A 115,343-nucleotide genomic window follows, 5' to 3' on the forward strand; every position below is an offset into this window, starting at 1 on the left:
ACTGGTATGGATGCAATTGCTCATTGTCTGGAAACCTTTATGTCGCCTGCATTCAACCCGCCGGCTGATGGAATTGCCTTGGATGGATTACGACGAGCATGGCTTCATATTGAGCGCGCTACACACCAGCCAGCTGATCGGGAGGCTCGCCTAAACATGATGAGTGCCTCTATGCAGGGGGCAATGGCTTTCCAGAAAGGGCTGGGGTGTGTACATAGCCTCAGTCATTCGTTAGGAGGCCTTAATCCGCGTTTGCATCATGGGACGCTAAACGCAATTTTTCTGCCGGCCGTAATCACCTTTAATGCTAGCTCGGAATCGGTCCGGCAGGAAAACAAGTTGGAGCGCATCGCTCAGGCAATGAATGTGGGCGGTGCAGAAGCAGTCGTACCGGCTATCAGAGCGATGAATCAACGCTTGGGATTACCCAATAGCCTGACGCAGCTTGATGTAAAGAAGGCGATGTTTACACGAATCATCGAGGGGGCTTTGGCGGACCACAGCCACAAGACCAATCCGCGTATAGCCACTGCAGATGATTATGCCTGGATGCTTGAACAATCATTGTAGAATTCATGCAGCCTATTACTCGTTTATTGTTAGCATATACCGCCTGGGGTCATCTCCAGGCGGTATAGGCGTCTACCGTCGCAGCAGTAACCTCAGTCGAACTCTAGCCGTTTCTTACCCACACTTGACGCTCAGTAAACCAAACCAAGTCGAGTCAACTTTAGCTATATTAGCAATACGTACCTATCTTAGGCGATATGACAAGTCGGTAGCATTCCACAGTGATGAATCAACCGTCTTTCATAATAATAACCACAAGCAAGTGCAGGCCAGCCGGAGCGACACGCGTTTTGCGCCGGACGATGTATGAGCTGAACATCCGAGTATATTTGTGTCAACTCTAGCCAAGCCAAGGGTAGGTTAAGCGGACGCACATTGCCTTGCTAAGTCTACTGGACGCAGGTTGAGGGTGCGAATATCGATACGCTAGCATCCACCAATAGGCATCTTTTGCAGTTCATGGCACATGACAATCGGGGTTTCGCCAACCCATAATTACGGCATTTCATTTATTGAGTTTAGCTACGACCATCCAGGTTAAACAGTATGGTTAATCTAACCTAAGCCTATATTCGCTTAGGTATGTCCTGATGAGGAGCGGTGCTCAAGCTTGCCAAGGTTATGACAAGCATGGGTCAAAGGCAGATGTTGATTCTGCAAGACCAGAAGCTATCAATGAACGCATAGGTGTTAAATTTATCATCTAACACAAAATCACCAGCTAGCTCTTCTAATACTTATGTATGCCACTGAGATAGCTTATTAAGTAAGGCAGACAAGGATTCTTATTTTTTGGATTCCAATAGATGCCCTGTTCGATTACAGGCGACTCAATCAGAGGTAGAAACACAGCTCCAGGAACTTTTATCTTCCTCATAGAGTCTGGTACTAGGGCCACACCGATACCTTTAGCGACAAGATCGATAATGTTCTGCTGCAAGTGTGCTTCGACCTTGATAAGGGGTTCAAAATTGTATTGACGGCAGCAAGCGGACACTGTTTCATGCAATCTTGGCGCAGTAGAGTTCGTAAATGCCACAAAATGATCTGAAGCCAAATCGCCTACTGATATGCGCAGCTCAGAAGCTAAGGAATGATGATTAGGCAACACTGCACAAAGAGGTTCTCGATATAGGATCTTGTAGCACAACGAATGGGTAAGTTGTAGTGGAAAGCTAATTCCTATATCGACATCCCCTGTTATAAGCGCTTGATACATATTATTAGGAAGAGTCTCGTCAAGGATTATCGCTATATCTGGGCGCAATTTAGCAAATACTGCGACAAGCTCAGGCAATACGTACCATGCTGAATACATTGTAAAACTAATTCGAAGTTCGCCTCGCTCCCCTAATGCAGTCGCTTGTGCCTTTTGTATAGCGGCATCTATGTCAGCCAACAACCGGGTCGTACTTGCAAAAAAGCTTTTCCGGCAGGGGTCAACGCTAGAGAACGAAAGTTACGGATAAACAAAGGCGTTCCGAGGGACTCTTCTAGGGTTGCGATTTGGCGACTCAACGGCGGTTTCGTGATGCTGAGCTGCTGAGCAGCTATACCGAAATCTAGTGTCTGGGCAAGCACAACGAAACTACGTAGCTGCCGAAGATCCATAATTTATGTCCTTTGGTATTATTGTTTTTTCTAAATAGCATTGGCTGATATGGCTTAACAACACTTCATCACAGTTTTAGGTGCTAATGAGTTCTGTCGCTAGCACGCTGTTGCCTACCTCAGTCTGACTGTGATCCGCTTCTTTGGTTACATAAGCGTTTCGATGTAGTGGTCAACTAATCTCGGACACGACGTTAAGTTTTTTCTCGGCCTGAGCTGGGGCCAGTCCATTGTTGAATTGGTGCGGCCTAATCCAGTTGTACCGATGCGTCAGGTAATGACTGATGTCGCGGTGCGCTTCTTGAGCTGTCATATAGCCCACAGTCGGTATCCATTCAGTTTTCAAGCTGCGAAACACACGCTCCATTGGCGCATTATTCCAGCAGTTTTCACGACGGGTCATGCTTTGGCGCATGCGGTAACGCCAGAGCCGTTGGCGAAACTGGCGACTGCTATATTGCGAGCCCTGAACCGAGTGAAACAGCAGCCCTTGAGGTCTGCCCCGTTGTTCGTAAGCCATACCCAGCGCCTTGATGATCAGATCCGCATCCGGCTTATTTGACAGCGCCCAACCCACAGTTCGTCGTGTATAGAGGTCCAGAACGACAGCTAGGTAATGCCATTTCCCTTGAATCCAGATGTAGGCGATGTCGCCACACCAGACCTGATTCGGCGCCGGCACCTCAAACTCTCGATTCAAGATGTTTGGAATGTCAGGCCGCTCAACCGTCGCTGTTTATAGGCACGTGATCCAGGTTGTTTGCTAACCAACTCCAGTTCCCGTATCAGTCCTCGCACCTTGAACCGCCCGATTTGCTCACCGTCTTCCTGCATCATCGACATGATGCTACGGCTACCGGTGGCGCTTCGACTTTGCGTAAACAGTTCGTTGAGCCGACTACGCAACCGAAGCCGCTCAACGTCCGGAGCTCGGCGCCTGAGGCGGTGGGAGTAGTAACACGAGCGAGTAATATCAAAGACTGTGCAAAGCCAATCGACCGGCTCTTGGGCACTCAGCTGATCAATCAGCGCGTGCGCTCGTGCTCTTCCAATATGAAGAGCGCGGTAGCCTTTTTAAAATGGATTTCTCCCGTTCAAGTCGAGGGATTCGAGCTTCCAGTTCCTATATTTTCTGCTGCTCAGGCGTCATTGCCTTGCTCTGCGGAATAACGCCGTTGCGCTCCTGCTGGAGTTGACTAACCCAGCGACGCAACGCGGACTCGACCGCCCCAAGCGAGCGGCTGGCTTCGATATAGCTATAGCCTTGATTGAGCACGAGGCCTGCAGCCTCGCGTTTGAATTCGGCGGAAAAAGAACGACGTTGCTTGGTCATCAGCCACCTCTATCTGGCGAGCATACTCGCCTAAATCGGTGTCCGGAATCAGTAGACCACTACATATCAGGCCTTCTGATAGCGCAGCCAGACAGCTCCGCCCTCTTGCACCTCTGCAGAAGTAAGCTGCAGATGTGCAGGTTGTCTCCAGGCCGACGACGCCACCTCGAATGACGCAGGATGTTCACCACGGCCGTCCACCAGCGGCAAAACCAACACACTGACCTCGTCCACCAAGCCGGCATTGATAAATGAGCCGCTGACATGCGGGCCGCCCTCGACGATCAGCCGCTTGCAGTTCAGCTCTTCCGCTAGGATAGTAATGACCTGTTGCAAGTCGATCTCGGTCTTGCCCGCAAAGATGTACGACACGCCGATCGACTGCAGATACGCCAGATAGTCGTCTGCCACCGCCTCGGTCAACACCTCAACCACGTGTGAACCCAACGCCTGACTGCTCTTCCATCCTACTTTACCCTGCGGGTCAATTGATACCGCATACGTTTCTGCACTTCGCTCGACGATATGATGGGTGCGTGGAATTGATGATTTTGCAAGTCCTGTCGGATATCCCTCATCGTGAGCGATTTCCTGCATTGTCACGCGTCCACAGATCCACGCATCAAATTCGAACGTCTGCGCAAGCTTTTCATACAAATCTCCAGCGGCTTTCTTGAATGCACGATCCCACCCATCAGTCAGCGCGTGGCCGTCTAGGGAGGACATCATATGGCAGACGATATAGGGTTTCATGGGAACTCCGATGTGTCAGGAAAAGATTTGAAGTGGACTGCGAGCTAAAGGAAGGAGTTCAGTGCTTGATGAGGATGGTGGATGATGGTTTTTTCGGTAGGAATAAGGAATTTTCGTTACTGTAGAGAGAAGTAAAGGGAGTAGTTAACTGTTAGGCACTTTTATCCAGTCCATGTACTCAAGACGCAATGGTTACTAAACTACGGAGGTCGTTTTGTAGTAGTTACTGATGCAAATCTTTTACAAAAGGCTTCGATTGAAGGGGTTAACCCAGGTAGCGAATCGGCGCCTGATACTTAGTCAATATGTGGTCGCAGGTTAGTAGAAACATGCCTTCCTCAATAGCTTGGCCAATCAGCAATCTGTCGAATGGGTCGTTGTGGTGCGATGGCAGCGCGGCAGCAGTAATACTGTGACTGGAGCTAATCGGTAGCTCTCGGTAACCCGCACCAATTAGCGCTGTTCGTGTCACTGCTGGATCGTAAGGAAAGTCTGGCTTGTTTAATGCACGTTTGATACCGATCTCCCAAATGCTAGCGGCACTAAAGTACAGCATGCCAGGCCCTGTCAGGAGTGGTAGAGCCTGCTTTGGCAATTTAGTGCTGTCAAAGCAGGCCCACAGTAAAAGGTGCGTGTCGACGATAAGGGTCATACGTTGAACATTGCCTCAATATCGTCTTTGAATTGCGCATCAATATCGGCTGGCACAGACGGATACATACCATCCAGCATTCCAATGCGCTTTTGAGGCGTTTCAGTGTAAGGGATCACCTTAACCATTGGCCGACCAGCTTTGGCAATAATCTGTTCTACACCTGTACTAACTACCTCGTCGATAATCTTGGACAGGTTGGTTTTAGCATCGTGAATGTTTACAGTTTCTGGAGTCATGATAGACCTCGGTATACAGGGTTAGCTAACCTAGCTTAGCTAACCTAGCTAAGTATGTAAACGTAACCATATTCATGCTCTGAGACTGTGAAGAGAAGAAGGGCAGAGCGGTGACCTAACCGCTGTATCACCAAGGGGTTGGGTTAGCTGAACCTTTGACCGAATCGACTCGCTGATTCACAGAACTGCTTAATTGCAGTTGATATCAGGCCCCCAAATAGGCATCAAGACTTAGCTTAAGATAGGCGGCTAAACACTCCCAGCAATGGCAGCACTCTCTTACCAGGCACGCCTTATCGGCCCCATGACTTTCGCAGAAGTTGGTTGGAGGTATTGGATCCTATCTGGAGCACGACTCCTGTATGACTAGTCGCTTGCGAAACCGTATTGAGCTGCCCCTCGATGCGGCCAAGGCACGAAAGCTGAGGACGGAGGAAACCCGGCGCGCTGGCACGGACATCTGGACAAGCTCCTACCCAGGCAGGGCAGCAGGGTCAAGCCGTTTGGCTCGTTGTCTGCCGAGGATACCGCATGGCTCATGCATCGGCACGATAGCCAGGAGGGTGCTGCCGCCCGTGTAGCTGGAAAAACTGGGGTATAAACGCCGAGTCATCTCCACCCTAATGCTGGATTTCTTTATCAGCAAGCTGCCACCTGGCGAGCGAAGAAAGGATCTCCTGGTAGAAACCACGTTTGGTAAGCTAGTTTCGCTGATTGAAAATGACCTCTATCTAAAAAGCGAAGTGTCAGCTGCGCAGCGGCGAAAAGCCGTAGAGCACGTCCTGCTCTACCTGCACCAGCAGGAGGTCATTACGCTCAATCATGGGATGACGGTCATGCGACGCGCCATGACCATCGAAATGGGCACCTCAAAAAAATAGCTATACCAAAGACGACTACTGAACGAGCCCCATGAAAGACAGGACACCGTTCCCCCCTTAGGATGAGGGATAGGCAAACGGGTATGTTTATGACTAACAGCAACGACAAGGGTGGTGAGCTGCTCACTAAACAAGGGCTGGTGGGTTGACTGGAATGACAGACCGTACAGTGTTCGTGAATAATGCCTTCTACCTGAGCGAAATCATCTGTAGCAGTAAGTGGCATCTGTTGCGATTGTACCGTGGCGTAAAGGCTGCCTGGATTTTTGATAGGTGAGGGCGTGTGAGTGGATTGTATCAATGGAGACATCTGCTCATTGTCAAACCACAGGAAGAGGCTCAGCACTACCAGGGTTAGCCCTGAGCCAAACAGCATCCATCTAAGTTTTTGCATGTCGCGATCACTGGCTAAGGCTATCAGTATAACCAAGCGGTATGTCGACCTGGGGACGGCCAGTCGAAGGCTATCGACTGACTGGCTGCCTATGCATTAATGGCTTGCCTCTAACCAGAGTTCTACCGTATCGGCAAAATAGTATTCATCACAGTTATTGGCTATGCCGCTTCGGTCAACGATCAGAAAGTCGTCGATATCCGAGAGTGCCAAGACAGGGTGATGCCAGACGCCTCGGTGATAATTAATGCCTTGTTCTCCGTTGGCAATGAAGGCTCTGATGGCGTGGGGACTAGGCGTATCACCGGCGGGCGCGACCACGACCAGAAAAGGCTTGCCTTTGAGCGGGACAAACGCCTGGCTTCCCAAGGGATGGCGCTCCAGCATGCGAATGCGTAGCGGGAGCTCCAATGCCTGGGCGCGAAAGATGCTGATAATGGCCTTTCCGTCATCCGGGCCTGTATCAACATCGGCCAGACGGTGGAAGCGTTGGGTCGAGCCATTATTGATAAGGTAGTGGTCACGCCCGGCGGTCTCGATGACATCGCCGAACGGAGCAAACGCTTCTTGGGTAAGAGGATAAGGCTTGAGTATCTGACGCATGGTCATTTCCTGGTTATACGGCCAAACAGACGTAGACGGCTGACGCCGCCGTCCGGAAAGATATTCAGGCGTACATGGGTGATGGCCCCCAGTGGTTTAATCTCTTCAACAAACTCATGCTCCTGATGCATGTGCAGCTTTTGTGAGGGCAACAGCTCGCGCCAATAAAGGCTTTGCGTTTCGATCTGGCTGTCGGTGCCGCCTTGAACATAGGCGGCCTGGATAGAGCAGCTGTCTGGGTAGTTGCCTTTGAAATGCAGCGTATCGACCACGATGCGCTCGACTTCTCCAGGATGGCCTAGTGCGACGATAACCCAGTCATTGCCTGGCGTGCGACGGCGAGCGGTTTCCCAGCCATCCGACATATTTTCTGCCCGGCCTGGGTTGAGGATATTACTCATACGGCCGTAGTGCTCGTCATTGCAGGCTAGGGCGCGACCTCCGTTCAGCGCTGCAGCAAGATCCAGCACTTCTGTGGTGTCCTGCCTGGACCATTCACGATAAGGAATGCCATAAACGCGCAGGCGAGCCACACCGCCGTCTGGGTAGATATTCAGGCGCAGGTGCGTCCAGGGGCGCTCATCATCGAAGGCATGGTAGTGGTGACTGTTGCCCTGTAGCTCTACGGCAGGCAGCACTTCGATCCATTGAGTGTCCGCGTCTGGATCGCCATGGGGCGAAAAGCAGGCCTCTACAGAAGCAGAGGGTGGGTAATTGCCAGTGAAATAACGGGTATCGATATCGACACCTTTAATGAAGCCGGGCACACCCAGGCGGATGACCGCATGATCGTATCCTTCGAAGCGCTTACGTCGTGATTCCCAGCCATCCATCCATTTGCCATTGTCGTCATAAACGCCTTCTTTCCACTCGGGCTCATGGGGCTGCAGCATGCGATTGGCCTCAGCGAACCAGTCATCCGTGACATGGATGACGCGGGTTCCCAGGCGCGCATCGGCCAGATTCAAGTACTTTTCGAACGAGGCGTTATACGTTCTTTTCATAAGTGGCTCATAGTTGCTGGAGTCGGAAGAGAGCGATCTTGTTTATCTCGGAGAGCGCGCAGGCAAATTCCTGTTCAGGCGTATGACGTATACGTTCCTCGAATGCCTGAAGAATCAGATGACGATTGCTGCCCTTGACGGCCATGATGAATGGAAAGCCGAATTTGGCTTTGTAGGTTTCGTTGAGTACCGTAAACCGGACCAGCTCTTCTGGTGTGCATTGGTCCAGACCTGCGCCAGCTTGTTCGGCGCTGCTGGCACTGGTCAATTCACCCCTTAACGCCGCCTTGCCGGCGAGATCAGGATGAGCATTGATCAATGCCTGTTGCTCGTCACGATTGGCCCCCAGAAGGGCAGCGCTCATCTGCGCATGAAGGTTTTCGATCTGGTCGAGGTGGTTGTCGATGCCTTGATCGTATACCCGCTCCGCTACCCAGGGTGAGTGCTCATAGATGTTGCCAAACACCGACATAAATTCAGCGCGGTCTAGGGTACTTGGCGTCAGGGTTTTGAAATGACTCATGCAGCAGGATCCATCGGATGGTGTTCATGCCAGTGTCGTGCAATGTCGACACGGCGTGCAAACCAGACGCCCGAGTGGCCTTGCGCATATTCTAAAAAGCGCTTGAGGCCGGCCAGGCGTGCTGGACGTCCTATGACGCGGCAATGTAGGCCGACGGATAGCATTTTGGGTGAGGTGGCGCCTTCTTCATAAAGTACATCGAAGGCATCTTTAAGGTAATGAAAAAACTGTTCCGACGTATGAAAACCCTGCGCCTGGGTAAAACGCATGTCATTGGTGTCGAGCGTGTAGGGTATGACCAGATGCGGCTTGCCTGCCGGAGAGCGTTCCCAATAGGGTAGGTCATCGTCGTAGGTGTCCGAATCATAAAGGAATCCGCCTTCCTCCATGACCAGCCGACGGGTATTGGGGCTGGTGCGCCCGGTATACCAGCCTAACGGACGCTGGCCTGTAAGCTCAGTCAACAGGCTGATGGCTTTCTGCATCTGCTCACGTTCATCCGCTTCGTCTACGTATTGGTAGTCTATCCAGCGATAGCCGTGACTGCAGATTTCGTGTCCAGCTTCAACCATCGTGCGGATGACCTCAGGGTGACGTTGAGCGGCCATGGCTACGGCAAAAATGGTAAGTGGAACATCGTGGCGCTTGAACAGTTCAAGGATGCGCCATACCCCCGCGCGGCTACCGTATTCATAGAGCGACTCCATGCTCATGTTGCGCGCTCCTGCAAGGGGCTGCGCCGAAACCATCTCGGATAGAAACGCCTCTGATTCCCTGTCCCCGTGAAGAATGCATCGTTCTCCACCTTCTTCATAGTTGAGTACAAAGGACAGGGCGATGCGGGAGTTGTCCGGCCAATGAGCATGGGGTGGGGTCTGGCCATAGCCAATAAGGTTACGCGGGTAGACGCTATTCACAAACAGGTTCCTTAGCAGAGCTGCCCCAGCGAGAGGAGCTGGGTCGTCGAACGTGTTACCGTGCGGTACGGCTAAGGCTCCTGTAGCAAGAAACCTGCCTAAGTGGTCAGGAAATATTCCCAGGCACCTATCGTGTACAAGGCAAAAGTAATGTACTACTTATCTTAGAGCCTGCTCACGATCCGAAATTGATGTAGGGCGGGATGAATCCCGCCCTACGCAAGTGGCCTGCTCATGAGCCGAGACTCAACTACCAGAGGAGCGGCATCCACTGATGCCGATGATGCAATGGGACGTTTGACTACACATGTGCTGGATGCCGCTAATGGCCGCCCCGGCAGCAATATCCGTATTGAACTGGTTCGCCTCGCTGGCACGCAACGTGTTCCCGTGAGCGACGTACGCACCAATGCGAACGGCCGCTGTGATGCACCGTTGCTCGAAGGCGATGCGCTGGAGGCTGGCGTGTATGAGTTCACCTTCCACGTGGGTGACTATTTTCGCTCGCAGGGTGCGCCGCTTGCCGAGCCTGCCTTCCTGGATCAGGTCGTCCTGCGCTTTGGTGTCGCCTCGCCGGACGAGCACTATCACGTCCCCTTGCTGGTTTCGCCCTATAGTTATTCGATGTATCGGGGAAGCTGATCCGCTGCCCTTGAAGAGGGCGATGCGTGCGCTGGATGCGCTGATTGAGTGCGTGGTTTACATGTGCATGGAAGGCGTTTGCTTCGTGGTCTGCGATATCCAGAGCGGCCTTCGTGATCGGGATCAATGTAGCGTTGCGCCAGTAGGCGAATGCTGACTGAGTGGTCAGGTTTTTGCTTGAGCCTAAGCCTGTTTCTTCCTTTAGCCTTCATCTAAGGATTTCCTATGCAAACGCTCGACATCATTATCATTGGCGCTGGCATGGGTGGGCTGACCGCCGCGATTGCCCTGCAACGAGCCGGGCATCGGGTTCGCCTGTATGAGCGTGCAGCGGAGCTGGCGCCCGTCGGGGCGGCTATTTCCGTCTGGCCTAACGGGGTGAAGGTCTTGGAGGCGCTGGGGTTGGGGCCGGATATCGCGGCGGTCAGCGGTGATATGCGTAGCATGAGCTACCGCAATCGCGAAGGAAACCTGCTGACTTATTTCAGTCTCGAACCCTTGTATCGAGACGTAGGGCAGCCGGCGCGGCCCATCGCCCGGGCAGCATTGCAACGCATCCTGTTGGACGCGGCAGGCTCTGAGCGGGTTTCGCTAGGCGTGAGTTGCGAGGCCGTCGAGCAGCATGCCGATGGTGTCGAAGTCTTGTTGTCCGATGGCCGCCGCGAACGTGCCGATCTCTTGATCGCTGCTGACGGCACTCATTCGAAGTTGCGGAATCTTGTCGTGAACCGAGCTGTCTCGCGGAACTACTGTGGTTACGTGAACTGGAATGGCCGGGTGGCGATCAGCCCGGACCTGGGCGAGCCACATGAATGGGCACAATACGTGGGCGATCACCAACGGGTTTCGCTGATGCCCATGGGCGGCGATGAGTTCTATTTCTTTTTCGACGTGCCTTTGCCGGCCGGTACGCCTAACGATCGCAGCCGTTATCGCAACGAACTAACCGAGCATTTCGCCGGCTGGGCGGCCCCCGTTCAGCGTCTGATCGAACGGTTGGACCCGGCTGGTATCGCTCGGGTCGAGATTCATGACACCGAGCCGCTGAAAACCTTGATTAATAAACGCGTCGTTCTGTTGGGCGATGCCGCCCATGCCATGGCGCCCGATCTGGGGCAGGGTGGCTGCCAGGCTATGGAGGACGCCTGGGTGTTGGCCTGCTGCCTGACTGAACACGGCAACGACCTTCATCAGGCTCTGCCGGCCTACGATGCCGCACGAGTCGAGCGGGTCGGCAGCATCGTCAGCCGCGCCCGCAAGCGCGCCGAGACCACCCATGGCCATGACCCGGCGCTCACCCGCAACTGGTACGCCGAGCTTGTTCAGGAAACTGGCGAAGGCATCCTTGCCGGCCTGGGCAAGACGATAACTGGCGGTCCGCTGTAAATACCTATCAGCGGTCAACTGGCTTGTAAGTGTGGGTCGAGGCGATTGGCGTTAAGGAGCTTACGACGAAGTCCAACACTATGGCTGCCGGGCTTTGCGAAGCTCAGGCTATCTACTTGGCTTTGAAATCATGCAAGCTGATGATGTCTGCGCTCTTGTAGGAAGGGCTTCAGCCGCGACCATAGAATCCTCGCTAAAGCGCCTCCGACAACGTAATCGTCCAACTTGACGACTAGGTGCTCGGATTGTGGTAGAAAAAGTTATCCGTGGGAGCAGCTGGGCGGTATCCTGCTTCAGCCGCGATATCGACATCGCGGCTGAAGCAGAGCGCCATCTGGTCGCTTCCAGGGTATCTGGTTATTCGGTTGTTGGGCTTTGTGGAGCTCAGCCTAACCACAGATGACCGGTGGGAGCGGCTCCAGCCACGATTTTTGGAGCACCATTGCATCATCCCTCCGCTTAGGTCACGGCCGGGAGGGCGCTATCTATAGCCCGTTCAGCGTTCGTCTTTTTACCGAAATCCCGGTTATAGACTGCGATGACCTCGCCCGCGACCGAAATGGCAATTTCCATCGGCAGTTTGCCTTTGACCTCGGCAATCCCCAGCGGGCAACGCATGCGCTGAACCACGTCCGGGGCGAAGTCGCGTTCACGCAGGCGATGCTCGAAGCGAGCCCGCTTGGTTTTTGAGCCGATCAGACCGTAATAGGCAAAATCGTTGCGCTGCAGGATGGCGGTCGTCAACTCCAGGTCCAGAGGATGATTGTGGGTCATGACGATGAAATAGCTGCCGGGCGGCATATCATTCACCTCGGCAACCGGATCGTCGGTCACGATCTTTTTCACGCCCTCTGGAATGGCAGGTGGGAATTCCTCATCGCGACTGTCGATCCAGCGCACCCGGCAGGGCAGGCTGGCCAGCAGTGGCACCAGCGCCCGGCCAACATGACCGGCCCCGAACACGGCGATCTGCGCCTGCGGCTGGCCAAGCGGCTCGAACAGCAGCGTGGCCGAGCCGCCACAGCATTGGCCGAGGCTGGCGCCGAGGACGAAGCGCTCCAGCCGAGTGGCCAGCTCGCCACGCTCCAGCAAGTCGCGGGCGATGTGCATGGCCTTGTATTCCAGATGACCACCGCCAAGGGTGTCGAAGCATTTCGTCAGCGTAATGACCATCTTTGAGCCGGCGTTGCGCGGCGTGGAGCCTTTTTCCTCTACCAGCGTCACTAGCACGCACGGCTCGCCGCGGCGCTGCAGATCGGCCAGGGCTTCGATCCAGCCCGTGTTATTCATGGTGCGCCTCGGTGATGGGGAAGGGTGATGCGAAACAGGTTGTCTTGGTTCGGCAGGGCACGGTCTTTTCGTAGGATGGGTTGAGCGGAGCGATACCCATCAGTGGCCAAAAGGCGATAGGTATCACAGGCTCAACCCATCCTACAGAAACCATCAATCGCAGCCTCATGATCGCTCCTGTTCAGGCCGGGGTGGACGCGGTTTCGACCGTGGCGGCTTTCTTCGCGACGCCCTGCCTCATCTGCTGCACGCCCCAGAGCACCCGTTCTGGAGTGGCCGGCGCGTCGATGTCGGGCTGAACCCGATAATCCGCCAGGCTCGCCACGGCGTCCTTGATCGCGCACCAGACGGAAATACCCAGCATGAACGGCGGTTCGCCTACGGCCTTGGAATGAAACACGGTGTCTTCCGGATTCTTGCGGTTTTCCACCAGCGTGACCCGCAAATCCAGCGGCATGTCCGCCACGGTAGGGATCTTGTAGCTGGCGGGGCCGGAGGTCAGCAGTTTGCCCTGGTCGCTCCAGACGAGTTCTTCCATGGTCAGCCAGCCCATGCCCTGGATGAAGCCACCTTCCACCTGACCGATGTCGATGGCCGGGTTCAGCGAGGCACCAACATCATGGAGGATGTCGCTGCGCAGCATCTTGTATTCACCCGTCAGGGTGTCAACGATCACCTCGGAACAGGCAGCTCCGAATGCGAAGTAATAGAACGGCCGGCCCCGGGCCTGGCTGCGGTCGTAATGGATCTTTGGCGTGCTGTAGAAGCCCGTGCTCGACAGCGATACCTGTCCGATATAGGCAAGGGTAATCAGCTCCTCGAAACTGATATAGCGATCCTCTATCCGCACCTGCCCGTTACGGAGTTCGAGGGCCGCCGTGTCCACCTCGAAATGCCGCGCCGCGAAGTCGACTAGCCGCTGGCGGAGAGTCAGGGCCGCGTTCTGCGCGGCCTTGCCGTTGAGGTCAGCCCCACTAGAGGCTGCTGTAGGAGATGTATTTGGCACCTTGCCTGTGTTGGTGGCGGTGATTTGGATGCGATCGATATCGACCTGGAATACTTCGGCCACTATCTGCGCGACCTTGGTGTTCAGACCCTGGCCCATCTCGGTACCGCCATGGTTCAGGTGGATGCTGCCATCCGTATAGATGTGGATCAGCGCGCCGGCCTGGTTGAGAAAGCTCGACGTGAAGCTGATGCCGAACTTGACCGGCGTCAGGGCCAGCCCCTTTTTCAGCACCGGGCTGCCGGCATTGAACGTGCGAATCTCGGCGCGCCGCTGCGCGTAGTCGGCGCTCGCCTCCAGCTCGGCGGTCATTTCTGCAAGCAGGTTGTGCTCGACGGTCTGGAAATAGTGGGTCTCGTTGCGCGCGTCCTGGCCGTAGTAGTTGAGCTTGCGTATTTCGAGCGGGTCCTTGCCCAGAGTGCGGGCGATACGGTCCATGATCTCTTCGATGGCCAGCATGCCCTGCGGGCCGCCGAATCCCCGGTAGGCAGTATTGGACGCCGTATGAGTCTTGCAGCGATGGCCATGGATGACGGCATCGCCCAGATAATAGGCGTTGTCGGCATGGAACATGGCCCGGTCGACGATGGCGCCGGAAAGGTCTGGCGAATAACCGCAATTGCCGGCCAGGTCGATCTGGATGCCGTGCAGCCGCCCGTCATCGTCGAAGCCGACGTCGTATTCGACATAGAACGGATGACGCTTGCCGGTCATCTGCATGTCTTCGACACGGGGCAGACGCATCTTGGTCGGTTGGCCAGTCAGGTGCGCGATCACCGCGCACAGGCACGCGGGGCTTGCGGCCTGGGTTTCCTTGCCGCCGAAGCCGCCTCCCATGCGACGCATGTCGATCACGACCTTGTTCATCGGCACGCCCAGCACTTCGGCGACGAGCTTTTGGATCTCGGTGGGGTTCTGGGTCGAACTGTAGACGATCATACCGCCATCCTCGGTGGGCATGACCGAGGCGATCTGGGTTTCGAGATAGAAATGTTCCTGACCACCGATGTACAGCGTGCCCTGCAGGCGATGCGGTGCATGGTTCAATGCGTTGACCGCATTGCCGCGCTGGTGGGTATGGCTGTCGAGCACGAAATGCCGCTTGCGGAGCGCTTCGACTACATCCAGCACCGGCTCCAGATCCTCGTATTCGATCACGGCGAGCCGAGCGGCCTGTCGCGCCACGTCCAGGGTGGTCGCGGCCACGGCCACCACGGGCTGGCCGATAAACTCGACCTTGTCCTTGGCCAACAGCGGATCGCCCTTGAAGACCGGGCCGATGTCCAGCTGACCAGGTACGTCGTCGGCGGTGATGACCCGCACGACGCCCGGCACGCCATAGCAAGGCGTCGTATCGATGCGCAGGATGCGTGCGTGGGCGCGGTCGGAGACGCGCGCATAGACGTGCAGCTGGTTGGGAAACTCCAGGCGGTCGTCAATGTACTGGGCTTCACCGGTGACGTGTCGGGTGGCACTGTCGTGCTTGACGCTACGGCCAACGCCAGTGACTATGCCCTTCTGGAACAGGGCGGCGAGTTCGTCCTGAGACTTCTTGTGCAGCAGATCAGACATAGGCGGTCACCCGTGTGTCGAGGCCTGGTGTGGTGAGCTCGTGAAAGCATTTGCGCAACAGGTTTTGCGCCACGAGTAGACGATATTCGCGGCTGGCGCGGAAGTCGGTCAGGGGCGTGAAATCCTCCGTCAGCGCGGTGCAGGCAAGTTCGATGGCCTCCGCTGACCACTCGGCATCGGTCAGCACTGCTTCGCAGCGCTGTGCGCGTTTGGGGATCGCCGCCATGCCACCATAGGCAATACGTGCCTGGCGAACCATGCCATCAATGATCGTCAGGTTGAAGGCGGCGCAGACGGCGGAGATGTCATCGTCCAGACGTTTGGACACCTTATAGGCGCGAAATTGCTGATCGGCACTGGCCAGCGGTACGCGAATGCGCTCGATGAACTCACCTTGCTCGCGAGCGGTGATCTTGTAGTCGATGAAGTAGTCTTCCAGCGCCAGCGTACGGCGGCGTATGCCCTGGCGTAGCACAAGCTCGGCGCCCAGGGCGATCAAAAGCGGCGGCGAGTCACCGATCGGCGAAGCGTTGCCGATATTGCCGCCCAGCGTGCCTTGGTTACGGATTTGCAGGGAGGCGAAGCGGTGCAGCAGCGCGCCGAAGTCAGGGTATTCCTCGGCCAGCAATGCGTAGCAGTCGGACAAAGGTGCGGCGGCGCCCAGTTCGAGGCCATCGTCGCGTCGCTCGACCTGCTTCATCTCGGCTACATGCCCGACGGCGATCGTCAATGGCAGCTCGCGATGAAACTGGGTGACCTCTAGGGCCAGGTCGGTGCCACCGGCCAGGAGCCGTGCGTCGGGATTCGCCTCGTAGAGCGAAGCCAGTGCCTCGACGGTCAAGGGCACCAGGCAGCGCTTATGGCCGTCATTGAGCTCAGCGGTCGTCTGCGGGGCGATGGCTTGCAGGCGCGCCAGTGTCTGCGCTTCGGCGGCATCGAACTGATCGGGCACATGCTGGCTGCAGCTCTGTTTAGCAGCGGCGAGGATCGGTCGGTAGCCGGTGCAGCGGCACAGGTTGCCGGCCAGCGCTTCATGAGCTTGCGCTCTGTCCGCCCTCTGGCTGTTTTTCTGCAAGGCGAACAGGGACATGACAAAGCCGGGCGTGCAGAAGCCGCACTGCGAGCCATGGCAATCCACCATGGCCTGCTGCACGCTGTGCAGCTGCCCCTGGTGCTTGAGATCTTCCACCGTGATCAATTGCTTGCCATGCAAGGCCGATACGAAGGTTAGACACGAATTGAGCGTGCGGTAGCGCAGGCGCTCCTGGCCCGGCGCGCCTTCCCGTTCGGCCACCACCACGGTACAGGCACCGCAGTCGCCCGAGGCGCAGCCTTCCTTGGTGCCTCTCTTGCCGGCCTGTTCGCGCAGGAACTCGAGCACGGTCGTGTTCGGGTCGAGCGCGGTTTCGGTACGCAATGCCTGATTGAGCAAGAACTGGATCATGCGGCACCTCTACAGGATGCGGAGCGCTTCGAGCGTTTGCTGCACGATAGATGGCTTTGTAGCCGATTAAAAGCTGATCGATCGGCCATGAATTGACGGGTGAGCGGCAAACCGCGCCACATAGTCGAGCGTGCGTTCATCAAAGCGATCTCCAGCAGATTAAATCAGACGGCGGACGTTTGGGATTCGCGGCGATAAGCGTAGGTGTCGGCAAAGCGCGACAGCAGCCATGCAGCGGCCGTGGTGTCCGGGTACTTGGGTGGAATGTCCGGCCCGTGGCAGCCAGGCAGGCAGCTGATCAAGGTGTCCGGATCGGGCTCGGCGAAGAATGGCATGGAGTAGCGGTCCACTCCGCTGGGACTGATTACCCTATGGGGTGTCGACTTGTAACGATCATTGCTCCAGCGCGCCATCATGTCGCCGATGTTGACCACGTAGGTACCTTCGATGGGTGGCGCATCGATCCAGTCGCCCTGAACGCTCCGGACCTGCAGGCCGCCGACCTGATCCTGATGAAGCAGCGTGACGCAGCCGTAATCCGTATGTGCTCCGGCACCTTGCTGCTTAGTATCGCCAGCGCTCTGGCGCGGTGGATAGTGGATCATGCGAAACGCACTCATGGGCGCTACGAAGCGCTGGTCGAAAAAGTCTCGGTCGATGCCCAGGGCGAGAGTAATGGCGCGTAGGACGGTACAGGCCAGGGCTTGCATGTCCTGGTAGTGGGTTTCCAGCAGTGCCTCCCAGCCCTCCAGATCCGGATGCCGGTTAGGCCCGCGCAGCGGCTTGCCGGCCAGTACGTCCGGGTGATTGGCCGGCACATGAAAACCCATGTCGAAGGTTTCCTTCAGGTCGCTCGGCAGGTTCGGGTCCAGTTGTTCGGTCGCCACGGCGCCATAGCCACGATGGTGCTGGCTCTGCGTAATGTCGATCTTCAGCTTTTCCTCGACAGGCAGTGCGAAGAAGCGCTGGGCATAATCCTGCAGTTGTGCAAGGCGCGTGGCAGGAATCGGGTGCCCCTTGATATAGAAAAAGCCCCAGGTGCGACAGGCTTGGTCAATGTCACGGGCAACGGTCTGCCAGCCGGTGTCCTCGGCAGAGTAGAGCGGCGCGATATCAATGATGGGCAGTGACTGGGTCATGGTGATGGCTTGCTCGCTAAACGGTTGTTCACGATGTGCGGCAATGGGTCCAACGGTATTGAAACGTCTTCGCTTCGCCACCGTTTGGCTCTCGCTCGCGAGAAACGGGCGCTGCAAAGGCGTCCCATCGTTTCACTGCGGCAACTCGGCTTTTACGCCTTCCACGTAGTAATTCATGCCGGCGAGGTCCGCCGTGGTAGCCGTCGCGCCTTCGGCGATCCGAACCTTGCCGCTCTGGTCCTTGATCGGGCCGGTGAAGGGATGGAAGTCACCGCTTTTGATGCTGACGATGATCTGTTCAGCTTCGCTTTTCACGTCGGCGGGTACCAGATCGCTGATCGGCAGCTCGATGGTGTCGTCGTGCAGGCCGCCCCAGAAATCCTGTGGCTTCCAAGTGCCATCCATAACCGCCTGGGTGGTCTGGATGTAATAAGGGCCCCAGTTGTTGACAATGGAGGTCAGCACAGCCTTCGGGCCAAAGTGGGCCATGTCCGAGGCGTAACCGATGGAGTAGACACCCCGACGCTCAGCGGCCTGGATCGGGGCCGGACTGTCGGTGTGCTGGAAGATGACGTCTGCGCCCTGATCGATCAGGGCATTGGCGGCATCGGCTTCCTTACCCGGGTCGAACCAGGTATTTACCCAGACCACCTTGAGCTCAGTGCCTGGGTTGTACTTGTTCAGAGCCAGCTGAATCGAGTTGATGTCGCGGATTACCTCGGGAATGGGGAAGGAGGCCACGTAGCCGACGATCTTGCTCCTGGTCATCTTGGCCGCGAGAAAACCGCCTACGTAACGGCCTTCATAGGAGCGTGCCAGATAGGTGCCGAGGTTCTTGTCCTGTTTATAGCCGGTGGCGTGCTCGAACTTCACCTTGGGGAACTGCTTGGCAACCTTGGTCGTGGCGTTCATGTAGCCGAAGGAGGTGGTGAAGATGAGGTCATAGCCGCTTTTGGCCATGTTGCGGATGACCCGCTCGGCATCGGCGCCTTCCGCCACGTTCTCGACGAAGGTTGTCTGCACCTTGTCGCCGAAATGCTCGGCAACCTGCTGCCGACCCTGTTCATGCTGGTAGGTCCAGCCATGGTCGCCGACCGGGCCGACATAGACGAAGCCGACCTTCAGCGGATCGGCAGCCGAGGCGCTCAGCGCGGCGGTGAAACCCATGGCTGCGACTAGCGTGCGTAGCAATTTCGAGCGAATGCTTCTTTGCATGACGAGATGACGCTCCTATAGTGGGAAGGCCGGATGCTCCACGGCACGCTCGTCCACTGCAAAAAGTTGACCAAGTGGACAGGTTACGTCGATGCAGGGGCTCGGCCGTTGTGGTCGGCGCGAAATGGACTCCGGTTGGTGCAACAAATCATGTCGTCGCTGCAAAACGGTGCGGAAAGGGCGTCCTCCCGGACAGGAAGACGCCGCCGTACCTTTACTGGACCAATCGTTTAGCAGCCTGACGGTGATCGGCGATCAGCCCGGCCACATCCAGCCCTTCGATCTGCCCATCCACGACCCGCCACTGCCCGCCGACCATGACGCGGTCTGCCCGGTGCGCACCGCACAGCAGCAGGGCAGCGACCGGGTCGTGGCTGCCAGAAAACTGCAGCTCGTCCTGCTTGAAAAGGGCCAGGTCCGCCTGCTTGCCGACAGCGAGCTCGCCGATGTCCTTACGCCCCAAGACGTGTGCCGATCCCCGGGTCGCCCAGCTCAGCACCCGCTCGGGCGTGATCTGCTCTGCCCCGTAGCGTAATCGTTGCAGCAGCAGGGCCTGGCGAGCCTCGAGGATCATGTTGGAGCCATCGTTAGAGGCCGAGCCGTCGACGCCCAGACCGATCACGGCGCCGGCCTCTTCCAACTCCAGGGTGCGGCAGATACCCGAGGCGAGCCGCATGTTCGAACAGGGGCAATGGCAGATGCCTACACCCGCTGCGCCGAGTCTAGCGACTTCGCAATCGTCAAAATGGATGCCATGGGCCAGCCAGGTACGTGGGCCGAGCCAGCCGACGCTTTGCAGGTAGTCCACCGTGCGCATGCCAAAGCGCTGCTGGCAGAATTCTTCCTCATCCAGCGTTTCGGCCAGATGCGTGTGCAGGCGGACGTCATGCCGTTCGGCCAGTGCCGCGCTGGCGCGCATGATGTCGGGCGTCACCGAGAAGGGCGAGCAAGGTGCCAGACCGATCTGGATCTGCGCCCCATCGGCCCGCTCATGGTAGAGGCCGATCAGGCGTTCGCTGTCCAGCAGGATCGCCTCGGCCTGCTGCACCGTGTGCTGTGGCGGCAGACCGCCGTCCGCCTCGCCCAGACTCATCGAACCGCGAGTGAGCAGCGCGCGCATACCCAGCGCCCGCACCGCCTCGACCTGGATGTCGATGGCATCTTCCAGCCCATCGGGAAACAGGTAGTGATGGTCGGCGGCCGTGGTGCAGCCCGACAGCAGCAACTCAGCCAACGCCACGCGGCTGGCCAGTGCCAGCGCATCCGGCGTGAGCCGGGCCCAGACGGGGTAAAGCGTCTTGAGCCAGGGAAACAGCGGCTGATTGACCATTGGTGCCCAGGCGCGCGTGAGTGTCTGGTAGAAGTGATGATGGGTATTGACCAGGCCAGGCAGTACGACATGGACCCGGGCGTTAAACACCTCGTCCACCGGCGCGGCAGGTGACTGCCCGACAGCGAGCAACTCGGTGATGACACCGTCATGGATGACCAGGCCGCCCGAGGCGTCCTGGTTGTTGGCAGTAAAAGTGGCGAGGGGATGCTTGATCCAGAGGCGGGTAGCGGACATGCCGGCTCCTCCTGAAAGTGTGGGTTCAGATACGTGAGCCAGCTCAGTTATGCCCTGTCTGCTGATCCAGGGGGCGTGGGGCAAGGGTAAGGGTAGCAAACGTCGAGCTTAGGGATCACGGTGAAAACAGTAGGCAGCACTGCGTTTCAGCAATTTTGGCGTCGGCTTGTTTATATCCTGCGATGGCTGTTACGCACGCAGGCATCAGGAAAGTTGCCTGCCTTTGATTACTCATCTTGGCTTCAGCCGCAATCGGGCTTAACCACCCGCCTTCCATGACTGCCCCAGCGACACCGGCGCATACAACCGCGTCCTTACGGCGTCGCGCGACAGCAGGACCAGCACGATAATGGTCGCCACGTAGGGCAGCATTGCCAGCAGGTTGCCAGGGATCGACAGGCCGATGCCCTGGGCGACCAGATGTAGGATACTGGCAAGGCCAAACAGGTAGGCGCCGAGCAGGACGCGACCCACGCGCCAGCTGGCGAAGACCACCAGTGCCAGAGCGATCCAGCCGCGGCCGGCGGTCATGTTTTCGGCCCACATCGGCGTGTAGGCCAGCGACAGATACCCGCCCGCCAGCCCGGCCATGGCGCCGCCAAACAGCAAGGCCAACACGCGCACTCGCAGGACCGGCAAACCCATGGCGCTGGCGGCGTTAGGGTTTTCGCCCACGGCCTGGATGATTAAACCGACGCGGCTCTTGAGCAGCGCCCAAGTCACCAGGACGAACAGTGCAAAAGACAGGTACACCAGCACATCCTGGCCAAACAGCATGCGGCCGATCAGGGGTATCTCGCTGAGCAGCGGAAGGTTGATGGGTTCGAAGCCGGCCAGGGGTTTACCGACCCAGCCGGCGCCGACGAACGACGACAGCCCGACCCCGAAGATGGTCAGAGCCAGACCGGTCGCGACCTGGTTGGCATTGAAGCCCAGGGCCACGACGGCGAAGAGTTGCGACAGCAGCATGCCTGCCAGGCAGGCCACCAGCACGCCGAGCCAGAGGCTGCCGATGGCAAAGGCCGTAATGAAGCCGGCCACGGCGCCGAACAGCATCATGCCCTCTTGGCCGAGGTTCAGCACGCCGCTCTTTTCACAGACCAGCTCGCCCAGTGCCACCAGCAGCAGTGGCGTACCGGTGCGCACCATGGCGTAGAACAGGTTCGTCAGCAGATCTATATCCATCACATATCTCCCTGTCAGCTGGCCGGTTGGTGTTCGAGTCGAGGCGCGCGTCGGGGCCAGCCCTTCAGGCGCAGTCGATAGACGATCAGTACATCGCACGCCAGCAGGTAGAACAGCACCATGCCTTGGAATAGCTGGCTGATCGAGGTTGGCAGATTGGCCGCCATCTGAGCGTTCTCGCCGCCCAGATAGAGCAGGGCCATGAGTAAGCTGGCGAAGACGATGCCGAGCGGATTGAGCCGCCCCAGAAAGGCCACGGTGATCGCGGCGTAGCCATAGCCCGGCGAGACCTGCGGAACCAGCTGGCCGATCGGGCCGGTCACCTCGCAGACGCCGGCCAGTCCCGCCAGTGCCCCGCTGAACAACAGCGCAATCCAGATCAGCCGTTTCTCGCGAAAGCCGACGAAACCGGCGGCGCGCTTGTCCAGGCCAAGGACCTTGATCTGGAAGCCGAGAAAACTTTTCTGCAGCAGCACCCACACCACGACCAGCGCGAGCAGGGCAAAGCACAGTCCGGCATGTACGCGCAGATCGTCGATGATGACCGGCAGGCGTGTGGCATCGCCAAACATCGCCGACTCGGGAAAATTGAAGCCCTGAGGATCCTTCAGCGGACCATGCACGCAGTAGAGCAGGAGGTTCAACGCGATGTAGTTGAGCATGATGCTGGTCAGGATCTCGTTGGCGTTGAACTGCGTGCGCAACCAGGCGCACAACCCTGCCCAGGCCGCACCGCCCAGGATGCCAGCGAGCAGAGCTAGTACCAGTGCCCATGACGAGGCCCAGTCGATGACATTGACCGCCACGGTGCTGCCGGCCAGCGCGCCAATGAGCAGTTGGCCCTCGGCGCCGATGTTCCAGATACGCGCCTGGTAGACCACCGCCAGGCCCAGCGCACAGAGCAGGATCGGCAATGCCTTGACCAGCAGTTCGGAGACGCCGTAAAGATCGCTGATCGGGTCGATGAGCAGGATGCGCAGGGTTTCCAGAGGCGGATGGTCGAGTATGGCAAAGAGCAGGGCGCCGCTGATCAACGTCAGCAGGCCGGCCAGTACCGGGGAGTACCACAGCATGGCGCGGGACCGCTGGCCACGAGGTTCGAGGGATAACAGCATGGCGGTGTTCTCGTCAGGCAGCAGCGGAAGTAGGGGCGTCGAATTGACCAGCCATCCAGCGACCGACATCGCCGGGCGTGCAACGTACGGTCGCCACAGGCGGCGAAAGACGGCCATGGCTCAGGGCCGCGATACGGTCGCTGATCTGGAACAGCTCTTCGAGATCCTCGGAGATTACCAGGATCGCCGCACCGGCATCTCGCAGTTCGATCAGCGCCCGATGAATCGCCGCCGCCGCGCCGACGTCCACGCCCCAGGTCGGGTGCGCGGCGATCAGCAGCCTGGGCTGCTGCAGGATCTCGCGGCCGAGAATGAATTTCTGCAGGTTGCCGCCGGACAGGCTGCGAGCGGCCGTTTCGGTGTTTGGTGTCTTCACGGCGAAGCGCTCGATGACGCGTTGCGCAAACGCCTGGACCTTGCCATGGCGAATCAGGCCGTTGCCGATCAGGCCCTCCTGCTGGAAAGCGGTGAGTAGGCCATTATCCGTCAGGCTCATGTCTGGCACGGCGCCATGACCGAGGCGCTCGGCCGGGACGAAAGCCATGCCCAGCCGTCGCCGGGCATCGGGCCGCAGGTGCGCGATCGGACTTTCGCCGAAGCAGACGCAATGGCTGTCCTTGGCTGAGAGACGTTGCTCACCGGATAACAGTGCCAGCAGCTCGTCCTGCCCGTTGCCAGCGACTCCGGCGATGCCCATGATCTCGCCAGAACGCACCTGAAAGCTCACGTCTTTCAGCGACATGCCGAACGGATCGGCGTTGTGCCACGATAAGGCACTCACCTGCAGAAACGGCGTCTTGCCCTCGACTTTGGGATACTCCGCTTCCAGCCCCTCAGCCTCGCCAACCATGAGCCGAGCAAGCTCTAGATCAGAGCACTCGGCCGGCACGCAATGACCGGAAACCCGACCACCCCGCAGCACCGTGGCACGCTGGCACAGGGCCCGGACTTCGCCAAGCTTGTGGCTGATAAAAAGGATGCTACAGCCATCGCTGGCCAGGCGGTGCAGCGTGACGAACAGATCATCGGCCTCTTGCGGTGTGAGGACAGAAGTGGGCTCATCGAGAATTAGCAATTTGATGTCCTGCATTAGGCAACGAATGATCTCGACTCGTTGGCGTTCGCCAATGGACAGGCTGTGCACGAGCCGTTGTGGCTCTAGCGGCATGCCGTAGCGCTGGGAGACTTCACGAATCTTTGGTTCGAGCTGCCCCGGTGTTCCAGCCGACCGGCCTAGGGCCAGAGCGATGTTTTCCGCTACAGTCAGGGTTTCAAAAAGAGAGAAGTGCTGGAATACCATGCCGACCCCGCGTTGCCGCGCCTGGGCTGGGTCCCGCATGATAACAGGCTCCCCTTCCCAGCGAATTTCGCCGCCGTCGGGCTGCGTCAAGCCATAGATGATCTTCATCAGCGTGCTCTTGCCCGCTCCATTCTCCCCGAGCAGCGCATGGATTTCGCCAGGCTTGATCTGAAGGGCGATGCGATCATTGGCCAGGCAACCTGGATAGCGTTTGGTGATGCCGTGCAGTTCCAGGCGCAACCAGTCGGAGGACTCGAGCATGGTGATTATCCAGTCGATATTAGTGACGTCAGCTTAAGCAAAAAGCTGGCCAGATGGTCAGGAAATGACCTGGAGCCGTTGTGCCGTGGCTTGCGGCCTTTTGTCGGGAGAGACCAGTCGAATGAGCTGCTCCGGTTTGGTGCTATTGATTGAATGTGAAGGCTAATGAACGCCTCAGAATGGGGCGGAATGGAAGTATGGAGATTACTTGGGAGCATTGCGTTAAAGAATCGTAGCTAAAGCATCTCCCATAGATTTTGCATTTCCCGCATCGGAGCGGCTTGAGCCACAATTTCTATGTTCCAGCGGAGCTGTAGTTTTCAAGCAGGATCGCGGCTAAAGCTCCTCCTACAATCACATGACGCCTCGTATGGAAACCGGGCGGCGCTCCGCGTTGGCCGCGATTGGAACCGTTTGGCCTCAACCCACTTGTACAGCATTCAAAGGCATCAGCCCGCAGCCCTTGAGAATAACTTGGATAAGCGTCTTCGTGCCGAGTTCGAAGTCGGCTTTGGTAATGTGCTTGCTATCAGTGAGGCGCTTGATCTGGTCGGAGAAGTCCGCGTAGTGCTGGGTACTGCTCCAGATAAGAAAGATCAGGTGCATCGGATCAACACGGTCCATCTTGCCGGCAGCGATCCAGGCCTCGAAGACGGCCGCGCGTTTGCGGAACCAGTTGCGATAGTCCTGATTGAAATGCTCCGACAGACATTCACAGCCGCTGATAACTTCCATCGCGAAAATCTTCGAGGCCTGGGGCTGCTTGCGCGAGAACTCCATTTTGGTACGAATGTAGTCCGCTAAGGCAGTGGCCGGGTCGTCTTCCTCGGTGAGTTGATCGAAGGCACTGTCCCAGAGCTCTAGGATGTCGCGCATCACCTCGACATACAGGCCCAGCTTGCTGCTGAAGTAATAGTGCAGGTTGGCCTTGGGTAGTTCGGCTCGCAGGGCGATGGCTTTCATGCTGGTGCCCTTGAAGCCGTAGCGGGCGAACTCTTCGGCAGCCGCGGCCAAAATGAGCTCCTCGTTCTTCTGGCGGATCCGCCCGGCCGGCTTGCTGGTCGAGGTATAAAGTGAAGGGGTGGCTTCGTTTATCTTCATGATCACTTACCTGAACATACGAGGGGGGTCGAACTATGTCCGGTGCCCTGGCAGCGCATCATAGCGAGCCAATAAGGAACCGCGAAAGTCCGGTTTGGCCAATCGCCTCTTCGGGGCAGCTAATGAGCTAATGGGAGCACGGCTTCACGGAGCGCGTTGCCTATTGAAGATAGAGGCACTGACCCAAAGTAAGGCATTACAGTTCGGAGCACGACCGTCGCGTCTAGGCACGATACGTGAAGTCAACCGTCCCGCGTAATGACTTCGAGCAGCTCGATCCCGAGCCGCAGATTGGAATTAGGTTTAATACGGGTGCCGATATGCTGCTCGCCACAAGCCAGACGCGCCGGCACGAACAGATGGCGCTTGCCGCCGACGCGTCTCCCCATCAGACTCAGGCCCAACCCTTGACGACTTCCTTGCCGGGGCCCAGCTCGATGTCAGAAATACTCAGTTCATCATTCATTGCGTGTTTTTGCCTTCGGCCAATTACGTCGCAGCAGCGCATGGTCGCTGCGGTCGTGGCGGCCGGCGCGGTCTGCGCATCCGGGCGATGATCCTGGGGCGGCAGGTGACAACTCGGATATTTGCCGACACCGGTTCGGGCAAGTCCAACACCCTAGTCCTGCGGATAGTACTCATGCTGTGCCACATGCGAATCGATCCGGCACGGCTGACTCTCATCTCGTTCACCAATGCCTCCTGCGCCCTCCTGTGCGAGTAATCACAATGGGTCCTGGTATTCTGGCAGTACCTCTTCGGCGAGGCACAGGCGCGCCAATAGGTACCTACCTTCCTCTCGGCCACGGCTGCCTTGGCCCGACATACCCTTGCCGCAGAGGCAGGTATGATTGAGCCGCTTGTATCAGGAGTCTCTTGTACCCATGGAAATCGCGTCCAGTGCCAGCCCCACACTATCCTTGAACCTTGCTAATCACCCTGCCAAGTATCGAGCCACGCTTGAGGCCCAAAAGGCCGAGATGTTTGCCTTCTGGCAGCAGAATCGCGAACGCAGCTATGCCGAAGCAGGCAGAATTTTCAGCGAAAAGGAAAAGCGCAAGGCAGGCTTTCGGGCCTGGGCAGACGCTCAGATCGAGGCGCTTGAGCCGCAGCAATATCACAACATGGTTCGTACAGAGTTGAACCGGCTGGTGAGCGGAAAGCCACGTACAGAGTGAACATTGGTCGATTGGCTCCTGGCGTTCAGGAGCAGCCCTGTGAAATAGCTTGATCTAGATGCGAGGCATGTAATACTGTAAATAAATACAGTATAAGGTTGTGCGCATGGCAAAGAAAATAGCGTCTCTTGCGCCATCCAAACCCTATGAAGTACGGATAATGCGTCTTCAGCGCGTGATTAACGGTCCAGCTGCCCAGCGTGCAAAGACAGTGCTGCTTGAGCGGCTTGAAAGTGATCTGGATGACGCTTGAGAGCAGGCCATGGCCGAGCTTGAGGAAACCGATAACGTAACCCTGGCCTTTCGCGATGATGGCAATGTCCAGATCTTCTGGACGGTTCCGCAGGAAGGTTGACCGTACCTTCTCTCACTCTCCGGTCGAAGCGACTCTCTCAACTACGCACCGTCCAAAGCTGATCCAGCCGGGGGTGTAGCTCTGGCTCATCAGCTCGCGTCGCATGGCCCAGCCGGGTTCAGCCGTAATACGCGCAGGCCAGGACATACCGTTTCCAAGCCTGCGGTTGGTTGTGTTCATGATGCTCATGAGCCGATCGGTATTGGCTAGAGTCAACTTAAATCAAAATCGTTACGTCGCAATAAATGCTGTCAGCTCGTCTGGCCTGCCTGTGGGGAATACTTCTTTAAGATAGTTGAGAAACGCAGAGACGCGGGCGCTCAACAAACGCCTCGATGGGTAGAGTACCCACAGCGCGATTTCTGGTCCGTCGAGATCACCCCAGTGCACCAGCGTCCCGTCGAGTAAATCATTGCTTATTAGAGACAGAGGTAGGCATCCAGCCCCAACACCCGCTCTGACTGCATCGTGGATCATGACAAGCGAAGACAGGCTGAGAACTGGTTTTACCGCTATACATGATTTGCCAGCTGATAAGTTGACTTCCCACCCGTGACTCTGGTTTGAAAATCCTCGTACTACCGCCGGGACAGCAAGATTTTCTACCGGTAGAGCAAGCTGTGGACTTGCGACAACCACAAGCCGGTCACGCAGAAAAATTCTTCCTACAAGGCTTTCGTCTCTATCTGGATTAACCCGAATCACCAGATCATATCCTTCCTCGATCATGTCGACGGCCCTGTCTTCCGTGGTGACCTCAAGCCGAACCTCCGGAAACTTGAGTACAAAGCCAGCTGCAAGCTTGCCCATTGCAGTCTGGGCAAACAAAAGAGGCGCGCTGATTCGCAGTGTTCCCCTCGGCTGTTCTCCACCCGACGCGATCGCCGCCGTAGTTTCGTCAAGCTCGATCAGCAGCGCACTTGTACGCTCAAAAAGCGCTTTTCCTTCTTCGGTAAGCTTTAACGCTCTGGCTCCACGTTCGAATAGTCGTAGACCAAGACTGCGTTCCAAGTCTGCTACTCGCCGGGACAACGTTGCCTTTGGCCGGCCAGAGGCGCGGGCAGCGCGACCAAATCCACCGTGTCGAGCCACAAGATTGAAATCTGTAAGAGCAAGAAGATCCATCTGGTTCACCTATAACACTGTGCTACAGCGTTTAAGTACCTCAGTGCAGATTCATTAACACATCTGAATTGACTGTCCCATGTATGGAACACTGAGTCTACTTTTATAGTCTTTCGGATCAAAATAAAACCATTGATAGTGTAACCGTCAGTCAAATCAACCACGGAGAACTATCATGACTATCCTTGTTACCGGCGCCACCGGCAGAGCTGGTCGCCAAGTTGTTAAGCAGCTGCTCGAACTCAATGCAGAGGTACGCGTTCTCGTGCGCAATTCTTCAAGCGCAGATTTCCCTGCGCAGGTTGAAGTTGTGCAAGGTGAAATGCTTGATGTCGGCTCGCTTCGCCAGGCCTTCGCTGGCATCTCTACGTTCTTTCTACTCAATGCAGTGGCACCAGACGAATTCACTCAGGCGCTTGTCGCGCTCAATATTGCCCGGGAATCGGGCGTTAAGCGGGTGGTCTATCTGTCGGTTATACATGCTGATCGCTTCGTAAACGTACCTCACTTTGCGGTCAAGTTAGGTGCCGAGCGTATGATCAAGGCCATGGGCTTTAGCGCTACCATCCTTCGTCCTTCTTACTTTATTGACAATGAGGTAATGGTTCAGGAGGCGATCCTAAGCCATGGTGTATATCCAATGCCCATCGGCAGCAAAGGCATCGCCATGGTCGACGTCCGTGACATCGCTGAAGTTGCTGCCCTTGAACTGCTCCGTCGAGACCGATTGCCGGCTGAGCTGCCGATCGAAACTATTAATCTGGTAGGGCCCGATACGCTGACGGGACAGGATGTGGCTGCTATCTGGACAGATGTACTGCATCGCCCGGTTATCTATGGCGGCGATGACCCCTCTGGTTTTGAACAGAATATGGCCAATGTCATGCCAAAGTGGATGGCCTATGAAATGCGCCTTATGGCCGAGCGCTATGTTACTGACGGACTGATTCCAGAAAGCGGCGATGTAGAGCGTTTACGTAGGATCCTGGGGCGAGAACTCTACTCCTATCGAGACTTTGCTACCCAACTTGCACGCTCGGCCTGACGGGATGCGGCAAGTTATAAGCCTGGAAAGTCCTTCATTTATCAACCTTAAGGGATCACGTAGGTTGAGCAAACGCACCTAGGCTAGACGCAGCTTGCCCTGTTTAGCCTTATTTACTCAGCTCCCCTCGTGAATACCTCGCGGGGGAAAGCCCTGTATATCGGCTAAACGCAACACTGAAAGCGCTCGCTGAACTGTACCCCACCTGTTGAGCAATCTCAGTGATACTACTGTCCTGACGCTGTAGTAGCCGTTTGGCCAACGCCATACGCCACGTGAGCAGGTACGCCATAGGCGCTGTGCCAAGCGTCTGGGTAAATCGCTCGAAAAACGTCGAGCGGGAGAGTGCAGCTTCCTTAGCCAGTTGCATAACGGTCCAGGGTCTGTGTGGATGTTGATGCATTCGCCGGATTGCTACAGCCAATCGTTCGTCAGCGAGCCCTCGCAGGAGCCCAGGCGAAGCGGCTATATTCGTGGCGGAGCGCAAGGCTTCGATGAAAAGTACCTCTACGAGGTGCGCCAGGACAACATCCCGCGCTGGCCGCTTCCCATGTGCTTCTTCGGCTACCAGCTCCACCAACGTCGCCAGCCGGCGCTCACCGTGAACATGCACCCATTGCGGCAGCAGTGATGCCAGCACAGCTGCATCCGGAGAATCAAATGTGCAATGGCCGACCAGTAATTGAACATCGGCTGGAACGCCAGACGTGCCAACCCGAAAGTTCTGTGATCGTAGTTCCACAGGTACGGTATAGGCGTCCTCGTCGCTCATCGGTTCAAGGCTGGCCATCGTGAAATCATACGCCGCGGGAATAAGGACAAAGTCACTGGCTTTCAGGGTAATCGTTGGATGCCCTGTCACTGACAACCTGCATTCTCCTTCAAATACTGCACAGTAGAACGGTTGGCCATTGTCCGTTCGGCAAACGCGCCATGCTCCAGCACCGCTGATAACCTTGGATAAAGCGGCGCGGGGTTGCAGCAGGGTTACCACCTCGGTGAGCGGGTCAGACATTCGGACTCCTGCAAAAGATTTCCGGATTTATAGGGATTTAAGGTCCGGGCAGAACAGCTTATTGTTCCACTCCTGTCAATCACCTGATGGAAGCTACACATGAAAACCGTACTGATTACTGGTTGCTCTTCCGGTTTCGGCCTGGCCACTGCTCAGTATTTTCTTGAGCGGAACTGGAAGGTCATTGCAACTATGCGCACTCCGGAAAAAAGCCCTTTTTCAGCGTCAAAAAACATTCGTGTACTTGCCTTGGATGTAACGGACCCGGTCAGTATTCAACAGGCGATTGAGGCCGCAGGGCCGATAGATGTGTTGGTCAATAATGCGGGGGTTGGCTTGCTGGGCGCCCTTGAAGGAAGCTCAATGGACGTCATCCGCAGTATCTTCGAAACCAATACCCTTGGCACCATAGCGATGACTCAAGCCGTGCTACCGCAATTCCGACAGCGTCGAGAAGGCGTTATCATCAACGTCACCTCCTGCGTAACGACCATGTCATTACCGCTGCTAAGCGTGTATACGGCAAGCAAGGCAGCAGTGAATGCATTCACCGAGTCTCTAGCACTCGAGCTTGAACCGTTCAACGTGCGGGTGCGTCTTGTGCTTCCAGGCCGCGCACCTGAGACTGATTTTGGCAAGAACGCCCAGCCCCGAATGCAAGACAGTATTCCTGCTGCCTATGCCGACCTGGCGCAGCAGGTCTTTGCTGAATGGTCACAATCGACCTTGATAACTAAAGCCCAGGACGTTGCCGAGGCGGTATGGTGTGCGGCAAACGATCCGGCTTCACCCATGCGCATTATGGCCGGTGAGGATGCCGTTGCCCTGATGAGCGAGCAGGTGTGCTCATGATCAACCTGCTTTTTCAGGCTGGTATGCACCATAGCCTGCGCTGATGTGTCAGTTCAGGCCATGGCTACAGGTAGACTCCTCCGAAGTCAGGAGCACCTCTTTCAAGCACAACGCCTCGCGCTCTACCTGCTCATGTAATGCCACCGTTCCAGGCCACGATCGGATGCCAACCTTGCCCGATCAGCGCGGTGATGGCCTGCACAGCCCCCTCGATCTTCTGCTCCAGTGAGCGCTCGGGCAGCTGGACTGCAACCTCACTTTGAGGGAAGGCAAAGGTGTCTTGTATAGGTTGGAAGGCGGTCATCGCGGGCTCCTGGCCGTGTCCGATAACTCCACCTTGCCCTACAAATCTGCTGATGCAAGTCCACCCGGGCCAATAAATCTGGCTACGAAAAAGCGGGTATTTTCGTGAAATAAGGATGTATATTCTGTATATCTAATCTACTTGCGCTTGTTCAAATCCCATAGCCCAAACCCGAGTACAGCCGGTGCGGTGATGCCGATGGTAAGGATGAAAAGGCCAGCGACAGGTTTCTTGACTGGACCAGAAGGTAAGAGGAAACGTGGTACATGAACGCTCAGGTTGCGTTCGCTGCCAATTGGCGGGTCAGGTAAACCATAAAGGCCCGCATTGATGGCGTATGTCTAATAGGCTTCTTCTGCAGGAAACCCAGGGAGCGTTGTCCAGTCTGCTTCAAGGGAACCACTAATAGTTCGTTGTCGACCCGAAGAAACGCTGTGCAGCTTGCCGGCAGCAAAGAAAAACCAAGGCCAGCACGCACTAGCGCAGCGGCAGTACTCATGTGTGCTACTTCCCAGGCGGGCTCGGCAGGCACCTTTAGTAAATGCAAAGCAGCGTCAGCCAATGGACGGATGCTGGTATCTGGTGTCAGTGCGATATAGGGCAGCTCCTGCCACACCTGCGGCCTTTTTTTCCCATCTGAGATCCTGCCCCGCGGAGCCAGCAACACCAGATTGTCATTTACCAGCGCTTCAAAGCTGAGGCCGGAAAGATCCTCGGGCAGTGAGGTGATGCCTGCATCCACTTCACCGCTCTGAACCCAGGCCCTGACTTCTCCTGCCCGTCCATCACGCAGCGATACCTGCACCCCTGGATGATCGCCCATAAACGCAGCAATGACTGCTGGAAGAAACGAGGCCGCCGCTGTGGGAAGTGCGGCCAGGCGGATCGTTCCTCGACTCAGGCTTAGTGTTTCACGAGCGTCACGTACAGCATTATCCATATCGCTCAGCATCCGCCTGGCCTGCGACAGGAAATGTTCTCCGCCCGGGGTCAGTTCTACACTCCGAGTATTACGTGCCAGTAATTGCAAGCCAACCGCTTCTTCCAGCTTGCGGATACTGTAGCTCAGTGCTGGCTGAGACAGGTGTAACTGCTCAGAGGTACGAGTAAAGCTGGAGGTCTCTGCAATCAGAACAAAAGCACGTAGTTGCCGGAAGTTGATATCCATAATTAATAAAATAAGTGGATTAATTATTAGAATATTTAAAATTTACAGAAAAGTATATTTGCTTGCACTATGACCTGGAACCCATGTTGAGTCCGAAGCAATGACAACAATACATATCGGCTGTGGGGCGGGCTTCGCCAATGACCGCCCTGACACGGGGCGACAGCTTGCGGAGGACCTGGCTCGCCGTTCAGGGCAACGTTACCTGATGTTTGAATTGCTGGCCGAGCGCACGTTAGCGGAGGCCCAGCTGCGCAAGCAGGCCGATCCTGCCACCGGCTATGCCGCACGGCTGTTCGACTTTCTTGAGCCTGTGCTCGATATCTGCATAGAAGCAAGGATACCGATTATTACCAATGGTGGCGCGGCCAATCCGCGGGCAGCGGCCGAGCGCCTGCGTGCCAGACTTGGCGGAAACTATCCCGGGCTGAAAATAGCCTGTGTCCTTGGTGATGATCTGCTTGGTATGGATCGTCAGCGTCTTGGTCAGTGGCTGAACCTGGACGGCGTGCAAGACGACCTTGTCTCGGTCAATGTCTATACCGGTGCCGACGGAATTACCCAGGCCTTGACTGAAGGGGCAGCTATTGTGCTCTGCGGCCGAGTCGCCGATCCCTCGTTGGCGGTTGGCCCGATCCGGCATGGACTCGGCTGGGCTGCCGATGACTGGCAGAAGATAGCAATCGCTACCGTAGCCGGGCATCTATTGGAGTGTTGCACCCAGATTACCGGCGGCTACTTTGCTCATCCTGGCCTAAAGGACGTACCCGATCTGGCCGAGCTGGGGTGCCCCATTGCCGAGATCTGTGCCGATGGCAGCCTTGTGATTACCAAGTCGGCTGGCTCCGGCGGTTTCGTTAACGAGCGCACGGTCAAGGAGCAATTGCTCTATGAAGTGCATGATCCAAGTCGCTACCTTACACCTGACGTCATCCTGGATCTAAGCGAGGTCAGGGTGAGCACTCTGGCAGCCGATCGCGTGGCCGTTAGTGGTATTCAGGGGCACCCACGCCCGGAGCAGCTTAAAGGCCTGGCCGGGATGCGCGGGCTGTGGTTTGGCGAGGCGGAGATATCCTACGCCGGGCCTGGCGCTGTGGCCCGAGCCAATCTGGCCCGTGAGATCCTCCTGCAACGGTTTGACCGACTTGCCCCCGGGGTGGAGCCATGGATTGATCTTGCTGGTGTTGCCAGCCTCTTTAATGATACCCGTGGCGATTACCTGGGCAAATGTCTTGTGCAGGCGCCTCATGTCGAGGACGTGCGAACCCGGGTCGGTCTGGTCCATCATGATCGGGTGCTGCTTGAGAGGTTGCTCGCTGAAGTGGAGGCGCTTTATACAAACGGTCCGGCTGGAGGAGGTGGCGTACGCCGACACCTTGGTGAATCCCTTACTACGCGCAGCTTTCTGATTCCACGCGCTGAAATTGACACACGTCTGGAGTGGTACTGATGAATGCAACTGTCACTCTTGCCGACGTTGCTCATGCTCGCGCAGGCGACAAGGGCAATATCCTCAGCATTGCGGTGTTTCCACTGGACGCGGCCCACTACGAATGGCTCAAGCAGGAACTGACGGCCGAGCGCGTCGCTACGCAGTTTGCCAGCCGCCGGCCATCACACGTCAAGCGCTATGCAGTCGATTCGCTACAAGCGCTTAACTTTGTCCTGGAGGACGCTCTGGAGGGAGGGGTCAATCGCAGCCCTGGTCTTGACCGGCACGGCAAGAGCCTGAGTTATCTTTTGTTGTCGATGCGTCTACCACCTCCTGACTGATCTGCCTGCGCCTGTTCTTCGACCTGCCGGCCAGGACCATCGGGTCGGACCCCACAATAAAAACAAATACCGAGGTTCAAAACATGATCACCGCACTAGGTTTCACCATGATGCTCAGCATCATTGTGCTGATACTGTTGCGCCGAATCAGCCCGGTCGTGGCCTTTACTACAATTCCTGTCGCCATCTGTCTTCTGGCTGGTTTTTCCCCCGTTGAAATCGGCGCGTTTATCAAAAATGGTCTGCTCACGGTTGCGCCAACTGCTGCGCTGTTTTTGTTTGCCATTCTCTATTTCGGCATCATGCGAGATCGCGGCCTGTTTGATCCTCTAGTCAACTTGCTGATCCGCTGTACAGGTGGCAAACCACTGCTGGTTGCTTTGGTAACAGTGGTGGTTACCGCAGTGGTTCACCTTGATGGTGTTGGTGCGGCTACCTTTCTGCTGACCATCCCGGCGCTGTTGCCCCTGTATAAACGCATGAATATGAGTCCCACTATGCTTTTAATGCTGGTTGGCACCACTGCCGGGGTAGGCAATATGGTGCCCTGGGGGGGAACCACTGCCCGCGCAGCCGCTACTACTGGGCTCGATGCCACCCAATTGTGGCTGGGGCTGATACCTGTGCAACTGGTTGGGTTTGCCTGCTTACTGCTTATCGCTGCCTGGCTCGGTCTGCGAGCGCAACGTCAACTGCCAGTATCCCTGGGGGCGGCATCAAGCTTTGACCTGACCCTAGCTCAGCCGGAAGCGCGCGAGCACGCCCTGTCGCCACGCGGGATACGCTACTGGCTAAACGTAACCCTGACCGCCGCAATCCTGGCTTGCCTGTTTACAGGCATCTTCCCGCTATATGCCTGTTTCATGGTGGGGCTAGGCCTGGCGTTGCCGCTCAACTTCACCTCCCTGGAAAGCCAAACCGAGCGTATCAAGGCGCATGCCGCTGACGCCCTGCAGATGGTGCTGGTCATGATGGCTGCCGGGGTACTGCTCGGCGTTCTGGCGGGAGCAAAGATGTCTGACGGCATGGCCATGGCACTGATAGATACCCTACCAGCGGGGGCGGCGCAGTACCTGCATCTGATTATTGGCGCATTTGGTGTACCGCTGGGAATGATCTTCTCACCCGACGCGTACTATTTCGCCCTATTGCCCGTGATACGCGATGTGGCGGTGGCAGCTGGAGTCCCGCTTGAGGCAGTAGCGCGTGCCATGCTCATTGGCGAGAACACTGGTTTCGCCATTAGCCCCGTAGTACCCAGCGTTTATCTCGCCTTGGCCCTGGCCGAGGTCGAGCTGCGCAAACACATTGCCTTTACCTTTTTCTGGGCCTGGGGCGTGAGTCTGGTCATGTTGGTATTTGCTGTGCTCAGCGGCGCGGTCCATTACTGACTACTGATACAGCCAGGCCCGAACGCTTCAGAAGCCTTTGAGCCACAACCAAACCCTCATATACCTGCATCTGTTGACCGATAACTCCAAGAAGAGGCATCTCATGCAAAAACGTCTGGGTATTCTTGCAATAGGTCTGGGCGTATCGTTTGCCTTGTATGCAAACGCTGCCCAGATAGACGCAACGTCCCATCATGACCATCGTCTCCAATGGCTAAAGATCTACTCGGTTCGCCATACCGATGGCATCAGTGATGATCTGCTCACAGCGGGCCTTGGAAAGGCCATCTGGTTAGGTGAGGCGCCTGGCTATCGGGACGCGGCACACCCCACTGTAAACGAACTCCGCCGTAACGCCTTATATTCAAAACAGGATCCACGTCAGGGATGGGGACGACTCTACGGTCCTACACTTATTGATGGGCGCGTGGTTGCAGATGCTGAGCGAGTAGCAGGGGATGAAGTGCTGGCTTATTCCGATGATCAGCAGGGCTTTGCAACAGCGGCCATGTTGCTGCATATCCCCAAGAATTTCAGTTGGCAGAGTCCCTGTATTCTTGCGGTACCTGCTTCAGGCTCGTCTCGACTGTATCAGGATGTTCCCCGTGTAGGAGGATGGGGACTGCATCGTGGATGCGCAGTGGTGTATACCGATAAAGGCCAGGGAAATGGCTGGCATGATCTTGCTACTAATCGGGTTCAACTGATCGATGGTCGTGTGGTTTCTTCCTTCATGGCTGGCCAAGAGGCTCATTTCAGAGCCCCGCTACATACGGCTGAACGGGCGAAATATCTCTCGCATTATCCTGATCGACTAGCGTTCAAGCACGCTCATTCCAGGTTGAATCCAGACGCGACCTGGGGAAGAGACGTACTTCGCTCCATTGAGTTTGTCTTCTGGTGGATCAACCGGTCCCGACCAGAGCGCGCTAAGAGACTCTCGTCCGTCAATACGCTGGTTATAGTGACAGGTAATTCCAATGGAGGCGGGGCAGCGCTTCTGGCAGGTGAGGCCGACCATGCCGGCATTATTGACGGTATTGTTGCGGCCCAGCCACAAGTCCAGCCCAGGGCATCGGGTTTGGTCAGTATCGAGCGGGCAGGCCGTGAGTGGCGGGGCGTTGGGCGGTCGCTAATTGATTATTTTTCTCAGGCCATCCTCTATCAGCCATGTGCAGTACTTGCTACTCCCAATGCTCCTTTCGCTACCGAGATAGCTTATGCAGCTCAACGCTGCCAGTCTCTTTCTGAGCAAGGCTTGATCAAGGCCAATAAGCCAGTAGAGCAGGCGAGGGAAGCGCTCGCCAAACTACATGCACTAGGCTGGGAGCCTGAAGCAGATGATCAACAGGCCTTTAGCTTTCGAGTGGCCCCGACCGCTACGTTACTCAAGTATATAACGGCACTGGGACGCTTCGGCGTAGAGGACCATCTATGCAACTACAGTATAGCCGCACACGATGCTTCAAGCTTTCGGCCAAGAGCCACCACGGATAAGGAACTGGCGGCTTTGTTTGTTGATGCAGGAGGCGGCCCGCCGGTTGGAAGTATCGATCTGATCAACGATGCAGATCCAAGAGGGCCACATTGGGACACGGAGTCTGTTTCAGCCCGGAGCGGGCGCAAGGACTATAACCTGGATGGTGCGCGCTGCCTGCGTAGACTCGCTGCTGGACATTACTATCCATAAATGTTGGAGCAGGAGTTAAGGAGTTGGCTGGAAAATCCAACCGGCTGGCCTATATCTTGTGAAAGCATAAGAACACGGTTCTGCCGCATTCATGTTTCAGCCTCAATTAGTGCCCGGCAAAGCGTTCCGGATCAAGGAGGCGAACGCGTCAATCACCTCATCCTTGCTATAGCGCCCTCGTACTAATGCGCCTGAGAGTGCTTCTCCCGCGCCAACAAGGCCCGTACAGCATCGCTCCAATTCGCCAGACGAAAAAGCTGCGTGAGGTTTGAGCACGGCTATGAACATTTGCACGCAGTTATCCAACAGCTCCTGAAAGACTGCTGCTTTCTCTTCGCTGCCTGCCAGAGCTGCGCCTATTGCATAGAATTCGTCGGTTGTGTCTCCTGCGCACTGAATGTAGGCGCTTGCCAGGAGTTGGGCAGTTTCTTCAAGGCTCCGCGGGGTTAAGGACATTGCGTCACGGAAAGCGTTAACCCGCTCGATATCAATGCATCTGTAGAGCTCGATCAACAGGCTCGAGCGGGTATCGAAATGATCATAGACCACCGGTTTGGAGACGCCTGCGCGGACGGAGAGATACCCCAAGGTCAACCGGTCTGCTCCTTCCTCCCGCACGATCAGCAATGCGGTGTCCAGCAATTGTCTACGCCGTTCGGCTTTTGGAAGCCGGCGTGTAGAGGAGGGGGTAGCGGAGCACACAGTACCTTTTTGCACTTGATCATTCCGAATAAAAAACCTACCAATGGTAGGTTTAGATAAGTGATAGTCGTGATAGTTTACCTACCAGTAGTAGGTTAAAGCTTAGAACTAGGAGATCATGTAATGTCACTTAATCCTATCCTGTTAATGGGCGGTTCTGGCGCAATTGGTCATCAAACTGCCCGGGCGCTGCGCGCAGCCTATCCTGATGTACCACTGCTGATAGGCGGCCGCGACGCTGCCAAGGCCCAGCGGGCCGCAGAACAGATTGGCGGAGCGCAAGGTGTGGTCATTGACTCTGGCGCTGAAGACCTGGGTCTTGGAGACCGCACCGTCAGCGGCGTCGTAGTCTTCTATATGGACCATGCTATTGCCGGGCTACGCTACGCCCAAAAGCACGGTGTGCCTCATCTCAGTATTTCATCTGGCATTTTCGAGATCGCGCCGGAAATCGCAACCTACATGCACATGCCTAATGCTGTACCCATTGTCCTCGGTTACGAATGGATGGTGGGCGCTACCACGGTATCCACACTGAGCATTGCCAGGGCGTTTAGCCGCGTGCACGACATACGCATCAATGCGCTGGTCGATGAACAGGATACCGGAGGCCCGACTGTTGCTAGCGACTTTGAGCGCCTGAACAGGATGCTGCCAGCCGCGCTGACCCGGCGTAGCGGTGTATACGTTTGGCGGGAAGGAGAGGATGCCAAGGTCAGCTTTCGTGCAGTTGATGGTACTGAAATCGAAGCGTCCGGGTTTTCATCCATTGACGTCGTTGGCCTAGGGGCCGCAACAGGCGCAGCCAATATCCAGTTCAATATGGGCATCGGGGTTAGCTCAACCCGACGTCAGGGTAAACCTATGTCGACCGAGATCATCATTGAGCTTGAAGGTGAGGACCTAAATGGCGAACCACTGCGCACACGTCATGCCGTCATCCATCCAGAAGGCGCGGCACCGCTAACAGGCCTTAGCGTAGCAATGGTCCTTGAAAGGCTGCTTGGGCTGGACGGTCAACCGCCCACCTCACCGGGCCTTTACTTCCCTTACCAGTTACTGAGTACCACCGCGTACTTGAATCGCTTAAGGGAGGAGGGGGGTGAGCTACGTAAACTTCAGGTGTAATGAGGCTACCAAGTCAACGCCCAAAGGTTGTCCCGACGGCTTCGATACGGGCTTGTTTCTAATACGTAGATGCCTTGAGTGAAACGATTCGTGATGTTTTATAAAGAGTGGCTTCATGAGCACTTGCATCGGGGCAAGCAGATGATTTCATCGTTTATGGCCGAGTCGCCATTTTCTGTTTAGACATTTAACTCGGCCATACACTGGCAATTTTAACTTGGAGGTACCCTCGATAGAAAAAGCTCATTCGTGTCAGTTCGGTGATTGCCATGCACCATTACTGCATCAGTAGACTTGCCGAGGCTTGCTGGAAGCTCTCGCTTAACGTGATTAACAGCAATAGGCTAATAGCTTTGAACTTTAGCCCTGCTGCGGCAAACTTTTAGACTCAACGGAACAGGTTCGAGATGCTGAATGATGAAGCTTTGAAAACATGTTTCAACGGGCTGCCAGTCTTTTGCCCCAGTATCCCATCATCAAGGTTCCGATAATGGGTTCGTTGATATTGCCGCGGATCGATTTGACCCTGGTGTCAGGTTAGACGAGGCCGTAGCGCAAGACATGATCGCTGTGCACATTAGCCCTGATGTTCATTTTATAGTGTTGGCACCCGCCGCCATTTAGCATTTAAAGCATCACTCTCTTAATGCATCACGTAGTTCTTTTTGGGCCTCCGCCAGTTTATGTTGGCGTATCTTGATTTTTTCGGCCGAACCGCTATCTATCGCTTCTTGAAGGTCCGCTTTACGCTCGGCAACCTCGTTACGAGCATCATTGATGGCATGCTGCCGCTTGGCGCGCAGATCTGAGTTGGTACAGTTCTCCTGTACTGATTTGAGTGCGGCTTCCAATCCACGAATACGACCGGAGTTACGGTGTTCTCTGGCATTCTCAAGTTGACGTTGGATCTCGACTTCTTTTTGAGAGCAGTCTTGTGCCTGCGCCAGACCAGAAGTCAGTAGTAAAGATAAAAGAACCATTGCATATCTCATCCGTGTCCTCCTTCCGGTGAATCTTCGCAGTAAGATTAGCAAAGGAAAATGGCATCACGGGCACATTACTGTTTTACATAGTTTGTGGTCATCATGACATCCAAAGAGTTGGGTAAAAGCGTGCCGTAGCGGTACAGCTAAATGGCTTTTGAACTTGCCAGCAAAGGATGGAGTATCGTTTTTGATGATAGAAGACTCGGTATAACCGTCTAGGCGGTCGATGCCTTTGCAGTCTGCTACTAGCGGATAAGAGGCGCAGCCTGGTCAGTCAGAGGTGATCGTTTCTACGGCAATATCCGCAAGTGCGCATAGCCTGTCCGTTTTCCTCATGTCCTGATGATAGCCCATCCATATGTCATGGCTAGGCGGTGCCTCGCCGACATCAAGCAGGCTAGTGTGAGAACCTTAAGCGAGCGACTCAACACGCAGCGCCTGCCCACAATAATCAAGATGCTAAATTACCCGGCCTGGATTAGTTTTCCGTGCGGGGCTTTGTGTCATGTAGGTGTATGCCGGTCGGCAGCAGAGCCGTGAGTAGGGAAACCGCTTGACCTTGAGGGAAAAGAGAAGGTACTGCTGGTAAACACGGTTCAGGTGGGTGGATCCTATGTCAACTGGCAGGGTTCGTAGCGCCTGTTCCCTTGTCCGATGCTGCTTCGTTGGGTGTCATCAGTTCGACGATCCATTCGATAAACACACGTAGCTTGGCGCTAACATGCCGATTTGGGGGGAACGCCACGTACATTGGCATCGGATCGAGGCGCCAGTTCTCAAACACCGGAACCAGCTCGCCTCGAGTCAGATAGTCTCTAGCCATATAATCGGGTAGCCAGAGAAGGCCTAGCCCTGCCAGCCCAGCTGCCAGGTAGGCGTTACCATCATCAACGGCAAGCGCATAACGACCCATGACATTGACGCTCTCGTTACCGGAGTGCATGGCATAGGGAAAGACCTTGCCGGTGCGTGCCCAGTGAAAGCCTACGATACGATGGTCAGTGCCCTCCAATTCCCTAGGGTGTAGCGGCATCCCTGCGCGTCTCAGATAGCTCGGCGCTGCGTATACCCTAAGTCGTAAATCGCCTATATGACGAGCGACCAACGACTGATCAGTAATCTCGCCACCACGCACAACGCAATCCACATTGTCGCTAATAAGGTCAACCATACGATCGCTGACACCCATATCAAGTTGGATATCGGGGTACTTTTCGTAAAACGCTGGAAGTGAAGGAATCAAAACCAGACGGGCAAAAGGGCTGGGAACATCCACCCGTAGCCTGCCCCTGGGAGCCAAGGAGGCGCTGGATAAGCTCGTTTCGGCATCATCCATATCTGCCAGCAGTTTTACCACACGCTCATAATAAGCGGCCCCATCGGCCGTCACATTGATACGGCGTGTGGTCCGGTTGAGCAACTTGACGCGTAACCGGGCTTCCAGCTGCTGCACCAGTTGGGTAACACTTGTCTTGCTCATATGAAGTGTTTCGGCTGCTTTAGTAAAGCTGCCTGCCTCCACGACGCGAGCAAACGCCTGCATTGCATCAAAACGATCCATCGCTGTTCCTGCTGTCTCGGAGATTATTTGGATTTTACAAATAGTGATGACTGCGCTTGCTAGTTTATTCAACAGGTAAGCGTTCCCTAAAGTCTCTCTACATCGGCATAACGGGTCGATCCGGCCACAGGAGAGTAACCATGAGCACACGCAACGTCGTTTTTCCAGCTGGGCGTCAGGCATTATATGAGCGTAATCGGTATTCACCCGCGATTCGCTCCAACGGTTTCTTGTTTGTTTCAGGACAGGTTGGTAGTCGTGAGGATGGCTCACCCGAGCCGGACCTAGACGCCCAGGTACGGCTTGCTTTTGAAAATCTGAACGCGATTCTGGCTGCAGCAGGCTGCTCGTTCAAAGATGTCATTGACGTAACGGTTTTCATCGTTGATCCCGAAACACACTTCGATATGATCTGGAAAGTACTGCCCGAATACTGGGGAGAAGCACCTTATCCGACGTTAACCGGCATTGGCATTACATGGCTCTACGGCTTTCAATTTGAGATAAAGGTCATCGCCAAACTTCCAGAGGCTATTGCTAGCTGAACTGTGTAGCGAAAAATTACTGCAAGCTCGGCAATTGAACTGACTTTCTACTGCAGCCCAGCCTACATATTGCCGAGCTTGTCAAAAAGCTGTTTTATCATTAAACAAATGGGGAAGGCTGTGCTTTAACGGCCTGCAACATAGCGTTAGGCTTAATTTAAGATCAGTTGAGTGATAGCCCTGATTTACGTTGCTTGAGAATCGGCCAACCATAAGGCTCGCTTTATGGTTATTGTAAGCAAAACACGCTTTACTATCTTGTCGTTACAGGCTCACACCCTGTTATGCAGAGAGAGTGCCTCGGCTAATGTCTTTTGGCCCCGACCTGTTTGCTCACACGCTATCTACTGCGTTATAGCAAAGTCAGGGGCTCTTTATGTCTACTATCAAACCTTGTTTCATGGTTGCTCTGCTCTCATTCAGCATTTCTTGTCTTGCAGACAGCAACACGGCTGATTTAATACAGGACGGTAACACTGCGATGATAGACAGCCTGAAACAACGCGTTATTAGTCAAGCGGCTATCAGACCAAAATTGCCTTTGGAAAATCGCGTTATTCAAATAATTTTTGGGTAGGCAGCAAGAAACCATAACTCCATTGAGGTACAGGGAGGTAACGAAGCATATGGAGCGATCAACCAAAAGGGCGATAGAAGTATGTCCTGCTCAGCTTGTCAGGCTCGGCAGGCGTTGACCAGACGGGTAATTATAACTACGCCTCATTTAGACCTCAAAATAGGAAGGCTCAACCAATGAGCTATTTATATCGCAAATAGCCTATAGCGGCGGGGGAGTTGATAGGTACTACCGCTGGTAACGGTAATGTGATCAGAATCGACCAGCGTGGTGAGTATCAAGTGAGTCTTAAATACTTTCAACAGGATGACGGGATTCAGCTTGCTATTCAGCAAGGCAGTTGGCTGAGTGGTCGCGTTGATGTAACACAAAATGGCAACAAAAACTTGTTGTCGGCTAATCAGAGTGGCGCAGTAGGATGGTGGCGTGGCAATACTCAAGGTAATAATAACCAGACTGAGATAACCCAATATGGTGAAAGCGATTTGTTTGGCTACAATCAAACTGGAGATGCGAATACACCTCGGGTAAACCAGTCCGGTACATATAGCTCGGCAGAAAGTACTACCTTTGGAAATAACAATATCGTAGATATCAGCCAGGGCGGTGGCGGCTCGATTGACATTGATCAGTGCAGAGACCTGACTATCGCTCGGATCGAAAAAGTCTCCCCTATGACTATTCGCATAGCGCAACGTTGACTCAGACGGGACTTGGGAATGAGGCCGTTGTTCAACAACTGGAAAGTTACGAATACAGTAGCATCGCCGTGCTAAGTCATACAGTAATGGCAACAAGGCCAGCTATTTGGATTAACTGATGTCAGGCAGCGCGACCACCTGGTCGGCTCTGTGACTCAACGGCTGGGTGAAGAAGAGGGTGGTCTTGTCAAGTAATCACTGTACGCGTTGCGTTTTCTGAGCATCACTACCAAGCAATTCAGTGACAGCGTTGAATGCAGATTTAACCGTAGCCCATAACATGAATTTCCGTGGAGCCACGTGTTGGTGAGCATTCCGTCATACCTATCCTTTCCAGATACAGAATATCTTTACTTATTCTTAGTAAGAATGTCATGGATGACCGGTATACCTTGATTCATACACCATTGATTAAGGTTATTTGATGCCTCGAATTATCGTTGCAACCACACCCCAAGTAGGTCATGTACTTCCCGTTTTGTCATTGTTGCCGCGTCTGAAAGAGCAGGGGTACGACATCACTTTTATTACAGGGTCCGCGTCAAAAGAACGTGTTGAGCGCGAAGGTATCCGACATGTCACTTTACAAGGTACAGCGGATTATGATGCGCGTGACGTTAACCAAACCTTTCCTGACCGTAAAAAGCTGGGGCCGGGGCCAGAGCTGCTCGACTTTGACTTTCGTGTCCTGTTTATCGAGCCGTTAGCCGACCAGACCAAGACAGTTCAAGCTGTACTAGAGGAAAGTGATGAGCCCGCTGTGCTCATAACCAATCATATGTTTGCAGGAGGATGGCCATTTAAGCTGCTATCGTCTGGCACACGACCTGCCGGCTTGATCTCACTCGGGATAACGCCCCTAATGCTCAGTGCAGGCCATTTGGCACCCTTTGGAAAAGGTCTTCCTCCAGCCTCCACCGAAGAGGAAAGAAAGCAGTATTTACAGTTAAATAATAATTTTGGCAGGGCGATGCAGGGCTCAAAAGCAGCCCTTGATGCCGCCCTGGGCACATTCGGTACAAGGCCTATGCCTTATTCCTTTATGGATGCCACCACGCTACTTCCAGACGTGTTTCTGCAGATGACTGTTCCAGGATTGGAATATGCCGGAGCCTGTCTTCCTCCCTCTGTAAAATTGATAGGTACTGCGCCAAGCCAAGTACAAGCCTATTCTTTGCCAGCTTGGTGGGGTGAAGTCGATGCAGCGAAAGCAGAGTGTCGGCCTGTTATTTTTGTCACTCAAGGCACCGTAGCTCGTAACCTGGAGGACCTGGTATATCCAACGCTTGATGCTCTTGCAGCTAGTAACGCGCTGGTAATTGCTACAGCCGGTAAACCAGGGGAGCACACCAAGCCATTTGTTACCCAAAATGCTTACATGGCTGACTATTTGCCTTATGAGCAGATGCTTCCGTACGTCGATGTCATGGTTACCAACGGCGGGTACGGTGGCGTACAACAGGCATTGCGGCATGGCGTTCCGCTTGTGATTGCAGGCACCTCGGAAGACAAGGCAGAAGTTGCAGCACGGGTAGCGTGGGCAGGTGCAGGTATCAACTTAAAAACAGATCGTCCCAACACGCAGGATTTATCAGCGGCCGTCGCAACGGTTTTGAGAGAAGCGCGATTCAAAAGGGCCGCGATGATATTGAGTCAACAGTATAGGGAACTCGATCCGGCCTTAGCACTTAAACAGGCGGTTGATTCTTTTTTCCAGTCTGAGTTATCACTTTCAAGCCCATGACTGAGCGAGATCTTTAAACCTAAAAGCTTATCGAAAGAGATAAGGTGGTCAGAGCACTAACAGGGAACGTTCCAACCTTATGTCTGCAGTTGTACGAGGCTCAACCAGCTAATCTGTAACGCAGACATTATCAAAAAACCGTTTCGCTGATGTTTACTGTACAGAGATATCAGGTAGAGACCATGGCGAAGTTGATCAGTCGTGAACCTTGGTGGGCAAAACCACCTGAACAAGAACAAAATGAATTGAGTCTTGAGTGGGGATATCTTGAAAACTATGACAATCTTGAATTCAGGTTTGTCTCGATTAGACCCTCTGACGAAGAGATTCGCCTGCGTAAAGGCTGTCGAGTTATTAGCGAGGCACCACCAGGCTCATCCTAAAAACGTCAGTCATTCATCTTTATGAAGCAGAAATTGATCGCAGGAGTAAGACGTGGATAGTTTGTACTGCAGGTCATGAATTTCCGATTAGTGCGTTAATCGGAAATGAAACACTGGGGAAATGTGTCGATCATGCTCCTATGAGACTTATCCTTACATTCGCATAATATATCTTATGTTAAATAGAGTATTAGAATTACCAGTAGTACCGGACCTGCGTATAGAGCCCATGTCCGGGAACCTCTCACGTCTCCTCTGCTAATCACGTATGACTACTCTCAGTCGCCACCATCCGGTTTCGCCCATTACGTTTGGCTTCATATAAAGCACTGTCTGCACACTCAATCAATGTTTGTCCAGTCAGGACGCCGTCCTCGCCGGGCATATATGTATGAATACCACCGCTGACAGTGACCACGCCGAATGGACTGTTGTGATGCTCAAGCCTTAACTTACGTAGCTGGTCCTGAATACGTTTAGCAACTATCCAGGCGCCTTGCCTGTCGCAGGCTGGCAAGATGGCCGCCATTTCCTCACCACCATACCGTGCCGCAAAATCGCCCGATCTTGGTAGACTATGCTTTAGCGCCTGTGCGACCTGTTTCAGGCAATAGTCGCCTGCAGGATGTCCGTAATGGTCGTTGTAGCCCTTGAAAAAGTCGATATCCAGCATGATTAGGCTTAGCGGTTGCCCCGAACGTTCTGCCCGCTTGAGCTCCTGCTGCAATGCCATATCGAAATAGCGACGATTGGCCAAGCCGGTCAGCCCATCAGACAAGGCCTGCCGCTCCAGTGCACGATGTGCCTCGATCAGTTCAGCCTTTACCGTATTGGCGTGCCCGATCTGACGCATTAACACCAAGCCGAACAGCGACATCACGATAATGAGGCTGGCGACAATGATGGCTGAGCGTTGCGTATCACCGGTCCAGTCCGACAAGAGCTCTTTCTTGCTCATTGCCACCATTACCAACAAGGAATATCTATCTATCAGCTGGTAGCCATACAGGCGCTCAACCCCATCAATTACCGCTTTGATAGTCACGATGCCGGAAGGCGCCTGAGCCAATGCTGTGGTAATGACGTAGCTCTGGGCAAGGTGTTTGCCCACCAGATATTCGTCTTTGAAGGGGCGTCGACTCAGAATCGTGCCGTCCGGCATCGCCAGCACAATGGCACCTGAAGGCCCTAACTCGATGTGCCTATAGAAATCAAGGAAATACTCCATCCTGACTGTAGCCAGCACTACACCCGCAAAACGCCCTTGTTTGTCGGTAACACGCCGGGATATCGGAATAATCCAGTTACCTGTAGAGCGGGAGTGAATGGCACGGCTAATGAAGGGGTCTTCAGTTGTGTTCTGATTGTGAAATCTAAAGTAGCCTCGGTCTGAGTTCTGGCCTTTCCATAGCGTTTCACCTAAAGAGGTTGCCCTCCAATTGCCCTGCTCGTCAAAAACGAACAGGCCCTCGACCTGCTCTAGGGAGCCCGCATATTTCTCAAGCAGCGTATGCAGCGCGTCTGGTTTAAACGATATCTCATTACCCTGCTCCAGCAAGTGCTGAAGGCTCATGAGCGCTACATCCACTTCCTGGAACGAGTCCTCAGCATGTTGGGCCAACGCGCGAGTCAGGTTGAGCGTTGTGCTCTCGGACTGCTGCAGTTGAACGTCTCGCGCATGCCAGCTTTGCCAGAAATCAAACCCTACCAAGGACACAAACACCAGGCCCAGAAAGGCCATCGTTAGCGTTTCCAGAGGTAGGCGTTTGAGTTTCTTCGAAACCATTGAATCAGGATGAGACATAAACCTACCTTAGGGCATGGACTGCAACGAGGGCTTACAAACGCCCTTCCATAAAGGGCGCATTTATTACATTCCGTTGCGTTACCTAGCCGAAACGTAGGGCAGAACGATGTCTGTTAATCAGCATCATCCTGCCGGTCGATCAGACTTTGAACCGGCGAACCATCCCGCTTAGGTCTCCAGCCAGGCGAGAAAGCTCCTGGCTGGCTGTATGGGTCTGTTCTGCACCCGCGGACGTCTGGATAGACAGATCACGAATACGAACCAGATTACGATCCACCTCTCGGGCCACCTGTGCCTGCTCTTCAGCAGCGCTGGCAATGACCAGGTTACGCTCATCGATACCGTTAACCGCATCGTTGATTGTGCCTAGTGCATGACTTGCCGCCTCAGCCTGCTCCTGGGTTTGCCTGGCCTGATCCGCACTGGTCAGCAAGGCGTCTACGGTATGAGTAGTCCCCTGCTGAATGCTACCAATCATGGCCTCGATTTCGCGGGTAGAATCACTGGTCCGGTGTGCCAGTGAGCGTACCTCATCTGCTACAACAGCAAACCCGCGACCCGCGTCCCCTGCTCTGGCCGCCTCGATTGCAGCGTTCAGCGCCAGCAGGTTGGTCTGCTCCGCTACGGACCGGATGACATCCAGCACCTGGCTGATGTTGCGTGTCTGTTCGGCCAGCTGACGTGCCTGCTCAGAAGCGCTCAGAACGTTGTCCGTCAGGACACCAATAGCACTGAGGGTATCGTTAAGCTGACGCTGCCCTTGGCGCGCGGTTTCGGCTGCTGCCTTGGAGGCGACTGACGTCGACGTCGCGTTACCCGCTACTTCTTCAACGGCCTGGCTCATCTCGGTGACTGCAGTAGCTGCCATCTCAATTTCGCTGTTCTGCTGTTGCAGTCCCTGCGTACTTTCGCTCATGACTGCGCTCATTTCTTCAGTCGCAGCAGCCAGCTGCTCAGCCGACCGGTTGATCTGCTCAAGCGTATCGCGCAGATTGCCCTGCATTTTTCCCATAGCCTTGAGCAGCTGAGCGGCCTCATCTGTACCGGTTGTTTCCAGCCGGTGGGTTAGGTCACCCGACGCGATGGCCTCCGCGGCCTGCACAGCTTCGCGAATAGGCTTGGACAGACTCAAGGTCAGACGCCAGGCGAGCAGGATTGTAAGGCCCAGGGCGCAGCCGATAACTGTCAGGGTAATGGATACGGAGTTGCTATACACTGCCTGTGCATCTTCGCCAAAGGCTTTGGCTGCCTGCTGGTTCAGGGTACGCAATTTCTCGGTCTGTTCGTTCATGCTCAAGCCAAGGCTGGCCATGCCACCCATGACCTGTTTACGGGCATCATCGATCCGGCCGTTGACCATTAACGCTACGAGCTGATCGGTATTAGTCATATAGTCGCGGTAGATAGCCTGCAACTGCTGTAGCGCCTTGCCCTCCTCCGGCGTGCTGATTAAAGGCTCATAGCGTTTGAAGCCAGCTTCAACAAGCTGTCCCAAGTCTTTGATTTTCTGCTGAGTCTTTCGAAGCGTTTCAGCATCTGGCAAGGCAATCAGGCGCAACGCCTCTATACGAATACGGGCCATTTGCAGGGCCAGATTGTCACTTTCAACAATACTGGGCAGTGAGTTCAGTTCCACTTTCCGAGATTGATCCTGGATATGAGACATCTGTGCCAGGCTGAACACCCCCAGCCCGGTCAGGATGACCGCGATAACGCCAAAGCAAAACAGGCTTCGGTATGCAATTTTCACGGAGCGAAGGCTCATAGACATAACCTTGATAAGGGGGCCGGAGAGGACATGCAAAGTGATACGTATTGAAGCGGCATCAGTGCGGAATTCTTGAGTCAAAAGTTGCCGGATGGTCTGTTGATCCGCCCGGTTGTGCCTCACATCGCCTGAACCGGATTATTTGCTACAGCGGCGAGAGCGGAAGCCGATATAAAACAACCTGATAGCAGATTATCGAATCGCCTCCCTGACCATGCCTATTTCTCCGCCCCCGCCAGCCATGAAAAAGGACGAGCCGTTTCGTTCACAAAGCCACACTGAGCTGACCCGTCGCTCTGTGTTGATGTTTACCGTCCTGATGTTGAGCCTGTTCGCCCTGGCAGGCGCCGTCACGAGCTATATTGCCTGGTCGTTAGATAATAAGGCCATTACCAGTGGTGAGCAGGCCTTGCGCAATGCTATCGATACCCGTAAGAAGTCCACGGTGGCGACACTCATGGACTATGCCCGCTGGGAGGAGAATTTCATGCACCTCTATCCTGCGGTCGATACGAAATGGGCGCGTGAAGAAGATAAGCTGGCCGGCTCGCTGCTGTCGCAGTATGGGCTGGACGCCGTCCTGGTTGTCGACGGCTCGCAAAATACCCGTTATGCCTTTTTAAAGGATACGGTCGACCCCAAGGATGCACTCCAGTGGATCGAAGGCGACTTGCCGGCAATGCTGGACCGACTCCGGAGCGAGCCTCCGCTTACGTATGTTCAGGGTTCTTATCAGGTAGATGGCGTACCGGCGATTGTTTCGGCAGCTTTGGTTCAACCTATTCAGGTGGCGTATCTACCCAGGCGAGACCAGCTTCCCATCCTGCTCTTTGTTGAACGGCTGGATCAGCAGAGGCTGGCGTCGATAGGTGCGGCCTCTGGCATTGTCAATCTGAAAGCCGGGCCGGCAGAAAAGGATAGCGCCAGCCTTATCATAAGTGAGGACTATGGCGTTCCTTTTCTGCTCAGCTGGCAGGCAGAGCGTCCTGGCGGTGTACTGCTAAGCGTAATGCTGCCTCTGCTGGTACTTACGGCATTTGCCCTGTATCTGGTTTTAATCAAACTCAAGCGCCGATCACTGCGCGCGGCTGCATTGATCGACAGCAGCCATGAAGCCCTGGAGCATAGCGAGGCTCGTTTTCGGGATGTTGCCGAGGCTTCTTCAAACTGGATCTGGGAGACGAATGCCCGACGTGAGCTGACCTATCTTTCTGACCGTTTCGCAGTTAGCACCGGCTTTAGTGTTCACGAGTGGCTGGGAAAGCCGCTGCAGGAGCTTATTGATTTCAGCGAAACGGACTTCCAGGCAAGCGCCCAACAAGATCAGGAACCAGCAGGTGCCCCAAAAGCCTTGGAATGCTTTTACATGGACCGCGAAGGACATAAACGTGTGGGGCACCTTTATCTTCGGTCTGTTTGGACGGAGGGCGTCTTATCCGGATATCGCGGGACTCTCAGCGACATTACAGACGAAATGGAAGCTCAGGCCCATTACGAGCATCTGTCCAAGTATGATCCGCTGACGCAGCTTCCCAATCGGACGTACATGTATCGGTATCTCAAGGAGCAATTGGGAAACGGACCTACGCCAGAGAGTCCTTTGACCATCTTTTATCTGGACCTGGATGACTTCAAGCACGTTAACGATACTCAAGGGCACGGCTTTGGTGACAAGGTCCTGATCGAAGTGGCCAACCGGCTCAAACGGTGTATGGATAGCAGCGTATTCATTGCCCGTCAGGGTGGCGATGAGTTTGTCCTTGTGCTTACCGGGCAAATGCAGCCAAACACTCCTGTATTGGCAGAATGTCTGCTGGCCTGCCTTTCTGCTCCAATCATGATTGACGAACTTGAGGTTCGTATCAGCGCCAGCATTGGTATCGTGCAGGCGCCTGCCCATGGGGTTATCAAGAGCGAGCTGCTTCGGTTTGCGGACATTGCACTTTATGAGGCCAAGGGGGCAGGCCGTAATACGTGGCGGCTGTACGACAGCGCGATGAACGAGCGGCTGCTTCAACGTCAGCAGATCGAGGAAGACCTACGGGCCGCCCTGCAGCGCGATGAGTTACGACTCGTCTTCCAGCCGCGCTTTAGTATCCAGAACGGGAATATCATTGGCGCAGAGGCATTGGTACGCTGGAGCCACCCTACCCGCGGTTTGCTGAGTCCTGCTATATTCATACCGGTGGCCGAGCAGAGCGGGCTTGTAGTGCCTTTGAGCGACTGGGTTTTGCGCAAGGCATGTCGCGAGGCGCTCGAATGGAAAGATCCTATCTTCGTCTCGGTCAATCTTTCCTGTATCGAATTTCAGCGTAATGACCTAGTAGAGCGTATCCGGCAGGTATTGGAAGAAACGCAACTTGAGCCTGCGCGGCTTGAGTTGGAAATTACCGAAAGCGTGATGTTGGATAATGCTGAAAGCGCACTGGCCCTGATGCATGAACTCAAGGCGCTGGGTGTGAAGCTTTCCATGGATGACTTTGGAACAGGCTACTCCTCGCTTAGCTACTTGAGCCAGTATCCATTCGATGGCATCAAGATTGATCGCAGCTTCGTCATGAGCTTAAGCGAGGGTGACGACAGCAATCAGGCCATCATCAAGGCCATTGTTGCACTGGGCAAGGCGCTCTCGATGTCCGTGACCGCAGAAGGTGTCGAAACAGCCGAGCAGCTTAATGCACTAGGTATCCTGAGCTGCGATCAAGCGCAGGGTTTTCTGCTAGGCAGACCGGTCCCGGTAGAACGCCTGGTTGAGCAGTTGAATGAGCAACTTGCCCCGGAGGACAAGTCTCAGAGCTGATGCGATTCCAATCGCGCCTCCAGACGGGCGATCTGCCTGATCAGGTCCTTGCCGGTGGCGCGCTCCTGATCGAGTTGACGGGCCAGGTCATCCAGATGCCGGGCCTGTGTGGTATGCAAGGCCTGGAGTCGCTCATTATCCCGAATCAGCTGGATGTTCTGCTCCCGCAAGGAGGCATTCTCGGCCAGAACCGCTTGATGCTGGTTGCGTAAGTCACTGACGGCGGAATCCGACTGCACCTGATCCTGCAGCCGCTGGCGCTGCATCACCTCCTGATAACCTTCCAACGCATCCCGTGCCGTCTTGAGTTCAGCGCTTAGCGTTTCGATACGCTGGGCACGGGCAGCCGACTCACGTTGGCTATGAGTCAGGTCTACCGCCTGCCTGGCCAGCTCGTTATTGGCTGCGTTGTATCGGTTTGCGTAATCTGCTGCGAGTGCTTCGGCCTTCGCTAGTCTGGTCTCCAGGTCCCTGATACGCTCTTGCTGGGCGTTCGCACGCTCATCGGCAAGTTTGAGCTTTTCATTTATCGACTTCGCCTGAACCGCGAGCGTCTGCTCGGCCTCGTCTATTTCCAGCTGGGCCCTCTCCAGCAACTTGCGTTCGAGTTGTTCGATCAGTGCCAGCATGTCCGCCCTGATCCGCCCGCTCGGTCCTGAAAGGCTTTGCTCGTCAGCTTCGATTTCTTTTTTATAGCGTTGAATAGTTGTAAACGAGCCTCCTGTCAGCGCCCGGATTTCAGGTACAGAGGCAGACCGGCCCTCTTCCTTTAGCTGCCGAATGGCAGTGGCCACCTTCTCCTTGTCTATACCGTTACGGCTCATGGCTACTCGCTTTACGTAAAGGATAAAAATCGTAAGGCTAATCGTAGCGCAACTCTGTGCTCATCCCAAGTAGGGGATGGCGTAGCCAGAAAAAGGCAGGACTATATTTAACACTTTGATTTACAGCGCTTTTCGCCAGACGGTGCTCTCCTGCGCATTACGATGTCAGCTATGATGGAGTGAAATCAACTCAGGAGCGCCCATGGCTACCAACATTGAACGGTTCGATAATCTGGTCGGTCGGCTTTTTGGTGAGTTGTACGAGGCCTTCCCTATTCCGCGTAATCTCTTTTGTACCGATATGCAAAAGCACATCGAGGCGGCGGGCCTGAATGAAATAGATGACTTTAATCCCTGTGCGGATGAGGCTCGATTCTTTACCGCCTCGGTCAGATGGCTTGGCAATGCAGGCTTGATCGAACATGGCGATGTAGTGGCTGGAACCGCTCATGATTGTGTCCTCACTGCCAAGGGGCTCGAGATTTTGAAGGCAACGCCTGCATGCCTTGAAGGTGCTCTGGGTGATCGCCTTGTTCAGGCAGCGAAACACGACGCTGACGAGGAGCTTCGCCAACTGACCGGGCAGGCCTTGAGCTATGGGATATCCCTCGCGCTTCATAAATTCTGACCCATTACAAACCTTTGCACGCTTGCAGATAAACCGCTTTCGCTGTGGTCCAAGTAGTAGCGCGTTTGATAACTGAGAAGCCTTTTAAAGGCAGTGTTCATCCGACGAAAGGTCAGGCAGCTCGGGGCTTTCAGCTTGGTTTTAGCCCGCTTGCCCCCATATAGGATGGACTGCCTGGAAAGCCTCTTTAAACCCTTCTCATCAGTTCTCGACGTTCACCCCTGTCCCGTCGGTAAGGGGTATGTTGCCTTGGAGATACCTGTATGAAAATGTCAGAAAACATCGACGCCCTTGCCAAGGCCCTGGCCGCCGCACAGGCTGAGATTGAAAACGCCACGAAGGGAAGCATCAATCCGCACTTCAGAAGCAAGTATGCGGATCTAGCCGAAGTATTGAATACAACCCGACCGATTCTGAGCAAGTTCGGCCTTTCGATCGTCCAAATGCCGGGCTTTGAAGATGGCAAGGTCAGTGTCGAAACGGTACTGATGCACGAGTCGGGTCAGTGGATCAGCAATACCCTGCTGGGCCCCTGCATGAAAATGGACCCTCAAGGGGTTGGTAGCGCGATTACGTACTATCGCCGTTATTCCCTGGCAGCCTTTGCAGGTATTGCCCAAGAGGATGACGATGCCAATGATGCTTCTCAGACCAATGCCAACCGCCAGCCTGCTGTTTACATTAACAAGAGTCAGCTCAAGCGTATCGAAAATGCGGTAAGCGAGTGCAGCCCGGCTGTTCAGAAGAAGTTTGAAACGGATTACCCGGACGCCAGCAAGATGACCGTTGACGTCTATGACAGCATTGTCAGCAGTCTCGAGTCAGCCGCCAAGAAGTACCAGGAACGCAAGAGTCAGGACAACGCGGCATGATTTCCCTCACCTATCCATTGGCAAGCCTGCAGGGACGCTTGGCTTAGCTCTAACACTAAAAAATAGCAGACTGATTTTTACTAGCCCGCATCAAATGCCCTTTTGGCTATCCAATGAGCCAGCACCGCTTAGACGGTATATGCAGCTTCTACGGTAGCCTGTCCGTTTTCCTTGGTTATAGTGATGCTGTTACGAATCCAATCGCGTAGATCCGTATGGCTGATAACCAGGACCGTTCCCTTGTCATGGGACTTTTCCTCCAGCAAAAACATTAATCGCTCAAGACCGGCCTCATCAAGGGCCTGATCAATCTCGTCTGCCATAAACAACCTGATGGGTTTACTGGCTCGCGATGCGACCAGATCTTGCAGTGCCATGGCGGTTGCTAACCTGACTTTACGCTTTTCTCCTCCTGAGAGACTTTTAAAGGTCTCACCCCCGGTTGCGCTGACCACATCGATAGAGAACTTCTCGCGTAACTCTCCCTTGGCCGTCAATGCAATGGTAGACCACACTGCGGTCACGTTTCCGTCCGTCAATGTAGACAAATAGTGAGCCGTCCGAGCATTCAGGTAGGGGGTTACGTTATCCAGAATATGCGCACGAACGCCTGACGGGCTGAATACCCGGGCGGCTTCTTCCGCCAGTGCAAGCCGTTGCTGCGCTGCGCTCAATGTAGCCGTCAAGGCTTCTTGTCTCACCCTTGCCTGTACCAACTGCTCACGTGCACGCTGTATGGCTGAATCGTGCGGATTCTTTGCTGATTCGAGCTGCGCGATGCGCTCCTTCAGCACCTGTAGCTGCCTGGCCTGTTCCTGCCAGGCGTGCTGTTCAGCCTGGGTTTTTCGTCTTTGCTGCTCAAGCGCTTCCAGGGTTGCACTTTGCTCGGAAACATCAGTCATTTGCTGGCGATAATTGCGTAGGCTGTTTTCCAACTGGTCAAGCGCCTCTTTCGCTGTCTTCGCTTGATCTTGTAGCGCAAGTACCTTTTCCTGCTGCGTTTTCACGGATTGCCGGGTCATGTCTCGTGAGGCATCAAGATCCTGTGGTTCGATGACATGACCGCATTGAGAACACGTAGTACCTACTTGATCGTCAATGTGCTCCAACGTGTGAGCGAGCCGCTGGGTCTTGGCTTGTTCACGCTCCAGGGTCTGTTGGACTGCGACATAAGCAAGCTCCGCTTCTCGAAGCGTCTTGGCATGGATACGCTCCTGCCGGCGTTCCTCATCGGACGCGGTGATCCTGCTACGAACGGCCGCGGCCTGCTCGTCCAGGCTTTTCAAGTGTGCCTGAAGATACTTTCCCAGGCTTGCATCAAATGCATCCCGAACGGCATGGTAGTGCTGGGTAGCGGTCTGGACGGCGGCGCTCTGCTGATGTATCCACGCCTCGCGATCCTGCTCGGCCGCCCCGACATTGGCGGTAAAGGTGGTGATGGCTGTTTCCAAGGCCTTGGCCTGAGTGGTGAGCTCTCCTACCTCGACCTTGCATTGATTAAGTCGGGCCCGAGCGATCTCATAAGCCTGTTGCAACTGATGGATACCTGCGGCCTCCTCTACCAGGAGCTTGAGGTTTCGGTCTGTCATCCCGGGCAGGTCGGGCATGGCCTCCTGACCCAGATAGATCGCGTTAACGAACACTTCGCGCGAACAGCCCATGACCTTATCGACCAGCACCTGGGTCAGCTTATCCGAGCCCTTGGTAAGGTCCTGCCATTCGCCTTCCATGAAATGCTCAAGGCGCAACTGATTCTTGTATTGGCGATGCTTGCGATAACGCCTGATGCGGTAACGTGCGCCCGTCTCGTCAAGCAGCTCAAGTCTGACTTCTGTACCCTTTCCTGCGGTACGGTTGATCACCGCATCACCAGACTCCTGACGAGCGGTTTCGCCATACAGGACCCAGCACAGTGCGTCGGCAATTGACGACTTGCCAGCGCCGTTACTCTTTTGGCTCGTATCATCCAGGTTCTCGCCCTGGATCAGTACCAGACCCTTGTCGTTCAGGGGAAGCGACTCGACATGTCCAATCGCCATGAAGTGAGTAATCGAAAGGCTCTGTATCCTCATGGATCGATCGCCTCGGCTTCGCTGAGTATGTCGTTGCACAGTGCTACCAGTGCGTCACCATGCGTGCTGTTTTCCTCCACCCACCCGCGGATCGATTCGCGTAGTGTCGGTGCGCTGGAGACCGGCGAGCGACGCTGCATAACAGCAGAGCGTGGCAAGGGGATGGCTTGTACCAGGCTTCCCAACGCACCCCATGTCTTAAGCTGATCACGAAGGTGAGAAATCTCCTCCTCGGTCGCCTCGCCCAGCCGGGCCCGCACATAATGACCTCGGCACTGCGCCCTAGCTTCTTGCTCATCCCAGCGAATATCCAGATCCATGAAGCGGGGCGCAGAAGAGGTACGAAATACCACGTCGGTATCGCTGACCAAGAGATAGCCTGCCCGGGTCCCTATATCGTTCCAAGTCTGGTGGGTGGTGGCGCCTACGCTATAGACCTCACCCTCGAAGCGCTTATGGTTATGGTAGTGCCCACTAAAAACGCGCTTGAACCCGTATCGGGCCAACTCCGCTGCGTTAAAGCCATGGTCTGGCAAGCCGGTTAGAACACCATTGACTGGCGCATGAATCATCAGAGTCCATGCGTTGGGAGCTTCCCCTTTTGCATTCAAATCTGTCAGGCAAGCGTCAATATGCCGGCGGACATCATCGAGTCGGTCATACCAAGGCACCATGACAACATGGTCATCCTCGAACAACATTGGCGTTGAAATCACTTCAATACCGGAAATGGTACGCAAGCTCTCGCAAGCATTGCCCAGCGCGCTGCTGTCACGGGATTCAAGGTCATGATTGCCTGCTAAGACGCGAATGTTCAGGCCCAGGTCTGTCGTAAGCCGTGCGAACAGGTCGATAGTTGGATTAAGAACCGTGGGCGAAACGGAGCCACGTACATGGAACAGATCGCCTGTAATGTAGAGCGTACGTCCTCCTGCCGCACGAAGGTCATGCGCCGCCACCTGAATCTGATCCAGAATATGACCGAGACGGCTATTGAGCCCATTCTTGTCGACACGGGAAAACGCTGACCAATTATGCAAATGTGCATCCGAGCAGATGCCATAGACGAGGCTCATAGGCTGTCAGATCCTGCTGTAGGCGATAATACGTTTGACGTCGAGAAGAGACAGAGGTTGAACACCTCTACTGTATTACAGCGCCAACGGCGCAACGGCACGCAGCGGTAGTGGAATCAAGATGGGGGCAACGGCAAAAAAATAAACGGTAGCAGGTGATCTGATGAGCCTTTAGCGAGACACCTGCCCTACGGGCGTTCCTACCAGGTCGTCTATTTGCAACTGCGCCTTCTGCTTGTTGTGTTTGAGCAGCTCATGCTCGATATCGTCCAGCAGCGTCTGGAACAGCGCACCATTTTTCAAATACCGGGCGGAAAAACGCCAAGTATAAGGCTCTCCTCCATCAAGAGGCGCTGCGGTAATCGTCAGGCTACCCTCTTGGTCGATGATGCCTTTAAGAGCAAATGAGTCAGCAAAAATGTAGGTAAGGCGAGACAGACACTTCATGATGCAAGCAGAACCAGGCAGTAGTGTTTGTTAGAGGCAGCGTTTTGCTATTTATTCGCCACTACAGCGTGCCGTCTGTCTAAAGGGATAAACGGTTAGCAAAAAAATCCATATTTTTTAAAAAGTGGCTCAAGTTATTGATTTGGCAGCCGATGAAATATGCAGGCAGACAGGATACCCTGCCTAGCTGAGCATGCTGCCCCAGGGACGGGGCCCTTTCTTTCGGCCCAGTCCCTTCATTCCCATGAACATCTTCGGGTTTCGATGTTCAATGTCATCGTGGTGCTATCGCTGCCGTTGCAGTCGATACTGCCTTTTTGGAAAGTCTATCAAGCTAACGCAATGATCTTGGCTACACTTGCCACAAGCCGGAATCGCCCGCTGCGCTGAGGGGCGTTATGGTTGTATCACCTTGTCCCACTGCTACAAGGAAGGCTGTTATGGAATTTAAATGGCTACTCCGTGAGCTACAACGAGATCCCAACGACCAGGACTGGGTCAAAGGCTGGGGAGTTTATCGGAACACTCCATGGCATTTGGCTTGCGTTTACAACAGCGAGGCGGTAGCTGTCTCCGAGGCGGTAAGGCTTGGCCAGGGCTACGCCGTTTCCTGGGGAGCACATAAACTCGGCACCAATCAATTCATTATTACTGAAAAATCCTGACCTCCCTGCCTGGGTGCGATATGGCTCTGCCCAGTCGCACCGATTCATCTGACAGACAAGCGCTTCATACACCTGCCTATAAATTCCAGATCGTTTCGCAGTGTCATATTTCTACTACCTGCTGCCCGTACAAATATGTAACGAGTTGTTCCGGCTAACCCCCTCAGCACGTACAGGGAGCGAACGAGTCATGCCTTCTCTCACCCGCAGAAATCTATTGCAGGCAGCGGCCGTCGGGTCGGCCATCGCCATGCTACCCGCCTCGATCCAACGGGCATTGGCCATTCCCGCCCACAACCGTACCGGTACTATTCAGGACGTCGAGCATGTAGTCATCCTGATGCAGGAGAACCGATCATTCGATCATTATTTTGGCACGCTGCCGGGCGTACGCGGCTTTGCTGACCGGCTGACGATTCCATTGCCGGGCGGACGCGCTGTCTGGCAGCAGCAAGGTCAAGAGCGCGTTATCCTGCCTTATCACCTCGACAGCCGAAAAGGTAACGCCCAGCGTGTGCATGACACGCCACATTCATGGGCAGACACCCAGGCGGCCTGGGACAGCGGTCGTTTGAGTGCATGGCCAACCTATAAGACGCTGACTTCGATGGGATACTACGAGCGTAACGAGGTGCCCTTTCAGTTTGCCCTGGCTAACACCTTCACGCTGTGTGACGCCTACCATTGCTCGCTGTTAGGTGGAACAGCACCAAATCGCCTGTTTCTTTGGACCGGTACCAACGGCCCCACTGGCTCTAACGTCGCAGCGGTTGTCAACGAGTGGGATGCTCCGGGGCCGCCCGATGAGGGATATGACTGGACGACCTATGCAGAGAGACTTGAGGATGCGGGCGTCTCGTGGAAGGTCTATCAGTACCTACCGGACAACTTCGGTGATAATGCCTATGCAGGCTTTCGCCAATACCGTGCCGCAAGCGTCAAGGTTGGCAACCCCGCCCAGCCCTCTGCAGACTTTAACGACTTCGTCGTCTATCGCGAAGCGTTGGAGGCCGTCGCCCCGTTGTACAAAGGCAACGGCAATACGATGCCAGCAGCGAACAGCAACGACCTTGAAACCATGTTCGAAAGTTTCAGACGCGACATCCGACAAGGCAAGCTGCCTCAGGTGAGCTGGCTGATCGCACCAGCGGAGTATTCGGAGCACCCCGGTCCCTCCAGTCCTGTTCAGGGAGGCTGGTATACCCAGGAAGTCCTTAATGCACTGACTGAAAATCCAGAGATCTGGAGCAAGACGGTACTTCTCGTCAACTATGACGAAAACGATGGCTTCTTCGACCATGTGCCGCCACCTGCCGCTCCTTCCCTACGCGCAGATGGAACACTGGCAGGTAAATCAACCATTGCTTTCGATGCCGAAGTGTTCCAGCACAAAGCACCTCCTGGCTCGAAGGAACAGCCGGCCCCTGATGGACGTGTGTACGGACCAGGGCCCCGTGTCCCGATGTTTATCATTTCGCCGTGGAGCCGAGGCGGCTGGGTGAATTCGCAGGTCTTCGACCATACTTCGGTACTGCAATTCTTGGAAAAGCGCTTCAACGTAAAAGAGCCCAATATCAGTCCTTGGCGGCGAGCGGTATGCGGAGATCTGACGTCTGCCTTTAACTTTGTCGATCCGAATCAGGAGTTTTTGCCGCCCTTGCAGACTACCTCTCGCCGTGCAGCGGATGAGCTGCGGGAAAAACAGGAGCAGCTACCACAGGTCCCTGTTCCGCCTGCTGACCAACAACAAGTCCCTGTGCAGCGACGTCTGGCTCGCCCTTCCCGAGCATTGCCGTATCGGATCGAGGTCGAGGCGGAAGCCAGTCCGGAGACGCGCCAGCTAACCCTGACCATGCGCAACACAGGCGAACAAGGTCTCGTGCTGCATGTATACGATCGGCTGCATCTGGAGGATATCCCTCGCCGTTATACCATCGAGGCAGGGAAGCTGTTGAGTGATGTCTGGGTCCCCACTACTACAGATGATGGCACCTACGACCTGTGGTTGTTGGGGCCTAACGGCTTTCATCGAGCACTGCGTGGCAACCTCAAGGCTCCGCAGCCAGAAGTAAGGCTGCAGCGTGACGGTAAAAGCCACAATCTGGTCATGACAATCACCAATACAAGCCTGCAGGCTATGACCGTTCAGATTGATCGGTGTCCCTATACGTTTGAAAAGCCCCACGAGTTTCAGCTTGGTGCGGGTGCCACACATAAACAGCGTATATCGACGCGCGTGAGTGGTGGATGGTACGACATTACGGTTCGGGCTGATCAGGGCAGCTGGGAAAGGCGTCTGGCTGGCAGACTTGAAACTGGCCGCCATTCGATTAGCGATCCCTTGATGGGCAATACCTGACCGTCGGAGGTGTCTCACAGGCATCCCTGAGCTGGATGCCTGCCTTCCAAAACCGGTTACGCCTTAAGCTCGGGAGGAACCGTCCCGTCGTGCTCGGCCAGCTTTTGCATAACGGCCTTGTGTAGCCAGTTGTTCATCTGCTCCGAATCTTCAAGCTTATCGGCAGGGCACCCAAGCTCGGCGGCCATCTCCTTGCGTGATTCATAACTGCTGTCCAGATTAAGTACCTTGAGCAGGTCGACGATGGAGGAGCGCCAGTTCAGGTGATCATTATGATTAGCAGCCATTGCATCGAGACGCGCCGAAATATCCATCGAATTTTGCACGCCGGTAGCTGCCGGAGCCTGTAGTTGCTCGGCACGAGCGCTGTGGGCAGCGTTGGTTTCTTCAGAATCGGTAACGATACGTGTAGACGTTTTGCTGGCATCAATGACGCCGACATCAGCCTTTCGCTGCTCTTCGTTACTAACGCCGTCCAAGCCAAGCTTGTCAAGAATCGAGCTAAACAGTCCCATGATTGACCCTCGTGATTAAACCTAGAGTACTTATGGACCCTAAGAGAGGGCCTGTGATTCAACGCTTTATGCAGCTGTAAGCGAGGCGATCACAAAAAACCATTTTTTCAAAATAATCTGTATAAAAATCAATAGCTTGAAAACATAACCTAATGTTGATCACTAATTTTAACGAGAAATCACTTTAACTCTCTGACCTTTTAACGCATTTTCTAAGATGTAGACGGCTTGGCCTCACGATAAATTGAAGGAAGATATCTATCACCTATCAACATAAATTTTTTTCTTATAAATCAAGGGCATATAATGCTATCCTAAGATTTCACTTTTAATGTAATGGTTCAGCTGAGGGTATGGCTGCTGTTCAGCAACGCACCATTACCGTACTTTGACATCGTTGAGTAACAGAGCGGCCTGAGAAGCCTTCCGCCATTATTGCCGCGCTCAATCGCCTACTGCTCCGTATCCACTCGGGTGCAGAAGCGCAGCGCGCCTTTCTCGATAATATGGCGCACCCGTTGCGCACCCCGCTTGTCGGCTTGCATATCCAACGCCAATGGTTATGCGAACGATATGCAGGCGCTCCTGATAGCAGTCGCATCTTGAGTTTTATCAATCAGACAAGCGAGCGGATGATTCACCAGGCTAATCAACTACTGACCTTGGCCCGAGCCTCAACACAAGGCAATGCCTTTCTGCTGCGTCAATCTTGTCGACAATACCATCCGCCATATCCCGCCTGAAGGTTGCACCACAATGCGAATCAATCTGTCGGACCAGGCGGTCATCCTAGAAGTAGAAAACAGTGGGCCAGGTATTCCATCGGATGAACGTGAGCGTATCTTCGAGCGATTCTATCGGCTTGAGTGGGGTATGGTACGGGCGTTGGAATTGCCATCATGCGAGACATCGCCCATGCCCCATATTCAGCTGAGGATGGAAAAGGGCTTATGGTTCATCTGATATTTTCCTTCGCTACATATTTCGGATTTCCGTCTACGCTCATAAGGCCGGATAACACCGGCCCTGTAATAGCAAAGCGCGTACAGGTCATTACTAGATCGTAGGGATATCCGTCATGTTCAGGTTGAAACCACTCGCACTGCTTATCGGACTACTCGGCACCACCCATAGTTACGCCGCGTCAAATACGGCCGACTTGACTCAGAGCGGTGCGCAGAATACGGCCGCGCTGACACAAACCGGGCAAGGCAACCACAGCGTTCAGGTCCAGCTGGGCACCGACACCCGTCAAACGGTGCTGCAAACGGGCGAACTCAATGCGGCATCGATCTACCAGGGGGAAAGAACTCGCGGGACTATTGATATCGATCAGAGTGGTGAAAGCCACCTGGTGGAGATTTATCAGGACACCCGAGGATGGTCTACCGTGGCGGTTACGCAGCGAGGCAGCGTGAACGAGGTGCGTATCGATCAGGGCAGCAATAACGCCGGGCGTGTCACGAGCTACCAGGAGGGTACTCACAACCTGCACGACTTCCGGTTGGAAAACATGAGTGGGACGCCCAGCCTCAGTGCCCGCACCCTGGGCAATGGCAATACCATGAGGGTTGTGCAGGGCGAGGATGCTCAATACTTCATGGATGCAGACCTTGTGCAAAACGGTGACAACAACCTGATCGACCTGCAACAGCAATGGCGTCGTCAGGAGGCCGAGGTCAATCAGCAGGGTAATGGCAATATCGTTCAGGTGCAGCAGAGCGGCTTGGGGCCTATCGAGGGCGAGCTGAGCGGGTCTTTGATGCAGGCCTCCCAGAATGGGAACGACAACGTTATGAACGTCCGTCAGGGAAGTGACGGCAATACTCTCATCTCCAGCCAGAACGGTGACCGTAATACTCTGGATGTGCAGCAATGGGGGTGGTCTGGCTACCTGACCACCAAGATGACCAACCGCCTGGAAGCTACGGTAAACGGCAACGATAACCGCATGACCGTGGTGCAAATGGGGGGTGCGGGTGCCCATGAGATTACGGCCGAGCAGACCGGTAACAACAATGAGATGAACTTAAGTCAACGAAACACGACTGACAGCTCCCTGGATATGGCGCAGCGCGGGGATGGGCTGGTCATGACAGTGACTCAAATGAATACACAAAATGACCATTTCGCGCTGGTGCAGGAAGGCACCAACCACACCCTAAGCCTTGAGCGCTCAGGCATAGGTAATGAAGCGATCGTTTCTCAACTGGGTACAGCCAATATGGCCTCGATGATTCAGCAATGATCGCCTGAGCCAGGCGGGGTATTCTCCCCGCCTTTTGTTTTACAGACCGGATACAGTAGTACCGTCTTTCAACGGATCACGTGGCCTGTTCAACATGAGTTCCTGGTACGAGCGTCGTGTTTTGCCTTATCTGCTCGATATTGCCTGCGGGATTAAACCCGTACGCCTGCAGCGGCAGTCTCTTATCCCTTTGGCGTATGGTCAGGTGCTGGAAATTGGCATCGGGACCGGGCTCAACCTTGAGCACTATGACAGGTCTCGGGTAGAGCGTATCGTTGGGCTGGACCCCTCCCTGGATATGCACCGGCTGGCTCGGTCTCGTGCTCAACGCGCAGGCCTTGACGTCGAGCTGGTTGATCTGTCGGCCGAGCGGATTCCCTTTGAGAATCGCTCCTTCGACACGGTTGTGGTGACCTATTCGCTGTGCACGATTCCAGATCCGGCCGCTGCACTTAAAGAGATGCATCGCGTACTCAAGCCGGAAGGACAGCTCCTGTTCTGCGAGCATGGACAAGCCCCCGATGAAGCGGTGCGTGTATGGCAAGATCGGATGACGCCGCTCTGGTCCCAAGTAGTGGGCGGCTGCCACCTGAACCGGGAAATAGGCAAACTTATCCATGACGCCAAATTCGAAATGATTGAATTCAAAACGTTTTATTTAACGGGCTTACGCCCATTAACGTACCATTATTGGGGCGTTGCCCGTGCCTTAGCCTGATTACAAATCTTATAATATGTCTTACAACGAGAAAACCTGCTGATCGCTACGGCGTTTGAAGAACAGGCCCAAGTAGCCCGGGCCGTTGACTACAATCTGGTCAGCATCCGTGACTTGTCGATACAGACGTCCGCAGGCGCCAACCAGACCGCTACGGCCAGCGCGGAACTGTCTCGCCTAGCCATAGATATGAATCGACTTGTCATGCGGTTTGCGACATAAAGCCAGCTAGAGAAAGCCCCGGAACACCGGGGCTTTTCCTTTTCAGTCCACCAGCACAACCTGAAAATGACGTTTCTTGCCCAGGCTCAATCGGCTGCCTTCCAGCGTGGGAGACAAGGGCTCGTCCGGATTCTGGACCTGCACGTCGTCCAGGCGTAGCCCACCGCCGTCCGCGAGTCGGCGCACGGCACTGCGCGAACTCTGTAGTCCGCTAGCCACCAGAAGATCGGTCAGGGTGAGGCCCGTTTGCAGTGCGGTGCGGCTGGCTTCCACTTTGGGGAGTGTGTCGCTCTGGCTGCCCTCACTGAACAACGCCTGTGCCGCTGTCTCCGCGTCACGCTGGGCCGCTTCGCCATGGCACAAACGGGTCGCCTCGTTGGCCAGAACGATTTTCGCCTCGTTAAGCTCTGCACCCTGCAATGCGCCCAGGCGACGTACTTCGTCCATGGGCAGTTCGGTAAACAGTGCCAGGAAACGCTGTACGTCCCGATCATCGCAGTTGCGCCAGAATTGCCAGAAATCATAGGCAGATAGCTTATCGCCGTTGAGCCATACCGCGCATTGTGCCGACTTGCCCATCTTCTTGCCGTCACTCGTGGTCAACAGCGGCATCGTAAGCCCGTAGAGCTGCGGGCCATTCTGGCGACGTGACAGCTCAACGCCATTGATAATGTTGGCCCACTGGTCAGCGCCGCCCAACTGCAGAGTGCAGCCATACCGATGGGCCAACTCGACGAAGTCGTAAGCCTGAAGCAAGGTGTAGCCAAATTCCTCGAAGGACAGAGAGTGCTCACGATCCAGGCGATTGCGGATGGCATCGAACGTGAGCAGGCGGCTGATCGAGAAATGCCGTCCTACGGTATTGAGGAAATTCAGGTAACCCAGCCCATCAAGCCACTCGGCATTGTCTACTACCCGGGCTTGCCCGTCCGTATCGCCCACTTCCAGGTAGGTTGTAAATGCCTTGGCAATACCGGACATATTCTGAGCGATCTGGGCGTCGTTCAGCACCGGGCGGCTGCTGTCCCGAAAGCTGGGATCGCCAATGCGCGTCGTGGCGCCACCGATCAAAAGCAGGATCGGATGCCCTGCACGCTGCATCCAGCGCATGAGCATGAGACCTTGCAGATGCCCGACGTGCAGGCTATCAGCCGTTGCGTCAAAGCCTAGGTACGCGGTCACTGGTCCGTTATTGAGCGCTTGGCCAAGACCGTCACGGTCGGTGATCTGATGGATGAAACCACGTTCTTCCAACAGGTGAAGCAGGTCTTGCTGGGGCTTGTTCATTGAATACGTCTCCTTGGCTTTCTGGCCTGCGGAGACTGGGAGAGGTTGCATTCACCGAGCCGCCACAGGCGGTTCGGAATGCAGCGCAGCACCACCTACCACCCGAAAGAGTTCAGGTAGTAATAATACGCAGCGATAGGTGTGATAAAGGTGTTCATGGGCAACAAAGCTAACCGGTTCAGCAGGAAAGTCAAGCGAAACGGCAAATCACTAGAATTCCTTTCTTTCAACAGCCTATGACTTTTTCTCGTTTGTAGTGAGGGAAGCGGCAGACGCATAGTCTTCGCATCGTGATTAACGGCGAATCCCTCATGCGTATCTTCAACCCTGTCTTCGAGTCGCCACAAGGCTCTCCCATACGAGAGTTATTCAAGTATCTTTCCGTACCCGGCATGATCTCGCTGGCGGGCGGCTACCCTGCCTCCGATCTGTTTGATGAAGCAGGGCTGGCAGAGGCGATGACAGTGGCCTTTCGCAATTCAGTCGGTTGCCTGCAATATTCCAGCAGTGAAGGCTTGCCGGGCCTACGCGAGGCACTTGCTCAGTTGAGCCGCCAGCGTGGTATTCCCTGTGATGCGGACGATCTGATCGTCACGTCTGGCTCGCAACAAGGGTTTGATTTGCTGGTTCGCGTCCTGCTTTCGCCGGGTGACGCCGTTCTGGTCGAACAACCTACCTACCCCGCTACGCTTCAAGCCTTACGGTTGGCTCAGGCCAGAATAGAAACCGTCGCCTCGGATCTGGACGGTATCGATCCTGCGCAACTGGATAGTCAGCTGACCCGCTGTACGCAGGAGCAACGACCGAAGTTTCTCTATCTTTCCCCCACATTTGCCAACCCTACCGGACTTACGCTTGGTCTGGAACGCCGCCGCGCCTTGCTGGAGGTGGCGATGCGTCATGACCTGCTGATTATCGAAGATGATCCGTATGGTGATCTACGCTTTACCGGCGTTGCCATTCCCACGCTGGCAGCGCTGGCTCGCACACAACCGGAAACCCGAGATCAGGTAGTCTATTTGTCCAGCCTTTCAAAAATCGTGGCGCCTGGGGTTCGTATTGGCTGGATGATAGGGCCTGCCGAGGTACTCAAACGCTGTACGATCGCCAAGCAAACCGCTGACTTGTGTGCCTCCGGCTGGATGCAATCCATTGCCGAAGCCTACTTGAAGCAGGGTTTACTGGAGCGGCATCTACCGGTGCTTACCGCGGCCTATCATGAGAAGTGCCTGGCGCTAGTGAGTGGTCTACAGACACACCTTGGCCAACGGTTCGAATGCCGGATGCCGGCAGGCGGGCTGTTTGTCTGGGGGCGTTGGTCAGAGGGGCTGGATGCCAAGGCGGTCCTCGAGCAGGCTATTGAGCATAAGGTCATGTACGTTCCAGGCAGCGCCTTCTACGCCGAAGTCCCTGACCACTCTACGGTACGGCTGTCGTTTGCTGCGCCATCGCTCGAGCAGATCGGCCACGCGGTAGAGCGGTTGGCCTTGGCCGTTCAGGCATTCGGGCGTAAAGTCTAACCGACTATACCCGCCTGCCTCCAGGCGTTGACTCTGGCATCGCCGTGGCCCAGAAGATACCGCAACACCTGCTCGGTATGCTCACCGAGCAGCGGTGGAGGACGTCGGTACTCCACGGGCGTTCTGGAAAGACGTATCGGGCTTGCCACCTGCGGAACGGTTTGTCCCAGCGGATGCGCCATCGTAAAGACCAGACTGCGTGCCGCTACCTGCTTATCGGCAAAAACCTGGGCCACTGAATTGATCGGACCACAGGGCACACCCACCGCTTCGAGCAGGGCGATCCATTCTTCAGTACGCCTGAAAACGGTAACCTGCCGAATCAGCGGAACCAGTTCCATACGATGGACGACCCTCGCCTGGTTGGTGGCAAAACGAGGATCATTCACCCAATCCAGCCGGTCTGCCACCTCGCAGAACCGGCGGAACTGAGCATCATTGCCAATCGTGAGGATCATATCGCCATCGGCTGTTGGAAAGGCTTGATACGGCACGATGTTGGGATGGGCATTGCCAAGGCGCGTTGGCGACTCACCGGAGACCAGATAATTCATGGCCTGGTTGGCCAAGCAAGCCACTTCAACATCGAGCAGCGCCATGTCGATATGCTGCCCTTCACCGGTCTGAGTCCGATGGTTCAGCGCAGCCAGAACAGCCACCGTGGCATACAGCCCCGTCAGGATATCTACCAGCGCAACCCCTGTCTTGACCGGGCCACCGCCCTCGTCATCATCCGGATGGCCTGTCAGACTCATAAGGCCGCCAAGCCCCTGTATCAAGAAGTCATAGCCTGCCCGCTGTGCATAAGGGCCGCTCTGACCAAAACCGGTAATCGAGCAGTAGATCAGTTTCGGGTTAAGAACACTGAGCGAGGCGTAGTCCAGGCCATAGGCTGACAAGCCTCCAACCTTGAAATTTTCTAGCACCACATCCGATTTAACAGCCAGATCCCGAAGGATCTGCTGACCGTCGGGCTGGGTGAAGTCCACGGCTATCGACTGTTTGTTGCGATTGGCTGACAGAAAATAGGCCGACTCGCCCGTGTTCGCCCCTAGCGGGCCTTTTAAAAAGGGCGGCCCCCAATGACGTGTATCATCTCCTCGCCCGGGGCGCTCGACCTTGATGACTTCTGCCCCCAGGTCCGCCAGGATTTGTCCTGCCCAAGGCCCGGCAAGAACCCGTGACAGGTCTAGGACTCGTAAGCCTGCAAGTGCTCCAGCCATGAGCCAGCCTCCCTGAGAGTGATCAAAAGAAGGCCTGGATACCGGTCTGTGCCCGTCCCAAGATGAGCGCGTGCACATCATGGGTTCCCTCGTAGGTGTTGACCACCTCAAGATTAACCAGATGCCGCGCAATGCCAAATTCGTCAGAGATACCATTGCCTCCAAGCATGTCCCGGGCCATACGGGCAACGTCCAGTGCCTTGCCACAACTATTGCGTTTCATGATTGAAGTGATCTCCACAGCGGCCGTCCCCTCGTCCTTCATTCGTCCCAGACGCAGGCAGCCTTGCAGGGCCAACGTGATATCGGTTTGCATGTCGGCCAGCTTCTTTTGAATGAGCTGATTTGCAGCAAGAGGTCGACCAAATTGCTTGCGATCAAGGGTGTATTGTCGAGCGGTGTGCCAGCAGAACTCGGCCGCACCCAATGCGCCCCAGCTGATCCCGTACCGGGCGGAATTGAGGCAGGTAAAGGGACCTTTCAGGCCGCGTATTTCTGGAAATCGGTTTTCCTCAGGGACAAAGACGTTATCCATTACGATTTCACCCGTTACTGAGGCACGCAGTCCCACCTTGCCGTGAATGGCAGGTGCGGTGAGACCTTTCCAGCCTTTTTCCAGAATGAATCCGCGGATATCACCGGCCTCATCCTTGGCCCAGACCACAAAGACATCGGCAATCGGACTGTTGGTAATCCAGGTTTTGTTACCCGTAAGGCGATAGCCGCCCTCTACCTTTTTTGCCCGGCTAGCCATTGAGCCTGGGTCAGAGCCATGGTCCGGCTCTGTCAGCCCAAAGCAACCAATCCATTCGCCTGAGGCCAACCTTGGCAGGTATTTCTGGCGTTGTGCCTGAGTACCAAATTCATAGATAGGCACCATGACCAGAGACGACTGAACACTCATCATGGAGCGGTATCCTGAGTCGATCCGTTCTACCTCACGGGCGATCAAGCCGTAACACACATAATTAAGTCCACTGCCGCCGTATTCACTAGGGATCGTGGCGCCAAGCAAGCCTGCCTCCCCCATTTCGCGGAAAATCGACGGGTCGGTCTGCTCATGCCGGAACGCCTCCAGGACACGAGGCGCCAGTTGGGCCTGTGCAAATTGCGCGGCGCTGTTGCGTACCATCCGCTCTTCATCGCTGAGCTGTTGCTCAAGCAGGAGAGGATCTTCCCAATTGAACGGTGCATTGGCTGCCATTGCAGGTCACTCCGGTGATCTTGTTGTGAAGCAAGGCTAGAAGACGCCTAACTGTGCTGCAACCGAGCAATGTGCACAGGGTTGTGCGTAAAACTCACTTCACACCATGATGATTACCGCTGCTGTAGGCATTTGTCTGTGAGCAAGAGGTACATGTGAGAAGAAAAATACCCAGTACGGCTGCGCTGATTGCCTTTGAGGCTGCTGCCAGACACCAGAGTTTTACCCGTGCCGCAGATGAGTTGGCTCTGACACAAAGTGCGGTATGCCGGCAGATTGCAGGTTTGGAGAGCTTTCTGGGCATTGAGCTGTTTCGCCGTACTCGCCGGGGTGTTCTACTTACTGAAGCGGGATTATCCTATAGCCGGCAGGTAGCCCAGCACCTGGATGCAGCCGAGCGGGACGCTCTGGCTGTTATGGGCAAGCATGGCTCAGGCCGGCTCGAACTCGCGGTAGTACCCACCTTTGGTACACAATGGCTCCTGCCACGCCTTAAGCGGTTTCAAGTACTTCATCCAGACATAACGGTCAATCTGACCAACCGTACCCGCCCTTTTCTCTTTGCCGACACTGACTTCGATGCCGCGCTTTATTGTGGAGACGGTGAGTGGTCAGGCACACAAACCCATTTTCTCATGCACGAATACCCGGTGCCGGTGTGCAGTCCGGCATTGGTCGATCACAAGGATGGCATTACCGCTCAGGCTGTTGCAGCGCTTCCGCTACTGCAACAGACCACACGGCCTTATGCCTGGCGACAATGGTTTAATGCGCAGGGCCTGTCATTCCCCCATGATCTGCATGGTCCGCGTTACGAGCTGTTTTCCATGCTGGCTCAGGCCGCCATCCATGAAATGGGGGTTGCGCTGATTCCGCCGTTCCTTATCCAGAACGAGCTGGAGCAGGAGCGGCTTATCATCTTGAATACCTCTAGCTACCGCAGTGATCGTGCGTATTATCTTGCTATCCCCGAGCGTACGACCACATCTCAAGCATTACAGTCCTTTCGCGACTGGCTGCTTGGCGAGGCACAGGAGTACCGCACAGGCAGCTCATCATCAGAACACGGCATGGAAGAGCCAGTACAGCAACCCTGAAAGCATCATCGCGGCGGGTAAGGTAAATACCCAGGCCAGGGCCAGGTTGCGTACCGTAGACATCTGCAGGCCACTGCCATTGGCTGCCATGGTTCCCGCTACACCCGAGGACAAGACATGCGTGGTCGAGACAGGCAGGCCATACAGGTCGGCTGCGCCAATAGTAGCCATAGCGACCAGCTCGGCACTGGCGCCTTGAGCATAGGTCAGGTGCGTCTTACCAATGCGCTCGCCCACGGTAATGACGATCCGTCGCCACCCAACCAGGGTGCCCATACCCAGCGCAATGGCCACCGCCACCTTTACCCAAAGCGGAATGAATCGTGTCGCCTCATCGATCTGGCGCTTGAATTCATTGAGATTGTTGCGCGTGTCGTCGGAAAAGGTATCGAGCTTTTGTTTCTTGAGCAGGCTGATGCTTTCTGAAGTCAGGTACATGTCGTTACGCACGTTCATCATGGCCTGGGCAGGTACGTTGGCCAGCGTGCCGTAACTTTTCACCTCATCGGCGATCAACCCGGTCACTGCACCCAACGCCGGAATGACCTCCTCCGTGGACTTGCGGGTACGTACATATTCCAGAAGTACGCCACGTGGATCGGCCGGTGCAGCGCCAGGTACATCCTTTACAATTCCTTGTTGAGTCACCTGAGCTACAGCAACGAACTGCGGCGTTTGCGTGGCGGGCACTGCACGGTTCAGCGCATAGGCCATTGGCAAGGTACCTACCAGGATCAGCATGATAAGCCCCATTCCCTTCTGACCGTCATTGGAGCCGTGGGCAAACGACACGCCGGTGCAGGTAAGGATCAACATCCCCCGAATCCAGAACGGGGGCGGCTGAGTGCCTTTGGGCTCCTGATAGAGTGCCTTTTGCTTGACCAGCATGCGCAATGTCAGCAGCAGGAGCGCTGCACAGATAAATCCTACCAGGGGTGAGAAAAGAAGCGCATACCCCACCTTCAGCGCCTGACTCCAATCTACCCCGCTGCTGCCGTCTCGCCCTTCCAGCCAGGCATTGGTCAGCCCGACGCCCAGAATCGAACCAATCAAGGTATGGGATGACGACGCTGGCAACCCAAGCCACCACGTTCCCAAATTCCAGACAATGGCGGCAATCAGCAAGGCAAAGATCATTGCAAAGCCATTGCTGGAGCCGACCTGCAGGATGAGGTCAACCGGCAACAGTGCAATGATGCCGAACGCCACGGCGCCGCTGGAAAGCATCACACCCATGAAATTCCAAAAACCGGACCACACGACAGCGACCTGGGCAGGCAGTGAATGCGTATAGATAACGGTAGCAACTGCATTGGCCGTATCGTGGAACCCATTGACGAATTCGAATCCAAGCGCAATGACCAGAGCCAGGCCCAGCAATGCGAACGGCAACCAAGTGGTGGCTACCGATCCGGCTTCACGGACATCACTGACAATACCGTAGGAACTGATGAGAATGCCGGCAAAAAGCAATGAGAAAAATAGGAAAACACTTCGGCGACTGAACGTCTGGTCCAGCCGGGGACGCGTGGCTGCGGGGGCCGCATCATGAGCCTGGATCGTCGACATACGAGAGGACCTTATAGGACTGTTCACCTCACGCTATGCCCTCTTTGTGACATTTTGTATGCAAATATCGACCGTTTGTCCTTAAAGCGTCATCTTGTCATGAATGTTTCTTCTAGACATTTTGGGTACTGCTCAGACCCGCCGCCAATGATCGAAACCTAGTGTCAGGTCTTCAGACGCCATTTATTGCAAAAGACGCTAGCCACTTATAAATCAGGCCTTTCATCAGTAGTGCGTCTGGTAAACCAGGCGGGTCGCTGATCTCAAGCGACCCGCCTTGCCGGCTTATCCAGCCGGCATCTGTTTAGAAGATACTGATTGGGTAGTCGATGAAGATACGCACTTCGTTACCGTCATCGTTGTAGGAGCGGACATTGTTTGACGTGCGCAGGATGGAGTTACGCAGACGTACCGAAAGGTCCTTGGCCGGACCGTTCTGAACAACGTATTTCACCTGATTGAACAGCTCGCGCTCCTTGCCACGTCCATCTCCGGCATCGATATGATCACCGCGAACATAAGCCAGCTGATAGCTCAGGCCCGGAACCCCATAAGTGGAAAAATCCAGCCCATAGCCCAACTGCCAGGAACGCTCGTCCTTAGCGTTGAAGTCCGACCAGTAGGAGTTGGCAAGAAAGATCGTCATGCCACCGTCACCTATGCCGCCCGCGTTCTGATACCAGCCGTAGGGATAGCCAATATCACCCGTGCTGCGCTGGTGCGCCAGAGTGAAGGAGTGAGGCCCTACCGAGTAGGTAGCCGCCAGACTCCAGATCTTGTTGTCGCGGGCATTGGCATCACCTGAATAAGTCTGGGCAAAGCTCTTGTCCAACCGCGTCTTATAGCCATTGAAGTCAAACGTCAGAGACTGGTCCTTATCGATGGGCAGGACGTAGTTCAGGTTGATGTACTGCTTTTTCAGGACGTCTTTGACATCGGACGCATAAAGCGATGCCATGAACTGATCTGTGAACTTGTAGCTGCCACCGATGACATCGATCTTTTTCAGCCCACCGCTATCACGTCCTTCGGCACTCTTGCGGGACTCCTCGGTGAAGCGCCCTACGTTGAGGACAAGCCCATCGATTTCTTTCGAGGTAATCAGCGTACCGGTATAACTTTCCGGCAGTAGGCGTGAGGTGTCCGAGTTCAGGACCGGCAGCGCCGGCATCTGATCACCGTAGGTGATGGTCGTGTTGGAGAAACGTGCCTTGATCGAGGCGCCGCCCTTGGCGATATCGCTGGCCGCCTCACCGCTGTCGCCCTGTTTGAAGAAATCGATACCGCCAGCACCCGAGCGGCCTTTGCCACCGTCCAGGCGCAGACCGTACAAAGCAAATGCGTCGACGCCAAACCCTACGATACCTTGTGTAAATCCAGATGCAAAATTGGCCGTTACGCCCTGCCCCCACTCCGCCTTGTCTTGATTACCGTGCTTATAGTCACGGTTCATGTAGGCGTTGCGCAGGAACAGCTTGAGGCTGCTGTCCTCAATAAACCCGTTGGAGGTCTGGGTTTCAGCTGCCAATGCCTGGGTAGCACTCAATACGCCACAAGCAATCAAGGTAATCCGTTTGTTTAACATCTACTGCCGTTCCTTTCTGACTAATACGGTGTGACGATCAGGCTTGTTTCTATAGGTCTTTCCTGACGGACTGGAAGGATTCCCGCACACGTGAATGACAGGAATGCTCATGGCTTACCGGTTGGGTGCCGCCTCGGCGGGTAAGCCTACGCGAGCGTTCCAAAAGCCTCATAAGGCCTGGCAAATCATGAGCTCTCTCGTGAAAGGGTATGTACGAGAGCAGCCACCTCGCACCCGCAAGAAAACAGGTGCCTGTTCTTCTCTACTGGTGATCGCAAAGCGATAGGCCATTGTACTGCCATATCAGGGGGTTATGTAACTGTAAGAAAAGGTTGCCGAACATGAATAGGTTTCAGGTTAATGCCGACGCCAAACGTGCTTGCCGACGCGTTTGGCCCGGCCATATCAAGCCGTATAAACGGCCCGGTTAGTGCAGCAAGCGTGGAATGTGAATCCTCCTGTGCCAAAAGATGTCTATACCTCATCAAGGGCGCCTGTTCGCGCTTGGAGTTTGGCAATCTAATTATCACGGGAGATACGATGACGGCACATCCAGCACCGGGCATCCTCAATACAATAGAAGGTCAGCGGCTTTCCGGCGTCGATGCCGAGCACTGGCGGAAATGGGGTCCCTACCTGAGTGAACGCCAATGGGCAACGGTGCGTGAGGACTATAGTGCCGATGGCAACGCCTGGAGCTATTTCCCGCACGAACATGCACGCAGCCGTGCCTATCGCTGGGGTGAGGACGGGCTGGCCGGTTTCTCCGATGTAGCCCAGCAGTGGTGTCTGGCGCTAGGGCTCTGGAATGAGCGCGACCCTTTTATCAAGGAACGTCTGTTCGGCCTGACGAACGCCGAAGGCAACCATGGCGAAGACGTCAAGGAACTGTATTTCTATCTGGATGGCGTTCCAAGCCACTCCTACATGCGCATGCTCTACAAGTATCCTCACGCCGAGTTTCCCTACGCCGACCTGGTAGAAGAAAACAGTCGCCGTGGCCTTGAGGATGCGGAGTACGAGATTCTGGATACCGGTGTCTTTAACGACAACCGCTATTTTGATGTGACCGTCGAATACGCCAAGAACACGCCGGACGATGTGCTGATGCGTGTCACGGTGGTAAACCGCTCTACCGAGGCGGCACGCCTACATGTCATGCCCCACCTGTGGACACGCAACACCTGGGTATGGACCGGAGCGCCGCAGCGACCGCTGCTATCCATCATGGACGACGGAAAAGTCAAGGCAACTAACTACAACTGGGCGGATTATATCGCTACCGCATGGGGTGACGTCACGCCCGAATGGATCTTCTGTAACAACGAAACCAACAAGCCAAAACTGGAAGGCATTGAAGCGTCCGGTCCGTTCAAGGATGGTATAAACGATTATGTGGTGAGTGGTGACGAGCAGGCGATTCGCCGAGACTCCGGCAGCAAGGTGACTGCACGGTTCGTACTGGATATTCAGGGAAATGGCCGGTCGGTTATCTATCTGCGATTTGCACCGGAAACCGCTGACCCTCATCTCGATGTAAAAGCGGTCTTCGCCAAACGCCGTGCTGAAGCAGACGCGTTTTACGCAGAGTTGCAACACAACATCATCGATGAGGACGCCCGCAACGTACAGCGGCAGGCCATTGCCGGCCTGCTCTGGTCCAAACAGCTCTACTATTTTGAAGTCAACCGCTGGATTGATGGTGATCCCAATCGTCCTGCCCCGCCCCAGGAGCGTAAGAGCGGGCGAAATACCCAGTGGCGGCATCTCGTCAATTTCGACATCGTATCAATGCCGGATAAGTGGGAATACCCCTGGTATGCGTCATGGGACCTTGCGTTCCAGGCGGTGGCCTATGCCATGATCGATCCGGGTTTTGCCAAGCAGCAACTTCTTCTGTTAGTCAAAGACCGCTTCATGCACCCCAACGGGCAGCTACCGGCCTACGAATGGAACTTTGAGGATGCCAATCCTCCCGTACACGCTTGGGCCTGCTGGCATGTTTATCAGCAAGAAAAGGCACTGACGGGACACGGTGATCGCGAGTTTCTGGAGCGCGTTTTCCATAAGCTGTTGCTCAACTTCTCCTGGTGGGTCAATCGCAAGGATGCCGAAGGCCGCAATCTCTTCCAGGGGGGCTTCCTGGGCCTGGATAACATCGGCATCTTCGACCGTTCCGCCGTCTTGCCGCCCGGCTCTCACTTGGATCAGGCCGATGGAACTGCGTGGATGGCTGCCTACGCGCTTGACCTGATGCGCATTGCACTAGAGCTGGCCAAGGAAAACCCGGTATACGTCGACATTGGCGTGAAGTTCTTTGAGCACTTCCTGCATATCGCCGGCGCGATCAACGCGGGTGAAGAGCGCCATGATGGACTCTGGGATGAGCAGGATGAATTCTTCTATGATGTGCTGCACCGTGGCGATGGCACCTGTGAGCCGATGCGGCTGCGCTCGATCGTAGGACTCATCCCGCTGTTCGCCGTGCAGGTATTAGAGTCCAAGGAATATGAAGGCCTGCCTGGCGTGCGGGATCGTCTGAAGGAGTTCGTACGGCAACGTCCTGATTTGGCACGACTGGTTTCCCGTTGGACCGAGCCCGGTCAGGGCAACCGATTCCTGCTGGCGCTGCTGCGTGGCCAGCGGACCAAGAGTCTCCTGGCGCGAATGCTGGATGAGAAGGAGTTTCTGTCACCATTCGGCATCCGCTCACTGTCCAAGATACATGCCGAAGCCCCCTTCGAGATGCGGCAGGAAGACGGCTCCATGCTTAGCGCACGTTATCAACCCGCCGAATCTGACTCCCGGCTGTATGGCGGTAACTCCAACTGGCGGGGGCCGCTGTGGATGCCGATCAACTATATGTTGATCGAATCGCTGCACGAGTTCTATCTGTATTACTCGGATAACTTCTCGGTGGAGTATCCGACTGGCTCCGGCTACCTCGCCTCCCTGGAAGAGGTCGCCAGCGGCCTGAGCGAGCGTTTGACACGCATGTTCCTCAAGGATGAAAACGGCCACCGTCCCAGCATGATGGCCTATCCACAGCTTCAGAATGATCCAGACTGTGCAGACCTTGTGCTTTTCCATGAGTATTTCCATGGTGAGAACGGGCGCGGTCTTGGAGCTTCCCACCAGACCGGCTGGAGCGCACTGGTCGCGCTGCTGCTTCAGCCTCGTTGATAGCGGTGTATGAAAGGCCGGACCTCGTCCGGCCTTTTTACAGCTGGCATTTCAATGCAACCCAGCAGCCTTTAGTATCCATAGCGATGTGCACGCGCGGTTCCACCGGTTCAATGTGCTACGCCTTATAACAATCCCAACAAGGAGACCTTGATGTTCGCCCGATGGACATTGCCATTTGCTGCAGCGGTATCACTTTCCATCTCCATGCTTCTGTCACCTGCACTTACGTTTGCGGCCTCAAGCCCTGCCGTGGAGGCCAGGCATGGAATGGTCGTCTCGTCGCAACAGCTGGCTTCCCAAGTAGGCGTGGATATTCTCAAGAAAGGGGGTAACGCCATCGACGCCGCTGTTGCTGTCGGTTACGCGCAGGCCGTGGTCAATCCCTGTTGCGGCAATATCGGTGGCGGTGGCTTTATGACAATCCACTTGGCGGATGGCAAAGATACCTTTATCGACTTTCGCGAAAAGGCGCCTGCTGCCGCCAGTGCAGATATGTATCTCGACAGCAACGGCAAGGTCCGTAAAGACGCCAGCCTATATGGCTATCTGGCCGCTGGCGTGCCCGGTACGGTATTGGGCCTGGACACCGCTCACCAGCGGTACGGCAAGCTGACCCGAGAGCAGGTCATGGCGCCGGCGATCGGGCTGGCGCGGGAAGGCTTTGTATTGACCCGGGCGGATACCGATATCCTCGACACTACCGTTGAACGCTTCAAGCATGATCCGGAAGCCGCACGACTTTTCCTGCGCAAGGACGGCTCTCCACTTCAGCCGGGTGACCGTCTGATACAGACCGACCTTGCCAACACCCTCGCTGGCATCGCTAAAGGGGGACCGAACGCCTTCTACCAGGGACGCATTCCCCAGGCTGTCGAAAAGGCGGCCAAGGCAGGGGGCGGCATCCTGACGGCAGAGGATTTTGCGCGTTACACCATCAACGAAACCGCACCGCTTACCTGTACCTACCGAGGCTACACTTTTGTGTCTGCCCCACCGCCCAGCTCAGGAGGTGTAACCTTGTGCGAAACCCTCAACATTCTTGAAGGTTATGACCTGAAAAGCATGGGCTTCAACTCAGCGGATTATATCCATACCCTGACCGAAGCCATGCGGCAGGCCTACATGGACCGCAACACCTCTCTGGGCGATCCGGCCTTTGTCGATAATCCCATCGAGCAGCTCACCAGCAAAGATTACGCCGCCCAGGTACGCAACCGGATTATTCCCAACAAGGCCACCCCGTCGGCGCAGGTCATTCCAGGCATGGAAACACGAGAAAAGCCAGAGACCACGCACTATTCCATCATGGATGAACATGGAAATGCCGTTTCCACGACCTATACCATCAATGGCCGATTCGGATCAGTCGTTATTGCGCCCGGAACCGGGTTCTTTTTGAATAATGAGATGGATGATTTTACCGTGAAGGTGGGTGAGCAGAACCTGTATGGTCTTGTTCAAGGCACAGCCAATGCGATAGCTCCTGGCAAGCGGCCGCTGTCGTCGATGACGCCCACCCTGATCAACAAAGATGGCAAAACCTTCATGGTCCTGGGCTCACCCGGTGGTTCGCGCATCATCTCCATCACGTTGCAGACCGCCCTTAACGTCATTGATCATGGGATGCCGCCTCAGGAAGCAGTCGATGCGCCACGAATTCATCACCAATGGATGCCGGATGAGGTGTATTACGAGCAACGCGGCGTATCTGCCGATAGCCTCAAGCTCCTGCAGGACATGGGCTATACCATGGTGCAGCAGACACCATGGGGCGCAGCCGAGTTGATCATGGTGGGCCTGCCGGGTGCGCCTGGTGTCATGGCAGATGACTCCGGCAACGACTCGGCAGTATCCGGGCGGGTGCGGGAAGGCTTTCTTTACGGCTCCAACGACGTACGCCGTCCCGCAGGCGCCGCAATCGGCTATTGAACCCTCCAGGCGGCGCTACCAGTCGCCGCCTGCCTCCGGCATCTCGTATTCCCGGTACTGGGTCACTGCCATGCCTATCTCTGGATCGTCATGGAGGGTTGGCTCCTGACTCAGCCGTTCGACCAGAAAATCGATAAACACCTTGAGCTTGGGTTGCAGGTGCCTGGTTGCTGGATAGAGCAGCCAGGCTCCTCCGCAGTATTGCGTCTGGAATGACCACTCAGGCAGTACTTGAACGATCAGACCCTTGCGTAAGGCGTAGCGCGCGGTGAAATAGGGAAGACTGCCGATACCGATATGGTGTAGCACAGCGTCCAGTCGCGCCCCGGTATGATTAGCGGCATAACGGCCGCGAACGTTGACGCTCACAGTCTTGTTGCCTTTTCTGAACCGCCAACGTGAATCGGCCGGCTCCTGCCCAAGGTAAATGCAGCTGTGCGTTGTCAGCTCCCGAGGATGCTCCGGCGTGCCATGCTCTGCCAGATAATGGGGCGTCGCCGCCAGTAGATGGTCGATCTGCACCAGTTCTCGTCCCATCAGGCCGGGCGGTGGCTGATCCGTAATGCGGATAGCCAGGTCCACATCACCATCGATGAGATCGACATAGTGGTCGCTCAGATTCATCTGCACATCCACTTGCGGGTAGAGCCGCAAAAATTCGGGCAGGTGCGGATGAATCAGAAATCGCCCGACTGCCTTCGGCACACTCAGGCGGATAACACCCTCCGGCGTCTGACTGAACTGCCCGCTGACCTCCATGACGGCGCGCGCAGCGTTCACCATGTCGACACAGCGCCGATAGACCTCTTCTCCGCTTTCGCTCAAACGAAGCTTGCGTGTCGTCCGGTTGAGCAGGCGTGTCGCCAGGGCCTTTTCAAGCCGGGCTACACTTCGGCTAGTGGAAGACGGTGTCGTGCCCAGCTGACGTGCAGCCTCGGAGAAGCTTCCAGTTTCGACGACCTTGACGAAAACAACCATCTCGCCCATTAGCATGATTGATAGATTTGTGCTCACCGCGCAAAAGTCCTTTGGAATGCAGGCGGATTATCACAATATCACCCCTTCCCTAGAATGGGGCAGGCATCTGCTTTGCAAAGGGCTTTAGACATGACTCAGCGTCTGTATTATTCGAGTGACATTCTGGTCATGGAGGTTGAAGTTACCGCCTGTGCCCCTTGGGAAGATCTCTATGCGGTGGAGTTGGCCGCCACGCCCTTCCATCCCCAGGGCGGCGGGCAACCCAGCGATACCGGCTGGCTGGGCGACACAGAGGTCGTCATGGTCAAACAGGACGGCGAGCGTATCGTCCACTACACACGAGAGCCTCTAACACTGGGTTCCGTGCGAGCCCGTGTCGATGAGAACCGACGTCGACTGCATACACACTTGCACTCGGCCGGTCATCTGATCGGTCATATCGGAGAGGCGTTTGGCTGGCGACCCGTCAAGGCACACCATTGGCCAGGAGAAGGCCGTATTGAGTTCATGCCCGGTCAGGAGGCTCGGCCTCTGGATGCGGAGCAGCTGGAATCTCATTTCGACCAGTACGTGCAACAGGATCTACCGGTCAGCATCACCCTCGATGACGAAGGCCAGCGTAGGGTTGGCTTTGGCGATTTTACGCCTTACGGCTGTGGCGGCACGCATGTTCGCTCCTCGCGGGAGCTTAACGGACTGAAGGATCTCCTGCTCAAGGAAAAGAAAGGAAAACTCTCCGTTCATTACGATGTGACTTCCCCATGACGTGATCACACGATGGTCAGGGTCTGCGACGTGTAACAACCATACGAGCACACCAGGAAGTCACCCTATCACCCAAGGAACCTGCTCATGATGCTTGAAAAGCAGCGTCTCGAGACGTCGTCCATCAACGCTCTCGCTAACGAAGAGGTCATGGCGATCCACGTCAGGCAGTTCATTCCTCAGGAACTGGCGTCGAAGATAGCCCAGCAAATTCTCGGGCAGGGTTTCGAAAGCTACCTTAACGCACCCAGTATCGGCCGTATCGGCATGGCCTTTTACGAGGCTGAAAATCAGCCGCCCCGGCTGGCGGACTATTTTGAAAGCGTCTACGAAAACATCGAAGAACTGCGACGGCGTTGCCAGCCGTATCTGTCCCCTATCGATCTGCTGCGCTGCACGCTTGATGAAGTCTGGCCTGCGGGCGCCCGGCTGCAAACCCTGTATGGACGCAAGATGTATGTAGGGCTTTCCCGCGTCGTCAAACCGGGCGTTCGCTTCCTTGCCCATCACGACATCTTTGCCAAGGATGCTCCGCAGAGCACCGAGGCCATGAGCCTTGAGGCCCAGATGGCCTGCAACGTTTACCTGAACATGCCAAGCGAGGGCGGCGCCCTGCAGCTCTGGCGAACCGAGCTTACGCCCGATCAGTTCGACGCCCTGCGTGGCACAAGCTATGGGATAGACCCCACCCTGCTGGGGCCACCCGATGTTGAAATCCGACCGGAGCCGGGTGACCTCATTCTCTTCAACTCAAGAAAGATGCATGCGGTCACTCCCGGTTCGGACCATTTACGCCTCAGCCTGTCGTGTTTTGTTGGATACCGAGGCGCTGGCAGTCCGTTGACCTTCTGGAGTTGAAATTGACGTCCTCTTACTTCACCGAATTTTTAAGCCTTGCCATCATCCATTTTCTGGCGGTGGTCGCACCAGGGCCCGATTTTGCCATCACGGTACGCCAGAGCGTTCGCTACGGACGTCTGGTCGGGCTGTTTACGGCGTTGGGCATCGGAGCAGGCATTTCGGTACATGTGCTCTATACGCTGCTGGGCATCGGTGCCCTGATGCACGCCACTCCCTGGCTGCTCAGTGTTGCAAAAGTCGTTGGGGGCGCCTACATCCTTTATCTAGGCATCAGCCTGCTCAAAAGCAAGCCGACCCAGGCATTGGATGAAGTGCAAGGCGGCACGGTGGCTGTCGATGAGCAAACCATCGGCAAGGCATTCCGTATTGGGTTCCTCACCAATGCTACCAACCCCAAGGCAACCCTGTTTTTTCTGGCGATCTTTACTACCGTGGTGAGCGCACAAACCCCAATGAAAATCCAGGCGCTGTATGGCTTGTGGATGTGTTGTGTGAACGCAGCCTGGTTCATGATCGTCAGCTTTCTGTTTTCGAGCCCTCGTGTGCGACAACTGTTCCTGCGCATGGGGCACTGGTTCGAACGTACGATGGGGCTAGTGCTGGTGTTCTTCGCCGGCCGGTTGTTGCTGTCGATCATCTAAGTGTTTCACGGCTCGATAGCCACAAGCTGCCGGGCCGTGTCGAAACCTGGCTGGAGCGGTTCACTGCACAGCTGTTTGTCCCTACCCCAGCACGGAGCTGAATAGACTCATGCCACAAGCCATTCGATCCTACTCGACCCGTACCGCCGAAAAATTCGTCCTCCGGCTGCCTGAAGGCATGCGTGAGCGTATTGCAGAGGTTGCTCGCAACCACCACCGCAGCATGAACTCTGAAATCATCTCGTACCTGGAGCATAGTCTGGTGCAGGACGGCCTTCTGGAAGCTGATTCCGACATGCGCATGGACAGCCCGACCCTGAGCCTGCACGAACGGGAACTACTCCAGCGCTTCCGCCAGCTTTCCGGTCGACAGCAGAATGCCCTTATCTCGCTGATTGCCGATGACCTTGAACGCGTAGGCGAGCACTGAACCAAGGTTCTCCCTCCAGGGCTCCCGACTGCTTTACCAGGCTGCCTAGCACCAACGGGCCAGCCAGGGGCACGCGACTATCCGGCCACCCAATCGTGCTCCAGAGGATATGGAGATGCGCCTGGCGATAGCGTAAAAAGCTGTCGCTTTCTTTAACGTAAGGCCCGCACTGGCGGGCTTTGCTCTACGCTCAGAAGCCTTTGCCTGAAAAGCCAGAAACCCATTCAGGCGAAGTCCATGGCCTCATGATGGATTCTCTTTTCCTCCCCGGACAGGCTGGGTACTGTAGCCATGGGCGAGGAATCGCCTGAACCGATCCATACAATTCATGTTACAACCCGCTACGCCCTGATCCGAACATCTGCAAACCTCATGGGGTCGGACCCCAAGGACCGGCCGTAGGCCAGCATGTATCTGGATCATTAGGACGACTTATGCCGTTGTTGAAGCTGCTGCATTTTCTGGGATTGATTGGGTGGTGCGGCAGCCTGCTCTATCTACCGGGCCTGTTGATGGCCCAGGTTCATGACATACACAAGGCCGACAGACCTTATCGGTCTGGTACAGGCGACATTACTTCAGAGCTAGACGCTCCCGTTCCGGCCCTACAGCTGCTAAGGCCTGAGCTGCTGCGCTATGTATTCACGCTCATTGCCACCCCTTGTGCGTTGGTGGCGATTATCAGCGGAACACTTCTGTTCATCCGTCACAGCCTTTTCGATCCCTGGTTGATCCTGAAGCTCAGCCTGGTAGCCGTCATGGTAGTAGGCCACGCCTTATGTGGTGCGCTGATTCTGAAAAGCGATAACCTGGCACCCAGGACCATACGGGCATGGAGCATAGGCCTGGCGGTTGCGCTCAGTCTGGCTATCGGGGGCACGCTGTATCTTGTCCTGGCCAAGCCAGGTTGGAGCGGCGCATGACCAACCGATCAGCTTTCCACGTCCACCCCAACCGCATGTTCGTAGACCAGACGGCCTCCCAGATAGCTGGCAAGGGAAATCAGTACAGCGGTAACGCCGGTCAGGTAAAAGCTCCAGAGCACGAGCTCTTCACCCCCCTGATACCGCACCATCCAGTTGAGCGAAGCCAGGGACAACATCATTACGGCCAGAATGGCATGGCACCATGCTGTAATACGTCGGCGTATATCCGCCACGGTAGTAATGTCGATCAGTCCGGCGATACTGGCTACCCAACCACCCGCAGCCCCTACACCTGCCAACCACAGTCCGGCTCGTGCCCAGAACTCATCGCCCGTCCACCAGAAGCCGAAATCGGCACCCACCAGTGCGATCAGCGCCGCGACGGGAAAGTGAATCAGCATGGGATGAATCGGGTGGCCCGCTACGGCGGCGCGGCTTTCGATGTTGTCGGTCGCAGGCATGCAGGACTCTCCAGTCGATGGCAGACCTTTAAATGGACCGCATGGGGACTAACAGTTCCCTTGGTAAGCGGCTGTAGCGGTACACAGTCCATGCTCGACCCCTATGGCCCAGCAGCCCGGGCCGTCGCCTGGACCTGGTGGGCCATGTTTGGTTTCTCCGCCGTCGTCCTGGTAGGTGTAGTAGCGCTCTGGTTGATCGGAATGCGTCGCCCGCCGGCAGCTGTACCGGAGGAAAAGGTTGCGCGCTACAACCGCCGCTGGATTGTCTGGGGAGGCATTGTGCTGCCTTGCGTCAGTATCGTGCTATTGCTCAGCTTTGGCATTCCTCAGGGTAAGCGCATGCTGCCGCTGCCAGTGGAAGGCGTACAGCCGCTCAAAGTTGAGGTGATCGGTCATCAGTGGTGGTGGGAAGTGCGCTATCCCGAAAGCGGCGTGGTAACGGCCAACCAGATGAACCTTCCGGCCGGTCGCCCGCTGGATATTCACGTCAGCAGCGCGGACGTGATCCACTCCTTCTGGATTCCGCGCCTGGGCGGCAAGATCGACATGATTCCCGGCCGTACAAACGTCATCCGTCTGGAAGCGGACCGACTAGCGACACACCGCGGGCAATGCAGCGAATTCTGCGGCATGCAGCACACCCACATGATTCTCTACAGCGAGGTCCAGACGGCTGAGGATTTCGCAACCTGGCTCAAGGCGCGACAGCAATGGCAGGCGCCTGCGCCACAGCCCGAAGCCAGAAGCCTCTTTGAGCGCGAGTGTGCCGCCTGTCATCAGGTCAGTGGACTTGAGTCGCCGCTTGGAGGGATCACAGACGAAACGCTGCTGATAGGTCCGGATCTGGGCGACGTAGGTAGCCGCAGCCACCTGGGCGCCGGAGTGCTCAAAAATGAACCGGGCGCCATTCGCCGCTGGCTTTCAGAGCATCAGACCCTCAAGCCGGAAAACCGCATGCCGCCGCTGGATCACCTGAGGGATACGGAACTCGATGTACTTGCCGACTGGCTGGAGACCCTCACCCCATGAGCGACATGACCACCCATACCCACGGTGAGCAGGCCGAACAGGATCGTCTTCACCAGGATCTTGATCAGGTCTGGGGTAATCCTCGTGGCTGGCGCGCACTTAGTATCGTCAACCACACCACCATTGGGGTGCGCTTTTTGGTGACGGGCCTGTTTTTCTTTCTGGTTGGACTGCTTCTGGCCATGCTGATTCGCACCCAGCTGGCCATCCCGGGCAATACATTTCTGGGACCGGACGAATACAACCAGGTCTTCACCATGCACGGCACGGTCATGATGTTTCTGTTTGCCGTACCGATTCTGGAAGGTCTCGCCATCTACCTGCTACCCAAGATGCTGGGCGCACGCGATATGCTATTCCCACGCCTTTCATCCCTTGGCTACTGGTGCTACCTGTTCGGTGGATTGATCCTGCTGTCGAGCCTGCTATTGGATGTAGCTCCCAATGCCGGCTGGTTCATGTACACGCCCCTGTCGGACCGGGTGTACTCACCGGGACTCAACTCGGACTTCTGGCTGATCGGAATTACCTTTGTCGAGATCTCCGCTATCTCGGCAGGCGTCGAGATCGTCGTATCCATTCTTCGAGCGCGCGCGCCCGGCATGGGACTACACCAGATGCCGATTTTCGCCTGGTACATGCTCGTAGTAGCCATGATGATCCTGATCGGCTTTCCGCCCATGATACTGGCAAGCCTGATGCTGGAGATTTCCCGTGCCGCCGATCTGCCCTTTTTCGATGTGGCCCGCGGGGGCGACCCTGTGCTGTGGCAGCATCTGTTCTGGCTGTTCGGCCACCCTGAGGTTTACATCATCTTTTTACCGGCCGCCGGTATCGTTTCGACCATTCTCCCGGTGTTCTGCGGGCGTCCGCTGGTGGGTTACCGCTGGGTTGTACTGGGTGTGCTAACGACTGGTTTCATCAGCTTTGGTCTATGGGTACACCATATGTTTACCATCGGCATTCCCCAACTGGCGCAGCTGTTCTTTTCGGCGGCCAGCATGCTGGTGGCGGTGCCAACAGGGATTCAGGTGTTTTCCTGGATTGCGACCCTGTGGCTGGGTAAGCCTCGATTCGAGCTGCCCATGCTCTGGCTGGTAGGGTTTATCGTCATCTTTGTTGCAGGTGGGCTAACAGGCGTGATGCTCTCTCTCGTGCCGTTCGACTGGCAGGTGCACGATACCTACTTTGTCGTCGCCCATTTTCATTATGTGCTGGTAGGCGGCATGTTCTTCCCGCTGATGGCCGGCATCTACTACTGGCTACCGCATTTCTCAGGCCGGATGCCCTCCATGACGCTTGGGCAGTGGGGCTTCTGGCTGACCTTCATCGGCTTCAACATGACCTTTCTGATCATGCACTGGACGGGCCTCATGGGCATGCCACGGCGGGTCTATACCTATGAAAGCGGCCTGGGCTGGGATTTGCCCAACCTGATCTCCTCGATTGGCGGCTTCATCATGGCCTTTGGCGTTGCGACGTTTCTGCTCGACCTGTTCCTGCATTTTCGCTTTGGCGAGAAGGCCGGTGAGAATCCGTGGAAGGCGGATACGCTGGAATGGGCAACGCAATTGCCACCTACTGCCTATAACTTCGTCAGCCTGCCGGAAGTGAAGACCCGCCATCCCTTGTGGGACCAGCCGCATCTGCCGGAAGCGATCGCCAATGGCGAATATGGCCTTTCGGTCAGTAGTCATGGTCGCCGCGAAACCTGGGGTGTCGATCCGGTTACCGGACGGGTACGCCATGTGATTCACCTACCCGGCAATTCGATGTGGCCCTTTGTGCTTTCGGCTGTACTGGCTGTGATGTGCATCTGCCTGTTAGTCAGTGCCTATACGTTAGCGGGTCTGGGTGCGCTGGCGGCGCTGATCATCTGTCTGCGCTGGAGCTGGGAAAACGGCGCTCATCCCAAGGCAGCGCCTGATGCGCATACCCAGCCGGATGAGCCTCCCTTGCACTCCCGTACGTTTGACGGTCCGGGCCTCTGGGGCATGGGAACCACATTGATTTCCAACGGCTCCCTTTACCTCTCGCTATTGTTCGGCTGGTTCTACCTGTGGAGCGTGTCGCCCAATTGGCAGATTCCTTCGCAGAACCCGCTCAACCATGGACTTATGTTGGCCGCGTTGCTGCCGGCATTCATCGTCACCGGCTGGCTGCGCCGTGTCGTGAGTCAGCTCAGGGAGAAGCACATTACGCACCTAGGGTCTCAACTGGCAGGTATCACTGTGCTTGGCCTGGTGCATACGCTGCTGCTGGTCTTGGTAATCATTGAAGCGCCTTTGAAGCCTACCGAAACAACCCACGATGCCGTGCTGCTGACCATGCTGGGTTACAGCCTGCTCCACGCCGTGGTAGGTGTCCTGGCTACTGCACTTCAGGCCTTGCGGGTGCATTGGGGATATGTCGGGATCAATGCACCTTATGAGCCCAAGATCGTGCTGCAGTGGTGGGTTTATACCACAACGGTAGTTACCATCAGCTACATCGCCACGGTGCTGTTTCCCCTGACCTGGAATCCTTACTGATGCGTCCAGCCCATCCCTTGCAGTTGGTTGCAGGCCTTGTCGTCTGGAGCTTGTGGTTTATTACTATTTACGGGGGGCTTACAGTAGCCTGCCAGATCGCGCCGCCCGCTGCAGAAGCTGGTGCCCTCAATCGTATAAACCTCATGCTGGGTTTGCTTACGCTCGCCACACTGGTTTTTTTGCTGTGGAATGCGCGGCGCTGCTGGCAGGCTATTGGCCTCGGCGATTCCGAGGAGGCGCGTTGGCAACGCTTCCTGGCAACGCTGGGCGCCGGACTGCATCTGGTCAGCGCAATCGCCACGCTGTTTGTGGGTATTCCCATTCTGTTGATGCCGCCATGCCTCTAGCCCTGATAATCCTGCTGGGTATTGCACCTTCGGCCTATGGTCATGGGTTACTAGAGGGTCATCTGACCGAACGTCTACCTATATGGGGTTGCGCTGTACTGCTGGCTGCCATGTGGGGGCTCTATTACATAGGGCAGCGCCGGGTTCCGCCTCATCGAGGCGAGGCGCTCTGGTTTCATGCCGGCATGGTCGTCGCAGCCCTGGCAACGTTTGGCCCGTTCGATGGCTGGGCGGAAACCAGTACAGCGATGCATATGGTCCAGCATATGCTCTATATGATTATCGTTGCGCCCCTGTGGGCGCTCGCCAGACCGCTGCCCCAGTGGCAGGCTGCGTTACGTGGACGCGGCCGACGCGTCTGGCATCCCATCCTGAAGGCCGGTCGCTATCCAACGGCTGCAGCCCTGCTCCATGCGCTGGCGATCTGGGGCTGGCATGCCCCCAAACCTTACCAGCTCGCCCTGGATAACCTCTGGTGGCATGTCACCGAACACATCTGCTTTCTTTTTACCGGTTGGTTATTGTGGTGGTCGTGCCTGCATGCCAGTCATGCGCGTGTTCCTCAGGCGTTGCTTGCGCTTCTGCTCACACTTATGCATACCGGATTACTGGGCGCGCTTCTCACCTTCAGTACCCAAACGCTTTACCACGAATCAGGCGACCTGTCTGACCAACAGTTGGCAGGCCTCATCATGTGGGTGCCTGGCAGCCTCGCCTATATGCTGGGTCTGGGCTGGATTGCCTGGCGATGGCTGAGCCGTCAATGGCGACGGACGTCGGAGCGGGCCACTTGAGAGCCTGCCGTCAAGATTGACAGGCTTTCAGGTGCTCACGGCAAGGCGAACACGTACGGAATGCCGCTTGTTTCCTGAGTGGTGTTGACAATAGCCATGGGCGGAGGCGGGCTCGCCATGTCTCACATCAACGATGCGGGCTACTGGATCTTCACTAAACTGGCTGGGCTGAACGTGGGCGACGGCCTGCGAACCTGGACCGTACTGACCACACTGCTGGGCTCCCTGGGGTTTATCTTGACCCTGTTGCTCTGGCCCTTTGTCTGAACACTCGAAGGAGAGACCATGCCCCGCTTCGCTGCAAACCTGAGCATGCTATATCCCGAACACGACTTTCTCGACCGCTTTGCTGCGGCCGCGGCCGATGGCTTCAAGGCAGTCGAGTACCTGTTTCCTTACGACTACCCAGCTGCCGAGCTCAAGGCACGGCTCGACGACTACGGACTTGTCCAGGTGCTGTTCAACGCACCGCCTGGGAATTGGGCGACTGGGGAGCGCGGTCTCGCCTCCCTCCCCGGCCGCGAAGCTGAATTTCGGGATAGCATCGCCCGTGCGCTGGACTATGCTGCCGCTCTGGGTAATGACCGCTTTCATGTTATGGCTGGGCTGCTGCCGTCAGGCGCAGATCGCGCAGCACACCGTGAGGTATACCTGCAAAACCTCACCTATGCGACACAGGAAGTGGCCAAGAGTGGCCTGACGGTAGTCATTGAGCCTATCAATACGCGTGATATGCCCGGTTTCTTCCTGAACCGACAGGATGAGGCTCAGGCCATCTGTTCAGAAGTAGGTGCTGCCAACCTCAAGGTCCAATTTGATTGCTACCACTGCCAAATCGTAGAAGGAGATATCTCTGCAAAACTACGTCGTTACATAACAGGTATTGGGCATATCCAGATTGCTGGCGTACCGGACCGCCACGAACCAGACAGCGGCGAAATCAATTATCCCTATCTGTTCCAGCTGATTGATGAATTGGGATACACCGGTTGGATCGGTTGTGAATACCGTCCCCGTGGAAATACATCTGAAGGCTTGGCATGGATACGTCATCTGAGCGCTTAGGTCCTTTCTTCATGTCGGCGGGCGTTTCTGCGTCCGCCTCCTCTCATTACCTCCTTTAACAGCGTTACGCTTGCTCGGTTGCATTGGGCCGACTCCTACAGACCGCTTACGTTCCTGTAAATCTTCTGGTTTTAGACACAGCTCTCAACCAGTCTAGAACCGGCCCTACCGCTCGTAAGTTTCTCTGAACGAACCGTTCATGACTCACTCCATTTTCACGAAGGGCATGAAAACACCGAGCGAAATCAACAGCAGGATAGACGGATGAACAACGACCAGTCTGATAGGCAAGCAACCGAAACGATACCTATCGTTGAAGAGCGTGCCGAGCTTCATAAAGAGACTGTCGAATCCGGCCGCGTCCGGATCAATAAGACCGTCGAGTCCAAGGAATACACCGTTTCTGACGCCTTGCGGTATGAGGAAACGGTTATCGAACGGGTCAAATTCGACACGCCAGTCGACCCCGCTCACCTTCCACAGGTGCGGCAGGACGGTGATGTCACCATCATCCCTGTTTTCGAAGAAGTTCTGGTTGTTGAAAAACGCTTGATGTTGAAGGAAGAACTTCATGTCCAACGCGTCACTCGTGAAGCACAACGTACCGTGCCGGTCACATTGAAACGCGAAAACGTGACTGTGGAACGCAGCCACTCTCATCCGGAGTCAGATCACTCCGGTTCCGCGCGGTAATCGCAGTCTGCACCGCCCAATCGAATCGCAGCACAGCTGCCGAAGAGAACGAAAGGTGACCTTATGAAACAGCACATTCTAGTTGCAGCATTTGACCACGTTAACGAAGCAGAACAGGTTAAGCGTGAGCTTTTGTCCAAAGGCGTATCCCAAACGAACATCCGCATGGCCGCCTCTAACGAATCCCCCGTGCTCGACGGCACGACAGATACTTCCATGCGGTCCGACACCCGTACTCACGACGATGAATCGATGACCGACAAGATCGGCGGCTTCTTCCGCTCAATCTTCAGCGACAGCGACACCCATAATAGCCGCTACGCCGATACCTATCCTGAAGCGGTACGCCGTGGATCCACTGTAGTGACTGTTACCGTCAATGACGACGCACAAGTAGGTGTCGTTGAAGAAATCATGGAGCGCAATGGCGCAATTGATATCGACGAGCGCAGCGCCAATTGGAGCAACCAGGGTGCGATCGGCTCTTCAGCGACCACCATGGGCACCAGCGCCGCTACCGGGCCGGTATCGAATGACTACCCTAACACAGCTTCTACACTGGGTGCAGGGTCCACTACCCACGCTGACCAGACGCCTACTGAAGCGACTGACCGCACGGCCATTCCAGTCATGGAAGAAGAGTTGAAGGTCGGCAAACGTGAAAACAGCCTGGGCCGCGTACGAGTGGTATCACGTATGAGTGAGCGTCCCGTTGAAGAAACGGTCAACCTCAGCGAACAGCATGCCGTTATCGAACGTCGCCCTGTCGACCGCCCAGTCTCCACTGACGATCTTTCTGCCTTCAAATCTGGAACGGTAGAGATCCAGGAAACGGCAGAAGAAGCCGTTGTTGAGAAAACCGCTCGAGTTGTGGAAGAAGTCGTGGTAGGTAAGGAAACGACTCATCATAACGAAACGGTTCGTGACACAGTACGCCGTACCGATGTAGACATCGAAAATGACAATGTCGCAACCCGGGCTGGCATGCGTGGCACCGATCATATGGACGATGTTGATCCTACCACCCGCACCAAACGCTAATCGTCTGTTTAGCGAAAAGGCCACCTAATGGTGGCCTTTTTGTTTTTACGTTTCTGATTACTTGTTATGTGCTTGGGTTTGTTAGTTTTCTTAAACCATTTATAGGGCTGGTATTATTTTGTAATTCCGTTATTTGTTTTAAGGAGCAACAACAACCGCGCCCCATTTATGAGTGATAGCCGTCACAATTTATGGGCAATCTGGTAAAGACTCATTAACAGAACATTAATAAACAGCGCTTTTCTTTCCATACAAAGCAAACTAGATCACATAAATAAGCAAATCTGCCGCTTGAAGCGGCGAGCTTTTTTGGCAGGCGCTAAGCATAGGTGCTACACGGAGATATAGGATTTTTCTGTGGCCGAGCGCACAAACGTTTTGGATCAAAATCCCCGTACGCGACGGTGAAAGGCACTTATGCGCGGTCGGTAGTAGATGGCCGTGGTGGATATCAGTGATAGCCATTCATGATGCAGTGCCAAGGAAACCACCCCGCTCTGGCTTGTCGCCGGGCGAGCCCTTGGCCATGGAACGGCGTTGTTAAGAGGATCAGGACGATGCTTTTTAACTCGTTTGCGTTTATAGCCGGATTTCTTCCAGTCGTACTATTAGGCTTTTTTGTATTGGGTGGGACGGGTCGACAACGCCTGGCGATCGTCTGGCTGACACTCGCCTCCCTGGTATTTTATGGTTGGTGGAACCCAGCCAACGTTCCGCTGTTGGCCGCAAGCATGATCTTTAATTACCTGCTGGGTGGCTATCTACTTCGCAACCCTTCCCGCTGGGCCCTGACCCTAGGTATTACTGCCAACTTGGCACTGCTGGGGTACTACAAATACACCGGTTTTCTGCTCGGTACGCTTGACGATGTGCTCGATACAGGCTGGACGGTCAGTGACATCATTCTACCCTTGGCGATTTCGTTCTTCACGTTCCAGCAAATTGCCTATTTGGTCGATGCACACGACGGTGAAGTTGTTGAACATGATTTTCTCAACTACTGCCTTTTCATTACTTTCTTTCCGCACCTGATCGCCGGACCGATTACCCATCACCGTGAGATGCTGGAGCAGTTTCGCGAACGCAACAACTTCAAACCCCGCCTGGATAATCTCACTATTGGCACCACTATCTTCCTGCTGGGGCTATTCAAGAAGGTTGTTATCGCCGACCCGCTGGGTGAAAAAGCTTCGCCGGTGTTTGCATTGGCAGCCGACGGCGTGACGCCCTCTTTCTTCGACGCATGGACCGGCGCGCTTACGTACACCCTCCAGATCTATTTTGATTTTTCCGGCTATAGCGACATGGCGATCGGCCTGGGGCTTCTTTTTGGAATAAGCCTACCGGCCAACTTCAACAGCCCGTTCAAGGCACGCAACGTGATCGACTACTGGTCTCGCTGGCACATGACGCTGACACGCTTTCTGACCGCCTATATCTACAATCCCATCGTCATGCGGATTACCCGTGCACGGCTGGCTGCCGGTAAGCCCCTGCCCAAGCGCGGAAAAATGTCGCTTGGTACCTTTGTAGCGCTGGTGGCCTACCCTACCCTTTTCACCATGTTCATTTCCGGCGTCTGGCATGGGGCCGGCTGGCAATTCGTAGCGTTCGGGCTACTCCACGGTTTTTACCTTGTGGTCGCCCATGGCTGGCGCGCCTATAAGGTCAGTAAAGGCTGGAAGCTCGACAGTGACAACCGAATCCATCAGGTCGCTGCATTGCTGCTCACCTTCACCTGTGTGGTGGTGGCCATGGTGTTCTTCCGAGCCGAAAGCGTGTCCGCTGCCATGGCAATCCTCGCCGGCATGGTGGGCCTGAGCGACGTCTCGACCAAGCTCGACAAGTCCGATTTCCTGGCCATCGCTATGTTGCTGGCCTTTGTCTGGACCATGCCCAATATCGGCCAGTGGATGCATCACTTCCGCACTGCCCTGAACTTTCGGCCAAAGGAAAACTGGATCGAACACTGGTTCCCCTTCGTGGCGTGGCGGCCTACGCCAGTGCTGGGCGCTGCCTTGGGTGTACTGGGTTTTTTTGCATTGGCCTCTGCGTTCTCTGCGGCCCCGACCGAGTTTCTTTACTTCCAGTTCTAAGTGTCGAAACAGGAGCATTCCATGATGGACCTATTACCCTGGCTTCCCCCTCATCCAGATCTCGGCGCAGCGATCAGCGAGGCCAAGCGAGAAGCAGACCCTGCCAAGCGGCTCAGTCAGGCGGCTTATTTATCCGGATTTCGACGCGACTTCACCCTTACCGCCCGACTGGATAAGCTTGCCGCAGAAGGACTAAGTGATCTCACCACAGCAGGAGATCTGGCAACACTGGGTTTGCGTCCCTTGCGTATCGCCCTGCTTTCCTCCCATACCGTGGATCATCTCGTTCCTGCCATTCGGATCGCAGGTCTCTCCCGGCGTCTGGCCTTGTCCGTGTATGTTGCCCCGTATGGCATGTATCGACAGGCCTTACTAATGGACGACCCTGCGCTATCGTCCTTTGCCCCTCAGGTGATTCTGTTGGCCGTGGATGCAAAAGACACCGCCCTGCAGCTGCCCCTGGATGCATCAGAGGCGCAGGTTTCAAGCGCCGTTGAGACGCGTATCGAGGAGTTACGCCACCTCTGGCGCCTCGCCCGGGAACGTTACGCAGCGCAGGTTATTCAGCAAACGCTTGTCACTACAGAACCCTTGCTGTTCGGCTCATTCGAAGCCCATGTTCCAGCCGCGCCCTTTGCCGTAATCGAGCGGCTCAATACCGCCATCCGTGCAGCGGCAAAGGAAGAAGGTGTACTGCTGATGGACCTGGCGTGGCAAGCTGCACAAGGGATGTATGGCACCGGTCTGGCTGAGCCTGTGCGGTGGCACCAAGCCAAACAGCTGGTCAGCCCAACGCTGGCCCCCCTTTATGGCGATCAGCTGGCAAGGGTTGCTGCCGCTGGGGTCGGTCTCTCACGCAAGTGCCTGGTCCTGGACCTTGATAACACTCTGTGGGGCGGCGTGATTGGCGACGATGGTGTTCATGGCATCCAGATAGGCCAGGGATCACCGGCAGGTGAAGCGTTTCTGGCATTCCAGCATTACGCAGGGAAGCTGGCCAAACGAGGCATCATTCTCGCGGTCTGTAGCAAGAACGATCTGGCAGTAGCTGAAGCGGCGTTCGACCACCCGGAAATGGGTCTCAAGCGCTCCGATATCGCCGCCTTTGTCGCCAACTGGGAGGACAAGGCGGGCAACCTGCGTCGTATTGCCTCCATGCTCAATATCGGACTCGACAGCCTAGTCTTTGTCGACGATAACCCGGCTGAGCGTGACATTGTTCGCCGTGAGCTACCCGAGGTGGCGGTGCCGGAACTTCCCGAGGATGTAGCCGACTACCCTGCTCGTGTAGCGGCTGCCGGTTATTTCGAGACAGTCTCGTTCACCACAGACGACACTGCACGCAGCCGTCACTACGCCCTTAACGCCGAACGCAAGGTTGCCATGAGCCAGGCAACCGACATGGAAGGTTACCTGCGCGGTCTGCAGATGGTTCTTACCGCTACCACCATCGGCCCGGCAGAGTTGATCCGTACCACGCAGCTGATTAACAAGACCAATCAGTTCAACCTTACGACGCGCCGCTACAGCGAAGCGGAGGTCGAGCGCCTTGCAGCGGATGATCGTGCCATTACCCTTGCGGTGCGCCTGAGTGACAAGTTTGGTGATAACGGTCTGATCAGTGTGGTCCTTGCACGTGCAGATACCGCATGGGCTCAGGATGAACTTCTTATCGATACCTGGCTGATGAGCTGCCGCGTTCTGGGCCGTCAGGTAGAAGAGGCCGTACTCGACGTGTTGATCAAACGCGCGACGGCAGCTGGCTGGGCAGCGCTCATCGGCGAATATCGCCCTACCGACCGGAACGGCATGGTTGCCGAACATTATGCAGCGCTGGGCTTCGACCATTGCCCAGCACCTGAAGGCGCTATCCCCAACGCCAGCTTCTGGCGTTATGACCTGCTCTCACCCCGTACTTCCCGCCACTTCATCGAGGTTACTGACGTATGAACGATAAGGACATTCTCAACGCACTGACCCAGGTCTTCCGCGACGTGTTCGATGACGACGACATTGTGCTTGCCCCAGATATGACCGCTGACAACATCGACGGCTGGGACAGCCAGACGCATGTCATCCTGATCGTGGCGGCAGAGCAGCGTTTTGGTATCAAGTTCAGGACCGCAGAGCTTGAGTCACTTAAGAATGTGGGCCATTTCGCTCAGCTGATCCAATCCAAACTCGAAGGAGCGGCGGTGTCATGAAGACTTCAGCAGCGGATGACAAGCCCACCTCCAGTTCCGGCAGCAGGATTTCTGCCGGCTACCTGCTTGCACTATTTGGCGGAATGGCGGGTGCCCTCGCGGCGTTCTGGATGCTGCTGCTCGGCCTGCGCGGCACAGATAACCTGCCCCCACCGGCATTTTCCAATAGCCTGTGCGTTGATGAAAAACTCAGCTTTCTACGTGAAAATCCCATCGAATCGCCAGACCTCCTGGTAATAGGGTCATCTGTAGCCTGGAGGCATATCGATGGTGATGCCATCGTCAGGCATTCCCCAGGTACGCGCCCGCTGAACGGCGCCTTCTGTGGTCTGCATGCCAATCAGTCGGTATACGTTGCCAACTGGCTACTTGACCGGGAACCTACCGTCAGGCATGTCCTGATGGTGGTCGACCCCCAGGACTTTGCGGGTTGCTGGCGTGTTTCGGCTGCCGTATTCAATCGCAACGATGTTGATCAGTACGTGTATGAGAAAACGTCACCCTGGCTTTACTACATGCACTATTTCTCCCCCGGCTCGCTGATGCGCAATGCCTTGAAGGTAAAAGATCAGCGCGCCAACCGTATCGAGTTCGATCCCTTAGTGTTCAATCGCTACGGGGACGGCCCGCTCAATACGGTGAACAGTCGTGAATTGCTTTATGGCCGCCCGGAAGCGCTGGATTCAACCTGTTTCAATGCCCTGCAAACCCTGGCTACCCGTTTGTACCAGGAGGGACGGCAATTAACGGTCGTATCCACGCCATTACATCCTGACTGGAAAGCCCAGCAAGATCCAACAGGTGTCTTTCTGGCTAATTTCGACCAGCAGCTTGCTACCGCCCTGGCGCCAACCAAGGCCCAGTATTGGAATGGCGACAAGGAATGGATTACCGCCAAAACATCCTTCATAGATGCAATCCACCTGCGCTGGTCAGCCGCCCAGAAGTTTTCCGAGGCCATGGTGCAAGAGATCCGAATCGCCAGAAATGACGTCGCGCCTGGAACCTGAGCGTTCTGAAATACGCCGACACGGAGGTCGGCAAGTCTCATGCTCACCACCTTGCAGCCATCTGCGATATACACTATGTCTTGATACTGGTGCGGCACCGATAAATAGAGGCATTTGTGGATTTACTATTTCTGGGCACGTCCGCCGGCGTACCGACCAAGAAACGCAACGTGACCGGGCTTGCCCTACAGGAAGAGATGGGCAGTGACTGGTTTCTGATTGATTGCGGCGAGGCCACTCAGCACCGGCTACTGCGTACACGTCTGTCGCTGCATGATCTGCAGGCCATCTTCATTACACATGTCCATGGTGACCACTGTTATGGCTTGCCAGGCCTCCTTGCCAGCGCAGGCATGTCAGGCCGAAAGAAGCCACTTCCCATCATTGCCCCGGCGGGCATTGCCGAATGGTTTAACGCGACTCGACAATTCACCCAGCTGTACCTGCCCTTTGACGTAGAGTTTCTGCCGGCTGAGGCGCCGGGGCAGTGGGCATTTCCACGGTGGACGGTCGATGCTACGCCCCTATCCCATCGCGTGCCCTCTTTCGGCTATCGGTTTACCGAAACAGCCCGTGAACCTCATCTAAACACTGAAAAATTGAATGCCGAAGGTATTGCGCGCGGCCCAATCTGGGGACAGCTGCGTAAAGGCAATGATGTGTTACATGAAGGCCAAACGTTTAAAAGTGCCGATTATGTGTACTACCCCCATGCGGCTCGCTGCCTGGTCGTCTGCGGTGACAACGATCAGCCCGAGCTGCTGCGGACCTTTTGCCAGCCAGCTCAGGTGCTTGTTCATGAGTCGACATATACACAAGATGTGGCAGACAGGGCTGGCGATACATTCGGACATAGCTCAGCGGCCGGGATTGCGAGCTTTGCCCAATCCAGCGGGCTGCCCAATCTTGTCCTGACGCACTTTAGCGCCCGCTATCAAGCCAATCCGGAGCAGTCTCCCTCCATTGAGGATATCCGTAGTGAGGCCGCACACCATTACCAGGGCTCGCTGTTTCTGGCAGAAGACCTTGCTCGATATCGGCTAGCCAAAACAGGGGTACTAAGCCTTGTTTCTGTGTGATCACTGGGTAGATGAGACCGGTAGCATCGTATGCCCTTGAACGCTCACGCCATTGACTCACTGCTTACGTCCAACGTCGACGGCGAGTAGCAGCTGTGATCCGGGACTAAAGCTTACCTGTTTCAGCTGCCGTAGTCGTATATAAGGATTGATGGATGTTTCAAGATATTACAGGATTAAGACGTAACAGATAGGTCCATAGTTATACACGTACAATTTTCATGTAGAAGATTAAAAAGCAAATCTGCACAATTGCGCCGTTCCAACGAAGCGCTATCTTAATCAGCGTCTGGTATCTACTTAGCAAAACTTGTATTTGAATAAAGTTCAAAGAATTTAATGACTTAGCAATTCTGCAACTTATCTTTCACCCAGCTTTCCATTGAATACAGGTTGTATTTGAACCTGTTCTGTAGTGATGTCATAGCTCATGAAGTGTGCTCCTCTGTATCGCCGCGTTTAGTGTATTGGCGAAGTTGTTGTACTCGCGGCGATACAGTTTTTTATTCCCGTTGTTTTTCCGTCTGTACGCAGCCGCATACGGAGCGTGAGGGCAGTAAGCCGGAGTTACCTTTTCATCAGGACATGCTTTCACAGCGTTTTGCATGAGAAGTTTAAGATGAGCTCAATCAACAACATTGTAGTTATTACCTCCCCCCTTCCTGGTCTTAGAGCCTTATGCCAGCTCGCCAGCACGTTTCCTTCTCGCCTGGAAACCTGTGTCGTTGTGATGCTTCGTGTAGCAACCGACAGTCCTGTAGAGGCGCTCGTAACGCTTATGGGACGCTATACCTTCCTTCCCGTAAAAGTATGCACACCCGGCGAGCTACTCGTGGCGGGCTGCGTCTATCTCACTCCGCCTGGGTATCAAGTCACTATAGAGCCCAAGGGCATGATCAGGCTTAAACGGCTTGATTCCGCAAGGCATGAGCATGCCTCAGCAGATGAACTGTTCACCTCTGCAGCCAAGGTATTTGGGCCGCGTACAATAGGCGCGGTGTTATCAGCATCGGGACGAGACGGCGTCAAGGGCTTGCGCGCCATCAAAGGCGCCGGGGGGATCTGCATCGTAGAGGATCAAAGACAGGCTATTAGCTCGACCACGGCTATTCATGAACTTAGCGCCTGTAACCCGAACTACTGCGTGCCGGTAAAAGAAATGGGGCTTTTGCTTGCCCAACTAACGACTCAGCACTAACCCGCTTCATGTGACATCGCGACGGATCGTATTTAACCGTTTTTGCTTAATGATCAATGCTGCAAGAGGTGTCTTATGTCCGTGCCTGAGTTTTCTGACAAGGAAATCCTCACCTACACACTGGATGTCTTGAGAGAGCAGATTTGCCTGTATCGCGAACAGGTACCTGCCCCACTGCTTAACAATATCGAACAGGTTCTGGGTGGGCCGGTATGCAAGCCAGCCGAAGAACTCGAACAGCTGCGTTTCAACCAGTGGCTAGCATTGCACGCGTTCGATGCTCCTCTGGATGTTCATGAGAGAAAATGGTTATGGAAGGGCTGGCTGGCTCGAGCCAAATATCCTGAAAGTACTACATGAAGACAGCCATAGTTAGGCCAAGCAGCTGTCTGGCCTAACTATGGGACAAACATCAAAGCAGGCTCAGCCAAGCCGATCCCAATAACAGCAGGCCCATGAGACGGTTGAAGTATCTGACACGGGTGGCAGAATCGAGCCAGCGCGAAACGCTTGCGCCCAGCACCGCCCATGCCGTCAGACATGGAATCGATATCGCAAAGAATACAGATGTCAGCTGTACCACCTGCGCGGCCTTGTCTGACCCGGCTTGCGTAAACACGCTGATAACGGCGATGGCCATCATCCAGGTCTTTGGATTTATCAGCTGCAACCCGGCCGCTCCGCCAAACCCGACGCGCTTGTCATTGGCCATGGACTCACTCATCTCATTCAATGGCGTGGCTGGGCTGCTAAAGATCTGCCAGGCCAGATAACTCAACCACAGCACGCCGGCAGTGCTCATCACGAGCTGGATCAACGGGTAGCTCGTCAGGCTTTCGCCAATACCCACGCCTGTTACCAGCACGATACCGGCCGCGCCCGCACACCCGCCCAGCACAATAGGTAATGCCTTCCAGAATCCATAGCGGGCACTGTGACTTAGCACCAGGATGTTGGTAGGCCCTGGAGTGATGGAGGCTACCAGAGAGAACAGAATGAACGGCACAGAAATCATCATATCGACTCCACAGTTATACGGCTGGAGTCGATTGTGGTGTTAGCTGCGTGAGGCGTCTGGAAGATTTGAGCAGCGCTTGCGGTAGCTGGCTGGAGTCAGCCCATAGGCGCGGCGGAACCAACGGCCCATGTGGCTCTGATCCGCAAAACCGAGTCTCATGGCAACCTCGGCCGGTTGATCGCCTTTCGCCAACATAAAACGAGCCTTGGCGAGTCGCAGCTGGATGAGGTAAGCATGCGGTGCCAAACCAAAGGCGGCCTTGAAGGCTCGGGTCAAGCGAAATCGATCCACACCTACGGTATTAGCAAGCTCATCCAGGCCTACATCGTCCTGCATGTGAGCGTGAAGATAATCTCGAACGCGATAAGCCACCAACGGAAGTCTGGGATCATAAGCTCCCCGCATTCGCCATTTCACATGGTCGGTCAGCTTGATCAGCAATTGATCCAGCGCGGTCTGCCTTACTATTCTCAACTCATTGTATTCGAGCGCCTTGAACGCATCGGCAATAGCGATCATGAGTTCGGTCTGATCGGTTAGTGTCGCGCCAAAACTGGGAAGGCATTGTACAGGCGCATCCTCATGCAACATCCTCAGCTCACGCTCGATCCACTGCGGCTCCAGATAAAGCATGGAGTAGGTAAACCCACCCTCTGCCGGCGCATGGCCATCGTGAATCTCACCCGGCTCAAGCATGAAGACCTTACCAGGGGTGCTGACGTGCAGCGCATTCCGGCAGCTGAACTGCTGCACGCCTTGCTCGGTAAACCCTACAAGATAGCTGTCATGCCAATGGGGATCATAGGCATGACCCTCAAAATGAGCACGAATGGTCTCGATACCGGTTTCGGCGTCCTGGTTCAGGTGAACCCAGCTTTTCCTGTCGTCTGTCATAGTTAGGACTTTCGCCTTGATATCATGGACGGCAACAAACAGATCGTCTTGGGATCGTATCAGCCTCCTTCCGATTGAATCTGGAACATTTGTGCAGTCATATTGAGCGTTGGCTTAATTGGCGCGGCCAGGACCAACCCAGGAATATGTTCAAACGACATGCGTGCAGACCAACATCCCGCTTGTTTCTTGGAACAGTAACGGTCAGATCTCGAAGCGATTTAACCCGGTTTCTAGAACCAGTCTTTCCGCCTGAAAAGAGTACCATCGAAAAACACGGGACGTATTGGTGCTTACGCCTAATAGCCGTAGTGTGCGATTTCTTGCTCTCCGTGAATAAACAGTAAAGTAAATTCTATATTTGACAGACGATTGTTAACGGCGGTTAAAAGCGAAAAGTGCATGCGTCTGCAGCTAAATTTCCTTTGCAGACTTAGCGCCGCTTGTTGGGGCCGGAACAGCCCTTATATAGGAATGTGTAATGAGCGATACTTGGGAAATTATCAAGGCCACTCTATGTGAGGAGTTCGCCGACTTTCTTGATCCTGCGCAGACAACACGTCTTGTGCTTCGCCTAACGCTGGCAGCCTTTTTAGGAGGGCTACTGGGTTTAGAGCGTGAACAATCTGGCAAGGCGGCAGGTATTCGTACCCATATGCTAGTTGCCTTGGGTTCAGCCCTCTTTGTCCTCATTCCTTCGATGATGGGAGTTGGTAGTACCGACCTTAGTCGTGTCATACAGGGACTGGTTACAGGAATAGGCTTCCTTGGCGCAGGCACAATAATAAAAGGCCACGACTTGAATCATGTGAAGGGCCTGACGACCGCTGCCGGGATCTGGTTGACCGCTGCGATCGGCATGGCGGCGGGTTCGGGCCGGGAAATGGCAGCTATCTTTTGTACCCTCCTAGCACTAAGCATTTTTTTCCTGCTACCGCGGATACTCCCGCTAAATGACCAACCCTCCACCAAGTCAGACGATATCTAATCCTATGGGCTTAAAGCCTGCCTGAGGTGATAAACCCCGCGGGATGGCTTACTGCTTCCGGCTTGCCAAGACCTGCATGCATGAGCATTAGGGACGGATTATCAGCCGCTTATGGAAAGGCGCCTCTCAAGGAATCTTCACGCGTCTAAGTACGTCAGTATAGAAGTAGGTAAGCACTCGGAGCGCTGAGTGGACAGCATTATCCAGTTTCCGACTGTTTTGATTTAGGCGTTGTCAGGAGTTTTCATGAGAGAGGATTCGTATCGTCAGTACGTCCTGACGCTAACGGTTGTATTTGGAGCGATCTGGGTTTTACTGGCGATTTCTCCCGTTAAACGGGGGGATTGGCTGATGGAAAATCTGCTTGTCGTGCTGTTTGTGTTGGTTCTAGCGATTAGCCACCGGAAATTCATGTTTTCACGTACCTCATTCAGCCTGGTTTTTCTGTTTCTCTGCATTCATGAGGTAGGTGCTCACTATACATATGCTCAGGTGCCATACAATGCCTGGTGGCAGGCATTAACTGGCCAGACGCTTGATGAGGCCATGGGGTTTCAACGTAATCAGTTCGACCGCTTGGTGCACTTTAGTTATGGTTTGCTGCTGGCTTACCCTATCCGCGAGGGTTTACTGCGACTGGTCCCGGTGCGTGGTTTTCTAAGCTACTTCCTGACGCTCAATCTCATACTCTCGTCGTCGGCCGTGTACGAGCTTATCGAATGGATCGGAGGTGCCTATCTGGGTGGCGATGCTGCTAAGGCATTTGTAGGCGCCCAGCAGGACCCATGGGACTCGCAAAAAGACATGGCAATGGCGACGGTAGGAGCGATTGTCATGCTCTTAGGTGCTGCGACAGTCAATGCATTTCACCGACAAGATTTTGCCCTGCAGTGGGCAAACCGCTTCAAGCAACGGTAGAGCTGCTTGATATAGGGGCTCTCTTTGCACCACAGGTAGCCGAAGGACATGGCTACGGGCGGTACAAAATTTTCACATCGCTTCCTTGATCCCCCGCTTGATCAACCAGGCATTAACCGGATAACTCACACAGAACCCTACCAGCATGGCGATCTGCATCATGAACCAGAACGCGGGCTCATGCTTGGGAAGCGCTTCTTGACTGAACACGGCAAACAGGCAGATCGCCATCCATCCATACATCCCAACTTGCCAGGCAATTAGTGAAAGTGTGTCAGCTTTAACAGCAGCGACCAATCCTTGCTTAGGGCTTAATTCGCGCATCGGCTTGATGCTGAAGTATTGAAAAATAATGCCAATGAGAAAAGCCAGAATAAAATCGATAATCCAAGTAGCGAAAACAGGACTACCAAGAACGGTGACAGGAATAGCGATAGTAAACGTCTCGGCAATCAAATCCCCCAATGTGCAACCACTTCCACAATGACTTGCTCCTAAGGCGACGCGTTGCCTGAAGGATCGTTGTTCATGGTTTCGCTGGTGATTCATCTTTACCCGGCCTACAGTGAGATAGCCCCACAAACCCAATGGGCCAGCCCACAACATGGTGATGGGCCAGACGACGTTCATGATTCTCATATGCTGTGGATGATGGTAAATATCAAACACAACCCACAGGGCACATACCACCGCCACAATAAGCGAAACTGCCGAAACACAATGCAACCAGTCCGGTACGGACATAAAAGCTCCTGCTGATAAAACCGCTATTTAGTTTCAACAACCAGCCATAAAGACTGGTTATCAAGCGTTGCTCAGCGTACTGCTGAGCTTTTATATGGATATCGTGATCACGCGACGGGCACTTCCAGTAAGGAAAAAAGAGTCTTCGACAGGTGTTCCAAGGCTATATGTAGTCTTTCTATTAGGTACTGCTCACCCTCAAGGTGTGCCCGCAGCCCTCGGGAAATCAGACCAATGGCGTCTGTGTGGCTGAGCATTAAGGTCGGAAGTCCTTTCCAATTAATACAACTTATCTACTCGCCATGTGAGGTAGTCATGACCAATGAACGTAATCAGCCAGTACACCAAAGCCCACGCAGAACGCCTGATACACCGGCTGGCGATACGGCTGATACCGATGATGATCGGGTTGGGCCGGCGCCTATTCCAGGAGGCTGCGACATGACTGAAAAAAACAGTTAGCCTTATAGATAGGCGCATATCTTAGCTATCGCTTGTATGCACCTGGTTCTTTGGCCTGATCTTTCCACGAAAAACCCAGAAGCCAAAGGTGCTATACACCAGCGTAACGGGTATCAGAATAGCAAAGCCTCCTAGCACAAGCATTTGGCTCAAAGGGGCCGAGGAGGCCTGCGAAATTGTGAGAGTGGGCGGTATAACCAAAGGGTACAACGCAACGATCATTGCCCCATAAGCCACTATGAACCAACCGAGTACAGCAAATAGGGGTAGAAAATGATGCGTCCAAGAGAAAGCGCGCCAAAAGACGATCATCAGCCCTACCAGCAACAGCGTAATTGGTCCTCCAATTGACGGCTCCAGCCAGCGCTCCTCATTTACCGTATTCAAGCCAAACGTCCAGGTGACAATACCGGCAAGCAAAACCAATGTGGCCGGGGCAAGGATTCGTGCCTGACGACGCGACCTCAGCTGGAGATCAGCTGCGGTGCGCCAGTACAACCAGCAAGCCCCCAGCAATGCATAGCCCACAACAAGCACGAAACCGCAAAAGAAAGCGAAACCACTGCACCATTCCCAACCGTTGCCACTGTATTGTCCCTTTTCGTGGGGAATGCCCTGAATTAGCCCGCCGAGTACAATGCCTTGGCAAAAGGACGCTACAAGAGAGCCGCCCATAAACGCCATATCATGCAGTCGTTGCCTTCGCTCTGTCTTGGCACGGTCACGAAACTCGAGTGCAACGCCTCTAAATATCAGCGCCAGCAGCATCAGGATAATGGGCGCATACATCGCAGATAAAAATATGCTGTAGGCCGCAGGAAACATAGCGAGCAACCCACCACCTCCCAAGACCAACCAGGTTTCGTTACCGTCCCAGATTGGCAGGATAGAGAACGCCATGACATGGCGATGCCTTGCCTTGCGATTGGCCGCAAATAAAATTCCAACGCCCAGGTCAGTGCCATCCAGAATAACGTACGTCAGTATGGAGAACGCCAGGGCGCCTGCAGATAACAGATGTATAAGCTCATCAGACAACGGCATATAGGCCCCTTTGAAAGCATATGCTTAGTTGCTTGTATTACTGCCCGTCTCGTTTGCCAACTCAGGCTCCGGTCCTGGTTCGTCCCGTTTCGGCTCTCTTGCAATGGCGCGCATCAGGTATACGAGTCCGATGCCAAATACCAATAGGTAGACGGCGATGATGCTAATGAACGAAGTCGTTACAAACGATAAAGACACGGGAGAGCTACTTTCAACGGTACGGAGCATCCCATAAACCGTAAAAGGTTGCCTTCCTACTTCGGTAACTACCCAGCCACAAAGCATGGCTACAAAGCCTGCTGGAGCCATCATCAATACAAGCTTATGCAGCCATCGTGCACTGTATAAATGACCGCGCTTGCGTACCACAAGACTGGCGACACCAACACCTGCCATTAAAAATCCCAGCCCAACCATAATGCGAAAAGCAAAAAACACGATAGAAACCGGGGGGATATCCGCAGGCGGAAATTCGTTGAGACTTTTGATCGTGCCCGTCCAGTTATGACGCAGGTATAACGAGCCGATATGAGGAATAGCTATCTCATAGTGATTGCGCTTTTCATCCATATCAGGAATAGCAAACAACCTTAAAGGCTCACCTTTTCCTGTCACAGGCCTGTCCCATGAGCCCTCCATGGCCGCTACCTTTTGTGGCTGATGCTCAAGCGTATTTTCGCCATGCAAATCGCCTGCGATGAGCTGCATGGGTCCTACGATAGCGGCAACCCACATCGCCATAGAAAACATGATGCGGGCACGAGCGTTACGTGAATTCCTCAACAAATGCCAGGCTCCGGCAGCGCCTACCAAGAACGCAGTTCCTAAAAATGCAGCAAGGGTCATGTGAGCCAGACGATAGGGAAAAGATGGATTGAAAATGATTTCAAACCAGTTCTCAGGCAGAAATCGACCATCTGGGGCGATGACGTAGCCAACCGGGGTATGTAGCCAGGAGTTAGCCGACAATATCCAGAAAGCGCTGAACAGCGAGCCCAATGCCACAGCACAGGTGGAAAAGAAATGCAGCTTTGGGCCAACTTTTTTCAGGCCAAACAGCATGATGCCGAGAAAGCCTGCTTCCAAAAAGAAAGCCACCATGACTTCAAAAAACATGAGCGGCCCAATAACTGAGCCGGCCTTGCTGGAAAGCCTGCTCCAGTTAGTTCCAAACTCAAACTCCATGACCAGGCCTGAAGCAGTTCCTACTGCCACGTTCAGTGCGAAGATTTTCAGCCAGAACTTGTACACATCCATGTAAGCCGGATTTTTCTTCCACAGCCAGAGCGCTTCGAGCGCCATGAGAAAGTTCGCCAAACCTATGGAGAATGCTGCCAGCACGATATGAAATCCAATCGTGACGCCAAACTGAGCTCTAGCGACCAGCAATGTTGGGTCAGAAGGATCCATCAGCTACCTTATATTCAGACATGAAGGCTTGGTAATGCCCGCCTCAGGAGTGCCACGGGCGGGCTTGCCATGAATGAAAGCTATGCACTGCTAGGCTTTCCCGTAAACTCGGAGATGGGCTTGTCTACATCCTTGTCCAGCCGCTCGGCAAAGACCTTGAGCCCTTCGATAATAGGCGTGATGGCCTGCCACAACGCGTCATCATGCAGCATCTTGTAGGCTCCCGTGACGCCAGGCGCTTCGGTCTCGCCCTCCCCCGACTTGTAGCCACTGACATGGGTGAAGGCATCTTTGAAAGCGAATGTTACCTTATAGAACTGCTCGGGCGGGATGCGAGACAATGCCATGGCCAGAATCGACATGTTTTGAATGGCATTAAGCGTACCCTCCTTGTTAAGACCATCCACCAACACCTTGGCTACCTGCGTATTGGCTGCTATCAGGTCGTTGGCAAAACGCAAGACCCCATGCTCGTGCATCGTCTGAAGCAGACGTTCCAACTCTTCGTGGGCATCGGGGCCGATCTTGGGTGGCTTAACATCGTGACTGATACGTTCGGCCATTAGAATCTCTCCGGGTGAGGGGCTTGTTCGAGCGGCGAAACATAGTCATCTCGCGCCCACTTAACCTGAACGACCTGTGTGGGTACCCCCTCAAGTGGAGTACGATTGCCGTAACGGAAATTTCCATGAGGAATCGGCTGGTTGAATTTCTCTTTCGGGAGAACCTCCAGCCTGACTGCCGTCTCCTTGTACGCCGGTGTATTAACGTCGGGATCATGATGTTCACCGGTCAGTTTGTTGAGACCAGGCTTACCCTGGTGAATCGGCATAAAAAGCACGTGCCCTTTTACTCGATTCGTTACCACAACAGGTACTTCAACCGATCCGCGACGTGAAATAAGACGTACCCAGGAACCCTCTTCAAGACCGCGTTCGGCAGCCAGTTCAGGGCTGACTTCTACAAACCAGTTTGGAGAGAGTGAAGTGACCCGCTTCCCCTTGTCGGTCTGGTTCATGCTCTGAAAGTGCTCAAGCATGCGCCCGTTATCAAGTATCAGGTCGTACTCGCTGTCAGTGTCTTCCTCAGGTGCTTTCCATTGCAGCGGGTATAACACCGCCTTACCATCATCGGTATGAAAGCCATCAGTGTAGAGAAGCGGCGTGTCGGTCCCGTCCGGCTTCATTGGCCACAGTAACGACTTCCAACCTTCAAGCCGCTCATAACTAATCCCGTTGAAAATAGTTGCAATGCCGGACACTTCATCCATGATCTGAGAGGGATGGGTATAACCCCAGTCATGTCCCATACGTGCAGCCAGATCAGTCAAGATACGCCAGTCAGGGCGACTGTCACCCAACGGAGGCATGACTTCATAGAAGCGTTGAATACGTCGCTCGGTATTCACAAAGGTGCCGTCTTTTTCGATGCTCGGACAGCCTGGCAGTACCACGTCGGCGAACTCGGCTGTGCGACTCAGAAAAATATCCTGAACGACGAAAAAGTCCAGCTTGGTAAAGGCCTCGTGGACATTCTTGGAATCGGCATCGGAAAACGCCGTCTCCTCGCCAATGATATACATCGCCTTGATCTTGCCCTCATCGGCATCCTGTACCATCAGGAAGTTGTCCTGACCAACCTTGTTGGACAGTTTGTCCGGTGGCACTCCCCAGGCCTTGGCCCATTTGGCACGTGCCTTCTCGTCTGACACTTTCTCGTAGCCGGGATACATGTTTTTCAGGCAACCGAAGTCACTGGCACCCTGTACATTATTATGCCCCCGCATCGGATAGCCACCGGTGCCTGGCTTGCCATAGTTGCCAGTCACCAGCAGCAGGTTGGACAGGGCTGTACTGGTATCGGCACCATGGCTGTGCTGGGTAATACCCATTGCCCAACAGATGCAGACCGACTTGGCCGTACCGATCATTTCAGCGGCCTCGATCAGTTGTGACTGGGAAATGCCTGTCATCCGCTCGGCAAACTCCAGGGTAAAGGGCTCCAGCGAATGACGATACTCATCCACTTGATTGACTTGACTCGTCAAAAAGGGCATATCGGCATAGCCATGTTCGAACATATAGCGAGACATGGCCGAAGCCCAGATAAGGTCGGTGCTCGGCTTTATGCGCAGGAAAATGTTTGCACGTTCAGCCATCTCATGCTGACGTGGATCAACCACGATCAGTTTTTGACCGTGATGCTTTTGAGCGGCCTTGATCTTCGAGGCAATGACCGGATGATTCTCCGACATATTGCTGCCCACAATGATGACCAGCTCGGCCTTTTGCAAATCTTCAATGGTGCCCGAGTCACCACCATGTCCAACGGTACGGAATAATCCCTTAGTGGCTGGGTTCTGACAGTAGCGTGAAGAGTTGTCTACACTGTTGGTGCCGATAATCAGACGGGCAATCTTTTGGGTTAGATAGGCCTCTTCATTACTGGCCTTGCTGGAGCCAATAAAACCTATGCTGTCCGATCCATAAGTATTACGGATTTCCAATAGACGACGAGCAACCAGATCCAGTGCCTCGTCCCAACTGGCTTCACGAAAACGGCCATTTTCACGGATGAGGGGCATCGTGAGGCGTTTGGGATCGTTGACGAAGTCCCAGGCAAATTTACCTTTGACGCATGTGGAAATACCATTGGCCGGTGCGTCGACGACAGGCTGCACCTTGAGAATATTACGGTCCCGTGTCCACATCTCGAAGGAGCACCCTACGCCACAGTAGGTGCAAACCGTTTTGGTGCGCTTTATTTCCGGCTGCCGCCATTTCATGTCCATGACCGAAATGGCCGTAATGGGCGGCGCGCCAATGGTATTTTCAAGTGTCTTGATCGCATCGATCATGGGCCGCTTAAGCTCTTGCGGCATTGAAGTAAACGGTCCGGCATTGGGCTGCATGGTTTTTTCCAACAGCGCATTGCAGGGGCAAACCGTGACGCAGTGGCCGCAGCTTACACAGCTTGACCCCTCGATCTGTTCACCGCCATCCCAGAGCACCCGGGGATGCTCCATGGAAAAATCTATGCTCAACGTCTCGTTGACTTCGACATTCTGGCAAGCCTCCACACAGCGCCCACACAGAATGCATTGATCGGGATCATAAGTGTAGAAAGGATTGGAGTGGTCCTTGTCGTAAGGCTTACGCTGAAACTTGTAGCGCTGAATTGGAAGATGCATGTCCGCTACAGTGTTATGCAACGTGCAATCGCCCGTATTGTGTTCGCAGACAGTGCAGTAGAGTTCGTGCTTGGCCAGAATGCGATCCATTCCCTCATGCTGCGCCTTACGTGCCTCACCCTGGCTGGATAGCGTCATTCCATCAGCGGTGCGGATTGTGCAACCACGTACCAGCTCGCCATCCTGTTCCACCCAGCATACATCACAGGTCTTCAATGGCCCCAGCGCACGGTGATAGCACACATGAGACAAATGAATATCGTGCTCAGCCAGAAAATCAATCAGAGGGATGTCTGCTTTTCCAGTCAGTAATTGCCCGTCATAGGTGATGGTGCATTCGGTTGTATCGCTATTCATCAGGATTGCCCTGTCGCTGAAGCTCGGTGGGTTAGCGCACTTTTTGGTGCAAGCATCACGGTTAGCAGCCCTCACGACGTTGCTAATACGCTAAAGACGGAACTGCCTGGGTATTAGCAATTGAAAAGCCACTATTGTTGTAAGTGTTTCTTACAGACGCCCTTGTTTAAGGAATTGTTCCAACAACTTTGGCTTATCAGACCCAAGGTGATGACATGTGAGGGTACCGTCCCCATACGGTTGAATCATGGGCATCAGATCATTACCCGGAGCTCTTTTCTGTTACATGTCTTACCAGCCGACCAATGGTGAGCCCTTGAATCAGGATTGAGAACAGAACAATCAGGTAGGTTAGATTCAGCACCAGATTACGTTCGTCGCCTGCTGGCAATGACAACGCCAACGCCACTGATATACCGCCGCGTAAGCCACCCCATGTCAGTACCTGAGCCGATCCTTTAGGCATTTCCTCACGCCAAAACCTGACTAGCAGAAGCGGAGGTGCCACAGTCATGAAGCGCACCGCGAGGATGGTTAGCATCAAACAGAGGGCAATGAATAGATATAACCAGTCGAACGGACGCAGGATCAATTCCAGCCCAATCAGTACAAACAGCACAGCATTGAGACTCTCATCTATCAGCGTCCAGAAAGTGTCAAGGTTGCGTCGGGTCTTGTCTGACATGGCCATGGCGCGGCCATGATTGCCGATAATCAGCCCAGCGATGACCATTGTGATAGGGCCCGAAAGTTGGAGATGGGTGGCCAGTGTGTAGCCCCCGATGACGAGTGCCAGCGTTAGCAATACTTCAACCTGATATTCATCGATGCTTTTTAGCATCCAGAAAACCAGGCCCCCAAGTATCCCGCCAAAGAGGATACCTCCTCCGGCCTCTTCGGCGAACAACCATAGTGCCTCACCAAACCCAGGCACCTTATCTGCCTGCAGCACGCCTACCAAGACGGTAAACACAACTACCGCCACGCCGTCGTTAAAGAGCGACTCTCCGACAATGGTGATTTCCAGGCTTTTGGGCGCGCCTGCCGATCGCATGATGCCCAATACGGCAATCGGGTCCGTAGGCGCGATCAACGCACCAAAGACAAGGCAATAGATAAGCGAAAGGTCCATCTCGAAGGCCTGGAGTATCCACCTGGAGGCCAAGCCGATCGTCAATGTAGAAATGATGACGCCTATTGTTGCCAGCAGACCAATGGCCCATCGGCGCTGGCGCAACTCACCCAGGTCAACATGCAGGGCACCGGCAAACAGGATAAAGGAAAGCATGCCATCCATTAGCAATCGGTTGAAGTCGACGCGGGACATTACGTCCTCGACCCGTTCTTCCAGACCAGGCATCCCAGCAAGGCTTAAGCCATGCAGCAGAAGCGAGCAGGCCAGTGCAATAGCCATCACGCCAATAGTGGGCGGCAATCCTACAAAGCGATAATTCAAATAGGCAAACAGTGCCGTGAAACTGACAAAAATAGCGGCCAGCTCAAGCATGATGGTGTCCTTGCGCGTTCGGCCTGGCTTCAAGGTCAATACAGAGAAACACTAGGTAATGCGATGGCTGATCACTGTCCAAAAACAATGACCAGCCCAAGGGAAAAGTAGCTTATTGTGGCAACAACTCCACCTTGATCCACCCCTCTTTGCGCTTGTCGAAAGTTTTGAAAGCGCTCAAGGCATCCGTCAGGTGCTGGTGTTGGGTAATGATCTTGGACGGATCGATTCGGCCTGACAACGTGAGATCAATCAGCTTAGGAATATATTTGCGGTGATGGCAATTACCCATGTTGATCGTCAGGTTCTTGTTCATCGCCGCGCCAATGGGGAATCCACGAAACTCGGGCGGATATACTCCGATGATCGAAAGCGTACCGGCCTTGGCCAATCCTTCCACAGCCCATTGCAGTGCCTGGCTAGGTGCATTACCAGGAACCCAATTACCGTTCTGCGGGTTCTGCTCAGGTGCATTAGCTTTAGCCTCCTGCTCCTGCCCTTTTATGTCGCTACTTTCGACGGCTTTTCCACTGTGTGCATGGACGGCATCGATGCCAACTGCATCAATTGCGCGATCGGCACCGATCCCTCCGGTTAGCCGCACCAGGGTCTGTACTGGATCTTCCTTGTCGAAATTGATGCATTCAGCACCCAACTCGCGCGCTTTTTCCAAACGGTCCTCAAGACAATCGATTGCAAAGACACGCCCGGCGCCCAGCAGCTTGGCGCTGGCAACGGCAAAAAGGCCTACGGGACCACAGCCGTACACCGCCACGGTGTCACCATCCTTGATTTCAGCCATCTCGGCTCCAAAGTAGCCGGTCGGGAAGATATCCGACATGGCAATCGCCTGCTCATCGTTAATTTCGTCAGGGATCTTGATCAAGCCAATGTTGGCGTAGGGAATACGAGCCTTTTCTGCCTGCAGTCCATTGAAAGGACCAGTAGCTGCCGGACCGCCAAAAAATGACGTACCTGCCTGGTTGCCATTTGGATTGGCCACATCACACTGAGCAAAATAGCCGGCCCTGCAATAGGAACAGCTTCCACAGGCTATGGTGGAAGGAATGATCACCCGATCACCGACCTTCAGGTTTCGTACATCGCTGCCCAGCGCTTCAACAACGCCAACGCCTTCATGTCCAAGAATGGTGCCCTCTTTCATGCCGGAAAAGCTGCCGCGTATGAAGTGCAAATCAGTGCCACAGATGGCTGAAGCCGTCAGCCTGACAATGGCATCCGTCGGCTCCTGAATGTTGGGTTCGGGCACATTATCAATCCGGATATCACCGATACCATGAAATACGACAGCTTTCATTTTGCCTCCTGATCTAAGGGGGATGGAATGCCAGGGCCAACGATCCACGAGGCACACGGCGCCATCATGATCGAAACCGGTTCATATGCCAGCAGCTATGCCGTGGATACTGTAGAACTTGCGACTCCCAGGATTTCAGAGGCGTTCCCTGATTACATATATTTCAGACCTGCGTAGACGTTCGTTACGTTTGAGAATTAACGTCTGGTACACCAGAAAGTGTGGTTTGCAAAAAAGCCGGAAATTTTGCGGGCTGACACGTCCTTAACGAATCCGTTGAAGAACCTCGTGTTCCTCTACAGCGGCGCTAAATGGGCCCTTATCCTCCTGCTACACCTGTAATCGCTAAATAGAACGCTATCAGCGAAACAGCCATACCTAACAGGACGACTACGCCATCCTTTGCTGTCAACCCAAGACCAAAAAGACAAATAGCCGAGAATGGAGCCAGACTAGCAAATGGTATGAACTCCAGAGGCGGTACAGAGGTTGTCAATATCAGGCATATTGCCGCAATAAGACGAACAAAGGTTTTCTGCGTAGCCCAGCCGAGGCGCGGCCGGATGACCTTGTCCAGCCCTCGTATGACTTTACGAACCTTGTTCAGGCCTGACTCGATCTTCTGACTTTTAATAGAACGTTTAGCCAGGAACTGAGGCATCCAGAAATGATTACGTCCAAACAGCATCTGAAGTGCGAAGACCGCAACGATCAGCGCAAAGAAAGTGGATGCGCCCGGTACGCCGCCTACCGGACTGATTTCGATGATAGACGGGACGAATAAAAAAGGACCATAACTACGCTGCCCTATCTCACGTTTGATATCACCAACCGATACCTTATCTTTCTCTTTACCCAGCTCAATAACACCATCGATTACGTCTTCCAGGCATTCCGATTTTGCAGTGTTGTTTCCGTTTGACATCTATCCCCCCATGGCTCTCTGGCACAGACTCACTTTTTTTTGAATATTAGTGTCTTGGGACAGCAGTACGGGTCAGCGTTGATCACGCACAGTGTCTTCAGCTAGATGAGGTTCAGGGGTAGAAGCATGTATCGGCGGGGCACTGGTCATGAAAGTCTCCAGATTCATGTGTTGAAAGGCTTGGCTTGAGGTGCTGTTCAGACCATTGCGGCAGTAACATCAGCACCCATTGCTAAATGGCCCAGCTGCGGCTAGGCCATTTAGTATCCCATCAACAACTCATCAGCGTTTTGTACCTTCCTCATGAGGTGGTGCTGAGAAGTCATCATTGGCAATAGCGTCACCGTCTGGATCCACCTCGTCTCCAGGTGCCAACGGATCCGAACCCTGTGCTTCCGAAATGTCTTGCCCGTCGGTATTCATATGCCTGTCTCCACTATTCATTGTTTATGCCTAAGGTTAGAGACCATGACCCTAGGGCTGTTCAACTTCTGCGATACCGGCGGTCTTACTGTTCGAACTCAATATCAAGCCATGGGTTATCCGACCAAGAGGCACTCAAGCGCTGATCTAAGCGAATGCGCCGAGCTGATCCTCACTAACCTGGACGTTAGTGAATGATAAGGTTTGGCAATTGCCTAAACGCTCAAAGAGTCGTTTTGACTTTTCCTACCTGTATTAGCGAGAAAATGAAAAGGCTGCACGAGATCAGGCAAAGCCTGCAGCCGGAGGGCTCTTTTACCTGTGTCTCAAGCGGATCGCTCAAACCGGTATACATCCATCGCCAGTATCTGATGGTTTATCTCGCTGAACCATACGCGTGCCTCGCTTTGCTCACCTGCTGCACCCAATGCAACGAAAAGAGGTAACAA

104 protein-coding genes and 7 pseudogenes (2 of these 111 only partly in view) are annotated in these 115,343 nt (G+C 54.9%); 55 read left to right on the forward strand and 56 right to left on the reverse strand.

Features of this window, described 5'->3' with window-relative positions; genetic code table 11:
- Positions 1–570, forward strand: the end of a protein-coding gene (locus JQR90_RS21580; RefSeq protein WP_073450480.1) for an iron-containing alcohol dehydrogenase. 570 nt of this gene lie to the left of the window's left edge; 570 of the gene's 1,140 nt are visible here — the last part of the coding sequence; the start codon falls outside the window, past its left edge; the stop codon is at positions 568–570.
- A gap of 730 nt (positions 571–1,300) precedes the next feature.
- Here JQR90_RS21580 and JQR90_RS21585 read toward each other — a convergent pair.
- The 6 genes and pseudogenes from JQR90_RS21585 to JQR90_RS21610 form a co-directional block, all read right to left on the reverse strand.
- The gene (locus JQR90_RS21585; protein ID WP_434140798.1) at positions 1,301–1,969 is read right to left on the reverse strand and encodes a LysR family substrate-binding domain-containing protein; all 669 of its coding nucleotides are present in this window, start codon (positions 1,967–1,969) and stop codon (positions 1,301–1,303) included.
- On the reverse strand, positions 1,957–2,181 hold the full coding sequence (locus JQR90_RS21590; protein ID WP_208859652.1) for a LysR family transcriptional regulator: 225 nt from the start codon (positions 2,179–2,181) through the stop codon (positions 1,957–1,959). Before JQR90_RS21590 ends, JQR90_RS21585 begins: the two co-directional genes overlap by 13 nt.
- 172 nt (positions 2,182–2,353) lie before the next feature.
- Positions 2,354–3,514, reverse strand: a pseudogene (locus JQR90_RS21595) (IS3 family transposase).
- Positions 3,515–3,580: 66 nt separating this feature from the next.
- Positions 3,581–4,267: a dihydrofolate reductase family protein gene (locus JQR90_RS21600; protein ID WP_073450482.1), complete on the reverse strand. Its 687-nt coding sequence runs from the start codon at positions 4,265–4,267 to the stop codon at positions 3,581–3,583.
- A gap of 265 nt (positions 4,268–4,532) precedes the next feature.
- Positions 4,533–4,919 (reverse strand): type II toxin-antitoxin system VapC family toxin, encoded by a 387-nt coding sequence (locus JQR90_RS21605; protein WP_073450483.1) that lies wholly within the window; start codon positions 4,917–4,919, stop codon positions 4,533–4,535.
- Positions 4,916–5,158 (reverse strand): type II toxin-antitoxin system Phd/YefM family antitoxin, encoded by a 243-nt coding sequence (locus tag JQR90_RS21610; RefSeq protein ID WP_073450484.1) that lies wholly within the window; start codon positions 5,156–5,158, stop codon positions 4,916–4,918. Before JQR90_RS21610 ends, JQR90_RS21605 begins: the two co-directional genes overlap by 4 nt.
- A 623-nt stretch (positions 5,159–5,781) precedes the next feature.
- On the opposite strand from JQR90_RS21610, the gene JQR90_RS21615 reads away from it, so the two are divergent.
- Complete coding sequence (locus JQR90_RS21615) at positions 5,782–6,039, forward strand: hypothetical protein (protein WP_073450485.1); 258 nt, start codon at positions 5,782–5,784, stop codon at positions 6,037–6,039.
- 490 nt (positions 6,040–6,529) lie between these two features.
- Here the strand turns inward: JQR90_RS21615 and JQR90_RS21620 are convergent, their stop codons facing one another.
- From JQR90_RS21620 to puuE, 4 genes are read right to left on the reverse strand one after another with little or no spacing between them, the layout of a single operon-like run.
- Positions 6,530–7,036 (reverse strand): ureidoglycolate lyase, encoded by a 507-nt coding sequence (locus tag JQR90_RS21620; RefSeq protein WP_073450486.1) that lies wholly within the window; start codon positions 7,034–7,036, stop codon positions 6,530–6,532.
- Between the two features lie 2 nt (positions 7,037–7,038).
- Positions 7,039–8,040, reverse strand: a complete 1,002-nt coding sequence (gene alc / locus JQR90_RS21625) for an allantoicase (protein ID WP_073450487.1) — start codon at positions 8,038–8,040, stop codon at positions 7,039–7,041.
- A 7-nt stretch (positions 8,041–8,047) separates the two neighbouring features.
- Positions 8,048–8,563, reverse strand: a complete 516-nt coding sequence (uraD, locus tag JQR90_RS21630) for a 2-oxo-4-hydroxy-4-carboxy-5-ureidoimidazoline decarboxylase (protein WP_073450488.1) — start codon at positions 8,561–8,563, stop codon at positions 8,048–8,050.
- Complete coding sequence (gene puuE, locus JQR90_RS21635; RefSeq protein ID WP_073450489.1) at positions 8,560–9,480, reverse strand: allantoinase PuuE; 921 nt, start codon at positions 9,478–9,480, stop codon at positions 8,560–8,562. The genes uraD and puuE overlap by 4 nt, the downstream gene beginning before the upstream one ends.
- 288 nt (positions 9,481–9,768) lie before the next feature.
- On the opposite strand from puuE, the gene uraH reads away from it, so the two are divergent.
- Positions 9,769–10,122, forward strand: a complete 354-nt coding sequence (gene uraH, locus JQR90_RS21640; protein ID WP_073450490.1) for a hydroxyisourate hydrolase — start codon at positions 9,769–9,771, stop codon at positions 10,120–10,122.
- A 225-nt stretch (positions 10,123–10,347) separates the two neighbouring features.
- Positions 10,348–11,508 (forward strand): FAD-dependent urate hydroxylase HpxO, encoded by a 1,161-nt coding sequence (gene hpxO, locus JQR90_RS21645; RefSeq protein ID WP_073450491.1) that lies wholly within the window; start codon positions 10,348–10,350, stop codon positions 11,506–11,508.
- A 459-nt stretch (positions 11,509–11,967) separates the two neighbouring features.
- On the opposite strand, the gene xdhC is transcribed toward hpxO, so the two are convergent.
- From xdhC to JQR90_RS21705, 12 genes and pseudogenes are all read right to left on the reverse strand, one after another.
- Entirely contained in the window at positions 11,968–12,798 is an 831-nt protein-coding gene (gene xdhC, locus JQR90_RS21650; protein ID WP_112298067.1) for a xanthine dehydrogenase accessory protein XdhC, read from the reverse strand.
- On the reverse strand, positions 12,791–12,967 hold the full coding sequence (locus JQR90_RS21655) for a hypothetical protein (protein WP_167670414.1): 177 nt from the start codon (positions 12,965–12,967) through the stop codon (positions 12,791–12,793). The genes xdhC and JQR90_RS21655 overlap by 8 nt, the downstream gene beginning before the upstream one ends.
- Before the next feature lie 12 nt (positions 12,968–12,979).
- A complete protein-coding gene (gene xdhB, locus JQR90_RS21660) occupies positions 12,980–15,376 on the reverse strand; it encodes a xanthine dehydrogenase molybdopterin binding subunit (RefSeq protein ID WP_073450493.1) in 2,397 nt (798 codons plus the stop codon).
- Positions 15,369–16,820, reverse strand: coding sequence for a xanthine dehydrogenase small subunit (gene xdhA / locus JQR90_RS21665; protein ID WP_073450494.1), 1,452 nt, complete (start codon positions 16,818–16,820; stop codon positions 15,369–15,371). Before xdhA ends, xdhB begins: the two co-directional genes overlap by 8 nt.
- Positions 16,821–16,984: 164 nt before the next feature.
- Positions 16,985–17,959, reverse strand: a complete 975-nt coding sequence (locus JQR90_RS21670; protein ID WP_073450525.1) for a 2-oxoglutarate and iron-dependent oxygenase domain-containing protein — start codon at positions 17,957–17,959, stop codon at positions 16,985–16,987.
- Between the two features lie 132 nt (positions 17,960–18,091).
- Complete coding sequence (locus JQR90_RS21675) at positions 18,092–19,174, reverse strand: BMP family ABC transporter substrate-binding protein (RefSeq protein WP_073450495.1); 1,083 nt, start codon at positions 19,172–19,174, stop codon at positions 18,092–18,094.
- 214 nt (positions 19,175–19,388) lie between these two features.
- Positions 19,389–20,741, reverse strand: coding sequence for an 8-oxoguanine deaminase (locus tag JQR90_RS21680; RefSeq protein WP_073450496.1), 1,353 nt, complete (start codon positions 20,739–20,741; stop codon positions 19,389–19,391).
- Between the two features lie 258 nt (positions 20,742–20,999).
- Positions 21,000–21,926 carry an ABC transporter permease gene (locus tag JQR90_RS21685; RefSeq protein ID WP_434140799.1) on the reverse strand — a complete coding sequence of 309 codons (927 nt, stop codon included), beginning with the start codon at positions 21,924–21,926 and terminating at the stop codon, positions 21,000–21,002.
- Positions 21,927–21,940: 14 nt separating this feature from the next.
- Entirely contained in the window at positions 21,941–23,041 is a 1,101-nt protein-coding gene (locus JQR90_RS21690; RefSeq protein WP_073450526.1) for an ABC transporter permease, read from the reverse strand.
- A gap of 13 nt (positions 23,042–23,054) precedes the next feature.
- Positions 23,055–24,602 carry an ABC transporter ATP-binding protein gene (locus tag JQR90_RS21695; protein WP_073450498.1) on the reverse strand — a complete coding sequence of 516 codons (1,548 nt, stop codon included), beginning with the start codon at positions 24,600–24,602 and terminating at the stop codon, positions 23,055–23,057.
- 420 nt (positions 24,603–25,022) lie between these two features.
- Positions 25,023–25,703, reverse strand: coding sequence for a TetR/AcrR family transcriptional regulator (locus tag JQR90_RS21700; protein WP_073450499.1), 681 nt, complete (start codon positions 25,701–25,703; stop codon positions 25,023–25,025).
- A gap of 242 nt (positions 25,704–25,945) precedes the next feature.
- A pseudogene (locus JQR90_RS21705) lies at positions 25,946–26,136 on the reverse strand (FKBP-type peptidyl-prolyl cis-trans isomerase); the annotation flags it as partial.
- Positions 26,137–26,256: 120 nt separating this feature from the next.
- Here JQR90_RS21705 and JQR90_RS21710 point away from each other — a divergent pair.
- The 3 genes and pseudogenes from JQR90_RS21710 to JQR90_RS21720 all read left to right on the forward strand — a co-directional run.
- A pseudogene (locus JQR90_RS21710) lies at positions 26,257–26,484 on the forward strand (UvrD-helicase domain-containing protein); the annotation flags it as partial.
- 70 nt (positions 26,485–26,554) lie between these two features.
- Complete coding sequence (locus tag JQR90_RS21715; protein ID WP_434156956.1) at positions 26,555–26,881, forward strand: hypothetical protein; 327 nt, start codon at positions 26,555–26,557, stop codon at positions 26,879–26,881.
- Positions 26,882–26,987: 106 nt separating this feature from the next.
- Positions 26,988–27,236 (forward strand): annotated as a pseudogene (locus tag JQR90_RS21720) (DUF1654 domain-containing protein).
- Positions 27,237–27,248: 12 nt separating this feature from the next.
- Here JQR90_RS21720 and JQR90_RS21725 read toward each other — a convergent pair.
- On the reverse strand, positions 27,249–27,416 hold the full coding sequence (locus JQR90_RS21725) for a DUF4113 domain-containing protein (protein WP_230382274.1): 168 nt from the start codon (positions 27,414–27,416) through the stop codon (positions 27,249–27,251).
- 51 nt (positions 27,417–27,467) lie between these two features.
- Complete coding sequence (locus tag JQR90_RS21730) at positions 27,468–28,361, reverse strand: LysR family transcriptional regulator (RefSeq protein ID WP_073450501.1); 894 nt, start codon at positions 28,359–28,361, stop codon at positions 27,468–27,470.
- Between the two features lie 175 nt (positions 28,362–28,536).
- On the opposite strand from JQR90_RS21730, the gene JQR90_RS21735 reads away from it, so the two are divergent.
- Entirely contained in the window at positions 28,537–29,406 is an 870-nt protein-coding gene (locus JQR90_RS21735) for an SDR family oxidoreductase (protein WP_073450502.1), read from the forward strand.
- Between the two features lie 109 nt (positions 29,407–29,515).
- On the opposite strand, the gene JQR90_RS21740 is transcribed toward JQR90_RS21735, so the two are convergent.
- Positions 29,516–30,421 carry an AraC family transcriptional regulator gene (locus JQR90_RS21740; RefSeq protein ID WP_073450503.1) on the reverse strand — a complete coding sequence of 302 codons (906 nt, stop codon included), beginning with the start codon at positions 30,419–30,421 and terminating at the stop codon, positions 29,516–29,518.
- Positions 30,422–30,520: 99 nt separating this feature from the next.
- Here JQR90_RS21740 and JQR90_RS21745 point away from each other — a divergent pair, with 99 nt between their 5' ends.
- On the forward strand, positions 30,521–31,273 hold the full coding sequence (locus JQR90_RS21745; protein WP_073450504.1) for an SDR family oxidoreductase: 753 nt from the start codon (positions 30,521–30,523) through the stop codon (positions 31,271–31,273).
- 130 nt (positions 31,274–31,403) lie between these two features.
- Here JQR90_RS21745 and JQR90_RS21750 read toward each other — a convergent pair whose 3' ends face one another.
- Complete coding sequence (locus JQR90_RS21750) at positions 31,404–31,577, reverse strand: hypothetical protein (RefSeq protein ID WP_167670415.1); 174 nt, start codon at positions 31,575–31,577, stop codon at positions 31,404–31,406.
- A gap of 274 nt (positions 31,578–31,851) precedes the next feature.
- Complete coding sequence (locus tag JQR90_RS21755) at positions 31,852–32,745, reverse strand: LysR family transcriptional regulator (RefSeq protein ID WP_073450505.1); 894 nt, start codon at positions 32,743–32,745, stop codon at positions 31,852–31,854.
- A gap of 100 nt (positions 32,746–32,845) precedes the next feature.
- Here JQR90_RS21755 and JQR90_RS21760 point away from each other — a divergent pair, with 100 nt between their 5' ends.
- The 4 genes from JQR90_RS21760 to JQR90_RS21775 all read left to right on the forward strand — a co-directional run bounded on the left by JQR90_RS21760 (position 32,846) and on the right by JQR90_RS21775 (position 37,599).
- Positions 32,846–34,195 carry an acyclic terpene utilization AtuA family protein gene (locus tag JQR90_RS21760; protein ID WP_073450506.1) on the forward strand — a complete coding sequence of 450 codons (1,350 nt, stop codon included), beginning with the start codon at positions 32,846–32,848 and terminating at the stop codon, positions 34,193–34,195.
- On the forward strand, positions 34,195–34,518 hold the full coding sequence (locus JQR90_RS21765) for an AtuA-related protein (protein WP_181123512.1): 324 nt from the start codon (positions 34,195–34,197) through the stop codon (positions 34,516–34,518). The genes JQR90_RS21760 and JQR90_RS21765 overlap by 1 nt, the downstream gene beginning before the upstream one ends.
- 83 nt (positions 34,519–34,601) lie before the next feature.
- On the forward strand, positions 34,602–35,909 hold the full coding sequence (locus tag JQR90_RS21770; RefSeq protein ID WP_073450508.1) for a CitMHS family transporter: 1,308 nt from the start codon (positions 34,602–34,604) through the stop codon (positions 35,907–35,909).
- Positions 35,910–36,012: 103 nt separating this feature from the next.
- On the forward strand, positions 36,013–37,599 hold the full coding sequence (locus tag JQR90_RS21775; protein WP_073450509.1) for a 3-hydroxybutyrate oligomer hydrolase family protein: 1,587 nt from the start codon (positions 36,013–36,015) through the stop codon (positions 37,597–37,599).
- Between the two features lie 102 nt (positions 37,600–37,701).
- Here the strand turns inward: JQR90_RS21775 and JQR90_RS21780 are convergent, their stop codons facing one another.
- Positions 37,702–38,316, reverse strand: a complete 615-nt coding sequence (locus JQR90_RS21780; protein ID WP_244294422.1) for a TetR/AcrR family transcriptional regulator — start codon at positions 38,314–38,316, stop codon at positions 37,702–37,704.
- A 108-nt stretch (positions 38,317–38,424) separates the two neighbouring features.
- Between JQR90_RS21780 and JQR90_RS21785 the strand changes: the two genes are divergently transcribed.
- Complete coding sequence (locus JQR90_RS21785) at positions 38,425–39,429, forward strand: NAD(P)-dependent oxidoreductase (RefSeq protein WP_434140800.1); 1,005 nt, start codon at positions 38,425–38,427, stop codon at positions 39,427–39,429.
- A gap of 635 nt (positions 39,430–40,064) precedes the next feature.
- On the opposite strand, the gene JQR90_RS21790 is transcribed toward JQR90_RS21785, so the two are convergent.
- Both JQR90_RS21790 and JQR90_RS21795 read right to left on the reverse strand, forming a co-directional pair.
- Positions 40,065–40,421 (reverse strand): DUF1090 domain-containing protein, encoded by a 357-nt coding sequence (locus tag JQR90_RS21790; RefSeq protein WP_073450512.1) that lies wholly within the window; start codon positions 40,419–40,421, stop codon positions 40,065–40,067.
- Between the two features lie 610 nt (positions 40,422–41,031).
- On the reverse strand, positions 41,032–41,976 hold the full coding sequence (locus tag JQR90_RS21795) for a LysR family transcriptional regulator (protein ID WP_010799121.1): 945 nt from the start codon (positions 41,974–41,976) through the stop codon (positions 41,032–41,034).
- Between the two features lie 140 nt (positions 41,977–42,116).
- On the opposite strand from JQR90_RS21795, the gene JQR90_RS21800 reads away from it, so the two are divergent.
- The 4 genes from JQR90_RS21800 (at position 42,117) to JQR90_RS21815 (ending at position 45,926) form a co-directional block, all read left to right on the forward strand.
- Positions 42,117–42,521, forward strand: coding sequence for a RidA family protein (locus JQR90_RS21800; RefSeq protein WP_010799122.1), 405 nt, complete (start codon positions 42,117–42,119; stop codon positions 42,519–42,521).
- A gap of 825 nt (positions 42,522–43,346) precedes the next feature.
- A complete protein-coding gene (locus JQR90_RS21805; RefSeq protein WP_037031123.1) occupies positions 43,347–43,799 on the forward strand; it encodes a hypothetical protein in 453 nt (150 codons plus the stop codon).
- Between the two features lie 424 nt (positions 43,800–44,223).
- A complete protein-coding gene (locus tag JQR90_RS21810; RefSeq protein WP_010799125.1) occupies positions 44,224–45,543 on the forward strand; it encodes a nucleotide disphospho-sugar-binding domain-containing protein in 1,320 nt (439 codons plus the stop codon).
- 182 nt (positions 45,544–45,725) lie between these two features.
- Positions 45,726–45,926, forward strand: a complete 201-nt coding sequence (locus tag JQR90_RS21815; RefSeq protein ID WP_073450513.1) for a hypothetical protein — start codon at positions 45,726–45,728, stop codon at positions 45,924–45,926.
- A 262-nt stretch (positions 45,927–46,188) separates the two neighbouring features.
- On the opposite strand, the gene JQR90_RS21820 is transcribed toward JQR90_RS21815, so the two are convergent.
- Together JQR90_RS21820 and JQR90_RS21825 are read right to left on the reverse strand one after the other, a co-directional pair.
- Positions 46,189–47,730 (reverse strand): sensor domain-containing diguanylate cyclase, encoded by a 1,542-nt coding sequence (locus JQR90_RS21820; RefSeq protein WP_112298082.1) that lies wholly within the window; start codon positions 47,728–47,730, stop codon positions 46,189–46,191.
- A 142-nt stretch (positions 47,731–47,872) separates the two neighbouring features.
- Complete coding sequence (locus JQR90_RS21825; protein WP_010798478.1) at positions 47,873–49,498, reverse strand: methyl-accepting chemotaxis protein; 1,626 nt, start codon at positions 49,496–49,498, stop codon at positions 47,873–47,875.
- A 217-nt stretch (positions 49,499–49,715) separates the two neighbouring features.
- On the opposite strand from JQR90_RS21825, the gene JQR90_RS21830 reads away from it, so the two are divergent.
- Positions 49,716–52,301, forward strand: a complete 2,586-nt coding sequence (locus tag JQR90_RS21830) for a bifunctional diguanylate cyclase/phosphodiesterase (RefSeq protein WP_434140801.1) — start codon at positions 49,716–49,718, stop codon at positions 52,299–52,301.
- Here the strand turns inward: JQR90_RS21830 and JQR90_RS21835 are convergent.
- A complete protein-coding gene (locus JQR90_RS21835; protein ID WP_010798480.1) occupies positions 52,292–53,125 on the reverse strand; it encodes a DNA-binding protein in 834 nt (277 codons plus the stop codon). The two genes, JQR90_RS21830 and JQR90_RS21835, sit on opposite strands and share 10 nt — an antisense overlap.
- Before the next feature lie 202 nt (positions 53,126–53,327).
- Here JQR90_RS21835 and JQR90_RS21840 point away from each other — a divergent pair, with 202 nt between their 5' ends.
- Together JQR90_RS21840 and JQR90_RS21845 are read left to right on the forward strand one after the other, a co-directional pair.
- The gene (locus JQR90_RS21840) at positions 53,328–53,753 is read left to right on the forward strand and encodes a hypothetical protein (RefSeq protein WP_010798481.1); all 426 of its coding nucleotides are present in this window, start codon (positions 53,328–53,330) and stop codon (positions 53,751–53,753) included.
- Between the two features lie 263 nt (positions 53,754–54,016).
- Positions 54,017–54,625, forward strand: a complete 609-nt coding sequence (locus tag JQR90_RS21845; RefSeq protein ID WP_010798482.1) for an ERF family protein — start codon at positions 54,017–54,019, stop codon at positions 54,623–54,625.
- Between the two features lie 128 nt (positions 54,626–54,753).
- Here JQR90_RS21845 and JQR90_RS21850 read toward each other — a convergent pair whose 3' ends face one another.
- From JQR90_RS21850 to JQR90_RS21860, 3 genes are all read right to left on the reverse strand, one after another.
- A complete protein-coding gene (locus JQR90_RS21850) occupies positions 54,754–56,697 on the reverse strand; it encodes an AAA family ATPase (RefSeq protein ID WP_010798483.1) in 1,944 nt (647 codons plus the stop codon).
- Entirely contained in the window at positions 56,694–57,773 is a 1,080-nt protein-coding gene (locus JQR90_RS21855) for a metallophosphoesterase (RefSeq protein ID WP_010798484.1), read from the reverse strand. The genes JQR90_RS21850 and JQR90_RS21855 overlap by 4 nt, the downstream gene beginning before the upstream one ends.
- A 171-nt stretch (positions 57,774–57,944) precedes the next feature.
- Entirely contained in the window at positions 57,945–58,220 is a 276-nt protein-coding gene (locus tag JQR90_RS21860; RefSeq protein WP_010798485.1) for a hypothetical protein, read from the reverse strand.
- Between the two features lie 440 nt (positions 58,221–58,660).
- Here JQR90_RS21860 and JQR90_RS21865 point away from each other — a divergent pair, with 440 nt between their 5' ends.
- Positions 58,661–58,885, forward strand: a complete 225-nt coding sequence (locus JQR90_RS21865; protein ID WP_010798486.1) for a hypothetical protein — start codon at positions 58,661–58,663, stop codon at positions 58,883–58,885.
- Positions 58,886–59,075: 190 nt separating this feature from the next.
- Positions 59,076–61,244 (forward strand): phosphocholine-specific phospholipase C, encoded by a 2,169-nt coding sequence (locus tag JQR90_RS21870; protein ID WP_434140802.1) that lies wholly within the window; start codon positions 59,076–59,078, stop codon positions 61,242–61,244.
- Positions 61,245–61,300: 56 nt separating this feature from the next.
- Here the strand turns inward: JQR90_RS21870 and JQR90_RS21875 are convergent, their stop codons facing one another.
- Positions 61,301–61,759, reverse strand: coding sequence for a DUF3597 domain-containing protein (locus JQR90_RS21875; protein ID WP_010798488.1), 459 nt, complete (start codon positions 61,757–61,759; stop codon positions 61,301–61,303).
- A 464-nt stretch (positions 61,760–62,223) separates the two neighbouring features.
- On the opposite strand from JQR90_RS21875, the gene JQR90_RS21880 reads away from it, so the two are divergent.
- The 5 genes and pseudogenes from JQR90_RS21880 to JQR90_RS21900 form a co-directional block, all read left to right on the forward strand.
- A complete protein-coding gene (locus JQR90_RS21880) occupies positions 62,224–62,502 on the forward strand; it encodes a histidine kinase dimerization/phospho-acceptor domain-containing protein (RefSeq protein WP_256205763.1) in 279 nt (92 codons plus the stop codon).
- Positions 62,447–62,722: an ATP-binding protein gene (locus tag JQR90_RS21885; protein WP_434140803.1), complete on the forward strand. Its 276-nt coding sequence runs from the start codon at positions 62,447–62,449 to the stop codon at positions 62,720–62,722. The genes JQR90_RS21880 and JQR90_RS21885 overlap by 56 nt, the downstream gene beginning before the upstream one ends.
- A 115-nt stretch (positions 62,723–62,837) precedes the next feature.
- Positions 62,838–64,007: a hypothetical protein gene (locus JQR90_RS21890; protein ID WP_010798490.1), complete on the forward strand. Its 1,170-nt coding sequence runs from the start codon at positions 62,838–62,840 to the stop codon at positions 64,005–64,007.
- A gap of 94 nt (positions 64,008–64,101) precedes the next feature.
- On the forward strand, positions 64,102–64,725 hold the full coding sequence (locus tag JQR90_RS21895; RefSeq protein ID WP_010798491.1) for a class I SAM-dependent methyltransferase: 624 nt from the start codon (positions 64,102–64,104) through the stop codon (positions 64,723–64,725).
- Positions 64,726–64,758: 33 nt separating this feature from the next.
- A pseudogene (locus JQR90_RS21900) lies at positions 64,759–64,947 on the forward strand (methyl-accepting chemotaxis protein); the annotation flags it as partial.
- Between the two features lie 42 nt (positions 64,948–64,989).
- Here JQR90_RS21900 and tyrS read toward each other — a convergent pair.
- Positions 64,990–66,234 (reverse strand): tyrosine--tRNA ligase, encoded by a 1,245-nt coding sequence (gene tyrS, locus JQR90_RS21905; RefSeq protein WP_010798492.1) that lies wholly within the window; start codon positions 66,232–66,234, stop codon positions 64,990–64,992.
- A 311-nt stretch (positions 66,235–66,545) separates the two neighbouring features.
- Between tyrS and JQR90_RS21910 the strand changes: the two genes are divergently transcribed.
- On the forward strand, positions 66,546–67,754 hold the full coding sequence (locus JQR90_RS21910; RefSeq protein WP_010798493.1) for a PLP-dependent aminotransferase family protein: 1,209 nt from the start codon (positions 66,546–66,548) through the stop codon (positions 67,752–67,754).
- Here JQR90_RS21910 and JQR90_RS21915 read toward each other — a convergent pair.
- Positions 67,751–68,977 carry a CaiB/BaiF CoA transferase family protein gene (locus tag JQR90_RS21915; protein ID WP_010798494.1) on the reverse strand — a complete coding sequence of 409 codons (1,227 nt, stop codon included), beginning with the start codon at positions 68,975–68,977 and terminating at the stop codon, positions 67,751–67,753. The genes JQR90_RS21910 and JQR90_RS21915 overlap by 4 nt on opposite strands.
- Positions 68,978–68,999: 22 nt before the next feature.
- Positions 69,000–70,181, reverse strand: coding sequence for an acyl-CoA dehydrogenase (locus tag JQR90_RS21920; protein ID WP_010798495.1), 1,182 nt, complete (start codon positions 70,179–70,181; stop codon positions 69,000–69,002).
- 155 nt (positions 70,182–70,336) lie between these two features.
- Between JQR90_RS21920 and JQR90_RS21925 the strand changes: the two genes are divergently transcribed.
- Positions 70,337–71,278: a LysR substrate-binding domain-containing protein gene (locus tag JQR90_RS21925; RefSeq protein ID WP_010798496.1), complete on the forward strand. Its 942-nt coding sequence runs from the start codon at positions 70,337–70,339 to the stop codon at positions 71,276–71,278.
- Here JQR90_RS21925 and JQR90_RS21930 read toward each other — a convergent pair.
- Both JQR90_RS21930 and JQR90_RS21935 read right to left on the reverse strand, forming a co-directional pair.
- Positions 71,240–72,847 (reverse strand): inorganic phosphate transporter, encoded by a 1,608-nt coding sequence (locus JQR90_RS21930; protein ID WP_010798497.1) that lies wholly within the window; start codon positions 72,845–72,847, stop codon positions 71,240–71,242. The two genes, JQR90_RS21925 and JQR90_RS21930, sit on opposite strands and share 39 nt — an antisense overlap.
- 304 nt (positions 72,848–73,151) lie before the next feature.
- Positions 73,152–74,432, reverse strand: a complete 1,281-nt coding sequence (locus JQR90_RS21935; protein ID WP_010798498.1) for an OprD family porin — start codon at positions 74,430–74,432, stop codon at positions 73,152–73,154.
- Positions 74,433–74,972: 540 nt separating this feature from the next.
- Between JQR90_RS21935 and JQR90_RS21940 the strand changes: the two genes are divergently transcribed.
- Positions 74,973–77,615 carry an MGH1-like glycoside hydrolase domain-containing protein gene (locus tag JQR90_RS21940; RefSeq protein WP_037031065.1) on the forward strand — a complete coding sequence of 881 codons (2,643 nt, stop codon included), beginning with the start codon at positions 74,973–74,975 and terminating at the stop codon, positions 77,613–77,615.
- Positions 77,616–77,822: 207 nt separating this feature from the next.
- Positions 77,823–79,547 (forward strand): gamma-glutamyltransferase, encoded by a 1,725-nt coding sequence (gene ggt / locus JQR90_RS21945; protein WP_208859655.1) that lies wholly within the window; start codon positions 77,823–77,825, stop codon positions 79,545–79,547.
- A 15-nt stretch (positions 79,548–79,562) separates the two neighbouring features.
- On the opposite strand, the gene JQR90_RS21950 is transcribed toward ggt, so the two are convergent.
- Positions 79,563–80,561 carry a LysR family transcriptional regulator gene (locus JQR90_RS21950; RefSeq protein ID WP_010798502.1) on the reverse strand — a complete coding sequence of 333 codons (999 nt, stop codon included), beginning with the start codon at positions 80,559–80,561 and terminating at the stop codon, positions 79,563–79,565.
- Between the two features lie 93 nt (positions 80,562–80,654).
- Here JQR90_RS21950 and JQR90_RS21955 point away from each other — a divergent pair, with 93 nt between their 5' ends.
- The 5 genes from JQR90_RS21955 to JQR90_RS21975 all read left to right on the forward strand — a co-directional run bounded on the left by JQR90_RS21955 (position 80,655) and on the right by JQR90_RS21975 (position 84,145).
- Positions 80,655–81,290: a hypothetical protein gene (locus tag JQR90_RS21955; protein ID WP_010798503.1), complete on the forward strand. Its 636-nt coding sequence runs from the start codon at positions 80,655–80,657 to the stop codon at positions 81,288–81,290.
- 87 nt (positions 81,291–81,377) lie between these two features.
- Positions 81,378–82,148: a 2OG-Fe(II)-dependent halogenase WelO5 family protein gene (locus JQR90_RS21960; protein WP_010798504.1), complete on the forward strand. Its 771-nt coding sequence runs from the start codon at positions 81,378–81,380 to the stop codon at positions 82,146–82,148.
- Between the two features lie 2 nt (positions 82,149–82,150).
- Positions 82,151–82,792, forward strand: a complete 642-nt coding sequence (locus JQR90_RS21965) for a LysE family translocator (protein WP_010798505.1) — start codon at positions 82,151–82,153, stop codon at positions 82,790–82,792.
- A 109-nt stretch (positions 82,793–82,901) separates the two neighbouring features.
- Positions 82,902–83,222, forward strand: coding sequence for an Arc family DNA-binding protein (locus JQR90_RS21970; protein WP_434140804.1), 321 nt, complete (start codon positions 82,902–82,904; stop codon positions 83,220–83,222).
- 434 nt (positions 83,223–83,656) lie between these two features.
- The gene (locus JQR90_RS21975; RefSeq protein ID WP_010798507.1) at positions 83,657–84,145 is read left to right on the forward strand and encodes a hypothetical protein; all 489 of its coding nucleotides are present in this window, start codon (positions 83,657–83,659) and stop codon (positions 84,143–84,145) included.
- Positions 84,146–84,153: 8 nt separating this feature from the next.
- Here the strand turns inward: JQR90_RS21975 and JQR90_RS21980 are convergent, their stop codons facing one another.
- Complete coding sequence (locus JQR90_RS21980; RefSeq protein WP_010798508.1) at positions 84,154–84,609, reverse strand: DUF2231 domain-containing protein; 456 nt, start codon at positions 84,607–84,609, stop codon at positions 84,154–84,156.
- 90 nt (positions 84,610–84,699) lie between these two features.
- Here JQR90_RS21980 and coxB point away from each other — a divergent pair, with 90 nt between their 5' ends.
- From coxB to JQR90_RS22055, 15 genes and pseudogenes are all read left to right on the forward strand, one after another.
- Complete coding sequence (gene coxB / locus JQR90_RS21985; protein WP_010798509.1) at positions 84,700–85,638, forward strand: cytochrome c oxidase subunit II; 939 nt, start codon at positions 84,700–84,702, stop codon at positions 85,636–85,638.
- Positions 85,639–85,643: 5 nt separating this feature from the next.
- Positions 85,644–88,169 (forward strand): cytochrome c oxidase subunit I, encoded by a 2,526-nt coding sequence (gene ctaD, locus JQR90_RS21990; RefSeq protein WP_037031126.1) that lies wholly within the window; start codon positions 85,644–85,646, stop codon positions 88,167–88,169.
- Positions 88,169–88,516, forward strand: a complete 348-nt coding sequence (locus JQR90_RS21995) for a hypothetical protein (RefSeq protein ID WP_010798511.1) — start codon at positions 88,169–88,171, stop codon at positions 88,514–88,516. Before ctaD ends, JQR90_RS21995 begins: the two co-directional genes overlap by 1 nt.
- Positions 88,507–89,310, forward strand: a complete 804-nt coding sequence (locus tag JQR90_RS22000) for a cytochrome c oxidase assembly protein (protein WP_073450519.1) — start codon at positions 88,507–88,509, stop codon at positions 89,308–89,310. Before JQR90_RS21995 ends, JQR90_RS22000 begins: the two co-directional genes overlap by 10 nt.
- An 81-nt stretch (positions 89,311–89,391) precedes the next feature.
- Positions 89,392–89,577: pseudogene (locus JQR90_RS22005) on the forward strand (transporter); the annotation flags it as partial.
- 18 nt (positions 89,578–89,595) lie between these two features.
- Positions 89,596–90,375, forward strand: coding sequence for a 2-oxo-tetronate isomerase (otnI, locus tag JQR90_RS22010; protein WP_010798514.1), 780 nt, complete (start codon positions 89,596–89,598; stop codon positions 90,373–90,375).
- A 249-nt stretch (positions 90,376–90,624) separates the two neighbouring features.
- A pseudogene (locus JQR90_RS22015) lies at positions 90,625–91,068 on the forward strand (YsnF/AvaK domain-containing protein); the annotation flags it as partial.
- 63 nt (positions 91,069–91,131) lie between these two features.
- Positions 91,132–92,109, forward strand: a complete 978-nt coding sequence (locus JQR90_RS22020; protein ID WP_434140805.1) for a YsnF/AvaK domain-containing protein — start codon at positions 91,132–91,134, stop codon at positions 92,107–92,109.
- A gap of 557 nt (positions 92,110–92,666) precedes the next feature.
- Complete coding sequence (locus JQR90_RS22025; protein ID WP_010798517.1) at positions 92,667–94,205, forward strand: MBOAT family O-acyltransferase; 1,539 nt, start codon at positions 92,667–92,669, stop codon at positions 94,203–94,205.
- A 24-nt stretch (positions 94,206–94,229) separates the two neighbouring features.
- Entirely contained in the window at positions 94,230–96,155 is a 1,926-nt protein-coding gene (locus JQR90_RS22030) for an HAD-IIIC family phosphatase (protein WP_434141144.1), read from the forward strand.
- Positions 96,152–96,409 carry an acyl carrier protein gene (locus JQR90_RS22035; RefSeq protein WP_019363858.1) on the forward strand — a complete coding sequence of 86 codons (258 nt, stop codon included), beginning with the start codon at positions 96,152–96,154 and terminating at the stop codon, positions 96,407–96,409. Before JQR90_RS22030 ends, JQR90_RS22035 begins: the two co-directional genes overlap by 4 nt.
- Positions 96,406–97,419, forward strand: a complete 1,014-nt coding sequence (locus tag JQR90_RS22040; protein WP_019363859.1) for a hypothetical protein — start codon at positions 96,406–96,408, stop codon at positions 97,417–97,419. The genes JQR90_RS22035 and JQR90_RS22040 overlap by 4 nt, the downstream gene beginning before the upstream one ends.
- 116 nt (positions 97,420–97,535) lie before the next feature.
- Complete coding sequence (locus JQR90_RS22045; RefSeq protein WP_150346433.1) at positions 97,536–98,498, forward strand: ribonuclease Z; 963 nt, start codon at positions 97,536–97,538, stop codon at positions 98,496–98,498.
- 619 nt (positions 98,499–99,117) lie between these two features.
- Positions 99,118–99,696 carry a chemotaxis protein CheB gene (locus JQR90_RS22050; RefSeq protein ID WP_150346432.1) on the forward strand — a complete coding sequence of 193 codons (579 nt, stop codon included), beginning with the start codon at positions 99,118–99,120 and terminating at the stop codon, positions 99,694–99,696.
- Positions 99,697–99,771: 75 nt separating this feature from the next.
- Positions 99,772–100,056 (forward strand): hypothetical protein, encoded by a 285-nt coding sequence (locus JQR90_RS22055; RefSeq protein ID WP_019363862.1) that lies wholly within the window; start codon positions 99,772–99,774, stop codon positions 100,054–100,056.
- A 52-nt stretch (positions 100,057–100,108) separates the two neighbouring features.
- Here the strand turns inward: JQR90_RS22055 and JQR90_RS22060 are convergent, their stop codons facing one another.
- Both JQR90_RS22060 and JQR90_RS22065 read right to left on the reverse strand, forming a co-directional pair.
- A complete protein-coding gene (locus JQR90_RS22060) occupies positions 100,109–100,714 on the reverse strand; it encodes a LysE family translocator (RefSeq protein WP_019363863.1) in 606 nt (201 codons plus the stop codon).
- A gap of 39 nt (positions 100,715–100,753) precedes the next feature.
- The gene (locus JQR90_RS22065; RefSeq protein WP_010798525.1) at positions 100,754–101,608 is read right to left on the reverse strand and encodes an AraC family transcriptional regulator; all 855 of its coding nucleotides are present in this window, start codon (positions 101,606–101,608) and stop codon (positions 100,754–100,756) included.
- 481 nt (positions 101,609–102,089) lie between these two features.
- On the opposite strand from JQR90_RS22065, the gene JQR90_RS22070 reads away from it, so the two are divergent.
- A complete protein-coding gene (locus tag JQR90_RS22070) occupies positions 102,090–102,596 on the forward strand; it encodes an MgtC/SapB family protein (protein ID WP_010798526.1) in 507 nt (168 codons plus the stop codon).
- 246 nt (positions 102,597–102,842) lie between these two features.
- Entirely contained in the window at positions 102,843–103,514 is a 672-nt protein-coding gene (locus JQR90_RS22075; RefSeq protein WP_073450702.1) for a DUF2238 domain-containing protein, read from the forward strand.
- Positions 103,515–103,586: 72 nt separating this feature from the next.
- On the opposite strand, the gene JQR90_RS22080 is transcribed toward JQR90_RS22075, so the two are convergent.
- Positions 103,587–104,258, reverse strand: a complete 672-nt coding sequence (locus tag JQR90_RS22080) for a DUF4396 domain-containing protein (protein ID WP_010798528.1) — start codon at positions 104,256–104,258, stop codon at positions 103,587–103,589.
- Between the two features lie 315 nt (positions 104,259–104,573).
- Between JQR90_RS22080 and JQR90_RS22085 the strand changes: the two genes are divergently transcribed.
- Positions 104,574–104,720: a hypothetical protein gene (locus JQR90_RS22085; RefSeq protein WP_010798530.1), complete on the forward strand. Its 147-nt coding sequence runs from the start codon at positions 104,574–104,576 to the stop codon at positions 104,718–104,720.
- Positions 104,721–104,741: 21 nt separating this feature from the next.
- On the opposite strand, the gene cydB is transcribed toward JQR90_RS22085, so the two are convergent.
- From cydB to JQR90_RS22130, 9 genes are all read right to left on the reverse strand, one after another.
- Positions 104,742–105,764 (reverse strand): cytochrome d ubiquinol oxidase subunit II, encoded by a 1,023-nt coding sequence (gene cydB, locus JQR90_RS22090; protein ID WP_434140806.1) that lies wholly within the window; start codon positions 105,762–105,764, stop codon positions 104,742–104,744.
- Between the two features lie 24 nt (positions 105,765–105,788).
- The gene (locus JQR90_RS22095) at positions 105,789–107,174 is read right to left on the reverse strand and encodes a cytochrome ubiquinol oxidase subunit I (RefSeq protein ID WP_010798532.1); all 1,386 of its coding nucleotides are present in this window, start codon (positions 107,172–107,174) and stop codon (positions 105,789–105,791) included.
- Between the two features lie 80 nt (positions 107,175–107,254).
- A complete protein-coding gene (locus tag JQR90_RS22100; protein ID WP_010798533.1) occupies positions 107,255–107,737 on the reverse strand; it encodes a DUF1641 domain-containing protein in 483 nt (160 codons plus the stop codon).
- A complete protein-coding gene (gene fdhF / locus JQR90_RS22105) occupies positions 107,737–110,721 on the reverse strand; it encodes a formate dehydrogenase subunit alpha (RefSeq protein ID WP_434140807.1) in 2,985 nt (994 codons plus the stop codon). The genes JQR90_RS22100 and fdhF overlap by 1 nt, the downstream gene beginning before the upstream one ends.
- A 262-nt stretch (positions 110,722–110,983) precedes the next feature.
- Entirely contained in the window at positions 110,984–112,228 is a 1,245-nt protein-coding gene (locus JQR90_RS22110; RefSeq protein WP_010798535.1) for a cation:proton antiporter, read from the reverse strand.
- 112 nt (positions 112,229–112,340) lie between these two features.
- On the reverse strand, positions 112,341–113,546 hold the full coding sequence (locus tag JQR90_RS22115; RefSeq protein WP_434140808.1) for a zinc-dependent alcohol dehydrogenase: 1,206 nt from the start codon (positions 113,544–113,546) through the stop codon (positions 112,341–112,343).
- Positions 113,547–113,865: 319 nt separating this feature from the next.
- On the reverse strand, positions 113,866–114,471 hold the full coding sequence (locus tag JQR90_RS22120) for an exopolysaccharide biosynthesis protein (protein ID WP_434140809.1): 606 nt from the start codon (positions 114,469–114,471) through the stop codon (positions 113,866–113,868).
- Between the two features lie 282 nt (positions 114,472–114,753).
- Positions 114,754–114,894, reverse strand: coding sequence for a hypothetical protein (locus tag JQR90_RS22125; protein WP_010798538.1), 141 nt, complete (start codon positions 114,892–114,894; stop codon positions 114,754–114,756).
- A gap of 326 nt (positions 114,895–115,220) precedes the next feature.
- Positions 115,221–115,343, reverse strand: partial view of a dioxygenase family protein gene (locus tag JQR90_RS22130; protein ID WP_010798540.1) — the end only. The gene runs 663 nt beyond the window's last position; the window shows 123 of its 786 coding nt (coding positions 664–786); its start codon lies off the right edge, out of view — the gene reads right to left on this strand; it ends in the stop codon at positions 115,221–115,223.

This window comes from Pseudomonas sp. JZ114 (assembly GCF_051027705.1).
In the GTDB taxonomy this organism is placed as follows: domain Bacteria; phylum Pseudomonadota; class Gammaproteobacteria; order Pseudomonadales; family Pseudomonadaceae; genus Chryseomonas; species Chryseomonas luteola.

Excerpts from the sequence above, each read along its gene's own strand:
- JQR90_RS21590 (WP_208859652.1), bottom strand. The coding sequence starts at position 2,181 with ATGGATCTTCGGCAGCTACGTAGTTTCGTTGTGCTTGCCCAGACACTA.
- JQR90_RS21600 (WP_073450482.1), bottom strand. The coding sequence starts at position 4,267 with ATGAAACCCTATATCGTCTGCCATATGATGTCCTCCCTAGACGGCCAC.
- JQR90_RS21605 (WP_073450483.1), bottom strand. The coding sequence starts at position 4,919 with ATGACCCTTATCGTCGACACGCACCTTTTACTGTGGGCCTGCTTTGAC.
- JQR90_RS21610 (WP_073450484.1), bottom strand. The coding sequence starts at position 5,158 with ATGACTCCAGAAACTGTAAACATTCACGATGCTAAAACCAACCTGTCC.
- JQR90_RS21615 (WP_073450485.1), top strand. The coding sequence starts at position 5,782 with ATGCTGGATTTCTTTATCAGCAAGCTGCCACCTGGCGAGCGAAGAAAG.
- JQR90_RS21620 (WP_073450486.1), bottom strand. The coding sequence starts at position 7,036 with ATGCGTCAGATACTCAAGCCTTATCCTCTTACCCAAGAAGCGTTTGCT.
- alc (WP_073450487.1), bottom strand. The coding sequence starts at position 8,040 with ATGAAAAGAACGTATAACGCCTCGTTCGAAAAGTACTTGAATCTGGCC.
- uraD (WP_073450488.1), bottom strand. The coding sequence starts at position 8,563 with ATGAGTCATTTCAAAACCCTGACGCCAAGTACCCTAGACCGCGCTGAA.
- uraH (WP_073450490.1), top strand. The coding sequence starts at position 9,769 with ATGGGACGTTTGACTACACATGTGCTGGATGCCGCTAATGGCCGCCCC.
- hpxO (WP_073450491.1), top strand. The coding sequence starts at position 10,348 with ATGCAAACGCTCGACATCATTATCATTGGCGCTGGCATGGGTGGGCTG.
- xdhC (WP_112298067.1), bottom strand. The coding sequence starts at position 12,798 with ATGAATAACACGGGCTGGATCGAAGCCCTGGCCGATCTGCAGCGCCGC.
- JQR90_RS21655 (WP_167670414.1), bottom strand. The coding sequence starts at position 12,967 with ATGAGGCTGCGATTGATGGTTTCTGTAGGATGGGTTGAGCCTGTGATA.
- xdhB (WP_073450493.1), bottom strand. The coding sequence starts at position 15,376 with ATGTCTGATCTGCTGCACAAGAAGTCTCAGGACGAACTCGCCGCCCTG.
- xdhA (WP_073450494.1), bottom strand. The coding sequence starts at position 16,820 with ATGATCCAGTTCTTGCTCAATCAGGCATTGCGTACCGAAACCGCGCTC.
- JQR90_RS21670 (WP_073450525.1), bottom strand. The coding sequence starts at position 17,959 with ATGACCCAGTCACTGCCCATCATTGATATCGCGCCGCTCTACTCTGCC.
- JQR90_RS21675 (WP_073450495.1), bottom strand. The coding sequence starts at position 19,174 with ATGCAAAGAAGCATTCGCTCGAAATTGCTACGCACGCTAGTCGCAGCC.
- JQR90_RS21680 (WP_073450496.1), bottom strand. The coding sequence starts at position 20,741 with ATGTCCGCTACCCGCCTCTGGATCAAGCATCCCCTCGCCACTTTTACT.
- JQR90_RS21685 (WP_434140799.1), bottom strand. The coding sequence starts at position 21,926 with ATGGATATAGATCTGCTGACGAACCTGTTCTACGCCATGGTGCGCACC.
- JQR90_RS21690 (WP_073450526.1), bottom strand. The coding sequence starts at position 23,041 with ATGCTGTTATCCCTCGAACCTCGTGGCCAGCGGTCCCGCGCCATGCTG.
- JQR90_RS21695 (WP_073450498.1), bottom strand. The coding sequence starts at position 24,602 with ATGCTCGAGTCCTCCGACTGGTTGCGCCTGGAACTGCACGGCATCACC.
- JQR90_RS21700 (WP_073450499.1), bottom strand. The coding sequence starts at position 25,703 with ATGAAGATAAACGAAGCCACCCCTTCACTTTATACCTCGACCAGCAAG.
- JQR90_RS21725 (WP_230382274.1), bottom strand. The coding sequence starts at position 27,416 with ATGAACACAACCAACCGCAGGCTTGGAAACGGTATGTCCTGGCCTGCG.
- JQR90_RS21730 (WP_073450501.1), bottom strand. The coding sequence starts at position 28,361 with ATGGATCTTCTTGCTCTTACAGATTTCAATCTTGTGGCTCGACACGGT.
- JQR90_RS21735 (WP_073450502.1), top strand. The coding sequence starts at position 28,537 with ATGACTATCCTTGTTACCGGCGCCACCGGCAGAGCTGGTCGCCAAGTT.
- JQR90_RS21740 (WP_073450503.1), bottom strand. The coding sequence starts at position 30,421 with ATGTCTGACCCGCTCACCGAGGTGGTAACCCTGCTGCAACCCCGCGCC.
- JQR90_RS21745 (WP_073450504.1), top strand. The coding sequence starts at position 30,521 with ATGAAAACCGTACTGATTACTGGTTGCTCTTCCGGTTTCGGCCTGGCC.
- JQR90_RS21750 (WP_167670415.1), bottom strand. The coding sequence starts at position 31,577 with ATGACCGCCTTCCAACCTATACAAGACACCTTTGCCTTCCCTCAAAGT.
- JQR90_RS21755 (WP_073450505.1), bottom strand. The coding sequence starts at position 32,745 with ATGGATATCAACTTCCGGCAACTACGTGCTTTTGTTCTGATTGCAGAG.
- JQR90_RS21760 (WP_073450506.1), top strand. The coding sequence starts at position 32,846 with ATGACAACAATACATATCGGCTGTGGGGCGGGCTTCGCCAATGACCGC.
- JQR90_RS21765 (WP_181123512.1), top strand. The coding sequence starts at position 34,195 with ATGAATGCAACTGTCACTCTTGCCGACGTTGCTCATGCTCGCGCAGGC.
- JQR90_RS21770 (WP_073450508.1), top strand. The coding sequence starts at position 34,602 with ATGATCACCGCACTAGGTTTCACCATGATGCTCAGCATCATTGTGCTG.
- JQR90_RS21775 (WP_073450509.1), top strand. The coding sequence starts at position 36,013 with ATGCAAAAACGTCTGGGTATTCTTGCAATAGGTCTGGGCGTATCGTTT.
- JQR90_RS21785 (WP_434140800.1), top strand. The coding sequence starts at position 38,425 with ATGTCACTTAATCCTATCCTGTTAATGGGCGGTTCTGGCGCAATTGGT.
- JQR90_RS21790 (WP_073450512.1), bottom strand. The coding sequence starts at position 40,421 with ATGAGATATGCAATGGTTCTTTTATCTTTACTACTGACTTCTGGTCTG.
- JQR90_RS21795 (WP_010799121.1), bottom strand. The coding sequence starts at position 41,976 with ATGGATCGTTTTGATGCAATGCAGGCGTTTGCTCGCGTCGTGGAGGCA.
- JQR90_RS21800 (WP_010799122.1), top strand. The coding sequence starts at position 42,117 with ATGAGCACACGCAACGTCGTTTTTCCAGCTGGGCGTCAGGCATTATAT.
- JQR90_RS21810 (WP_010799125.1), top strand. The coding sequence starts at position 44,224 with ATGCCTCGAATTATCGTTGCAACCACACCCCAAGTAGGTCATGTACTT.
- JQR90_RS21815 (WP_073450513.1), top strand. The coding sequence starts at position 45,726 with ATGGCGAAGTTGATCAGTCGTGAACCTTGGTGGGCAAAACCACCTGAA.
- JQR90_RS21820 (WP_112298082.1), bottom strand. The coding sequence starts at position 47,730 with ATGTCTCATCCTGATTCAATGGTTTCGAAGAAACTCAAACGCCTACCT.
- JQR90_RS21825 (WP_010798478.1), bottom strand. The coding sequence starts at position 49,498 with ATGAGCCTTCGCTCCGTGAAAATTGCATACCGAAGCCTGTTTTGCTTT.
- JQR90_RS21830 (WP_434140801.1), top strand. The coding sequence starts at position 49,716 with ATGCCTATTTCTCCGCCCCCGCCAGCCATGAAAAAGGACGAGCCGTTT.
- JQR90_RS21835 (WP_010798480.1), bottom strand. The coding sequence starts at position 53,125 with ATGAGCCGTAACGGTATAGACAAGGAGAAGGTGGCCACTGCCATTCGG.
- JQR90_RS21840 (WP_010798481.1), top strand. The coding sequence starts at position 53,328 with ATGGCTACCAACATTGAACGGTTCGATAATCTGGTCGGTCGGCTTTTT.
- JQR90_RS21845 (WP_010798482.1), top strand. The coding sequence starts at position 54,017 with ATGAAAATGTCAGAAAACATCGACGCCCTTGCCAAGGCCCTGGCCGCC.
- JQR90_RS21850 (WP_010798483.1), bottom strand. The coding sequence starts at position 56,697 with ATGAGGATACAGAGCCTTTCGATTACTCACTTCATGGCGATTGGACAT.
- JQR90_RS21855 (WP_010798484.1), bottom strand. The coding sequence starts at position 57,773 with ATGAGCCTCGTCTATGGCATCTGCTCGGATGCACATTTGCATAATTGG.
- JQR90_RS21860 (WP_010798485.1), bottom strand. The coding sequence starts at position 58,220 with ATGAAGTGTCTGTCTCGCCTTACCTACATTTTTGCTGACTCATTTGCT.
- JQR90_RS21865 (WP_010798486.1), top strand. The coding sequence starts at position 58,661 with ATGGAATTTAAATGGCTACTCCGTGAGCTACAACGAGATCCCAACGAC.
- JQR90_RS21870 (WP_434140802.1), top strand. The coding sequence starts at position 59,076 with ATGCCTTCTCTCACCCGCAGAAATCTATTGCAGGCAGCGGCCGTCGGG.
- JQR90_RS21875 (WP_010798488.1), bottom strand. The coding sequence starts at position 61,759 with ATGGGACTGTTTAGCTCGATTCTTGACAAGCTTGGCTTGGACGGCGTT.
- JQR90_RS21885 (WP_434140803.1), top strand. The coding sequence starts at position 62,447 with ATGCCTTTCTGCTGCGTCAATCTTGTCGACAATACCATCCGCCATATC.
- JQR90_RS21890 (WP_010798490.1), top strand. The coding sequence starts at position 62,838 with ATGTTCAGGTTGAAACCACTCGCACTGCTTATCGGACTACTCGGCACC.
- JQR90_RS21895 (WP_010798491.1), top strand. The coding sequence starts at position 64,102 with ATGAGTTCCTGGTACGAGCGTCGTGTTTTGCCTTATCTGCTCGATATT.
- tyrS (WP_010798492.1), bottom strand. The coding sequence starts at position 66,234 with ATGAACAAGCCCCAGCAAGACCTGCTTCACCTGTTGGAAGAACGTGGT.
- JQR90_RS21910 (WP_010798493.1), top strand. The coding sequence starts at position 66,546 with ATGCGTATCTTCAACCCTGTCTTCGAGTCGCCACAAGGCTCTCCCATA.
- JQR90_RS21915 (WP_010798494.1), bottom strand. The coding sequence starts at position 68,977 with ATGGCTGGAGCACTTGCAGGCTTACGAGTCCTAGACCTGTCACGGGTT.
- JQR90_RS21920 (WP_010798495.1), bottom strand. The coding sequence starts at position 70,181 with ATGGCAGCCAATGCACCGTTCAATTGGGAAGATCCTCTCCTGCTTGAG.
- JQR90_RS21930 (WP_010798497.1), bottom strand. The coding sequence starts at position 72,847 with ATGTCGACGATCCAGGCTCATGATGCGGCCCCCGCAGCCACGCGTCCC.
- JQR90_RS21935 (WP_010798498.1), bottom strand. The coding sequence starts at position 74,432 with ATGTTAAACAAACGGATTACCTTGATTGCTTGTGGCGTATTGAGTGCT.
- JQR90_RS21940 (WP_037031065.1), top strand. The coding sequence starts at position 74,973 with ATGACGGCACATCCAGCACCGGGCATCCTCAATACAATAGAAGGTCAG.
- ggt (WP_208859655.1), top strand. The coding sequence starts at position 77,823 with ATGCTTCTGTCACCTGCACTTACGTTTGCGGCCTCAAGCCCTGCCGTG.
- JQR90_RS21955 (WP_010798503.1), top strand. The coding sequence starts at position 80,655 with ATGACTCAGCGTCTGTATTATTCGAGTGACATTCTGGTCATGGAGGTT.
- JQR90_RS21960 (WP_010798504.1), top strand. The coding sequence starts at position 81,378 with ATGATGCTTGAAAAGCAGCGTCTCGAGACGTCGTCCATCAACGCTCTC.
- JQR90_RS21970 (WP_434140804.1), top strand. The coding sequence starts at position 82,902 with ATGCCACAAGCCATTCGATCCTACTCGACCCGTACCGCCGAAAAATTC.
- JQR90_RS21975 (WP_010798507.1), top strand. The coding sequence starts at position 83,657 with ATGCCGTTGTTGAAGCTGCTGCATTTTCTGGGATTGATTGGGTGGTGC.
- JQR90_RS21980 (WP_010798508.1), bottom strand. The coding sequence starts at position 84,609 with ATGCCTGCGACCGACAACATCGAAAGCCGCGCCGCCGTAGCGGGCCAC.
- coxB (WP_010798509.1), top strand. The coding sequence starts at position 84,700 with ATGCTCGACCCCTATGGCCCAGCAGCCCGGGCCGTCGCCTGGACCTGG.
- ctaD (WP_037031126.1), top strand. The coding sequence starts at position 85,644 with ATGACCACCCATACCCACGGTGAGCAGGCCGAACAGGATCGTCTTCAC.
- JQR90_RS21995 (WP_010798511.1), top strand. The coding sequence starts at position 88,169 with ATGCGTCCAGCCCATCCCTTGCAGTTGGTTGCAGGCCTTGTCGTCTGG.
- JQR90_RS22000 (WP_073450519.1), top strand. The coding sequence starts at position 88,507 with ATGCCTCTAGCCCTGATAATCCTGCTGGGTATTGCACCTTCGGCCTAT.
- otnI (WP_010798514.1), top strand. The coding sequence starts at position 89,596 with ATGCCCCGCTTCGCTGCAAACCTGAGCATGCTATATCCCGAACACGAC.
- JQR90_RS22020 (WP_434140805.1), top strand. The coding sequence starts at position 91,132 with ATGAAACAGCACATTCTAGTTGCAGCATTTGACCACGTTAACGAAGCA.
- JQR90_RS22025 (WP_010798517.1), top strand. The coding sequence starts at position 92,667 with ATGCTTTTTAACTCGTTTGCGTTTATAGCCGGATTTCTTCCAGTCGTA.
- JQR90_RS22030 (WP_434141144.1), top strand. The coding sequence starts at position 94,230 with ATGGACCTATTACCCTGGCTTCCCCCTCATCCAGATCTCGGCGCAGCG.
- JQR90_RS22035 (WP_019363858.1), top strand. The coding sequence starts at position 96,152 with ATGAACGATAAGGACATTCTCAACGCACTGACCCAGGTCTTCCGCGAC.
- JQR90_RS22040 (WP_019363859.1), top strand. The coding sequence starts at position 96,406 with ATGAAGACTTCAGCAGCGGATGACAAGCCCACCTCCAGTTCCGGCAGC.
- JQR90_RS22050 (WP_150346432.1), top strand. The coding sequence starts at position 99,118 with ATGAGCTCAATCAACAACATTGTAGTTATTACCTCCCCCCTTCCTGGT.
- JQR90_RS22055 (WP_019363862.1), top strand. The coding sequence starts at position 99,772 with ATGTCCGTGCCTGAGTTTTCTGACAAGGAAATCCTCACCTACACACTG.
- JQR90_RS22060 (WP_019363863.1), bottom strand. The coding sequence starts at position 100,714 with ATGATGATTTCTGTGCCGTTCATTCTGTTCTCTCTGGTAGCCTCCATC.
- JQR90_RS22065 (WP_010798525.1), bottom strand. The coding sequence starts at position 101,608 with ATGACAGACGACAGGAAAAGCTGGGTTCACCTGAACCAGGACGCCGAA.
- JQR90_RS22070 (WP_010798526.1), top strand. The coding sequence starts at position 102,090 with ATGAGCGATACTTGGGAAATTATCAAGGCCACTCTATGTGAGGAGTTC.
- JQR90_RS22075 (WP_073450702.1), top strand. The coding sequence starts at position 102,843 with ATGAGAGAGGATTCGTATCGTCAGTACGTCCTGACGCTAACGGTTGTA.
- JQR90_RS22080 (WP_010798528.1), bottom strand. The coding sequence starts at position 104,258 with ATGTCCGTACCGGACTGGTTGCATTGTGTTTCGGCAGTTTCGCTTATT.
- JQR90_RS22085 (WP_010798530.1), top strand. The coding sequence starts at position 104,574 with ATGACCAATGAACGTAATCAGCCAGTACACCAAAGCCCACGCAGAACG.
- cydB (WP_434140806.1), bottom strand. The coding sequence starts at position 105,764 with ATGCCGTTGTCTGATGAGCTTATACATCTGTTATCTGCAGGCGCCCTG.
- JQR90_RS22095 (WP_010798532.1), bottom strand. The coding sequence starts at position 107,174 with ATGGATCCTTCTGACCCAACATTGCTGGTCGCTAGAGCTCAGTTTGGC.
- JQR90_RS22100 (WP_010798533.1), bottom strand. The coding sequence starts at position 107,737 with ATGGCCGAACGTATCAGTCACGATGTTAAGCCACCCAAGATCGGCCCC.
- fdhF (WP_434140807.1), bottom strand. The coding sequence starts at position 110,721 with ATGAATAGCGATACAACCGAATGCACCATCACCTATGACGGGCAATTA.
- JQR90_RS22110 (WP_010798535.1), bottom strand. The coding sequence starts at position 112,228 with ATGCTTGAGCTGGCCGCTATTTTTGTCAGTTTCACGGCACTGTTTGCC.
- JQR90_RS22115 (WP_434140808.1), bottom strand. The coding sequence starts at position 113,546 with ATGAAAGCTGTCGTATTTCATGGTATCGGTGATATCCGGATTGATAAT.
- JQR90_RS22120 (WP_434140809.1), bottom strand. The coding sequence starts at position 114,471 with ATGTCAAACGGAAACAACACTGCAAAATCGGAATGCCTGGAAGACGTA.
- JQR90_RS22125 (WP_010798538.1), bottom strand. The coding sequence starts at position 114,894 with ATGAATACCGACGGGCAAGACATTTCGGAAGCACAGGGTTCGGATCCG.